The sequence below is a fragment of the Haloarcula pellucida genome (assembly GCF_014647235.1).
Classification (GTDB): domain Archaea; phylum Halobacteriota; class Halobacteria; order Halobacteriales; family Haloarculaceae; genus Haloarcula; species Haloarcula pellucida.
The window spans coordinates 56480-167082 of record NZ_BMOU01000002.1 but is presented as its reverse complement, the minus strand read 5'-3'; the positions used below and the strand labels follow the sequence as shown (position 1 = coordinate 167082).

Here is a 110603-nt window from a genome sequence, read left to right as displayed (position 1 = left end):
GGGGACGGCGGGAAGGGGCCTCTTACTGCGACTGTGTGACTGTGTGCCCCGTAGACAGGGGTCTCGCGCGGCTTAACCGCCTTCAGCGCCGAACTAGATCCACGATGAAGACACTGCAAACACGACTGCTCGGCGGGCACGTACTCGCCCTGATGACGCTGGTAGCGGCCGATATCGCGGGGTCGACCCCGCTCGTGACCGCCGCGTTCGCCGCGGCGTTCCTCACCCTCGCGGCGCTGTTCGCCGCGATGGCCGGGACGCTGGTCGGCGGCGTCACGGACCGGCCGACGTCGCCGCTGGCGACGAGACGCCCCGGGCAGTAGCGAGACGCACAGCCACGAGACCGGGCTCTTTCAGTACGACCGTTCGAGGACGACGCGGCCGTCGGCGTCACGGACGACGACGGTGTCGCCGCCGTTGTTCCAGACCGCACCCGTCCGGTCCCAGTAGCGGTCGCGCCGGGTGTCGGTGCCGCTCCCCGTGTGGATGGTGACGTTCTCCCCGGCCCCGAGCGTGTAGTTCCGGAAGGTGTAGACGTGGCCGGCCTCGTCCGCGACGGTCCATCCCGTGAGGGACAGCGGGGCGTCGCCGCGGTTCGCGAGGACGACGTACTCGTCGTTCAGGTTCTCGTTGTCGTTGCCGTCGGCGTCGGCGTGGATATCGGTGACGGCCAGTCCCGACTCACTCGCGGTGACCGTCGGCGTCGTCCGGTCGACGGCGGCGGGGTCGACACAGCCCCAGAGACCGCTCCGGGCCTCGCGAGCGGCTGATTCGGCCGCGAGGAAGCGGTCTTTCCGGGAGAAGGGACTCTCGTCGTAGACGCGGGCGCGACCGGTGGCGACGAGACGGTAGTTGAACAGTCGGTCGTCGACGACGACGTACGCTAGCAGTCGGTCGTAGTACCCCCGCCTGTCGGTGTCGGGGTCGAACGCGAGACCGACCGTCTCGCCCAGCAGGCGCTCTTTCGCGAAGTTCGAGGCGGCGACGCCCGCATCGCGGAGGCAACTGGCCCCGGCCTCGGTGTCGGGCACGCCCTCGAACTCCGGGGGGTCGTTCTCGGCGGTGACCTCTGGCGTGTCGACGCCGACCAACCGCACGGTGTCTCTGGTTCCGTTGGCGTACTCGATGCGGATGGTGTCGCCGTCGACGACGGCGGTGACCGACACGTCGGTCGTCGTCTCGGGGAGTGGCCCGGCGTTCGGGACGCCCACGGCGGTCGAATCGGGAGTCCTCGCGGAGTCCGCAGGCACACCGAACCCAGTACACCCGGCGAGGACGACCAGCAACGCGACCACGACACCGGACGGGACTCGTCGCATCGTCGGAGCGACGCGTGCCACGACCACAAGTCTGCCGGGCGGAGTTTATGGTCCTGCACTGAGAGGTCTCGAACGATGCTCGTCCCACTGCCCGTCAGGGAGGTCATGCAGTCACCGGCACGGACTATCGACCCGGACAAGTCCGTCGTGGAAGCCGCGCGACGCCTGCGTGACGAAGGTATCGGCTCGCTCGTCGTCGAGCGAGACGGCGACTGCGTCGGCATCATCACCGAGAGCGATGTCGTCGCCGTCACCGCCGAGGAGGGTGACACCCGCGCGCTGACCGTCGGCGACGTGATGGCAACCGCGCTGGTCACCATCGGCCCCGACGCCGACATCGAGGCGGCGGTCGAACGCCTCCGCACACACGGTGTCAAGAAACTCCCCGTCGTCGAGGACGGCGAACTCGTCGGCATCGTCACGACGACGGACATCTCCCGGTACGTCCCACACCTCGCACACCCGAAACCGTCGCGAGAGGTGAAGCCGGAGCGCAGACGGTTCACCCGGCCGGACACGCTGTACGAGAACGACGACTGGGAGTTCGAGAGCTACGGCACCGCCGACGGCATCGACGTCGGCGACCACGTCCGCTTCTCGAAGACCCTCTCGGAGGTAGACGTCGAGCGGTTCGCGGAGGTCAGCGGCGACACCAACCGCCTCCACCTCGACGACGCGTTCGCCGAAGCGGGTCGGTTCGGCCGCCGCATCGTCCACGGGACGCTCGTCTCCGGCATCATCAGCGCCGCCCTCGCCCGCCTTCCGGGCATGACAATCTACCTCTCGCAGGAACTCAGCTACCGCGGCCCCGTCGACATCGGCGAGCGGGTCACGGCCCACTGCGAGGTGGTCGAGCAGTTGCAGGCGAACCGCTTCCGACTCGCGACGGCCGTCGACGACGCCGACGGCGACTGCGTCGTGGAAGGCGACGCCGTCGTCATCTCGGACCCCATCCCAGAGACCGGGTGAGTGTGCGTGTCGTGTTAACTGGTAGCAATCGTTAAGCACGCGCCGGTACGTGTCATACGTATGGAGGCATTCGAACGGCCGACGTTCGAGACGAGTGCGGCCAGAACGGTGTATCAGTACGTCGAGCGACACGGGACGGCGGCCCGGCACCGGGCGCGGACGGCGACCGAGTTGGACAGCGAGACGTTCGACGAGGCGCTAGAACACCTGCTCTCGAAGGGGTACCTGAAAGACGACGGCGGGACGCTGGCGCTGGCGCTGGACGTCGGCTCCGTCGAAACGCACCAGAACGACGGTATCAGCTACGTGATCCGACCCGCCCAACCGGACGACTTCGAGGGACTGGTCGAGGCCATCCGCGACGTCTCCGCCGAGAGCACCTACGTCGTCGCCGAGAGCGTCGCCGAGCAGTTGCTGTACGAAGACGCCGTCACCCGGCACAACACCGTCCAGTCCCGCGTGTTCTTCGTCGCCACCGTCGACGACGAGGTGGTCGGCTGGTGTCACCTCGACCTGCCGCAACTGGACAAACTCCGGGAGACGGCCCAGTTGACCGTCGGCGTCGTCGAGGACCACCGCGACCACGGCATCGGCAGCCAACTCATGGAGCGTGGAATGGAGTGGGCGCGGGCCAACGGCTACCGGAAACTGTACAACAGCGTCCCGGCCGTCTCCGAGAACGCGCTCTCGTTCCTCGAAGCCCACGGCTGGCACACCGAGGGCATCCGCCGGAACCACTACACCGTCGGCGACGAGGAAGTGGACGAAGTGATGATGGCCTACACGTTCGACTAGGCCAGCAAGAGGACCAGCGCGAGCGCGATCCAGACGATTTTCAGCCCCGTGTTGACGGCGATGACCTTCGAGCCGAACTCCCGGCCCCAGATGCCGTACTGGAACGGGATAGAGCGCTTGAACGTCGAGACGGCGAAGGAGACGATGCCGCCGACGAGCATCGTCGCCACGGCCGTTCGAGCGGTGAAGGTCCCGTTTTCGATCAGCGGTGCGATGACGACGGCCCCCGACGTCGTATCGAGGGCGAAGGCCGCGACGACGGGCACCGCCGCGCCCGGCAGGCCGAGCAGTCCGGTCAGGTCGCTGGCGGCACCGACGACGCTCGCCCCGCCCGCTCCGAACAGCGCGAGCAGTTCCTCGGAGTAGGCCACGAGCAGGGAGACGACGACGTAGATGGCGGCCAGTCGCGGCAGGATGTCCCTGACCTTCGCGACCGTCTCACCGTAGGCCTCGCGGACCTTCGCCTCGCGAGTCTTCGGGCCGTCCGCCGCGTCGTCGACGTCCCGCCCGCCGTCCGGACTCGCCTCGTGGTCGGCAGGGACCCCGGCCGCGTCGACGTTCGACTCGTCCAGCAGGAGCGCCCCCGCCGCGATGCCGGTCAGCGTGATGGCCAGCGCCACGAGGCCGCGCGTCGTCACGTAGAGGACGCCGACTCGCGCGCCGAGAATCGGAATCAGGATGGGTACGTAGAACGTGACGATGTGCTGGGCGAATCCGAAGAACGTGTTTATCGTCACCGCGACCAGCGTCGCCCGGTCGTCCAGCACACCGGACTCCCGGAAGTCCGCGAGCATGCCGTACCCGGCGGTCGGCGAGGCCGTCGTGGTCAGGATGGCCGTCCCCACCTCGTCCGGGAGGTTGGCCGGTTCCGTCAGGTACTGGGAGACGGTCGCTATCTTGTCGACGAGGCCGAACGCCACCGCGAGGTTCGCGAGGAACACGCCCAGCGAGAGGAAGACGGTGATGCGCACCACTCGCTCTGCGACGTCGGCCAACAGGCCCGCGGCCGGGTGTGTCAGCAGGTCGGCGACGAGCGACAGCACGGGTGGCAATCGGGTCGAAGGTGGCAAAGGTCCGTCGGTCGGGGCAGAGAACGACGGCGCTCAGGTCACTAACAGTCGCACGACGCCGAACAGCACCAGCACGCCGAGTACGTCACAGACGTTCGTCACGACGGGGATGACCACGTCGTCCGGGTCCAGTTCGAACCGGTAGGCCGCGTACGTCGTCAGCGTGGTGACGGCGATAGCCAGCACCGCCAGCGTGACGCCGCTTGCGAGTGCGATGGTCACGACCGACACCAACGAGAGACGGGTCCCGCCGAGCGCGCTCTGTAAGCCCCACGCGCCAGCGCCGACCAGCGGGAAGACGGTGACTGCCAGTGCCACGGTGGCGACGGCGTTGCCCGCCAGTCGGTCGTCCGTCGGGTCGAACGACAACAGGCCGAGGTGAAAGGCCGTCGACAGTCGGGCCGCGAGGATACTCCCGAGGTTCCCGGCCATCCCTATCGTGACGGGGACGAGGACGAGCAACGACGGGTATCGCAACAGCACCGACTCGAAGGTGTCGAGGACGAGGCCGCTCCCGAGTTCGATGGCGGTCAGGACGACCAGCACCGGGAACATACGGCGGACGATGCCCCTGACTCGCCACTCCGACCCCGCCACGTCAGGCACCCCCCAGCGCGAGGACGAACCGAGTCGCCGCCAGCAGCGTCGCGATACCGACGACGTCGCCGGTCGTCGTCACGACCGGCCCGGCCAGCGTGTCCGGGTTCAGGCCCCGCCGATAACCGACGAAGACGACGGAGACGACGGCGATAGTGAGGAGAACGCCGGAGACGAAACCGGCCACCAGCGCGATGCCCACGAGGGTCATCAGCGGGGCCGACGGGCGGCCGAGCGCCACCAGCAAGGCGACGGCCAGCACCGCCGCCACGCCGCTGACGAGGACGCCGTTCGCCAGTGCCGCCGCCACCGCCGCGTTCACGCGCTCGTCGGCCAGCGAGAAGCGTGGCTCGACTAACCCCTGGTGCAGCGCTGAGCCGAGTCGTGCACCGAGCGATCCGTAGACGTTCCCGCGGGTCGCCAGCAGCGCCGGCACGAGGACGAGCAACCCCGCGACCCGTTCCAGTTCCGCGTCCATCCCCCCGAGGACGACGCCCGCGAACAGCCCCCCCGCCGCGCTGAGCAGCAACACCGGGATCGACTCCCGATAGGCTTCGATAGCGACCTCGCGGACGGTCATAGTAGGGTTCAACCGGCCCCACTCGCAAAAAGAACGGTGTTCGCGGTTGGGCGGTCCACGGACCGACACGTTCAGGCTCGCAGGGGCCAACGGACGTTCGATGGACGAGCCACGGGTCCTCCTGACGAACGACGATGGCATCGACGCACCGGGGCTTGCGAGCCTCTACGAGGAACTCACTGCCGTCGCGGACGTGACGGTCGTCGCGCCCGCCGAGAACCAGAGCGGCGTCGGTCGGACCCGAAGTCATCGGACCGCTCGCGAGTCCCACCCGTGGGGCTACGCGCTCGACGGCACGCCCGCCGACTGCGTCGCTTACGGCCTGCGCGGCCTCGACGCGTCGTTCGACCTCGTGGTGTCGGGGTGCAACCACGGCCCCAACGCCGGCAACTACGTCGTCGGCCGGTCGGGGACCGTCGGGGCCTGCGTCGAAGCGGGCTTTCTGGGTGTCCCCGGCGTCGCCGTCTCCGCGTACCACTGCAAGGACTTCTTCGTCTCGCCACCCGAGGCCTACGACTTCGACCGCCCGGCCCGCATCGCCACGGAAATCGTCGTCCGGGCGCTCTCGGGCGGGGTCTTCGAGACGGCGGACTTCCTCAACGTCAACGTCCCCGTCGACGTGACCGACCCGGCGATGCGGCCGACCGAACCCTCCCACGACTACGACCTGCAGGTCGAACACGACACCGACTCGCCCGTGGACGAACAGGCCAACACCGGCACCGAGGGCGACATCGCCCTCCGGGACGTGGTCTGGCCCGACACCGTCGGCTGGGAGAATCCCTTCGCGAACGACACCGACCTCGGCGAGCGCTACCCGGTCGGCACCGACCGTCGCGCACTCGTCGACGGGGAGGTCAGCGTCTCGCCGCTGACGGCCCCCGCCGTCGGCGTCCAGTCGACCGCGCTCGAGACGCTGGTAGCGGGGTTCAACGAGAGCGAAGCCGCTCGAAAACGGGCGAACAACGAGGAGTAACCGTCGTCGAGTCGCCGGTCGAGGCCGCTCTCAGAACGGACCCGGACCGCCGCCGCCCATGCCGCCCATACCGCCGCCGCCACCGCCCTGTTGCATCTGTTTCATCATGCGCTCCATGTCGCCGTCGCCCATGCCCTGGAACTGCTTTAGCATCTGTTCCATCTGCTTGTGCTGCTGGAGCAGTTCCCGGATACGCTCTTCAGGCTTGCCGGACCCGCGAGCGATGCGTTCGGTGCGGGACTGGCCGACGACGCGGGGGTTCACCAGTTCCTCCTCGGTCATCGAGTCCATGATGACCTCGAAGTCACGCATTCGCTCTTGGGTGACGTCCATGGCGTTGTCCGGCAACTGGTCCATCAGCCCCCCACCGAGGCCCGGAATCATGTCCATCACCTGGTCTAACGGCCCCATGTTGTTCATCGTCTCCATCTGCTTGCGCATGTCCTTGAGGGTGAACTGCCCCTCCAACATGTCCTCGGGGTCCCAGTCTTCCTCGTCCTCGCCCGTCTCTTCCATCGCCCGCTCGACGCGCTCGGTCAGTTGCTTCAGGTCGCCCATCCCGAGCAGTCGGGAGATGAACCCCGAGGGCTCGAAGCGCTCGATGTCCTTGACCGTCTCACCGGACCCGAGGAAGGCGATGGTCGAGTCCGTCTCGTCGACGGCGGCGAGCGCCCCGCCACCTTTCGCCGTCCCGTCGAGTTTCGTGATGATGACGCCGTCGATGCCGATGGCCTCCTGGAAGTCCGCGGCCTGACTCTTCGCGCTCTGACCCATCGCCGCGTCCAGCACGAGGAGGTTCCGGTCCGGGTTCACCTCGGCTTCGATGCGCTCTATCTGCTCGATGAGTTCCGCGTTCAGCCCGTCGCGACCCGCCGTGTCGACGATGCGCACGTCGGCGTCCTGCGTCGCGTCGAGGCCCTCGCGGGCGATCTTCACGGGGTCGTTCTCGTCGGGGTCGCCGTAGAACTCCACCTCGGCGCGGTCGGCCATCTCCTTGGCCTGGTCGTACGCGCCGGGGCGGTCGGTGTCCGTCTGGATGATAGCCGGTCGAAGCCCCTTCGTCGAGAACCACCACGCCATCTTCGCGGCGGTAGTCGTCTTCCCCGACCCGTAGAGGCCGGCGAGCATGATCGTCTGTTCTTCCAGCGGGAGGTCCGTCGACTCGCCGACGAGGTCGACCAGTTCCTCGTAGACGATGCGGAGCACCCAGTCGCGAGGGGTGGTGCCGGCCGGTGGCTCCTCTTCGAGCGCGCGCGTCTTGATGTTCTGTGAGAGCTCCTGCACCAGCGAGACGTCGACGTCGGCCTGCAACAGCGACCGCTGTATCTCTTTGACGACGTCCTCGATATCCTCCTCGGAGATTCGGGACTTCCCCCGGAGGTCGTCGAGAGTTCCGCGGAGCGAACTCCCAAGATCGTCGAGTACCATTGTTGTGCCGAGGTACGCGACCGCACGGGTAAAGGCTTGTTGTCACCGGGAGTCGGGGCCACGGCGGGGACGAAAGGGACAAGAGGGCCAACCGGTTGGAACCGGTATGGCCGTTCTCGGACAGCTAGCGTACATGCTCGCCTTCCTCGCCGCCGGCGTCGGACTGCGCCGCGCCGGCGTCCTGAACGAGGAGCGGACGAGCCTGCTGACCGGGGTCGCCTTCTACGTCGCCCTCCCGGCGCTCGTGTTCGCCTCGACGTACGACCGACCGCTGGGCGAACTCGTCTCGCCGGCCCTGCTGGGCGGGTTCTGGCTCGTACTCGCGCTGACGCTGGCCGTCGGCTGGGTCGTCCACCGCGACCACGACAGCGACGCCCGGCGGAGCGTCGCCATGGTGCAGTCCTACCACGGAAACATGGGCTTTCTCGGCCTCCCGCTGGTGGCCGCGACGCTCGGAGGCGAGGCCGCCGCCGTCGCCAGCGTCGTCCTCGGCGTCGGCGCGCTGACCCACGTCCCCATCACCGTCTTCCTGCTCGTGCGGTTCAACGACAGCGAGGCGTCGCTCGCGGGAGAACTCCGGGAACTGCTGACCAATCCGGTGCTGGTCGCCCTCGCCGCCGGCATCCTCGCCTCGCTGGCCGGCGTCGGCGTCCCGGCAACGGTCCTCACGGGACTGGAGGCCGTCTCGACGCTCGCACTCCCGCTGGCGCTCGTCTGTGTCGGCGGCACCCTCGATACGGACCTCTCGCCGTCCTCACTGGACGAGAGCGTCGGCGTCGTCGCGATGAAAGTCGTCTGGATGCCCGTCCTGGCGTGGCTGGTGTTCTCCGCGCTCGGTCTCGGTCCGACGGCGCTGGCCGCGGCCGTCGTGATGCTCGGCGTCCCGACGGCCGTCTCGACGTACGTCTACACCAGCGAACTCGGCGGCGACGAGGCGTTCGCGTCGCTGAACGTCTTCACGACGACGCTCGCCTCGCTTGGCACATTGTCGGTGCTGGTCTGGCTGTTCGGGTGACCACATCCTTTTGCTCGCCGGGGTCCCCACCACCGCTATGGGCTATCATCACCTCGACCCCGAGGACCTCCCCGAGACCGAGGACTACCCCTGTGACCGACGGGGCATCTCCGACGCCGCCGAACTCCACACGCTCCACGCCGCCACCTACGAGATGGCACCCGGCGAGCAGTTGCCCCGGACCTACCACTACCACCAGCAACGCGAGGAGCTGTTCTACGTCGTTTCGGGGACGCTCCGCGTCGAGACGCCGGAGAGGGAGTTCGTCGTACCGGCGGGCGACGTGTTCGTCGCCGAACCGGAGAGCCCCCATCGGGCGTTCAATCCCGCGGACGCGGCGGAGTCCGTGAAAGTGCTGGGCGTCGGCGCGCCGAAGACGGACATCGCGCTCCCCTACGACGCCGACGGCTGACGGCTTTCACCTACGCTTTTGCCCCCTCCCCGCCCAGACCCTCTCATGACGAACAAACAGGCAGTCCAGCAGCAACTCGTAGACAGCGGCGTCACGGCCGTCCTCCGTGGTATTCCCGAGGAGAAGATGGTCGACGTGGCGAAAGCCGTCCACGAGGGCGGTGTCACAGCGCTCGAACTCACCGCCGACGCCAAGCGCTGTTCGGACATGATCGCGGCCGTCGACAAGGAACTCGAAGGCACCGACGCCGTCATCGGCGCCGGCACCGTCATGGACGCCGCCGCCGCGCGCAACGTCATCGAGGCCGGCGCGGAGTTCGTCCTCGCGCCCAACCTCAACGAGGACGTCGTCGACGTCTGCAACCGCGAGGGCGTCGTCTGCGTCCCCGGCGTGATGACGCCCACCGAGGCCGCCGACGCGATGGAAGCCGGCGCTGACATCCTGAAGATGTTCCCCGCCTCGACCGTCGGCCCGGGCCACATCGGCGCGCTCCAGGGACCGCTCGGCGACGTCCCGATCATGCCGACCGGCGGCGTCTCCACGGACAACGTCGCGGAGTACTTCGATGCAGGTGCCGTCGCCGTCGGCGCTGGCTCTGCGCTCGTCGACTACGAGGCCATCGCAAACGACGACATGGAGCAGGTCCGGGAGAGCGCCGCCGAGTTCGTCGAAGCCGTCGAGGCCGCCAGAGAGTAGCGTGGTTCCGACTGCAAGGAGGAACCACGTTCAGGCGACGCGGTGAGCGGAACGAACCGCGAAGCAGTAGCGAACCACCTCCCGGTGGTCGGAGCCTCGAACGCGAACGGGGAGCGCGAGACGATCCGAGACGGACGCGCAGATGCCGTTTTTTCGTCGCGACGTCGACAGCGGACAGCACTCGCGCTCACTGTCCGAACGTATGGAAACAATTATGAAATAGTATTTCACAAATCTTCTCCATGGTGACGGATGGCGAAGCACTCAGGGGAACAGCGTCGGCGCGGTGGGGTCGCGTCGGAACCAGATCGGGGCGTTCAGCCGATCGAAGAGACGCAGTTCGGCGGGTGAGCGGATGAGCGACGACGACATCCTGAGCGTCGTTCGGTCGGTGACGCCGGCGTTCGTCCGCCGGAGTTTCGCGCTCAAGTTCTTCATCGCGCTGCTGTGTATCGGCGTTCTCGTGGGGAGCGTCGGGGCCGTCGGTACCCAGCAGATGACCGCCGAGTTCGAACAACAGGTGCTCGACGAACACGCGACGACGGCCAAGCAGGAGGCCGATAGCCTCTCGAACTGGAACACGCAGAACTCGTTGTTCGTCGAGACGATGGCCCGCTCGCGGCCAGTCCGGGCCGGAAACATCTCGGCGATTCAGTCGCAGTTCGATCGAGAGCTACGCGAACGCGAGTTCGACGGGGACGACCAGCCGAACCTCCACTACGTCGACACCGACGAGGGCGTCGTCGCCGCCTCGACGAAGTCGAACTACCGTGGCGAGTCCGTCGACATCCTGAACGAGACAGTCAGGACCGCCCTCGACGGCGGGTCCGGGACGGTCGTCACCGAGGCCTACACCGACACGCCGACGCTCGAATCGCCACAGCCACGCATCGCCTACGTTACGCCCGCAGACAACGGGGCCGGCGACGTGGTGATATACACCGTCCCGCTGCAACAGCGCACCGGGACGCTCTCTGGCACCGGCAGTAGCACCACGCTCGTGGTCGACGGTTCGAACGACGTCCTGTTCCACCAGTTGAACACCGACCTGTTCCTCCAGCCCTACGGCGAGGACAACGGCGCGCCGGCCGCGGCCCGTGAGAGCGGCCCCGCCGATCCCGGTGCGCTCCGGGCCGGGCCCGCGAACGCGGCGCTCGATGGCTCCGCGAGCATGGCCGGCAAGGAGTACGTCGTCGGCTACGCGCAAGTGCTTGACACGGACTGGGTCGTGCTCGTCCACACCGACGTCCAGACGGCCTACGGCACCGTCCGGAGCGTCGCCGACCGTGGCCTGCTGGCGACGGTGCTGGGCATCGCCGCAGTCGGGGCCATCGGCGCCGTCCTCGGTCGCAACACTGCCAGCGCGCTCAACCGCCTGACTCGCAAGACCGAACGGATGCAGGCGGGCGAACTCGACGTCGAAATCGAGTCCGGCCGCATCGACACTGTCGGGCGCCTCTACGACGGGTTCGGGGCGATGCGAGACGCCTTACAGGACCGTATCGACGAAGCCGAACGCGAGCGCAAGCGCGCGGAAGTCGCCCACGAAGAGGTCGTCGAGACGAACGCCTATCTGCAGGAGACGGCCGCCACGTACTCCGAAGTGATGGCACAGGCCGCCGCCGGCGACCTGACCCAACGCATGGAAACCGACGGCCAGCACGACGCGATGGACGCCATCGCGACTGACTTCAACGAGATGATTGCGGAACTTGAGAAGACGACCGGTCAACTCAAGAGCTTCGCCGGACAGGTCGAAGAGTCCGGGGAGGTGGTCGGAGCCAGCGCCGCCAGCGTCACGGACGCAGCCGAGCAGGTGGCCGAGTCCATCCAGAAGATCTCCGAGGACGCTACCGGCCAGCGCGAGCGCCTGCAGGAGGCCACCGAGACGGTCGACGCGGCCGTCGTCGCTCTCGAGGACGGCGACATCGAGCGCGCCCGCGACAGCCTCGGCGACGTCGCCGGGACGCTCAACGAGGTGGCCGACGCCACCGACCACACGATGTCCGAGGCCGAGAACGTCGCCGGCGCCGCCGAGGAACAGGCCGCCGAACTCAACGAGGTCAGCCAGCGGGCCGACGAACTCGTCCGCTACGTCAAACCGCTGTACGACGTCCTCGACCGCTTCGAGACCGAATCCGAACACCAGTTTGTCTTCACCGGCGGCCCCTCGCTGGGCGGGGGCGAGACGGACGACTGACGCCGCCCCGGACCGGGGCCGCCCGGCTCAGTGGTCGGCCTCGTGGGGGTGCAGTTCCGTGCCGTACTGCTCGGCGTGGTCCGCGTAGTCGATGAACCGCGGGGCGTCGGGGTCGAACGGGCGTTCCAGCGACTCGAAGGCCTTCTTCTTGTCCCAGCTCTGGAGGCCGCCGATGGCACTGCGGTCCTCTAAGTCGTGGTAGTCGAGGTCCGGTTCGGTCAACTCCCAGGCCCGGAGGCCCTGCTCGGTCCGGACGATGACCGAGGAGTACTCGTCGCTCGACCCGACGGAGCCGACGGTGAGGTCCGCACAGTAGCCCGTGAAGTCGGCGCACTCGTCACACCCCTTGAGCGCGGCGTCGTGGAACGCCTCGACGTCCTCGACGAGGATGGGGTCGCCGTCGTGGTCGTACACCCGCATCTCGCCGTCGAGGACGTCCAGTTTGCCGATATCCTCCGGCTGGACGTCCCGTTTCTCCGCGAGTTGCTCGCCGATGAGCGAGTAATAGTTGAAGTTCTTCGTACACATCAGGGCGATAGTGTAGTCGATCGCCCGGACGCCGTCCTCCTGGGCCGCGTAGTCCCACTCGAAGTCCTGCAGGGCGCGGATGCCCTCGATTTCACACGGCGTGCCGACGAGCGCGAGCGACGCCTCGGAGAGCGGGACGCCGAGTTTGTGCGCCCACTGCGAGAGGTCCAGATTGCCCAGCGCCAGCGTCTGGTTGTAGAAGCTCCCGGCGTTCTCGATGCACTCCTCGGGCGTCGTCGCGAGGAACGACTCGGCCTTCCAGGGCTCCTCGTCGCTCTCGGTGGCGACGAGCGCGCCGTCTATCTCGTCGGCCTCCAGCAGGTGACAGAGTACGGACGTGACCAGACCGCCGTCTTGGGCGTTCTCGCGCCAGTCGTCTTCGACCTTCGCCGAGAACTCCGTGATGGGGTCGCCGGCGCCCTTCACGTTGTCCTCGCCGCCAGTAATCTTCCACTGGCGCTCGTAGCGCAGGCCGCCGCGCGGGCACATGTCCCAGCACAGCGAACACCCCGTGCACATCTTGACAAGTTTCGGCAGGTCGTCCTCGCCGATGCCGATGGAGTCGCTGGGGCAGGCGGCGACGCAGGTGCCACACTGGATACACCGGTCGTTCTGAATGACCGCTTCGTCGAGTTCCATGAACCACGTCTTCCCGTCGGGTTCCTCGATGTCGCTCATCTCGGCGCGGATGCCGTACCCCGGCGTGTCCAACTCGACGCCGTCGGGGACGTTCACGCGCTCGTCGGGTCGGCCGTCCTCGACGTCCTGACTGACGCCCGCGGCGGGTTCGGTGAACTCCACGGGCTTGAGTTTGCCGTGCTCGTCGACGTTGCTCGCTGTGGCGCCGCCGTCGGGTCGGACGGCCTCGTCGTGGCCGCCACAGCCACACGAGTCGCCACAGCCACACCCGGCGTCGGCCGAGTCCGTCGACGGAACGCCCGGCAACGGCCCGGTGTCCCGCCCACCGTCGGTGACGAGTCGGCGCTCGCCACGGTCGTCGTCACACTCGTCGGAGGGCGCTCCTTCGATGAGTTCCGGAGCGGCGTCGGCCGGCGCGACCTGCCCTCGCTCTCGCTCGTCGTCAGTCATCGTCGGCCACCTCCTCGCGGGCCACGCCACCGACGACGGTGGCGTCTGCCCGCTGCATAATCGACCGCAGACGGTCGTTTTCGACCCGGCGACACCACTGATAGAAGCGCTCGCCGTCCTCGCGTTCGGCGGCGTACCGCTCGAACAGTTCTTCGAGAGCAGGTATCACGGCGTCGGCGGGGACGGCGTGTTCGACCCAGTCTAAGAACTCGTTGTCCGACCCTAGACTTCCGCCGAGGCCGAAGTCCATCCCCTCGACGATGTCGACGGCTTCGCCGTCTGCACGAGGCGTCTCCGACGCCTCGCCGTTGTCCCCCTCCTCGTTGGTCGTCCCTTCGGGGTCGTCGATTTGGACCGTCTCGCCGCGGAAGCCGATGTCGGCTATCTGTGGCTGGGCGCAGGAGGCCGAACACCCGGACATGTGCATCCGGACCACGTCGAGGTCGTCGGGCGTGTCGATTCGTTTGTCGAGCGCTTTCGCCCACCGGCGAACCCGCTGTTTCGTCTCGATGATGCCGTAGTTGCAAAACTCCGACCCGGTACAGCCCACGGCACCGCGGGAGAACGGGCCGGGGTCGGGCCGGTAGTTCCGGGCGAACGGTTCGTTCAGCAGGTCGCCGACGTGCGTCTCGGGGACGTGGGTGACGAGGAAGTTCTGGTCGGTCGCCAGCCGAACCGACGCCTCGTCGGTGCCGTACGTCTCGGCGGCGTCGGCCGCCGCGGCGAACTCGTCGCCGCCCATCCGGCCCGCGACGACGTTGAAGCCGACGTACTTCAGGCCGTCTTCGCGCTGGTCGTGGACGCCGACGTGGTCGCCGCGGTACCCCTCCGTGAGGTCGGTCCCACGCGTCGGCAAGTCGACGGTACAGCGGTCCTTGACTGCCTCCTCGAACGTTTCGGCCCCCATCTGCTGGACGAGGTAGCGCATCCGGCAGACGCCCCGATTCGACCGGTCGCCCAGTTCCTTGAACGTCTGGGCGACGGCCCGGCAGAACTCCACGGCGTCCTCGGGCGGGACGAACACGTCGAGGTCCGAGGCCATCCGGGGGCCGTCCGAGAGGCCGCCGCCGACCCTGACGTGAAAGCCGTACTGTGGCGCGCCGCCCACCTCGCGTTTCGCGGGCGTCATCCCCACGTCGTTTATCTGGGACTGGGCGCAGTCGGCCCGACAGCCGGTGATGGTCATCTTGAACTTCCGCGGGAGGTTGGCGTACTCGCGGTTCTCGGTGAAGTACGCCGAGACGGCGTCGACGACTGGTTGGGCGTCGAAGCACTCGTGGTCGTTCAGGCCGGCGGCGGGACACCCGAGGACGTTGCGCGCGGAGTCGCCACAGCCCTGAATCGTCGTCAGTCCCACCTCGTCGTACCGGGCCCATATCTCGGGGACGTCCTCGACTGCTATCCAGTGCATCTGGACGTCCTGCCGGGTCGTGATGTCCAGAAAGGCGTCGCCCCAGACCGCGTTCTGGTCGGCGCCGCCGTGTTCCTCGGGTGCCGTGGCGAACTCCTCGGCCACCTCGCCGACGACGCGGGCCTGTTCGGGCGTCAGACGGCCGCCGGGGACCTTCGTCCGTAGCATGAAGTACCCGTCCTGCTGGCCGTGGGCGTACAGCCCCGCCCACTTCAGGCGCTCCCACTCGCCGTCGCCGGCCGCGGCCGCTATCTCCTCGAAGCTCATCTCCGCGTCGGCGTACCGCTTGACGTCCTCGACGACGTCGAGTGGGTGTTTCTCCTGTTTCCATCGTTCGACAGTGTTCATTGGAAGTCCACCTCTGGGGGTCGTGGTATGGTACACAACACCACGCACAATCAACGCGCCCCTGGCGGCGAATACGGCCCCACCTCCCCCGACGAGGATAATGTTGCCGGGATTCGATAGAGCGGCCATCGCTGCCGTCGGCCGATCAGGGGCGAGGGCCGGCTGTTACCTGACGCTCAGCGTCGTCGGTCGTGGAAAGAATTGCCGATACGTCGCGGCGGCTACTCGTCGAAGAGGCTGTCGACGATTCGCTCGGGGTCGAACGGTTCGAGGTCGTCGTAGTCCTGCCCCGTCCCGAGGAACAGAATCGGCTTGCCGGTGACGTGGGCCACGGAGATGGCCGCACCGCCTTGCGGATCGGCGTCGGCTTTCGTCAGCACCGCTCCGTCGATTTCCGCCGCGTCGTTGAACTCGCGGGCGCGATTGACGGCGTCCTGTCCGGCGACGGCCTCGTCGACGAAGATGGTCATGTCCGGGTCGATGTTCCGGTCTATCTTCTCCAGTTGGGCCATCAGGTCGTCCGAGGTGTGGAGGCGACCGGCGGTGTCGCCCAGCACCACGTCCACGTCGTTGGCCTTCGCGTACTCGACGGCGTCGTAGACGACTGCCGTCGGGTCCGAGCCCTGTTCGTGGGTGATTATCTTCTTGCCGAGGTTCTCGGCGTGCTTCTGGAGTTGCTCGTTCGCGCCGGCCCGGTAGGTGTCGCCGTTGGCGAGTACCGTCGACATGCCACGGTCCTCGAAGTACTGCGCCATCTTCGCGATGGTCGTCGTCTTCCCGACGCCGTTGACGCCGGTGAAGACGATGACGACCGGACTGTCTGCCTGCTGGACGCGCTCGTCGAAGTCGAACTGGCCGACGCTGATGACGTCGTACAGCGCCTCGCGAAGCGCGTCCCGGACGAGGTTGCCGGTACTCGACAGGCGGCGGCGGGTCTGGCCGGTGAGGTTCTCCTCGACGCCGGCCAGAATCTCGTTGGCGACGCTCATCTCGACGTCGCTCGACAGCAGAGCCAGTTCGAGGTCGTCGAGGTGCTTCTGGAGGTCCTCCTCCTCGATGACCGTCTTCCCGGTGGCCATTATCTTGGCCTTCTCGGTCAGACTGCGGCTATCGCCGTCGTCGGTCGCCTCGCTCTCGTCCGGTTCGTCGTCCTCGGCAGGTGCGTCGCTCTCGGGCGACGAGTCGGCGGGTTCGACGCCGCCCGGCGGTTCCTCGGCCGCCGTGTCGACGTCTGCGGTCGTCTCGGGTGACGCGACCGCCTCTGCCGTCGGTTCGACCGTCTCCTCGCCGGGTCCGCCCTCGGGAACGTGCTCGTCGGCGTCCGCCGCCACGGGGTCGTCCTCAGCGGGTTCCTCCTCGACGGCCTCCTCGTCGACGTCCTCTTCGACGTCGCTGGTGAAGCCGCTGAGTTTGTCCTTCAGTCCGTCGAACATGGCGGCCTTACTCGTCGCTCTGCTCTTCTTGCTGCTGTTGCATCATCTGTTGCATCTGCTGTTGTTGCATCTGCTGGGCCTGCTGTTCGAGTTCCTCCTTTTCGGTTTCGACTTCGGCGATTTCGGACTGGAGGTCCTCGATGCGGTCGTCCAGCGTCTCCTTTTTCGTTTCGAGGGAGCTAACAGCGCCCTCCTGGTCGCGTTCGGCGGCGTAGCCGCCACCCAGCGAGACGACGATTTCGTCGATGTCGTCGACGGTCGCACGGATGTAGGCGTCGCCGCCCACCGGGACCTGCACCGTCGACCCGGACTCCAGCGTCTCGATGGCCTCGATGGCCTCGTCGGCCTCGGTCTTTTCCTGTCGGAGACTCTCGATTTCGTTCTGGATCGCCTCGATCTCCTGGTCCATCTGCTCGATTTCCTGGGAGATCTGCTGCATCTGACCGCCGCCGCCACCGCCACCCATCATGCTGCCACCTCGTCGATGGTGATCTGGGTGCGCTTGAGGTTGTGCTGGGAGCCGAGGTTGCTGAAGATTCGCTCCTCGGCGACGTTCTCGTTCGGTGCCTCGACCTCTGTCTCGAACTCCTGGGGCCCGTCGCGGGCCGGGAAGCTACCGCGGACAGTGTACGTGCTCATACCATTCGGTGCGGGCAGGACAGGGAAGTATCTTCCCTTTCCTCGCGTTTTGCCCGACCGCTCAGTGTGTCTCGCGAACGCCGCCCGCAGAGACAGTCGACCTTTATTATCGTATGTAGCGTCGAACGGGACGAGACAGGTGGATCCCGACCGTTCACCGTTCGAGCGCGACGCGAGCAGTCGTTTGCCGCTGGAGCGACGGCTCTCGGAATCACACGCCGTGCTCTGGGCGGTCGTCATCCTCGCGTCGCTGTTCGACATCGTGACGACGATGGTCGGCCTCGAACGGGGTCTGACCGAGGGCAACGCCGTCGCACGGGCGTTCATCGAGACGTACGGCACGCCCGGCGTCGGCCTGCTGAAGTTCAGTGCGCTCGTCGTGGTCGTCGTCTGCTGGGCGTGGTTCGACGACCGGCGGGCGACGGCCGTCCTCACGGCGTTTGCCCTCGTGTCGCTTGCCGTCGTCGCGTCGAACGCGGTGACGCTGGCGTCGGTGTGAGTCGACCGGTCACTCCTCGCGGGCGGCGGCGATCATGTCGCCGCCACACTCCGGACAGGACGGCCGAAGCACGTCCGTCCTGTACTCACATTTCCGGCAGACGAGCACTTTCCGGCCTGTCGCAGACGACTCTCGCTGGACCATGGGCGAACGTTCACGCCGATAGATATTAACAGTTGATACGAAGGGGGCGAGCGAGTTTAGCCGGTCCCGGCCCAAGCAACGCACATGGCCACGACGTACGAGTGCGTCTGTGGGGCGACGCTCCGCTATCGGCAGGACATGACTCGGGAGCGGAGTGGGACGGGACGCACGTGGGTCTGTTCGGACTGTGAGATGCCCGTGCCGGGCGTCGTCGCAGAGCGACTCAGTCACCAGCACCCGTCGTGAGAAACGGCGAGCCGAACGGTCAGTCGATGTATCCCAGCGCCGCGTCGATACGGCCCAACTCCGGCCCGGAGGTGTCCGACCCGCAGACGTAGCCGTAGTCGTTGGCGACGAGGCCCGATCCGACGAGCGGTCCGCCGTAGTTGACGGTGCCGATGTCGGCGGGCACGTCGAGCAGGTCTTCGAGCGCGTCCAGTTCGCCGTCGGTCGCCTTCGGGTGACAGAGGACGCCGCTGTTGGTGGCGACGGCGGCGGTGCCGACGGTGTTGACGCCGGCGATGACGCCGCGTTCGACCGGAACGCCGAGACCGTCTCGCACCGCCTGAACGGCCTCCCGGGAGAGGTCCGGGTGGACGTACGCGCCCGAATCGTTACAGCAGACGACGTTGCCGGCCGCGTTGATGCGGCCCGGCAGTTCCGTCACCGGGACGTCGACGACGTCCTGAATGCGGTCGATTTCGGTCTCACGGACCCGCGAGGAGACGAGGAGCCCGTTCTCGTTCCCGGTCGCAAGAGCGCCGACGGTGGCCGAGCGGCCGACCGTCGTCTGGACGACCGGGACTTCGAGTTCCTCGCCGAGGTCCGCACAGAGCGATTCGTCTAAGTCGGGGCGGACCAGCACGCAGTCGTCGGTCGCACGGGCGAAGACACCGACGTACGACGATCCGGAGAATGCCGCGCGGAGCAACGTTATTCCGCGGTCTCGGCTTCTACGACTGCTTCGCCCTCTTCCTCGAATCGGGCGGCGCGCACGCGAAGCTTGCTCGGCGGATTCGAACGGCCCTTGGCCCACGTCGTCTCGTTGATCGAGGGGTCGATACGGACGGCGTCCTCATCGACGGAGAAGTGCTTTGCCAGGTGCTCGCGAACGAGTATCATCGCCTTGTCGGCACGCTTGTGCTTCGGTTCGGCTCGGGCGTCTCGGAGCGGAATCGTGACGACGCGCTCCTCGAAATCACTCGCGCTCATTATTCGTCAGTGTCGTTCCGCCGCCAGTGGCGACGCTTGTGGTTGCGCTGGACCTCCCGGTCGGTCTTGAGCATGACCCAGGCCGGGACGCGGCTGTTCTGGTTGTCGAGTTTGGCCAGGCGCTTCTTTTTGGCCTTCGACTTCTTACTCATGGTGTCCCGAGTGTTCCGCGCCACGACTTAAATTCCTTCCTTTTCCGGCCGCGCCGTGTGGCGGGACTCGAACGCAACCCGGCGTTATCAGGGCTTGTAAGCGGGCGCGTAGAATTAAGTAGTGAAATCAGTGACACTCAGTCGATGAAACGCCGGTCGGTACTACGAGCGTTTGGGGCAGGATTAGCCGCCGTCGGAGCCGGCTGTCTCGGGGGCGGTGGCGAGGTCATCGTGAGTATCCAGCAGGACGTCACCGTCGACCCGGGGAGTGCGTGGCTCGAAGAGGACATCCCCGACCTCTCGGACTCGGGCGGGTCCATCGAGTACATCGTTCGGTCGAAGACGCCGTTTGACGTCTACTTCTTCGCCGACGAGGCGGCGTTTACCGAGTACGACACCTACATCAAGGGCCGGGAACCGGACAGCACGCCGCCCGGCCACCCGAAGTTCAGCCAGACGGCACTGCCAAAGGACGGGTCGGACCTCTACGAGGCGTCGACGACGGACGGCGGCAACCGCGAGTCCGTCGATACCGCCGGGCCGTACTACTTCGCCGTCGACCACTCGAACTACCGGATGGAGACCCGCGTCGAGGAGTTCGACGACCCGCTGACGGCCTTCGTGGACCTGAAAGTCGTCCGGAAGCGCTCGCCGCTCTAGACGAGTGCCAGCGGAATCATCGAGAGCGCGCCGGTCGCGACGCCGGCCACCAGTTCGCGCTTCCCGCCGCCCTGCAGGCTCTCACCGTACTCCAGCGCCTCGGGGACGAACTCGGTGGCGACGAGGTACACCATCGCGCCCGCGGCGAACCCGAAGCCGAACGGGAGGAACTGCTTGGCCAGCGTGACGAAATAGTAGGCGATGACTGCACCCAGCGGTTGTGGGAGCGAGGAGAAGACGGCCCACCAGACCATCCGCCACTCGCTGATACCGAGCGACCGGAGCGGGATGGCGATGGCGGTTCCCTCCGGGATGTTGTGGATGGAGATAGCGATGGTCATGAACACGGCCAGTAGCGGGACGGCCGTCCCCGCGACCAGCAACGTCTCGCCCGGAGTGACGCCGTCCAGTCCGAGTTCCGCAAAGGAGACGCCGACGGCGACGCCCTCCGGAAAACTGTGGACGGTGAGGATGCCGAGGATGAGCAGGAGTTTCTTGAAGTCGGCCTGCTCGAACTGCTTCGGGTTGTGGTCGACGTCGTCTAACACTCGGTCCGCTCCTTCGACGAGAAGGACGCCAGCGAGGACGCCGGGCAGCAGAAGTAGCGCCCCTCCGTAGGCAAGCCCCTCCCGGACGAGGCCAAACAGCGACGCGGCGACCATGATGCCCGACGCGAGTCCCCACAGCACCACGTTCCAGCGGTCCGAAAACTCCTCTACGAGGAAGAACGGAATCGCGCCCAGCCCCGTCGCTAACGCCGTGAGGAGACCCGCGACGAAGACGAAGGCGACGTTCTCGAAGGCGACCATGCCGGAGCTACGAGAGTCGTCCTCATAACAATTATCACGAACCTGATTGTTTTTCGGTCGGCCTAGAGCCGGGGTCGGTCAGTCATAGTGTTACCGAAGAGACAGTACTGTACTCGGGACCGTCCGACCGCAGGACGCTCTCGGTGAGTCGTACCTCCTCGACCTGTAACCGGCCCACGTCGGGGTCCTCGTCCTCGACGACGCGCTGGACCTGCTCTTTCCCGCCGGCGTGGTCCATCCGGGCGATGGTCGCGTGCGGCGTGAAGTCGTGGTCCTCCGGGTCGAATCCCATGGCGACGGTGCGGTCCTCGATGGCCTCGTGGAGGGCCGTCAGTTCGGCGCCGCCGTGGCCCGCGCGCACGCCGACCCAGACGACGCTGATGTACTCCAGCGACGGGAACACGCCGAGACCGCCGAAGTGCGCCTCGAAGGGGCCGACGCCGCTGTCCGCGACCGCCCGTTCGAGTTCGGCCGTGAGGTCGTCGACGCGGTCGGGGTCGGTGTCGCCGAGGAACTTCAGCGTCACGTGGACCTGACCGGGGTCGGTGAACCGAAGCCCCGACGCGCCCTCGAAGCGCCCCTGTACGTCGCCCACGGCGTCTTCGAGGCCGTCGAGGTCGACGCTGACGAACAGCCGTTTGCTCATACTCGGCCGTACGCGGGCCGGCCACTTCGTCGTGGGTGGTCGCGACCGAACGGTTTACTCGCTGGGCCCCCACCGACCGGTATGGACGACGTCGCCCTCCTCCGTCGGACCGTCCGCCGCTGTACCGCCGTCGTGGTGACGATGCTCGGACTCGTGATTGCGGCCCTCGCCGGGTCGACGGCGTCGCCGTTCGGGGTCGCCATCTCGTTCGGCGCGCTCCTGTATCTGGCCGGAAGCCTCGTCTTCGTCCCCGAGTCGGACCGGGCGAACGACGACGAGAACGGCCCGGCAGACCGGAGTGAGTCCGGGACGTAGCCCTTAACCGCCCTGACCGTCAATCGGAACCTATGACAGACCGAGAGCCCGAGGACCACGAGTTCTCCGAGGGGCAAGGGTTCGACGACCCCTACGAGGGCTTCGACCTCGAACCCCCGGAGTTCGAGGTGGACCCCGACAAGGTCGACCCCGTCGACTCCCGCGTCGTGACGGACCTGCTCGACCGGCGGAACGTCTCGAACGACGCCGTCGACCCCGAGCAACTGCTCGACGTCGGCCTCGAGTACATGCACATCAACCGCCACGAACAGGCCGCCGAGACGTTCGAGCGGGTCGCCCAGTACACCGAAGACGACCACCTCGAACAGGAGGCCTGGACGAACAAGGGCGCGGCCCACGCCGAACTGGAGGAGTGGGACGCCGCCATCGGCGCGTACAAGGAGGCACTGAACGCCGAGGAGGACTCTGAACACGCCGCCACCGCCGAGACGAACCTCGCGTACGCGCTCTGGGAGTCGGGCCGCTCCGAACAGGCGCTCGAACACGCAGAGCGGGCGGTCGAAATCGACCCCCGCTTCGCCGAAGCGTGGTACAACCGCGGCTTCTTCCTGCTTGAACGCGGCCTCGCCGAAGACGCCGTCGAAGCCTTCGACAACGCCATCAGACTCGGCTTCCGCAACGCCGACGTACTGGAAGAGAAGGCCCGCGGTCTCGAGGAACTGGGCGAGTACGAGGAGGCCGAGGAACTGGCCGACGAGGTCAAGGAGATGCGCGAGAACGCCGAAGAGCAGTTGCTGGAATGATACTCAACGAGCGCGAAACCGACGAGGGACTGCTCGTCTCGGTCTGTGACCCGGACATCATCGGCGAGACGTTCGAGGACGGCCCCGTCTCCCTGACCGTCGACGAGGAGTTCTACGGCGGGGACAGCGTCTCCGAGGAGGAAGTGATCGACAGTCTCGCCCGGTGTAGCGTCGCCAACATCGTCGGCGAGGAAAGCGTCCACGTGGCCGTCGAACACGGGTTCGTCGACGAGACGAACGTCCTCGACGTCGACGGCACCCGCCACGCGCAGTTGCTCTGGCTCTGAGCGGGTCCCGACGCCTACGTCACCCGGATTCTGTCCAGTTTCCACCCGCCTTCCAGCACGACCAGCCGAATCGTCTGTGCGCCTCGGGCGAGATCCACCCGGGCCGTGACCTCTCCCCACCGGTCCCACCCACCGGTCGGGTCGAACCGGATCCGCGTCCGTGGCTTCCCGTCGACGGCGATGCCCACGCCGCCACCGCCGAATCCGTCGGCCGCGGCGACCCGTAGCGTCACGTCGTGTGGCCCGGCCTCGCGCGCGTCGACGGCGTAGGTCAGCCACTCGTCGGTGACCAGCAGGTCGGTGTCACCACCCGTGGCGAGCGGGGCATCGTCGTAGCGCCAGCGGCCGTCGTGGTGGTAGATGCGGTACGCGCCGACCGGAATCGTCCCCGGGAGTTCGTGCCGGCGCATCTCCGGTTGCTCGTGGGCGCCGTCGCGCCGGCCGTGCCACTCGTGGCCGTGTTCGGCCCGGTCGGTACGCACGCGGGTAACCGGTCCTTGTTCGTCCGTCTCTGGGTCCCCCATAGTGCACTGTCCCACACCGACAGCGACCATTGTATTGTGGCAACTAACCACACAGTAGACGGTGACTACGCGCTCGCCGACGAAGGGTTAGGCGAACCGAAGGAAAGTTGCCCGTCCAGCCCGTGTGTTCCGTTAATGGGACAGACCGATATCGAGCCGCTCGACGTCGAGGCCATCCGCGAGGAGTACCCCATCCTCCAGCGGGAGTTCGATGGCGAGCAGGTCGTCTACCTCGACAACGCGGCGACGACACAGACGCCCGAACCGGTCGTCGAGACTATCGCCGACTACTACCGGACGACGAACGCGAACGTCCACCGGGGCCTCCACCAGTTGAGTCAGGAGGCCTCCATCGCCTACGAGGACGCCCACGACCGCGTCGCCGAGTTCATCGGCGCCTCCGGGGAGCGCGAGGAGATCGTCTTCACGAAAAACACCACCGAGAGCGAGAACCTCGTCGCCTACGCGTGGGGCATGAACGAACTCGGCCCCGAGGACGAGGTGGTGCTGACGGAGATGGAACACCACGCCTCGCTCGTGACGTGGCAGCAGATCGCGAAGAAGACCGGCGCTACCTGCCGGTACATCCGCGTACAGGAGGACGGCACGCTGGACATGGACCACGCCCGCGAACTCATCACCGACGACACGGCGATGGTCAGCGTCGTCCACGTCTCGAACACCCTCGGGACCGTCAACCCCGTCTCCGAACTCGCCGACATCGCCCACGATCACGACGCTTACATCTTCGTCGACGCCGCCCAGTCGGTCCCCAACCGGCCCGTCGACGTGGAGGCCATCGACGCCGACTTCCTCGCCTTCTCGGGCCACAAGATGGCCGGTCCGACCGGCATCGGCGTCCTCTACGGCAAGAAACACATCCTCGAAGAGATGGAGCCGTACCTCTACGGCGGGATGATGATATCTAAGGTCACTTTCGAGGACTCGAAGTGGAACGACCTCCCCTGGAAGTTCGAGGCCGGCACGCCCGTCATCTGTCAGGGCATCGCGCTGGCGGAGGCCTGTGACTATCTGGACGACATCGGCATGGAGGCGATTCGCCGCCACGAGAACGAACTCGCCCAGTACGCCATCGAACAACTGGAGGGCGAGGGCGACATCGACATCCTCGGCCCCCCCGCCGGCGTCGAACGCGGCGGCCTCGTCTCCTTTAACCTCCAAGACGTCCACGCCCACGACCTCTCCTCGATCCTCAACGACTCGGCCGTCGCCATCCGCGCCGGCGACCACTGCACCCAGCCCCTCCACGATAAGTTGGGCGTCGCGGCCTCCGCGCGGGCCTCCTTCTACGTCTACAACACCCGCGAGGAAGTCGACAAACTAATCGACGCCATCGACGACGCCCGGCAGCTGTTCGCGTAAGGCGACGGCACACAGCAGTGAGCGGACAGACGGGCGACTCGCTCGTATAGGGGTTCGGAGTGGCCTCGAACAGCGAGCGTGGCACCGGTCAACGGCGCCGCCGCCCGACCATTCAAACCGTGGCGGCACGAACCCCGGCGCATGGCACTCGACGACGTCGACCTCGACTACGTGCGGCTGGGCGAGACGGGGCTCTCGGTCAGCGAACTCTCCTTCGGGACGTGGCGGTTCGGGCGAGAGACAGCCGACGGGACGCTCGAAATCGGCGCGGAGCGCGCCCACGAACTGCTCGACGCCTACGAGGCGGCCGGCGGCCGGTTCATCGACACCGCCGACGTGTACGGCGGCGGCGACAGCGAGGACTGGATCGGCGACTGGCTGACCGAGCGTGACCGCGAGGAGTACGTCCTCGCCTCCAAAATCTACTGGCCGACCCGCGAGGACGACCCGAACGGCCGCGGCCTCGGCCGGAAGCACATCCGCCGGAACATCGACCTGATGCTCGACCGTCTGGGCACGGACTACCTCGACGTGTTGTACATCCACCGCTGGGACGAGGACACGCCGGCCCGCGAACTGATGCGGACGCTCACCGGCCTCGTCGACGACGGCAAGGTGAACTACCTCGGGGCGTCGACGTTCGAACCCAACGCGTGGCGCGTCGCGCAGGCCAACGAACTCGCCGAGCGCGAGGGGCTGGAACCGTTCACCGTCTCACAGCCGCGCTACAACCTCGTCAACCGGGAGGTCGAAGGCGACTACCTCGATATGTGTGCGCACTACGGACTGGGCGTCTGTCCGTGGAGCCCGCTGGGACAGGGCGTCCTGACCGGGAAGTACGACCGCGCTGACCGCGACACCGACGCCTCGGCCGGCCGGAGCGAGGACTGGAAAGAGTCGTATCTCACCGACGAGAACTTTCACGTCGTCGACGAGGTGCGGGCCGTCGCCGACGAAGTGGACGCCACCCCGGCACAGGTGTCGCTCGCGTGGCTCATGCACCACGACAGCGTGGCCGTGCCGCTCGTCGGCGCTCGCACGGTCGAGCAACTCGAAGAGAACCTCGGTGCGGCCGACGTCGACCTCTCCGCCGAACAGTTCGAGCGACTGGCCGAGTCGAAGGCCGGCCCCTACGAGAACATCTGAACGGCCTGCCGTCAGGTCTCGCCCCACACCCACCGGCTTCGCTCGATGGCCTCGTCGAAACGCACCATCGACTCGTCGAACGTCTCCGTGTCGGCGTCCGCGTGTTCGACGGCGATCTGCCGAGCGTGTTCGAGTACGCCGCGTGCCTGCTCGTAGACGGCAGTCGCGCCCTCGTCGTCGGGGTGGACCCCGTCTGTCAGTCGCTCGGCCTCGGTGTGGAGCGCGTCAGCTAACTCGGCGGCGACCGATCGGAGGTGTTCGGCCAGTCGCTCGGACGGCGTATCGGCGTAGCGCGAGCGCGCGTCGTCGGCCAGCGCGAGTCGCCCCTGAATCCGCTGGGACGCCCGCAGAGGGTCCTCGTAACGGTCCGTCTCGTCACGGTACGTCTCGAGCGTCTCGCGAGCGCTGTCCAGTGCCGCCCCCATCTCGCGCCAACTCTCGGCGGTTCGCTCTATGTAGGCACCCACCGCCTCGGCGTCCCCGTCCGACGGCGAGATGGAGATGCGCTCCTCGTCGACCGTCTCGACGACGAGCGCGGATTCGAGCAGCGAGGACCGGTGTACGACAGCGTCGACCTCGGCCAGCGGCACGGCGATGTCGACCGACGAGAGGGCACCGTCGTCGGCCACGAAGAGCACGCGTCGGTCGGTCGCCAACAGGAACGACCGCCCGTCGCGTCGCGGCGCTATCGACTCTGCCCGCCCCTCGTGAATCCGCTGGATAGGGTTCAAACTCGTCAGGACGTGCGCTGCCGTCTCGTCGTCCACGAGCGTTTCTGACAGCCCGTCGACCGTCTCGTCGGTCGGTCCCCCCGGACCCTCCCCGCGAGACACCGTCCGCTTCGATGCCTCGATGATGTTCTCGAACATCCGAATATATTGCAGTCATCTCCACTATTAATTATATATGTCGGACTCCGATGCCGAGATGGAGACACGGCGCCGGTCGCCGTTCGTGAGTTTCCACTGAGACGGCGGCGGGACGCCCCACAGGAGACGGCGGTCCGTCGAGGCCCGCTCTCTGTGCGAACACCTGCCTCGGAACGCTTTTCCGACGGAATGCCGTACCTGTTTCTAACAATGGGTATCGGCGGCTCAGACATGTACCGGCAGCAGATTCTCGACCACTACAAGAACCCTCGCAACACCGGCGAACTCGAGGACCCGACGTTCACACACGTGGGTGAAAACCCGATGTGCGGCGACGAGATACGAATGGACGTCGTCCTCAGCGAGGACGAAGAGACGATCGAGCGCGTCGTCTTCCGCGGTGACGGCTGTGCCATCTCACAGGCGTCGGCGTCGATGCTCACCGAGAAGCTCCACGGCATGTCCGTCGACGAACTGCAGGAACTGGACCGCGACGACGTCGTCGACATGCTCGGGGTCGACATCTCCCCGATGCGCATCAAGTGTGCCGTACTGGCCGAGAAGGTGGCACAGGACGGCGCAGAGATCTACTTCGGCGAGAAGGACCTCGACAAGACGACGACCGAAGACGACGACTGATCACAGCAGCGACGGCCGCGGCAGGAGTCGTGCCCGGCACCGCTGGCACGCGACGATACCGTAGTGGTCGAGACACTGGTGTTCTTCCCCGCAGAGTTCACATTCGAGTCGGTCGCCACGCTGTCCGTCCGACCCGAACGGGGTCGTCCGCCGTTCGCTACTCCGCCGAATTGAGGGGAGCATTCCGTGGTCGAACGTAGCGCGTGCTGGCGTATAAGTAGCCGCCCTATGCAGTGTACGGGTAGCTTCTGACCGTTCGGTCGCGTCACGAGTGGCGGTATCACGGGTCGAGAAGGTTTATCGATTCGGACTCGGTGCGTCCGTGTATGACCGACGGTAACGACTGGAACCCCGACGACTACGACGACGGCCACGGCTTCGTCTACGAGTACGGCAGTGACATGTTGGACCTGCTGGACCCGAAACCGGGTGATCGGATCCTCGACCTCGGCTGTGGGACGGGCCATTTGACGGCCGACATCGCCGACACCGGCGCCGAGACGCTCGGCATCGACGCCTCGGCGGAGATGGTCCGGCAGGCCCACGAGGCCTACCCATCGCTCGACTTCGAGCAGGCCGACGCCCGAGCGTACGCGCCAGCGGGGTCGTTCGACGCCGTCTTCTCGAATGCGGCACTCCATTGGATTCCCGGGACAGACCACGATGCCGTGCTGTCGACCGTCGCCGACGCGCTGACCGCCGACGGCCGGTTCGTCGCGGAGTTCGGCGGCCGCGGAAACGTCCGGCACATCACCGACGCGCTCGAAGCCGAACTCGCCGAGCGTGGCTACGAGGTGGACCACCCGTGGTACTTCCCGAGCATCGGCGAGTACGCGCCGCGACTCGAGTCCGCCGGGTTCGAGGTCCGGTTCGCGCGGCTGTTCGACCGGCCGACGACGCTAGACGGGGGCGATACCGGCCTCCGCGAGTGGGTCGGGATGTTCGGTGACGAGTTCTTCGAGAACGTCGCGGCCGAGGAGCGCGAGCGAGTGCTGGACGCGGTCGAAGACCGGTTGCGGGGAGCGTTGTTCGAGGCCGACAGCGAGACGTGGACCGCGGACTACCGGCGGCTTCGGTTCGTCGCCACGAAGTGACCGCACACGGCGAGGCGACGACCGCTGGGTCAGACCGGGCGGAGGTGGTCGTCGCGGGGTTCCCAGAGCGCCCCGGCCATCCGCAGTTCGGACAACGTATCGAGCGTCTCGCCGACGGTCCACCCCTGTTTGCTCGTCGTCGCGGCGACGATGCCGACGGGGATACCCCGTTCGAAGTACTCGTCCAGCGCGGCGAGGACGGGACTGAGGCCACCGTCGTCCGGCGCCTGCGTCACGGCGGGGTGGTCGGCGAAGACCCACGCGACGTCGCCCCCGGTGAGGCGGCGTCGGCGGCGGTAGAACTCGACGACGTCGTTGGCCGTCGACGCCTCGATGCGTTCGCCGGTCTTCGTACACCGCGCGATGAACGGGACGGAGTCCTGTTGGCTCATGTCTTCTCAGGCCTCGTAGGCTTCCTGTGCCAGCCGGTGTAGCTTGTGGACGGTGTGTTCGTTCGGCCCGAGTTGGGCTTGTGCCAGCGCCCCCGACTCGAGCCCCTCGTACTGCCGCTCGACGAGTTCGAAGTCCTCCTCCTGTAGTTGGCGACTCGTCTGGACGAACTCGCGTTCGTCCTCGGACATCTCGGCGGACTCGAAGTAGTAGTCGGCGACGAGTTGGAACCGCCCCTCGTCGATGGGGTCGATGATGTACGTGCCGTAGCCGTCGGCGGTCCCGTACATGTTCACCGTGAAGTTCGGCCAGAAGTAGTAGAACGTCGCCTCGTGTTCGTCGTGGATGCGCATCTCGTCGTCGACGTCCTCGGCGTGAGTGTAGTGCAGAACCCAGTAGTAGTCGTTGACTTCGAGTTCGGAGTCGTTCAGTTCGACGCCGGAGATCCAGTCCTGGTGGTTGGCGTGGCAGTGGTCACACTCGGAGTAGTTGCCGGCGAACGTCTTCCAGTTGCACTCGACTTCGGAGACGTAGCGGGCGGCGTGTTCGTACTCGCCGAGCGGCAGGGCCTCCAGTTCGTCTTTCAGCGTGCCGGCTTGTTCGGCCAGCGGCATCGGGTCCTCGGCGAAGTTGAGGAAGACCAGCGGGCCGATGCGGTCCGTCTCGACCTCTCGGAGGCCGTTCGCCTCCGGGTCGAGTCCACACACGTCCGCGTCGTCTAAGTCGGGGTTGAGGCCGGCCTCCTCGAAGCTCTTTGGCGTACTCGTGAGGTCGCCGTCGAGGTCGTAGGTCCACATGTGGTACGGACACCGGATGCGGCCCATGTTTCCGGGGTCGGTCATCGGCGTGTCCTCGACCATCTTCGAGCCGCGATGTGCACAGACGTTGAAGAACGCGCGCACCTCCCCCTCGGCGTCGCGGACGACGATGACCTGTCTGTCCCCGACCGTCCGGGTGAAGTACGCCCCCTGTTCCTGTATCGCGTTGGCGTGGCCGGCGTAAACCCAGTACTCGCCGAATATCTTGTCTTTCTCCATCACGTGGACTGCGGGGTCGGTGAAGTACCGCGCCGGGAGCGCGTTCGCCTCGTCGGTGATGTCGGGACTGACGGCCTCTACCTCGTCGTTCGTGGTGTTCCACCGCGTCATACGTCGAATCATATGCCCAACAGCCCCATGTGACTTCACCACAGATGACACGCTATTTAAGTACCACACGGCGTCGGCGGGCCGCGCTCACTCGTCGAGGAGGACGTCTTCGACGAGTTGTCGCGTCCCTCGACGGAGGCGACCGCCGACGGCGGTCGGACAGATGCCGAGACGGTCGGCCAATTCGGCCTGTGTCGTCTCGCGTGGCTCCTCGAAGTACCCGCGCCGATACGCCTCGGTCAGCGCGCGTCGCTGTTCCTCACTGACGGCCGTCACAGCGGTGTCGGTCATCCCGTGCTGGTCGTAGACGCGGATCAGTTCGAAGGCGATTCCCTCCGACCGGCAGTACTCCCAGAGTTCGGCGATGGCCTCCCGGTCGGGCAGTTGCAACCGGAGTCGCCACCCGGCGTCGGCCGTCCGCGCCTCCAGTACTAGCCCGCCCAGTTCCGTGACCTTCGGGGAGAGGAGTTGCGTCTCCGAGCGGTGTGTGAACCGATACAATCGGGCGCTATCGGACTCGGAGACGACCATCGCCTCGGCGACCGTCTCGTCCCGTTCGACGGCCGCGTCGAAGCGGTCGAACTCGCCCGACTCGCTCCGGACCAGAAAGAAGAACATCGACGTCTCGGGGTCGGTCATCGAGTTCGTTACGACGCGTACGTCTACCGACGGCACCCGCTCGATGGCGGGCGCCAGCGTCAGCCTCTCGTGTTCGATTCGGATGGCAGCAATCAGGCACATGTGACACTCCACGCGGCTGGGTGGTGTAGCGAGACAGGCGACGCACGGCCGTCACCCCGCCACAGCGGCCGCCTCGTCGGGTCGAACGAACCACACCTGCCGAGACGGTTCCCGCTCTGACCGGTCGAACGTCCGGATCCGACGCGACAGGTGTGGTTTGCGTTCACATAGACAGCGAGACGACCGGTTCGTGAATCACTCTTCAGACGTATTATTTCAGGCCTTTATACCGACCGCCGGAGTCGTCGGCGCGGACACCCGACCGGGGCGTCGCTCGTCGTCGCGCCGAACCGAAAGACGTCGTCGTACTCGGCGGCCGAGACCCCCAAATCGCGCCGGAGCGCGGATAGCGGCTCGAACGGCGACTCGTCGGGGCTCAGGCCAGAAAGACGTGTCGCGGCCGGTCGGCCAGCACGTCCCGTCCCCAACTGACGGTATCGGAGAAGGCGTCCGAGCGGAAGAACGCCATCGCGTCCTCCTTGCTGTCCCACTGACTGGCGATGAACATGTCGTTCCCGTCGTCGCGGTTGGCGAGCAGCGCCGTCTCGCGGTGGCCGTCCATGTCCGCCAACAGGCCGCCGACGGTGTCGAACTTCTCGACGAAGTCCTCGCGGTGTTCGGGTTTGACGGTGTAGAACATCCCCATCGTCCCGAACCCGTCGCTCTCGCCCTGCCGACGGACGACGTCGGGCAGGTCCGTGAGGTACTCACTGGCCGTCTCGGCGGCGTCTTCGGTGTCCCACAGCGAGGCGACGGCCGTGGTGTCGGCTCGCGGCTCGTCGCCGCTCGTATCCGAGGCGCTACGCACCTCGCTGTCCATGTACACCGTCGTCCGAACGTGGGTGTCGTAGCGGTCGAAGGCGCTCCGGAGGTCCGCCACCTCGTCGGCCAGTTCGTCGGGGTCGGCCTCGGAGTAGACGACCAGCGCGTAGACGTCCTCGCCGTGTGGCTGGCCGGCGTAGACACCCTCGGCTTCGAGTTGCTCGCGGATGGACTGGGAGGACGCCGCGGCCTGTTCGTGGTCCCCGCCGTCGTCCGCGGCGTCGCCCTCTCCCAACTGGCCGCCGAGTCGCTCCTCGACGCCCGCTAAGTCACCGAGGAACCCGGCGGCCGTCTCGGCGGCTTCCTTCGCCGTCCAGATGCTGACGACGTAGGTCTGGCCGCTCTGGGCGCGGACCGTCGTCGTGACGTGGCGGTCGTAGTGGTCGAAGCTCTCGCCGAGGTCCTCCACGTCGTCGACGATGTCCTCGGCGTCCGCCGAGGAGTGAAAGACCAGCGCGAAGTCGCCCGCGTCGTAGGCCTCGCCCTCGTGGAGGCCGAGACGGCCGACTCGCTGGGCGGCGTCGTCTATCTCCTCGAAGTCGCCCGAGACGTCCGGCCGGCCGCCGCTGTGACCCGAGTCGTCGTCCTCGTCGCTCGTCGGATGGTCGGCGTCGGCGCTCTCGCCGCCGTGTGGGTGGTCGCCCTCGCTCGCGCTCCCGGGATGGGCGCCGCCGTGGTCCTCGGCGTCCCCGGCGTGGGCGTGCCCGCCGCCCTCAGCGTGCGCGTCGGGCCGTCCTTGCCCGCCGCCCTCGGCGTGCGCGTCGGGCCGTCCCTGCCCGCCGCCCTCGGCGTGCGCGTCGGGCCGTCCCTGCCCGCCGCCCTCGGCGTGCGCGTCGGGCCGCCCCTGCCCGCCGCCCTCGGCGTGTGCGACCGCCTCCGCCGTGACGGAGTCCGCACCCGTGGGGACTCGCTGACCGGCGAGGACGGCCGGGAGGTCCGTCGGGTCGAAGCGCCGCCCGACGTAGAACGGCCCGAACTCGGCGAACTTCGAGGTGGAGGGGTCGAAGCGCATCTCGGTCAACAGTTCCTTGATGTTGGTCATGTGTTCACTCCAGAGAGTGATACCCCACTCCCAGTCGTCGAAGCCGATAGACCCGCAGATCATCTGGTTCACGTCGCCGCCGTAGCCCCGGCCGATGTCGCCGTGACGCTTGATGTGGGCGGCACGCTCCTCGAAGGACGTGTCGTACCAGTTCTGCTCTGGGTCCCGGCGCTTGCTCATCGGGTAGAAACAGACGAACTCCTCGTCGGGTACCTCGGGGTGGAGACGGGCCTGAATGTACTGTGCGAGGCCGGAGTCGTCGTCGACGTCGCCGTCGAAGTACTCGCGGGACTTCTCGGTGTACCCCGAGGCCTCGGTCACCGAGACGTAGGAGTACTCACGTTCGGTGAACTGTGCGAACTCCGTCTGCTCGAAGTGTCGCTCGGCGGCGTCTAAGTCGCCCATCGTCGGCCGGAGGTGTAGAATCATGATGTCGGCCTTGTGGCCCAACACGGTGTAGACGGCCGTCTGGCCCTCCTCAGCGTCTTCGATGGCCTCGTACGCGGCGAGGAAGTCGATGCCCTCAGAGAGCGCGCGGTCACGGACTCGCTGGGGGGCCTCCCGCCAGGCGTCCCAGTCGATGCGCCGACAGTCGTGCAGCACGTACCAGCCCTCTTCGGTCTCCGGGGGCTTCCGTTGGTCCATATCGGCGGGTTACAGTTCGACAGTAAGGAAACTTCCCATGTCGGCTAGCGGATCGAGCGCGCTGTCTCACTGCCAGAGAGCAGGCGACGGTGTGCGGTATGCCGCCCGAGAGACGCCCGAAAACTGTCGATAGCGACGCCCCGTCGAAACGCAGCCGGTGATCGGTTTCAGAAACCGTACTGAACAGAGCGAGCGGATCGGTCGGGCAGGACTCTCGGTCCCGACAGTATGTGTCGGTCGGCGAGTTGTCGTGCGGTATCCGTCGAAGCTCTCGGAACGACGCGACACGTCCACAGCACGTTGCCCCTTCGACCCCCGAGTTCGACTGCACACGATTCGATCACAGTAATGACAATATATATTACCGTATCTGACGATGGATTGACCCATGGTCCTCGATCGGACACCGCCACTACGTGAGTCCGTCGCCGACCTCGTCCGGCGCGCGTTCGTCGTCGAGTTGGGTAACATGGTCGCGCTGTTCGTCGGCGTCTATGCCGCCACTATCGCTCTGGACAACGCCCTCGACCCGTACTTCCTCGACAGCGACATCTCCCTGTTGCTCGTACGGAGCGTACTCGTTTTGGTCGGAATGGGCGTGCTCACCACGTCGTACGCGTCCTGGCGGGGCTACTCACTCCCCGTGTCGATCCCCAATCGAACGGACGGATGGCTGATCGGGGCCGCCGTGGCCGGCACGGCAATACTCGCTGTGCTCCCGTTCGGTCTGTTCGCCCTGCGTATGGGCGTCGGAGTCAGTCACGTCACGTCGACAGTCGCTGACCTGGGCGGAGTCTTCCTCAATCGGACGCTGATACGGATCGCGCTCTTCGTGTCGGGAATGGTCATCCTCTATCACGGCCTCGTTCAAGGAGCGCTCCAGCGTGTGTTCAGCGACGAGCGTGACCTCGCGGTCGTCGTGACGACGCTCTTGAGTGGGTATCTGGTGACGCCGACTATCCTCACGTATGGCACCTTCGCGAATGGGCCGTGGCTGTTCCTCTGGGGGACCCGCGCCGTGGTGGCGGTACTGTTCGTACTCGCACTCGCCGTCGCCGTCTACGCGGACGAGCGGAGCGACGACGACCGGGTGCGCGCGCTGGCACTGCTGCCCGTGCTGGTGACGCTCGCGCTCGCCGCCCTCGTCCTCACACTCGCGGCCGAAACCCCTCGCGGAGCACTCGTGGTGATGATTCGGGTGGCTGTAGTCGGCGTCGCGGCCTACGTGTACGACCGCACGGCGTCGCTGCTCTCCCCGACGCTCGTCTACGCAACCTTCGCCGTCGTGAGCGCCGTGCTCTACGCTGCAGCTGTCGACGCCGTACTCGGGGCCTGACTGGCGTCGAGAGGCCCACAGGCGAGTCCGAACCCACACTGACGCTATCTCACGTCCCCTCGATCACGCCCTGCTGAATCGCATCGCGCTATTCAGCAGGCGGTTCCTATCAGGTGGTGAGACGTTCGATGCAGCCGATAGCGATTACTCCTCGACGCCGAAAATACGGTGCAGTTGGGACTCGATTTCGGCGACGAACTCCTCTAAGACGACCTCGAACTTCTCGTCGTCGACGACGATGGCGGTCAGGCGCTCCTGTGGGTCCTCGGGCAGTTCCACGTAGAACCCGTCCTCATCGTAGAACGGTTCGGACTCGTTGAGAATCTGCTGGTCGATGGCGTGGACGAGTTCCGAGTCGTAGCGGTCGTTCAGCACCTCGAAGGCCTGCTTGTAGGCCTTCTGCAGTTCCGGGAAGTAGTTTGCGTACTTGTCCTCGAACTGCTCGGGGTCGAACTCCGTCATTGGCGAGGACGAGGGCGGCCGAGGATAAAGGTGGCCCGGACTCGCTTTCAGGGCCGCATCGACCGGGCGTCTTTCTTTGGCAGATAGACGACGAGATACGCGACGAACGCGATGCCGAACAGACCGCCCAAGACGAGATACACCCGGACGTCGAGCGTCACGAGGACGGCGAGAATCTCTTCGAGGGTCGCTCGCGGGTCCGCGAAGCCGAACGTCTCCGTGTAGGCCAGCAAGCCGGCGAGGACGACCAACGCGAGATCGAACAGTTCACGCGAGTCCATTCGTCTCCTCATCTGACAGCGGGCCGTATAGCTCTTATTGCCCGTGGCGTCGGTGAGACAGGGCCACACAGCTCTCGTCTCAGTCCAGTTGCCCGGCGACGACGTCGTCGGCCGCCTCGATGAAGGCCGCCTCCTCGCCGGCCGGGATGGTCGCGCCGGCGGCGATGTCGTGACCGCCGCCGTCGCCGCCGACGGACTGGGCGGCCTCCCGCATCACCACCGAGAGGTCGACGCCGCGGCCGACGAGGGGGCCGGTCGCCCGCGAGGACACCTTCGTCTCGCCGTCGGCGTCGGCGAAGGCGACGATGGGTTTGTCCGGGTCGACGCCGTCCGTGCCGAGGGCCATCCCCGCGACGATGCCGACGATGGTCTCACGGATGGCGTCGCCGGCCTCGAAGTACTGGACGTACTCCGAGCGGGTGACGCCGCGCTCTTTGACCAAATCGAGGCCCTCCGAGAGGTTCCGGCGGTGGTTCGAAAGCAGTGTGCGGGCCTGTTCGAGCGGTGCCTCCCGGTCGCCGAGACAGACCGCCAGCCCCACGTCGGCCCGTTCGTAGCGGGCGGTGGCGTTCAACAGCGTGGAGAACTCGCTGGCGTCCCGGAGTTCGGTGCCGGTCGGTTCGGTCGTGAGCGTGTACGTCGTCCCGACGAGCGACTGTATCTTGTCGGCGGGGACGCCGCGCGTGACCGCTCGCTGGACGAGCGCACTGGCGACGGTCTGGCGCTCGTCGTCGGAGAGGTCGGCCCACGTCCGCCACTCGCCGTGGCGTTTCAGGTCCAGTCCGAGGTCTTCGAGGAACTTCGTGGCGCCGGCTTGGTCGTTCGAGATGCCCGGAATCGGAACCTCGGTGGCGTACTCAAGCAGTTTCGGGAGCGGTCGGGTCTGCTTGCCGTACAGCGAGAGGTCGGTCCCTTCCTCGAGGACATCGGCGGCGATACCCTCCTCGACGATGCCCTCGTTGGCCCCGACCAGTTCGCCGCCGACGGCCTGCATGTCGCCGACGGCGCCCACCACCGCGAGCGCCGCGAGGTCACGGTTGTCGCCGCCGTCGGGTTCGAGGGCGCGGGCGAGGACGTACGCCGCGCCCGCGCCGGACAGCTCCGAGGCTCCGTCGAGGCCGACGAGGAGCGGGTTGCAGTGGCACTCGAAGTCGGCGTAGCCGTCCGTCTCGACCACGGCGTCGGCGTTGCAGTCTTCGGGCGCCGAGGGCTGGTGGTGGTCGGCGACGACGGCCTCGAAGTCCCCCGCGGCCACGTGGTCGGAGATAACGTCCAGTTGGCCGGAGCCGAAGTCGGTGAACAGCACCGTCTCGTACTCGCGGGCGGCGATGCTGGCTATCTCGTCGGCGTCGAGTTGCTTCTTGAACACCGTCTCGACGGGGATGCCGGCCCGCGACAGCGCCGCAGTGGCGATAGCGGCGCTGGTCAGGCCGTCCGCGTCGATGTGGGAGGCCAGCAGTACGCGGTCGGCCGCCCGTAGCCGGTCGGCAGACGCAGTCGCGCGGTCGGCCAGCGCTGGAACGGGGCCGGATGTACTCATCGTGCCGGGGTAGGCGCGCCCCGGGATAAAAACCTTCAGTCGTCGTCAGGCGACCGTCCGCTGGCGGTAGAACGTCATCGCTTTGTCGTCGTACTCGACGGTCGTCTCGATGGTGACGTAGCCGTCGGCGCGTTCGATGGCCAGCGCCTGCCCGAGCGAGAGGTCGACGCGCTGTGTCGTGGTGTAGGACTCCCCGGCGTCGAGGGCACCGACCCACTCGTAGCCGGACCAGACGACGCTCCCGTCGGTTCCCTGACCGGCGTAGATAGTGGCGGTGACGCCGACGTCCGAGGACGCCCGTGGCTGTGCGTTACGGAGCGTCGAGGTCACGTCGCGGCAGGTTCGCCCGCATTCCGTTATCCGGTCGATTCCGAGCGTGAACGGCGGCGGTCCCTCGGTGGGCGTGGCCCGGGGCGGACCGTCCGATTCCGATGGGGCGGCCGTCCCGTCGTCGAGTCCGAACGGGCCGACACCGAGGAGAAGCGCCGCTCCCGCGCCGACGAGGAGGAGGGCGAGGATACCGACGACGACGCCGACCCGCCTGTCGGCGACGGCCGCGAGGCGTCCGTCGGCCACGGTCAGACCGACACTCCCGTCGGTCGTCGGGTGGACGGACGGTTGCACGCCCCACGCGGGACGTGATACGTTGGCATACAGCTGGTACGCAGCGGTGGAAGATAAACCCGCCAGTCGAGTCAGGCGACCTGTCGCTGTTCGGTGAACGTCACGGTCCGGTCGTCGGTCACGTCCGTCGCGGGCGCCGCCGCGGCGCCGGTCAGGAGCGTCAGTATCGCCACGAGCACGCCGGCCGTTCGGCGCAGTTGTCGCGTCATCTGTATCCGGCCGTTGCGACGCTGCCACTATCAAGGGGGTCGACGGTGAGCGCAGAGTACCCCGAATTAGCGCCTCTTTCGCCGACGTAACTCGGTCTAACGATCGGGAGACGGACAGACCCGCCATCCCCGCCGATGGTGTTATCTCGCTGTCACTCGTAGGCACCTGCATGTTCTCCACCGGACCTGCTATCGCGGCCCGACGAACCGAGACCACCGACGAGGTGGCACGATGAGTCTCCTCGGTCGCATCGGCTTCGCCATCCGCGCGAAACTGAACGCCCTGCTGAACCGGGCCTCGGACCCCTCGGCCGAACTGGACTACTCCTACGAGGAGTTGCGCGACGAACTCCAGCGGGTGACCCGCGGCATCGCCGACGTGACCACCCAGAAGAAGCGACTGGAGATTCACCGCCGCCGACTGCGCGAGAACGTCGAGAAGTACGACGGACAGGCCCGCGAGGCGATGCGACAGGAGCGAGACGACCTCGCGCGCCGTGCGCTGGAGAAGAAACAGACTCACGTCGAGCAGATAACCGACCTCACCGACCAGATAGACAGCCTGCAGGAGACTCAGGACCGCCTCGTGGGTAAGCGCGCGGAACTGTCCAGCCAGATAGAGCAGTTCCGCACGCGCAAGGAGACGATGAAGGCCCGCTACGAGGCCGCCGAGGCGTCGGCCCGCGTCTCTGAGGCCTTCACCGGCGTCGGCGACACGATGGCGGACGTGAACCGGTCCATCGAGCGCGCGACCGAGCGCACCGAACGCATGGAGGCCCGCGCCGCCGCCCTCGAAGAACTGGAGGAGAGCGGTCAACTGGAGTCCGTGCTCGAAGAGGGCGACGACATCGACCGGGAACTAGACCGCATCTCGAACGAACGCGCCGTCGAGTACGAACTGGAGACGCTTCGCGAGGAGATGGAAGCCGACGAGCAGGCCGCGGAGACGGCCGACTGAGACACGCGTCAGTCGTGGTAGGTCGGGGCCGCCGTCTCTACCACGTCGCAGGCCAGCGTCTCGAAGTCGGCCCGTTCGGGCACGACGTCGACGGAGATGCCGGCGTTCTCCGCCGTTTCCTTCGTAGGATTTCCGATGGCACCGACCGTCGCCTCGCGCAGGCCCTCGATAGCCTCGTCGCGGACCCCGCGGTCGGCGGCCGCCGCGAGGAAGTGCCGGACGGTGAGCGAGGACGTAAAGAGCGCGGCGTCCAGTTCGCCGTCGGCGGCGAGTTCGGCGGACTCGCCGGACTCCGGCGGCCGGACGAGGCGGTACAGCACCGTCTCGTGGACGTACGCGCCGGCCGCTTCGAGGCCGTCGGTCAGGACCGGTGAGCCGTGGTCCGAGCGGGCCACCTCGACGCGCGACCCGGCCACCTCGGCTTCCAGCGCCTCGACCAGCCCCGTCGAGGAGTACTCCTCGGGGACGACGGCGACCGTGTAGCCGGCCTCGCGGAGCGCCGCCGCGGTGGCCTCGCCGATGGCACACACCGTCGCCGTGCCGGGGTCCCAGTCTCCGCCAGCGGCGAGTTCGACGCCGGTCTTGCTCGTCAGCACCACGTAGTCGGCGTCCCCGCGTGGCACCCTGTCGGTGGGTTCGACGGCGAGCATCGGGTCGGCGACGGGGTCGGCCCCCAGCGACTCCAGCAGTTCGACGGCCGCCGCCAGTCGCTCGTCGTCGGGGCGGAACGCCGCGACCCGGAGGCGTGGTTCCTCGCGCATCAGGCCCCCTCCAGGAATTCGAGGACGCGGTCACGCTCGCCCGCGACGTCGCCGATGACGGTGATGGCCGGCGGTTCGATACCCTCGCTGTCGCGCACGTCGACGATGGTGTCGAGGGTGCCGGTTGCGACGCGCTGGTCGGGCCACGTCGCTCGCTCGATGAGCGCCACCGGGGTTTCGGGGTCCATCCCCGCCTTCCGGAGTTCGGCGGTGTAGCCCGGCAGTTTCCCGACGCCCATCAGGACGACGATGGTGCCGCCGGTGTCGGCGAGCGCCGCCCAGTCGACGGCCGACTCCTCTTTCGTCGGGTCCTCGTGGCCCGTGACGAAGGAGACCGAGGAGACGTAATCGCGGTGCGTAACGGGAATACCGGCCGCCTCCGGCCCGGCGATGGCGCTGGTGATGCCCGGGACGACTTCGAACGGAATCTCGTTCTGTGCGAGGTGGACCATCTCCTCGCCGCCGCGGCCGAACACCGTCGGGTCGCCGCCCTTCAGGCGGACGACGGTCTTGCCCTCCCGAGCGAGTTCGACCATTCGGGCGTTCGTGTACTCCTGTGGCGTCCACTCGCCGCCGGCCCGCTTGCCGACGTCCTCTCGTTTCTCCTCGGGAATCTGGCCGAGAATCTCGGGGCCGGGGAGTTTGTCGTGGAGGACGACGTCGGCCGTTTCGAGGAGGCGCTTTGCTTTCACCGTCAGGAGGTCCGGGTCGCCGGGACCCGACCCGACGAGGTAGACTTTGCCGACCGACCCGTCGGCATCGGTCATGCCTCGTCCTCCTCACGAGCGGTTGCGGCGTCGTCGTCGGCCGCGCCGGCGTCCCGTTTGGCCTCGGCGATGAGGTCTGCGGCGCCCCGGTCGGCCAGTTCCGCGGCGAGATCGACGGCGGCGTCGATATGGCGTTCGACAGGGAGGTCACGGCCGACCCGGACTTCCTCGTCGCCGTCCCGGGAGAGGACGCGGACGTTCGTGTGGACGACCCCGCCCTCCAGCGTCGCGTACACGCCGATAGGGGCGACACAACCACCGCCGAGTTCCGCGAGGATGGTCCGCTCGACGGTCGTCTCGACACGGGTCTGCGGGTCGTCGATGCGGTCGCTGATGTCCTCGGCGAGGTCGCCGTCGACGGCCGTCACCGCGAGCGCACCCTGTCCGGGCGCCGGAACGAACGTATCGAGCGGGAGGTCGCTCGTCCCGACGTGGTGCGTCAGTCCGGCGCGGTCGAGGCCGGCCTTCGCGAGGACGATGGCGTCGTACTCGGTGTCGGGATCCCGCTCCATGGCGCGGCGTTCGAGTTCGGCGAGCCCGTCGAACCACGCCTCCACGTCCTCGTCGTAGGGGAACTCGTAGTCGTCGTCCTCGTCGGACGGGTCGCTTCCCTCCCCGTCCGATTTTTCCGAGGCCCGTTGGGCCTCGCCACCCGCGTGCTCCTTGCGTTCCTGTTCGGCCTCGTGGCGCTCCTGGTGTTCGCGCTGAAGCGACGGCGCCAGCAGTTTCTCGACGCGGGTGTCGACGTTACCCCGGAGCGGTTCGACGGTGAGGTCCGGGCGCTCGGCGAGCAACTGGGCGCGCCGGCGGAGACTCGACGTGCCGACGGTCGCGCCCTCGGGCAGGTCGGCGAGGTCACTCCCGTCGGGAGTCACGAGGACGTCGCCCGGTGCGGCCCGTTCGGGGACGGCGGCGACCACGAGATCGTCGGGTCGCTCCGTCGGCATGTCCTTCATCGAGTGGACCGCCGCGTCCAGTTCCCCCGCGATGACCTTCTCGTCGAGGCTCCGGACGAACGCCCCCGTCTTCCCCAGTCGGTGGATGAGTTCGTCGCGTATCTGGTCGCCCGTGGTCTCGACTTCGGTGAGTTCGACGGAGAGCCGCCGTCCCGAGAGGAGGTCCCGGACCGTCGCCGCCTGTCGCAGCGCGAGGTCCGATCCCCGCGTCGCCAGCTGCAGTGTGTCCGCGCGCGTAGTCATGTGCTACACTTCGATGGGCCGGTGTGAAAAGCACATCACATCCGCTCGCCGGCCTACCACGGCTCGTTCTTCAGGCCGAGCAGGTACGCGATGCCGTTGGTCACGACGTGCAACAGCGGCGTGACGAGGAGGATGGCCACGACCACCGGAAGCGTGAACGTCTGGGCGAACCACGACGGCGCGAGGACGAACGCGCAGAGGAGGGCACCGACGACGAAGTCCAGTTGGTCGAGGCCGGGGAACGCCGCCCCGCGCTCGCGACCGCTCCGCCGTTTGACGAACGACGCGCCGATGTCGCCGAGCATCGCCCCGAAGGCCAATCCGAGGCCGGCCAGAAGGGGGAATCGCGGGAGTTCGTGGCCGACGACGTCGCTCACGGTCGGCGTCACGGCCGAGAGCGCGAGTGCCAGCGCCGTCCCGGCGAGCGTCCCTGCCAGCGTCCCGCGCCACGTCTTCCCGTCGCCGAGCACTCGACGCCCACCCATCGTCCGACCGCCGTCTATCGGTCGGCCGCCACCGGCCAGTACCGCCGCGTTGTTGGGCACGTAGGCGGGCAACATCGCCCACAGCGCCGTCGCGACGACCCCGAGTATGTCCATATGCTGGCCTATCGGCCCGGTGTCTTAATCGGTGTGGCTCGGCGCGAACGCGTCCTGTAGGGGGTACTGGTCGTGTTTGGTCGGGAAGTGTGTGGTGTCGACAAACTCTCGAACAGCCAGAAACCCCGACTGCTGAACACCGCGCAGGTACCGACGACAACCTTCTTGCCACCGGGGCGGCAAATATTACCTATGTTGCCGCCAGTCGCGAGTCGATTCGTCGCCGGGGAGTCGGCCGCCACGGTCCTCGAACACGCTCGCAAGATGAACGAGTCCGACATCGGCGTCATCTGCAACCGACTGGGCGAACACTACCACGAGCGAGCGCCCGCCGACGCCGACGCCGCGGCCTACGAGCGACTCGTCGCCGACATCGGTGGCTCGGACCTCCGAGCGTGTATCTCGGTGAAACCCTCACAACTGGGGCTGTTCGTCGGCGAAGACGTGTTCCGGGAGAACCTCGCGCGCGTCGTCGCCGCGGCGGCCGACCACAGCGTATTCGTCTGGATAGACATGGAGGATCACACGACGACGGACGCCACGCTGGACGCCTTCGAACACCACGCCAGAGAGCGGGGCGGCGGCGTCGGCGTCTGTCTGCAGGCGAACCTCCGCCGGACGGCCGAGGACCTCGAACGATTGGCCGACTGTCCCGGGAAGGTGCGGTTGGTCAAGGGCGCCTACGACCCGCCGAAAGACGTCGCGTTCAGGGAGAAGTCTCGGGTGAACGAGGCCTACCGGACCGACGTAGAGTTCATGTTTCGGGAGTTCGACGACGGCATCGCCATCGGGAGCCACGACCCGGCGATGCTGACGCTGGCGGCCGACCTCCACAGCAAGCACGGCACGCCCTACGAGGTGCAGATGCTGATGGGCGTCCGCGAGGACGCCCAGCGGGAACTCGCCGGCGCCTGCGACGTCTGGCAGTACGCGCCCTACGGCGAGAAGTGGCCCGCCTACTTCTGGCGCCGCGTCCGCGAACGGAAGGAGAACGCCCTGTTCGCGCTTCGGGCCATCGCGAGCGGATAGTTTCGAGGGAGCAGCACCAGAAAGGGAAGGGCTGATAATCCGTCGCCGTCTGGAACAGATATGGCCTCCTCCTCGTCGTGGAAGCGGGATTTCGCGAGTGGCCTCATCATCCTGTTGCCGTTCATCGTCACGCTCTACGTCATCGTCTACCTCTATGGCATCCTCGCCTCGGCCGCGTTCTTCATCCCCGCCATCGACTCGCAACTCCTGCAGGATTTCGGCCTCCCGGCGGAGATGGCCACGGTTCGGGCCGTCGAGTTCGCCCGGGTGTTCGTCGCCCTCGTGCTGTTCGTCCTCCTCGTCTTCTCGGTCGGCTACCTGATGCGGACGGCCTTCGGCGACTTCGTCGAGGGGGCCCTCGACGACGCCATGAATCAGGTGCCGGGGCTCCGGGTGGTGTACAACGCCTCGAAGATGGCCGTCGAGACGGCGGTGTCCGGCACCGAAGAACTCCAGACCCCGGTGAAAATCGAGGCCTGGGACGGGATGCGGATGACGGCGTTCAAGACCGGCCAGACGACCGACGACGGCCGGGACGTCCTCTTCTTGCCGACGGCGCCGAACATCACCAGCGGCTACGTCGTCGAAGTCGACCCCGAGGACTACGAGGAGACCGACGAACGCGTCGAGGAAGCGCTCACGCGGATCCTGAGTGCGGGGTTTGGCGACACCCACGAAGGCGAGAGTCCGATTCCGATGGCCGGCGAAGACGACTGAGTATAGTAGCCATTGAAAATCGATGCACACCCGACCGCACGACAGCGGTGCGGTCGGTGTGTGAATCGTTTCAATCGTTACTATAGACGTAGCGGAACCACTCCTCTCGCTCGCCCGACTCGACGAGGTCGAAGAACGCGGTCTGAAGCTCGTCGGTGACCGGGCCCTTGGTGCCCGTGCCGATTTCGTTGTCGTCGACGCTCCGGATGGGCGTCACCTCGGCGGCGGTGCCGGTAAAGAACAGTTCGTCGGCGGTGTACAGTTCGCCCCGCGAGATGGTGGCGTCGTCGTGGACGGTGTAGCCGCGCTCCTCGGCGAGTTCGATGGCGGTCCGGCGGGTGATACCGTCGAGGATGGACTCGGCCAGCCCGGTCGTGTATATCTCGCCGTCGCGGACGAGGAAGATGTTCTCGCCCGGCCCCTCGGCGACGTTGCCCTCCTTGTTGAGGACGATGGCCTCGGTGTAGCCGTTCTCTTTCGCCTCTAGGGAGGCGAGGACGCTGTTGACGTAGGTGCCGGTGGTCTTCGCGTTGGTGGGAATCTGGCTGGACGCGTACTTGCGCCACGAGGAGACGGCGACGTCGACGCCGTCTTCCAGCGCTTCCTCGCCCAGATACGCGCCCCACGGCCAGACGGCCAGTCCGACCTGCACCGGCGACTTGCCGGGGTTCAGGCCGAGCGGTCCGTAGCCGTAGAAGGCGATGGGGCGGATGTAACAGGACTCGAACCCCTCGCGTCGGATGAGTTCCTCAGTCGCCTCGGTGAGTTCCTGCTTCTCGAAGGGAATCTCGATGTCGTAGACCTCAGCAGAGTTGTAGAAGCGGTCTAAGTGTTCCTCCCAGCGGAAGATGGCCGGGCCTTCCTCGGTCTCGTAGCACCGGACGCCCTCGAAGACGCCCGTGCCGTAGTGGAGGGCGTGGGTGAGCAGGTGGACGTTCGCGTCCTCGAAGTCGACGAACTCGCCGTCCATCCACACCTCGTCGACGGCCTCGAACATCTCGGGACGGTCGCTCATGCGATCGCCCCCCGGGTCCCGCGATGACTCGCCTCTGTACCGGCAGGTGCCTCGTCGTGTGTCATATCTACCCCATTGAAGTCCTCGGTTAAGAGTGTTGACGGTCTGTGTCGCCGGTTCACATCCGGGCCCCCAAGACCGCGAAAGCGGCCGCGACGGTCGGGCAGGGGACCGGTATGCCGGAGCCTTACTCGGACTCCGTCGTCGACTCGTTCTCCGGCGTGGGCGTTTCCGTCTCGTCGTCGAATATTCCGACCGGCGTCTCGGTCGGTTCCGCTTTGCCCTCCCCGTCGGGCGTCTCTGTCGGCGGCACCGCCACTGTCTCCGTCGGCGTCGGCGTCTCCGTCGGCGTATCGAACAGCCCGTCCTCCGTCTCGGTCTCCGTCGGCGTCCCGGCGACGACCGACGCGCAGTCCCCGCTGGCAATCGTCAGCGATTGCGTCTGGTTCAGCGTGGTTCGGTTCATCACGCTCGTCCCGTCGACCGTCTCGTTCGAGACGGTTTCCCAGCGCGTGACGGTGCCGTTGTAGTACTGACCCGACAACGCCGCGTCCTCGTTGAACGCCGGGCGCACCGTAATCGTCTCGGTGGCGCTCAGACCGCTGAAGACGCCGCCGTCCGTCGCCGCATCGCCCCACGTCCAGTCGACGCGGGTCGCACCCGGTTGGACGGTCCAGACGTCGTAGTTGTCAGACGCGTTGTAGTCGTCGTCTCTGACCGTCCACGAACCGTTCTCCGGGAGGCCGGTGATGTCGAACGAGGCCGACCCGCCGGTGGAGTTCGCGTTGCCCTCCTCGCCGTGGACGAACACCAGACTCAGCGTGTCGTCGCTCCTGTCTGCAGTACCGTTCGTGTCCCGGTAGAGGAAGACGACGCTCGTGTTCGCCTGCTGGAACGCCCCCATCCCCTCGGACCCGTACGCGTCGCCGGTCGTGTTGATGTAGGGGTTGGCGGGATACGGGATGCGGTAGTCGTAGAACGTTCGGGCAGACTCGTTGCCGGCGAAGGCGTTCATCGGCGTACACTGCTCGCCCTGCACGGCGACGAAGTCCGCGTTCGCGGTCTGGTTATCGTCCGTCTGATTCACCGCGGTCTGTGCGGCCACGACGCCCGATATCGGGACCAGGACGACGGCGAGAACCACGCCCAGCGTGGCGACCTGTCTGTGCGGAGTGGAGTCCGATGTCATACCGACCAACCCCACGACAGACGGCATTTGTTATAGCGGTCGTAGCAACCCGTAAGGTCGGCTCAGAGAGCGCGGCCACGGTGAAAGCCGGGCTTATCGGAACCGGCGAAAAGCCGGCGTACTCAGGTCAGGTCTGCGAGTAAGCTCGCGCCCTCGACGTACACGAGTCCCTCGCGGTCGGCGTAGGCGCGGGCGGCCGTCGGTGGGAGCGCCGCCCCCGTCTCGTCGTCGAGCATCTCACAGACGACCACGGCCGGTGGCTGGTCGGCGGCGTCGGCCAGCGCGATACCCAGTTCCGTATGTCCCTCGCGGTCGGAAAGCAGGTTCGGGGCGGCCCGGAGCAGGTGGACGTGGCCCGGCGACCGGAACTCGTCGGCGAACCCGTCGGCGTCGGGGGCCGCCGCCGCGTCGGCCAGTTCGCGGATGGTCAGCGAGCGGTCCTCGTCGGTGATGCCGGTGAACGTGTCGCGGTGGTTCACCGTGATGGAGAACGACGAGCGCTCGTCGTAGCCGAGTTCGTGGTCGGCGGCGGTCGGATGGTCGAGTACCTCCTGCATGAACGGCAGTCCAAGGGCGTCGGCCACGGTGTCCGAGAGCGCCACGCAGACGAGACCGCCGGCGTCGTTCCGCAGGCGTGCGACGGCCGCCGGGTCGACAACGCCGGCTGGGTAGACGATGTCCGTCTCGCCTTCCCGGTCGGCGGCGTCGTGGACGAGGACCGGGTCGCCGCGGGCGAAGGCCGCGACGGCGTCGGCGGCGCTGTCGGCGTCCACGGCGCTCTCACTCCGTGACATGGACAGTCACCTCGTCGCCGTCGGCCAGTTCCAGCACGTCACGGAGCTTCTCGGGGGCGATTACCTCCAGTTGCTCCTCGCCGTGGTGGGTCCGTTCGGGGGCGATGATGTGAGCGGGGGCGTACTCGCCGTCGCCGCTGACGACGGAGGCCGGATAACAGTACGCCGGACCGTAGGTGCGCTCGTCGTCCTCCCAGCCCTCGATGGTGACGGGTTCGAGCGCGCCGAGTCGGGCCCGCTTGCGGACGCTCTCCTCGGTGAGTTCGAGGTTCAGCGTCCCCGCGAACGGTTCGTAGTCGAGTCGCTCGATGAACTGCTCCATGTACCCCGGCAGGGTGATGTAGTGTCGCCCCTCGCCCATCCCCGAGGTGACGATGCCGTTCAGGTCGACGCTGGCGTCCGCCTCGAAGATGCGCCGGTAGTCGGCGTACTCGGACTGGAGTCGATGTTCGCCGTCGGCGGTAATCTGGACCTCCTGTCCGTCGCTGACGATGTCCCGGTCGAGCAGGCCGGCGTCGTCGAGGCGTTGGAGGCGTCGCGACGCCGTCTGGTTGGACGCGTCGAGTCGCCCCGCGAGGTCCGCACAGGAGACTTTCGTCCGCTCGTCGAGGGCGCCGTCGAGCGCGAGCAGTTTGAGGGTCGCGAGCTCGTCCCGCCCGACGGCCCGTCCCGATGATTCAGCCATACACCGGATTACGGAGCCGTCCCGGATAAGCATACCGAAGGTGGAATGCATTCCAATATTGGAACGCGAAGGAACGAGTGAACGGTTGTCGCGTGGGCCGACAGCGTGTGATTCGTGGTTCGGGGGTGTCAACCTTCCGCCGCATATCTTCGCCCCTTTTTCAGGCCCGACTCGCACCGTCGAGGCGCGCCCAGTGCCATCGTGTAGCGCCAGTGGCCGAGATTTGCGATAATAACCCCATACGTCCCGAAATATCGGGTTTCTAAGACCCCACTCCCGGCATATACATCCATATTTCGCAGTTATAGCTACTGATTCTCCCCATTCACCAACAACAATATATCTCCTATCCACATATGTCGAGATTGTCCCATCTAGTTCGTTGACTCGCGCCAATCCGGCAGCAGTCTCGGCACTATCGCCGACAGCATCGCTACTTTTCTTTGTGTCTGCTCCATCGCGTCCGCCAGCACGGGCGCGAGGGCTGCAAACAGCGCCCAGACGTAGAGCGGAACCGGCGCCGTCCCGAGGACGCCGGGTCGCCGGGTGGGAGAGGACAGCGACTGGAAGCCACCGCGACAGCACCGGCTACCGCACCGATACGCGCGACCTACGGTAACATACGTACGTTCGTTAGCACCGGATAAGCGGACGCTACTCGGGCCGCTCGGACGGGCGGGGCAGGCGACGCCTCACTCGTACTCCAGTCGTTCGAGGACGTACCGGTAGGTCCGTCGGTCCGTCTTGACGACGAGTCGGTACCCCTCGGCCGTTCGTTCGAGCCTGTCGAAGTGGTGACCGAGGTTCCCCGGGTTCAGCGACGCCGACGACCCTTCGAGGCCGAAGAAGAGGATCGCCCGCTGATGTCGCACGTCGTCGGCCTGTTCTGCCTCGACTGCGAGCAGTTCCCCGTCGTTCCGGACGTCGGCGCCGCCGGTGAGCGTCCACGTGTGATCGAGGTAGCGCACCTGCTTGTCGCCGAGTTCCGCCAGTTCTGCGTCGGCCATGCCCGTTCGTTCGCCGGCCTGTCACATCGTTGTTTCGGCGGCGAGCGTGGGCGGGCCGACGCGCCGCATCACCCGAACAGTCTTCCCAGAGACCGAGCGCGATATCCGGTCCGAATCCCAGCGTCGTCCCATAGTTCGGGGGAGGTTGCGGTTCGATATCTGGGTATGGATCAGTATATGGAGAACGCACGCAGAGATTCGCGGAATCGGTCGGTAGACGTAGGCAGTTCGGGTTCGGTCACTCGCATCTAGTACTCGACGTGCGAGTCTCGCTCCCAGAACTCGCTCGACTTCTCCAGTTTCGGTACCCACGTCTGTTCGTCCTCGGCGAGCATCGCCACGCGGGACTCCTCGACTTCCTTCAGCACGTCGTGGTCGGGGAGGAACGCTTGCATCTCCTCGGTGAACGCGCGGACGTCTTCGTGGCTGGGCATCGAGTCGCGGTCGAGTCGCCCCCGGGAGTGACCGACGTGCATGTACGCCTTCATCTCCACGAAGTCGACGTCCGCCCGGTCGCACATCGCCGCGTACCACTCGGGGTGGTGCATGTTGTGACCCTTTACGAGCGTCGTCCTGACGACCGTCCGGGTGTCGTCCTTCCCGGCGAGGACGTCCAGCGTGTCGACGAGCGAGTCCCACGCGTCGTCCTCGACGGCCTTCACCGTCGCGTCGAACGTCTGCCGGTCCGCGGCGTCGACGGAGACGTACAGTTGGGTCGGGTCACACTCGGCGAGCATCTCCGGGTTGGTGCCGTTCGAGACGAGGAACGTCGTGATGTCGCGGTCGTGAAACTCCTCGATGAGTTCGGGCAGGTAGGGGTACAGCGTCGGTTCGCCGTCGAGCGAGATGGCGACGTGGCGCGGTTCCATCGCCTGTTCGAAGACGTCTCGTGGGACGTTCTCGTTGCCGCCGAAGCCGGAGAGGAGCCGTTTCTGGAGTTCGACGGAGGCGTCGGCGACGGCCGCCGGGTCGTCCCATTCGACGTCGCCCAGTTCGTAGGCGTGGCCGGCGTGGTCTCGCCAGCAGAAGACACAGCGCTCGTTGCACTTGACCACGGGCGTCATCTGGATACAGCGGTGGGACTCGATACCGTAGAAGATGTACTTATAGCACTTCCCGTCGCCCTGAATGGCGTTCTTCGTCCACCCGCAGGTTTGGGCGGCCGTGTGATTCTCACTGTGGTAGGCCGGGTCGGAGACCTGTTTCGGCCCGTCGTCGGACTCGCTCATTGCCCGCTAGGCTATCGCGGACACGCAAAAGCCGTGTGGTCACTCCGGACGCGACGGCCCTCGAACGCGAGCGGTCGCTCAGCCGTCGTACTCGGCGTCGGGGACGACGACGACTTTCCCGAACCCTTCGCGTTCCTCCAGCAGTTCGTGGCCGCGGGCTATCTCGCTCATCGGGAGCACCTCGCGGATTCGGGGTTCGAAGGTCCCGTCCCACACGAGGGGGAGTACCTCGTCTATCTCGCCCGGGTTCCCCATCGTCGACCCCATGACGTCCAGTTGCTTCCAGAAGATGCGAGAGATGTTCGTCTCCGGCGTCGGGCCGGCGGTCGCCCCACAGGTGACGATGCGCCCGCCTTTGACCGCCGCGTCCATGTTGTCCGTCCAGTTGTCGCCGCCGACGTGGTCGATTATCACGTCCACGCCCCGGCCGTCGGTCCGGTCGTGGACGGCGTCGACGAAGTCCGCCGCCTCGTAGTTGATGGCGTAGTCGGCGCCGATGTCGCGGGCGTACGCCAGTTTCTCCTCGCTGGAGGCCGTCGCGTACACCGTCGCACCGGCGTGGGCGGCTATCTGGACCGCGGCGTGGCCGACGCCGCCGGAGGCCCCGTGCACGAGGACGTGGTCGCTCTGGGACACCGCCGCGCGGGTTTCGAGCATCCGCCACGCCGTCTGGAAGACGAGCGGTGTCGCGGCGGCCGTCTCCCAGTCGACGCCCTCCGGGAGGGACACGAGGTTCGCCTCGGCGACGGCGGTCAGTTCGGAGTGGACCCCGCGCGTGTGCTCGCCGATTATCTTGAACTCGTCACAGCGGGTCTCGTCGCCTCGTCGACAGAACTCGCACTCGCCACAATACACCGAGGGGTACACCGCGACGCGGTCGCCCGCCTCGAACCGCGTGACTCGGTCGCCGACCTCACGAACGACGCCCGCGGCGTCGCTCCCGGGGATGTGTGGGAACGACGGCGGCGTCGGCAAACCCCGGCGAGTCCAGACGTCGAGGTGATTCAGGCCGGCGGCCTTCACCTCGACGAGCACCTCGTCGCTCCCGATCTCCGGGGCCGGCTGTTCGCCGTACTGCAAGACGTCGGTCGAGCCGGTCTCCTCGTAGAAGATGGCGTTCATGCGTCTGTTAATGTCTACCACACTACTTAATTCACCCGTCTCCAGTTCGGTCTGTCACAGCCGCGGCACAGATTGGGAATTCGATCACAGATGGCGGTATGTGAATCCTGATCTCGGGCGTGTCGTCCCATCCACCGCGTATCTGTCGCCATATTTCGGCCCAGATAGCATAGATGCAGATATATGGACGCGTATTTCGATATCTACTATCGTGTTGGCGCTTTTAGTCCGAGATTGCCCAGGCTATCTCGCATATTCTTCCCCTCTGGACAGCGTCGGGGTATCGACGAGCAATGCCGCGGCCGGGGAAACACATTTGTCGGACGGCATCCTCGTCGGGAGCATGGCGGAACGAGCCACCCGTATGGAGGAGCCACTGGCGGGCCAGACAGCCGTAATCACCGGTGCGAGTTCGGGTATCGGGGCCGCGACGGCACGCGTCCTCGCCGAGGACGGCGCGGACCTGACTATCGCCGCGCGGCGCGAGGAGCGACTGGCGTCGCTGGCCGAGGAGATACGCGAGGCGACGGACGCAGACGTCGCCGTCGTCCCGACGGACGTCACCGACGCAGCGGCCGTCTCGGCGCTCGTGGAAGCCACCGTCGACCGCTTTGGCGGTCTCGACATCGCGGTGTGTAACGCCGGCCTCGCCATCGACGAACCCGTCAGCGAACTCACCGACGAGGAGTACCGGACGATGACCGGCGTCAACGTCGACGGGATGTTCTACACCGCCCGCGAGTCGATTCCGCACCTCGTCGACTCGGAGGGCCACCTCGTCTTCCTCGGGAGCATGTCCGGGAACCACCCACGACCGGCCAATCCGGTGTACGCCGCGACGAAGTGGTGGACGAAGGGCTTCGCTATCAGCCTGCAGGCCAGCATCGGCGAGGAGGGCGTCGCCGTCTCGTGTATCAATCCGACGGAGGTACGCACGGAGTTCGGGTCCGAGAGCGGTACCCCCTCCGAGGAGGCGTTCGAACCCGGGAGCGTGACCGAACCGATCGAAGTCGCCGACGCCATCGCCTACGCCGTCCGCCAACAGCCACCGAACTCGGTGACGTCGCTGGACCTGTATCGACGGGACAAGCTCTCGCACTTCTGAATCGGTGGTCGACGGGCGCTCGGATACGTCAGTCCAGCGCCACCGGGCCGCCCTCGCTCGCGCTCTCGTAGATAGCGTCGATGACTTCCATGATGGCGACGCTCTCGGTGCGGTCGACCCGCGGCGTCTCGCCGCGTTCGACGCAGTCGGCGAAGTGCTCGACCTCCAGCGTGTAGTGGTCCGTCGGGTCGAAGCGTTCGGTGACCTGCCGGTCGTCGACGCCGTAGGTCAGTTCGACGGCGGTATCGGGGCTGATGTCGAAGGTCGGTTCGGCCGTGAGCCACCCGTCCGTGGTCTCGACGCGGTAGTACTGCGTGAGCGGCGTCTCGAACCCGGACTGGACGCGGGCCGTCGCGCCGTCGGCGTACTCCAGAATGCCCGCCATCTCGGTGTCGACACCGCAGTCACGGCGGTCGTTGGTCACGCCGTACACGCGGTCGGGGTCGCCGAGGAACAACCGTGCGGCGCTGACGGCGTAGCAGCCGACGTCCATGATGCTCCCGCCGTCCAGCGCCGGATCCAGTCGGATGTCCTCGGCCTCGTCGGGCATCCGGAAGGTGAACGTCGACGTGACGTTTCGGACCTCGCCCAGTTCCGAGGAGACGACCTCGACCGCTCGCTCCGTCACCGGGTGAAAGCGGTACATGAACCCCTCCATCAGGGTGACGCCACGCTCTTTGCAGTAGTCGAACACCGCCGCCGTCTCCGCGGCGCTCGCGGTGAGTGGTTTCTCACAGAGGACGTGCAAGCCGGCGTCGGCGGCCCGCCGAATCCACTCGGCGTGGAGGCCGTTCGGCAGCGGGACGTACACCGCGTCGAGGTCCTCGTCGTCGAGCAACGCCTCGTATCCCTCGTAGGCCGCCGGGATATCGAACCGGTCTGCGACCGTCTGTGCCCGAGCGCCGTCCCGCGAGGCGATAGCGCCGACCTCGTGGTCGCTCTTGTCGATGCCGGGAATCACGGAACCGGTCCCGATGTCGGCCGTGCTGAGGATGCCAAATCGCATACTCGAAGAGCGAGCGACGAGAGAATAAAACTAGTGGTCTGTCGAACCGACCCGGCATCGGCAACTGCAAACCACCGTCGGGACGCGGTCGCCGTGGCGGTCGTCTACCGCCGCACACTCCGGGACGAGTGTTCAGCTACGGTGAACGAATCCCCTAACCGATGTACGTCTGTTATCCCGGACGACTGACTGGTTCTCGTCGCTCCGGCGGACGTTTGTCCGTCGAGACGGCGTATTCCGTCCGTATTGGAAGTTTCGTATCGGCACGAGACACACGAACGCCCGACCGCGATCCGTTCGGTCATAGTGAACAGCCACGGCGCGATCTCGGCGCTCGCTTCGGTCTCTCGGGACCGACGCGCCGCGGTTACGAATACGTGAAGTTGAGTTCGATGACGTTCGCGACTTCGAGGACTCGCTGTGGGAGTTCCTCCCTGAACCGCTCGCCGCGGAACCGGTTTGTCGGGCCGGCGACGCTGATGGCGCCGATGATGTCGTCGCTGTTGTCGAGCACCGGTGCGGCGACACAGCGGAGACCGTTGAGACGCTCTTCGTCGTCGAACGCGACGCCGCGCTCCCGGACGGCTTCGAGCGTCTCGTCCAGTTCCTCGCGGGTGCTGATGGACTGCTCGGTGTTCTCCGCCAGTCCGTGTCGGTCGACGATTTCGTCGACGCGCTCCCCCGGGAGATACGCGAGAATCGCCTTCCCCAGCGCGGTCGTATGAAGCGGTACGCGCGTCCCGACGTGTGCTTTCACGCGGACCGCCTGCTCGCCGTAGGCCCGATAGAGGTACGAGCCACGGCCGTGTTCCTCGACGAGGACGTTCGCGAGTTCGCCCGTCTCGTCGGCGAGGCGGTCGACCTCCGGCTTCGCTATCTGAAACAGTTTCCGCTCGTGACGCGAGTACGCGCCCAGCTCCAGAAACCGCAGTCCGACCCGGTACTCGTTGCCGTCCTTGACGATGTACTCCTCCTGTTCGAGCGTGCTCAGATAGTTGTGGACCGTACTCTTCGGCAGGTCCAGGTGACGAGCGAGTTCCGTCACGCGGGCACCCCCGAGCTCTTTCAGTCCGTTCAGGATTTCGAACGTCGTGCCGACTGATTTGACCGGGTTTTGGGCTGTACTCACCATAGTCGTAGCACGAAGTATACGCACAAAACAGTTGCTCGTTTTGTCGAGTCGTCTGGGAGCGGAAATAAGTCCGGCGGTCGTTACAACTCGACGACGTCGCCACTCTCGGCCGCCTGATGGATGGCACGGACGATTCGCATATCCTGCAGTCCGTGCCGGCCGTCGGCGACGACCGGCTCCCCGGTGAGCACGCGGTCCGCGAAGAAGTCGAACTCCTCGCGCATCTCACGCTGGGAGTCGAACGCCTCGTGTGAGACGGTGGCCGTCACGTCGCCGCGGGACAGATGCATCGTACACTCGCCGTGAAACGCCGGGCGGAGGTCTATCTGGCCCTCGGTGCCCGTAATCTTCAGTTGCGTGTCTTCGTGGGCGCGTTGACTGTCGGTGGTGACCATCTTCACGCCGCCCTCCAGCGTGAGCAGTGCCCCGGACCGCTCGTCGGGGACGGCGTCGAACGCCTCGTGGTGGGAACTCATCTGTGACTGGACGGCGACCGGGTCCCAGTCTAAGATGAACCGCGTCGTGTTCAGCGAGTAGATGCCGAGGTCCATCACCGACGTGCCGTACCCCGAGCGGTCCGGGTCGAGTCGCCACTGGTCGTGGTCGGGAATCATCTCCAGCAACGGCTGGCTGTTGTTGCCGTAGACGGACACCGGGTCGCCGACGAACCCGTCCTGTACCAACTCCTTCGCCCGTCTGACGGCGGGGTCGGTCTGCATCCGGTAGGCGATCATCAGCGGCACGTCGGCGCTCTCGGCGGCCTCGACCATCTGCTCGGCCCGTTCGACCGTCGACTCCATGGGCTTCTCACAGAGGACGGCCTTGCCGTGTTCGGCGGCGCTCTCGACGTACTCGAGGTGGTAGGCGTTGGGCGTCCCGACGTAGACGGCGTCGTAGGCGTCGGTCGCGGCGCCGTCGTGGAACTCCTCGTAGCTGATGCCGTGGTCGACGTCGTTTTCGGCCGCCAACCGCTCGGCCTTCTCGGTCGAACTGCTCACGAACGTCGTCACCTCGCCGAGGTCGGAGTGCTGGATGGCGGGCAGGGCGACGTCGATGGTCCACCAGCCGAGGCCGAGAAGCGCGTATCGGACGGTGCCCTCCGTGGTCGTCTGCCAGTCGCGGTCGTCGTAGCTGTCGAGCCAGTCTTTCATCGCGTACTGGTACCGACGACTGTGAGTAAAATCTTCGGATAGCTATCAGCGGACGGACTAATCGCCGTGCGGACGCCGTCACGCGTACAGTTCGGAGACGTCGAACACCGGCTTGCAGGTCTCGCCCGCGACGAACGCCTCGAAGGCCTCCTCGGCGTCGAGAAGCGAAAAGCGGTCGTCGATGAACGTCTCGGCGTCCACGTCGCCGCTGTCGATGAGCCTGAGCGAGCGGTCGAAGTCGTCGTACATCGACGCGTAGGAACACTGGAGGTCTATCTCCGACCGCACCAGCGGGGAGTACGGCATCGTCGTCTCGCCGGTCTGGCCGATGAGAACTATCTGCCCGCCCTTTCGCACCTCGTCGACGGCGGCGGGGAGCCCAGAGGGGTGGCCGGTCGTGTCGAACACCACGTCGTAGCCGACGCCGTCGGTGATCGCCTCCCGGCGCGCCTCGACGTCGTCCTCGGCGACGTTGAGAGTCTCGAAGCCGAGGTCCTCGGCCAGCGGGAGGCGGTACGCGGCGTCCTGCCCGACGCCGGAGACGAGTACCTCGCCGCCCTGTGCGTCGGCGATCTGTGCCGTGAGGAGACCGATCGGCCCCGGCCCCTCCACGAGGACGCGGTCGCCCGCCGTCACCCGCGAGTTCTCGATGACGGCGCGGGCGGCGATACTCGTCGGTTCGACCATCGCGGCGTGTTGCTGGTCGACGGCGTCGGGCACCGGATGGAGCGCGTCCTCCGGGACGGCGACGAACTGCTCGTAGGCCCCGTCGTGGTCGACACCCGTGATGACCGCGTTCTGGCAGACGTTCGACTCCCCGATTTCACACTGGTAGCAGTCGCCACAGCCCCGAATCGGCCGCTCGACGACGCGGTCGCCGACCGCGAACTTCGTGACGTTCTCGCCGACTTCGACGATGCGCCCCGAGTACTCGTGGCCGATGACCGTCGGGAGGGCCATCCGCTCGAACGCCGACTCGAACTCGTAGATGCCGGCGTCACTCCCACAGAGGCCGGCGTAATCGACCTCGACGAGCGCCTCGTCAGGGGCCGGTTCTGGCCGCTCTCGGTCGACGAACTCCATGGCACCGTGACTACGGCTGACTTTCGCGAGTCCTCGCATACGTTTCGGCAGTCGACGGAGAGTATTAATTCTATGGTTGTCGGCGAGGCGCCGTTCGGTGGTTCAGATGCGATGCCGCGTACTCGGATTCGTCGCGACGCTATCGCACCCAGACACGTACCCACCCACCCTCCACAAACGTCAAATAGGCACGCACAGACAGACCGAGTATGGGTTCGTACGACCACACGCCAGTGACAGTCGCGGACAAGCGAGCCGTCGTCGTCGGCGGCACGAGCGGTATCGGGCAGGCCATCGCCGAGGGGTTCGCCGCGGAAGGGGCCGACGTCGTCGCCACCAGTCGCCGCGAGAGCGCCGTCGAGGAGACGGCAGACATCATCGAGGAGTACGGCGTCGACACCGCTCGGGTGACGTGTGACGTCACCGAAATGGCGACGCTCGAAGCGGTCCGAGAGACGGCCGTCGAGGAACTGGGCGGCGTCGACGTCGTCGTCGCCTCGCAGGGCGCTATCTCCCGCGAGACGGTCCGGGACATCAGCGACGAGGACTGGGACTTCGTGACCGACGTGGCTCTAGACGGCGTCCGCAGGGTCACACAGGCGATGGTCCCGGCGATGGACGACGGCGGCGCCATCGTCAACATCTCCTCGCTGGCCGCCCGACTCGCCATGGCCGACCTGCCGGCCTACGCGGCGGCGAAGGGCGGCGTGGAGGCGTTCACCCGCGCGTCGGCGAAGGAACTCGCGCCGGAGATTCGCGTCAACGCCATCGCGCCCGGGTTCGTCATCACGCCGCAGAACGCCGAGACGTACGCGGAGGGGACCGAGAAGCGGGCGAAGATCGACGAGCGAGCGCCGCTCGGTCGGGTCGCCGACCGCGAGGAGATGGTCGGCGCGGCCGTCTATCTGGCGAGCGACGCCGCCTCCTACGTCACCGGCGAAGTGCTCACCGTCGACGGCGGATTCGCCGACAGCGCGCTCTGAGGTGTCGACTGCACACGAGGAAAACCGCGTCGACGCGAACTTACAGGCGGAGCGCCTGCGCGTCGAGTTCCAGTTGCCGGGTGTGGAGCGCCTCGCCGGTGGCCGTATCGAAGACGTGTATCGTCTCCTCGGGGAGGTGGACGGTGACGGACTCGTTTTCCTCGATCTCTCGCAGCCCCTCGGTGATGGCGACGAGGTCCTCCGTCCCCGTCGTCTCGCCGGGGAACTCTAAGTGGACGACGTTCTCGTTGCCCATCGGTTCGACGACGGTGGCCGTCATCTCGAACTCGCGTGCGGGGTCACTGCCGTCGCCCGCCGCGAGAATCTCGACGTCCTCCGGCCGCACCCCGAGGATGACGTCCTCGGCGTCCCCGACGGCGTCGGCGATGGTCTCGGTGAAGGGGTACTCGATACGGTCGGTGACGAACGACGACCCCTCGCGTCGGCCCGAGAGGAAGTTCATCGACGGTTCGCCGATGAACTCGGCGACGAAGAGGTTCTCGGGAGCGTGGTACAGTTCCAGCGGCGGGCCGACCTGCTGGAGGCGGCCGTCGTTCATCACGGCGATGCGGTCCGCCATCGTCATCGCTTCGGTCTGGTCGTGCGTGACGTACACCGTCGTGACGCCGAGTTGCTCCTGTAGTTGCTGGAGTTCGGTCCGCATCTCCGCCCGCAGTTTCGCGTCCAGATTCGACAGCGGTTCGTCCATCAGGAACACTTCCGGGTCACGCACGATAGCACGGCCGAGTGCGACGCGCTGTTGCTGGCCGCCCGATAACTGACCGGGCTTGCGATCGAGCAGGTCCGAGATGCCCATCATCGACGCGACTTCGGTGACGCGCTCGTCGATGTCGGTGTCGGCGAGGTCGGTCGACTCCTCCAGCCCGAACGACATGTTCCGCCGGGCGGTGAGGTGGGGGTACAGCGCGTAGGACTGAAACACCATCGCGATGTCCCGGTCCTGCGTACGCACGTCGTTCAACACTGTCTCGCCGAGTCTGATCTCGCCGTCGGTGATGGTCTCCAGTCCGGCGATCATCCGCAGCGTGGTCGACTTCCCACACCCGGAGGGGCCGACCAGTACGAGGAACTCGCCGTCTCGAATCTCGACCGAGACGTCGTCGACGGCGACGATTTCGTCCTCGCCGTCCTCGAACACCTTCGTGACGTGTTCGAGTGCTAAGTGGGCCATTATACGTTCGTCACCTCCGCTTCCGGCCCGATGCGGCGGTTGTGCAAGGCGTCACCGCTCTCCCCATCGAAGACGTGGACGTGACTCGGGTCGATGGTGACGACGACTTCGGACCCCTGCTCGAAGATGTCGGTGCCGCCGGTCAGCGCGTGCAGCAGGTCCGATTCGCTGGTGTCTCCCGGGTGATTCAGGTGGACGACGTTCTGGTCGCCGTGCGGTTCGATGACGGAGACGTGCATCACGAACTCGTAGTCGCCGAGGTCGGACTCGTCGACCCCGTCGGCCGTATCGACGGCGACGTCTTCGGGCCGAACCCCGAGGACGACGTCGTCGGCACCGTCGACAGCGTCCCGGATGGTGGCGTCGAACGGGTACTCGACGTACGTGCCGACGAACCGGTCGCCCTCGTTTCGCCCCTCAACGAAGTTCATCATCGGTTCGCCGATGAACCCCGCGACGAAGCGGTTCTCGGGGGCGTGGTACAGTTCCAGCGGCGGGCCGACCTGCTGGAGGCGGCCGTCGTTCATCACGGCGACGCGGTCGGACATGGTCATCGCTTCGGTCTGGTTGTGTGTGACGTACACCGTCGTCACGTCGAATCGGTGCTGGAGTTGCTGGAGTTCGGTTCGCATCTCCGCCCGCAGTTTCGCGTCCAGATTCGACAGCGGTTCGTCCATCAGGAACACTTCCGGGTCACGGACGATGGCCCGCCCCAGCGCGACGCGCTGTTGTTGCCCGCCGGATAGCTCGTCGGGCTTTCGGTCCAGCAGTTCGCTGATGCCGAGCGTCTCGGCTATCTCCTCGACGCGCGCCTCGCGTTCTGCTTTCGTGTACCCCTCCTCCTCTTCGAGGCCGAAGCGCATGTTCGCCCGGACGGTCATGTGGGGGTACAGCGCGTAGTCCTGAAACACCATCGCGATGTCCCGGTTCTGTGGCACGCGGTAGTTCATGTGGTCGCCGGCGATGTAGATGTCGCCGGCCGTCGGCGTCTCTAGCCCCGCGAGACAGCGCAGGGTCGTCGACTTCCCACAGCCCGAGGGGCCGACCAGCACGAGGAACTCGCTGTCGGCGATGTCGAGCGAGAGGTCGTCGACTGCCGTCGTCTCTCCGAACCGTTTCGTCAGGTTCTCGATGTTGATTGCGCCCATCGTTATCCACCTCCGGTCCGCAGGCCCTTCGCAAATTGCTCCGCGAAGGCGACGTAGATGATGAGGGTCGGAATCGCCGCGAGGAACGCCGCGGACATGCGGATTCCGAAGTCGATACCGGACGTCGAGGCGCCGACGGCCGGCAGGATGAGCGTCACGACGGCCTCCGGCGTGTCAGAGCCAGTGATCAGCGTGAACGCAAAGAGGAACTCGTTGTATATCTGGGTGAACTGATAGATGAACACGACGCCGAACATCGGCTTCGAGATCGGCAACACGATGCGGCGGTATATCTTCGAGACGGACGCCCCGTCTATCTTCGCGGCCTCGACGAGCGAACTCGGGAGGCTCTGGTAGTACGAGCGAAACAGGATCGTACAGATGGGTATCCCGTACGCGATGTGGGTGATGATGAGCGGGACGAGGTTCGAGTGGTAGTCCTGGAGGTACGGGAGCGTCTCGAACGTCGGCGCCAGCATCGACGCGAGCGGGAAGATGTTGTTCCAGAAACGCGCGAGCGGCACCAGCACCGCCTGGTACGGCAGGAAGATGCCGACGAGGAACAGTATCAGGAACGCCATCTGGCCGCGCCAGCGAACCATCGTGAGGCCGTAGGCGGCCATGCTCCCGAACAGGACGCTCCCGATGGTGGCGGGAATCGCCATGAACAGGGAGTTGAAGAACGCGCCCGAGAGCTGTTCGAGCGCGAACTGGAGGTTGCCCCACGTGAACCCCTCGCCGGTCGGTGGCGCCAGTGGAATCGTGCGGGCGACGGCCTCGTTGGTCTTCAGCGCGGTCATGATGCCGGTCTCCAGGGGTGCGAGGAAGAACCCGATGAAGAGGATGACCAGCACGTACTGTCCGATTCGGGCGAGGTTTACGTCCTCGACGAGCGATGCGACGTCGATGTTGGTGTCGGGCGTTGACTGTGACATCTTAGAGGCTCCCCTGTCTGTACTGGTAGTAGAGGTACGGCGCGATGACGCCAAGCGCGAGGACCATCAGGTACGTCGCGATGGTCGCCGCGTAGGCCCACTTGCCGAACTTGAACGCCTGCCGAACCATCAGCGTCGCCAGGATGTCCGTCCCGTTGGGCGGTCGGTAGCGGCCGGTCAGTGCATACAGGAAGGTGAAGGCCTTCAGCGCGAACACCATCAGGACGACGGCCGCGCTGACCGACGACTCCTTCAGTTGCGGGATGATGATGCGCAGGTAGGTCTTTGCCGTGCTCGCGCCGTCCACGCGGGCGGCCTCGAACTGGTCGTCGGGGAGCGACCGCAGGCCGGCCAGATAGACGACCATCGTGTAGCCGCTGAACTGCCAGATGAGCGCGAAGATGATCGACCCGAGCGCAATCGACGGGTTCCCTATCCAGTCGACGGGTTGGAACCCGAAGGCCGTCACGATGATGTTCAGCAGGCCGTTGTTGTTGTTGAACATCCAGAGCCACAGCTGGGCCGTAACGACGAACGAGAGACTCATCGGCAGTAAGTAGATGGTCTGTACCTTGTCGTCGTACCGAATCCCCTGATCGATGAGTACCGCGAGGAACAGGCCGAGAACGAGGCAAATCGTCGTGAACGTGACGAGGAGTACCAGGTTGTTCTGGGTGGCCTGCAGGAACGCGTTGCTCCCGAGTACCTGCGTGTACATCTCGAGGTCCAGATTGCCCGGACTGTAGTCCGGCGGCGTCAGTCCCCGCGCGTCGGTCAGCGATATCGCGATGTTGAACCCCATCCCGCCGTAGACGGCGACGCCCATGACGAGGAACGGAATCCCCCAGAAGGGCGAGGACCGCACGAAGTCACTGTTGAGGAAGTATCGCAACTTCGTCTCCCAGTCGACCTCCTCGGTCGGGGTTGTGGTTGCCTCTGCCGTTTCGTGGGTGTCCATAGATAGTGTGATTTCGTTCCGGTATAATAAAATGTGTAGTTCGTCGATCCCGTTACTGGGACACGGCGTCGAGCAGTCCGTCGGCCGCCGACTGCACGTCGTAGGGCCCCATCATGTTCTCGCTCATCGCCGTCTTGCAGGCACCCATCTGCTCGGGCGGGACGGCGAGGCCGTGTGCGATGGTGGGCGGGTACCGCTCGGAACTTGTCAGGTCCTCGTAGGTCAGGCCGATGAAGTCGCCGAGTTCGCCCGGGTCGATGTCGGTCCGGAGCGGGACGGAGCCTTTCAGGTTGTTGAACGCGATCTGGGCTTTCTTGGTCCCGACGAACTTCTGCCACGCGATGGTCTCGTCCTCGCTCGGGTTGTTCGCCGGCGCGACGATGGCGTCGATGTGGTAGCCGTAGGTACCCTCGGTGCCGGGGAACGGAATCCAGTCCCAGTGCTCCTTGTAGTTGAACGAGTCGTCGACGCGGAACTGACCCGCCAGCCAGTTGCCCTGATGCATGCAGGCGACTTCGCCGTTGATCATCTTCCCGCCGACGTCGGTGAAACTCACCGACGAGGCGTCGTCGGTGATGTAGTTCTGCTGAATCTCCTTGACGACGTTCAGCGACTCGACGATGGCCTGCCGGTCACCGTTGCCCTCGATGAAGTTCATGTAGGCGTCGACGCCGGCCTGACCCTGGAGGACCTGCGCCCACAGTTGGAGGACGGTCCACGGTGCGACCATCGCCTGTCCCATGGGCGTGACGTCCGTCTCCGTCTTGATGGCGTCGAGCGCGCTCAGCAGCGAGTCGATGTCGTCGAGGCTCGACGCGTCTACGCCCGCCTCCTCGAAGGCCGAGATGTTGTAGAACAGGTTGTTCATCCGGTGAGAGCCGAGGGGAACCGAGGACATCTTGCCGTTGAACGTACAGAGTTCGACGGCGCGGTCCTGCATCACGTCTTTGTACCCTTCGGGGTCCCAGACGGACGATTCGAGGTCCATCAGGTGGCCCCGGTAGCGTTCGAGGTTGTTCCCCGGCCAGTTCGCGAAGGAACTCATCGGGTTGTTGTTGACCATCCGGCGCAGAATCGTCGCGTTGAGGTTGACGTTCGCGCTCGCTCCGACGGCCTGGAACTGCGTGTCCATGTCGGGATATTCGCTCTCGAACTCCTCTATGAGCGCTGTAATCGCGGCTTCACCGTCACCACCGGCCCAACCGTGGAGGACTTCGAGCGTCTCGCCCCACTGCCCGCCACCCCCGGAACCGTCGCTCCCGTCGCTCCCGCCGTCACCGCCACCGTCGCTCCCGTCGCTGCCACCGTCGCTCCCGCCGTCGCCGGAACACCCGGCGATACCGAATGCGGCCCCAGTACTCAGCGCAGCGAGGTATCTTCGCCTGTCCATTGCCGAATCGAGTTTGTCATTATCAGCCATACGGTTTAGAGCGATTATCTATGAGAACATAAAACTGTCGGCGATTCAGCCCGCAGAACGGGTCATCCCCGACTTCCGACCGGTATCGGAGGGACACCCACAGCAGACGCTTTCGGGACCGTCGCCGACCGCGACCGTCCGCTCACGCCTCGTCGAACAGTTCCTCTCCCTCCGCCAGATGCGCTTCGACGGCGTCGAAGTCGAGCGTGAGGCCCAGACCGGGGCGCTCGGGGATGTCCATGTAGCCATCGACGATGAGGTCGTCTTCCTCGACGAGGTCTTCCCACCAGCCGAGTTCGTAGGAGTGGTACTCGACGGCGAGCGCGTTCGGGATGGCCGCACCCACGTGAGCGCTCGCCATCGTCCCGATGGGTGAGGAGACGTTGTGCATCGCCACCGGAATGTAGAACACGTCCGCCAGCGTCGCGATCTTCGCCGTCTCTCGCATCCCGCCGACCTTCGGACAGTCCGGCGCGACGATGTCGACGCCCCCCTCGGTGATGAGGCGGCGCTGACCGTGCGTGCGGTAGACGTTCTCGCCGGCCGCGATGGGCGTGCCCGTCGACTGGGTGACCTCGCGCTGGACGTCGTGGTTCTCCGGCGGTACCGGGTCTTCGAGCCACCACACGTCGTACTGTTCGAGTTCGCGCGCGAGGCGCTTTGCGCTGCCGCTGGCAAACGCCCAGTGACAGTCGAAGGCGGCGTCTGCGCGGTCGCCGACGCGTTCGGTGACCCGCCGGACGATCTCGGCCTTGTGGTCGATTTCGGGTTGCCGGAGGTGACGGTTCGCGCGGTCCTTCTCGTGGCCCGAGGGGACGTCGAGGTCGAACTTCAGGGCGTCGTAGCCCAGTTCCTCGACGACGCGCTCTGCCTCGTCGGCACAGGCCTCGGGGTCGGCCTCGTCCTCGGTGTGACAGTCACAGTAGGTGCGGACCGAGTCCCGGTACTTCCCACCGAGCAGTTGGTAGGCGGGGACATCGAGAATCTTGCCGGCGACGTCGTGCAAGGCGAGTTCGATGCCGGAGATGGCGGCGATGTCCTTCCCGGCGATGGAGCCCTCGCCGGACATCTTCTGGACCATGTGTTCGTACAGGCGGTCGACGTCCAGCGGGTTCTCGCCGACGACGAAGGGGGTCAACCGCTCGATTATCTCCGGCAGGGCACCGCCCCAGTAGGCTTCGCCGTTGCCGACGGGCCCGGCGTCCGTGTAGACGCGGACGAGCGTCCACGGGTAGTTGCCGTCGACGACGACGGTCTGGACGTCGGTGATCTCGACGTCGCGACGCTCGCCGCGGTGCTCCGTGAGGCCCATCGTCTCGGCCGAGAGGTCCCGCATCGTGTACTCTGCGTTGGGGTCTCGCAAGTTTCCGTAGTGCATACGACAGCGGGGAATACACACCCTCGGGCAAAACACTTCCGGGCGTTCGGGCCGGAGCGCGGGCAGCGCGGCCGCTCGCGGGCCACTCGGCGACTCGCTGGCCGCGGTCGCGACGCGTCGGGTGCGTCACAGCGACGGGGACAGTCGAGCGAGCGCCGTCAGGGGTCGTCTCGTCCGTTACACATGCTGGTTAGACGGTCGTCACGGTATTGTGCAACGTCCCGATACGTTCGATCTCGATGTCGACCTCGTCGTTCTCGCGGAGTGTGAACCCGTCGTCCGGAACGAGCGAGGTCCCGGTGAGGAGGACGGCGAGTTCGGGGACGGCGTTGTGCGCGGTGTAACAGTCGACGAGTTCTTCGCACGTGCGGACCATCTCTCCCGTGTTCGTCTCGCCGCTGTAGACACACTCCCCGTCGCGATGGATCGTCATCGAGAGGTCCAGCGAGTGCGGGTCCGCTATGTCTGTGACGACGCTGGGACCGATGGCACAGCAGCGGTCGTACACCTTCGCCTGCGGGAGGTACAGCGGGTTCTGCCCTTCGATAGAGCGACTGCTCATGTCGTTGCCGATGGTGTAACCGACAGTCCGCCCGTCGTAGAGGACGATACCGAGTTCCGGTTCGGGGACGTCCCACTCGGAATCGCCGCGAATGCCGACTTCCTCGCCCGGGCCGACCGTCCGACTCGGCGTCGACTTGAGGAATATCTCCGGCCGGTCCGCGTCGTAGACGTCCAGATACATGTCCGGCGTGTCGCTCTCCTCTCGGCGCGCCGCCTCGCTTATCTGGTAGGTGACCCCGGCGGCCCACACCTCGTCGGCGTGGACCGGCACGGTTCGGGCGGCGTCGACCTCGTTCGGTGCGAGTTCGTGCTCGGCGTCGACGTGCCGCGTAGCGACGTCGTCGGGGGAGCGTTCGGCGACGCTCGCGGCCGAGAGGAGGTCCCGAAACGACTGCAGGCGCGGCTTCGCGGCGGTGAGGTCGTACAGGCTCTCGCCCGTCGAGACGACGAGCCGACCGGTGTCTCCGTTACCGAGCTGATAGTACCGCATACGGTCTAAGAACTGGTAATCGCTAAAAAGTGTTTCGTCGACGGGGGTGGTCCACGTGCACCACTCGAGCGAACGTCCGGACGGGCGCGGAGGTCGACGCGACGTACGCGAACGACGCGCGAACCGAAACCACCGTTCGGAGAGAGCGACGAACATACCGTCAGTCCGGAAAATTGTTCAACAATACTGAACGCAGTTCGTAACAATAGTACTTCCGTTATTCCCACATCGTCGATTGTTCACACACCTCGCGGAGGTTTCTAGAGCTAGATATCGGGAGTCTGAGGAAGGCAGCAGGGAGACGACACATAGGCGTACCGAACGTTCTGATGAAATTTCGTTCGGTTATTCTGAACGCTTCTTCCTCGAAGGGGCACCGACTGCCTCTTCAGGTGAACACTCGACGGCTAGCAGCGGGGAGGGGTGACTGCGAGTGCGGCACGGTGTCGGTGTTCTGGACAGGTTCGAAGCGTCTACACCGGAGACCGATACGCCGGCACGGGAGTGCCGGACCAGTTCGTGGTCTGTCACGGAATCGACTGCGAGGTGCGCGATCGTGGTCGCCGCTTTGTCGTCCGCGCGTGATATCCCCGTCGACACCGCCCACATATCGGCAGTATATGCGAATTTACCCGCCGCTTGTCGATATACACATGGCTATTCGCCGTATTGTCAGTAAACTACCCCAACTTATCTCGACATTTCGATTTTTATACCTTTATTGGTACTGCTTGCCCGTATATACACCACCCTAGCGCTTTCTGTCGCCAGATTTGGTCGATATGGGCACAGATAGGACAGCGAGCGGTCGGCCGCTAACGGGACCGTGGGCCGCACCCGTTCAGAACGGGTGGCGGCGGAGGAGTGCCCGAGGGACGATCCGATACGTCTCGCCACGGGCGCGGAAGTACCGTCGCGTCCGTCGCTTGCCGTCGACGACGAATCGGAGCGCGTCGAGCGCCGTCACGTTGCGCCACCGGGTGGTGCTGCCCGGGACGACGCACGGGACGCCGCCGACGGTGCGGACCCGGCCGCGGACGACGCGTTGCCCGAGGTCGTCGAGGGCCGCACTGTGCCAGTGACAGAGGACACAGATCGGCTGGCCGTCGTCGAGCGAGACCGCCGGCGGCGGCGAGAGCGCGAGGGCGTCCTCGTGCAGGTCGAACCCGTCGACCGGCCACGTGCGGGGTCGCCCGTCGGCGTCGACGGCCGTCGCGACGAGTCGGTCGTAGCGCGCCGCCTCCCCGGCGTCTACGTCCGCCGCGGGCCACGCCTCGACGCGTCCGGTCCCGGTCCGGTCGAGTCGATCGATTCGCTCGGGCGCTATCTCTATCAGGATGCGAAGCCCGTACCAGTCGAGCAACAAGAGGCCGAGTCGGGATTGCAGGACCGACGCGGCGTCGAGCATCGCGGTCCGCTTCTCCGAGGGCGGTTCGGCCTCGAACAGGCGCCGGAGACGGTGCGCGTTCGCTTCGAGGTCGTCGTCTCGTACCGTCGCTGTGCCCGTAACGTGGCGGGGGCCGTCGGGACCGTGCAGGAGGAGGCCGACAGTGGGTGTCGCCGCGGCCCGTGCGGCCTTCTCGGCGAAGGCCGGCGCGCAACTCACCACGACGCACTCGCTCGCCGGGTCGTAGGTCGGCGTCACGGGGACCGTCGCCGGCCGCCCGTCGCGGACCGTCGTGAACTCGGCGGTCGTCGAGGCGGCGATGGCTGCACGCACTGACGCCGACGACGCGTCGTCACCCGCCCCGTCCACGGAGGTCACGCGCCGACCCGGGTTCTGAATTCACGGAGGAGGCGACCGAGGCCCCGTTCGGTCTCGCCGGGGTGCGGCAGACCGAGCGCACAAGCCACGTCGTCCTGCCGTCTCAGCGGTTCGAACACCGCCGGTTCGTCGAGTCCCCAGACCGTCGGCGGCGGCCCGACGCCCGCACGGTCGAGGACGCCGGCGACGGCGCGTCTGGCGGCCTCGTTCGCGCTCTCCATGGTGGCGAGGTCCGTCTCCGTGCGCACGTAGTCGGCCGCGAGCACGAGGTTCGGTGCCTCGGTCACCGCGTCGGGTCGGTGTCGCAGTGACCCGACGGTGTTGATGAGCAGTGGTGACTGGTTGTCCATCCGGTCCCCACGCTCCGCCTCGACGATGGCGGGGTCGACGACCACGTCGTACAGCGCCGCCGCCGAGAGCCGTTCGTCCTCGCGGTTGAGGTGGGCGGTCAACTGCGCCCACACCTCGTCGACGATCTCCTCGCGCGTGCACTCGCTGGCGGGTTTGTCGAACAGCACGCCCGGCGTCTCCCAGTCGGAGACGATGACCGAGAGGACGCCCTGCACCGACCCGTCGGCGCATCCGGTCAGGTCGAACGGGCCGTCGGCCCAGAACTGGCCCTGCGAGATGGACGTCAGCGCCCACGGCGAGTCCGTGTACGCCTGATGGCCGTGTGCCAACGGCGCGTCGTCGGTGAGGTAGAACTGGAGGCCGTTCATCCACGCGGTGTCGAGTTTGCGCACGCCCGCGAGCGAGGGGGCGGCGCGAGTCAGTGCGGGCGTGAGCAGCCGTGCCATCACCTCGACGGGGACCGCCGCGACGTAGTGGTCGGCCGTCACCGTCTCCGAACCGTCCGCGCCATCGACGACGACGCCGGTGACGCGGTGGCCGTCGGACTCGATAGCCGTCACGGGCGTCCCGGTCCGGAACTCGACGCCGAGCGAGCGGAGGTACGCGACCCACGGCCGTATCCACACCACGCTCGTCGGACCGTTCAGCACCGCCTCGGTCGGTCGGCGGGGCTCTATCTGGTCGAGCATCAACTGGACGTAGATGCGCCCGATGGTCCGGGCGCTCGCTATCTGTGGCCGCATCGCGACGAGCGCCTGCGTGCTCTCGGCGAGGTGTTTCCGGTAGGCCGGCGACCGCTCCTCGGCGTCGACGAACTCCCACCACGTGATGGCGTCGAACTCCCGTTCGCGCCGGCGACGGCCGCTGGTGAGCAACACAAGCAGGCGGCGGAGGAAGTAGTTCGTCTCCCGAGCGGTGAGTTCGCCGTTGCCGATGGTCGGCCGGAGCGCGTCGGCCCACTCCGAGACGGTCCGCGGTGTCGCCGACCGAGAGAGCGACTCGCCGCCGTCGACGGAGGCGACGAGCGTCTCGCTGGTCGGCACCAGATTGTCTGCGACGGTTCCGCCCTCGGCGAGCGGAATCCGGGCCATCGTGTCCCGGAGGTTGGTGTAGAACCCGGGAAAGAACCGGAAACCGTGTTCGCCGGGCAGGGGCGGTCCCTCGGCGTCACCCTCGTACTCGAAGCTCCGCGCTTTCCCGCCCAGCGCGTCGTCGGCCTCGTACACCGTCACCGCGAAGCCGCGTTCTGCGAGTTCCTGTGCCGCGCTCAGGCCGCCGACCCCGCCCCCGAGGATGGCAACCGACGACGAACCGGGATGCATGCCTTCGAGACGGGCCCGACTGTAATAACCGTTCTATCGCCGCGAAATGCTACCGATCAGCACAGTAGCGGGCGGCCGTAGACCGAACGGAACGGTCGGCTCAGAGGTCGTATCGAGCGATCTCGGTCGAGCCACAGGCCGGGCAGCCGTCGGCGTCGTCGTCGACGGTCGTCCCACACTGCCGACACTCGTGGAACGCCCCTGTCGACGCCCTCTGTGACGGTGTCCCCCGACCGACGGCCTGTTTCAACTGCTCCAACATAGCCGGGAGGACGGTCGGCCCGAGTATATACGTCAGCCAACCGCGTCGGAAGTGAAAACCGGCCGACAGCGGGCGGTCGACGCGGCCGCCGTCAGCCCAGCGTCAGACGCCCCACGTCCGTTCGACGGGCCCCGTGCGAGCGTACGTTTAACACGGTACCACGAGCAGAGGCCGGCATGACCGCCGAGCGATGGTCCTCACGAGTCGGGTTCCTGCTCGCCGCCGTCGGGGCCGCCGTCGGGCTAGGCAACATCTGGCGGTTCTCCGCCGTCGTCGGCCAGAACGGCGGCGGGGCCTACCTCCTTCCGTACCTCGTCGCGGCCGTCGTCTGTGCCGTGCCGCTCCTCGTCCTCGAACTGGCCGTCGGCCGCACCCTCCGGACGGACGTGGTCTCGGCGTTCCGGACGGTCGGCGACCGCTACGCCGTCGTCGGATGGGCCGTCGTGGCCGGCGTCCTCCTCATCCTGAGCTACTATCTGGTCCTCACCGGGTGGGTGCTGGGCTTTCTCGTGTCGTGGAGCGTCGGGTCGGGGACGACGTTCGCAGCCTTCACCGCCGGTTGGCGGCCGGTCGGGTTCTTCGTCGTCGCGACGGCGCTGACCGGTGGCGTCGTCTCGCTGGGCGTCCGCGACGGCATCGAACGGCTCGCGACGTACCTGTTACCGACGGTGTTCGTCCTGCTCGCCGCGCTCGCGGCGTACGCGACGACGCTCCCCGGATGGGGCCGTGCCGTCGCGTTCCTGTTTACGCCGGACTTCTCGGTGCTGTCGGACCCCGGCCTCTGGAGTGCTGCCGTCGGGCAGGTGTTTTTCTCGCTGTCCGTCGGGCAAGGCATCATGCTGACCTACGGGAGCTACGTCGACGACGACACCGACCTCACGCGGTCGGCGTTTGCGATTACGGTCGTCGACGTCGGGGCCGCGATTACGGCGGGGCTGGTCATCTTCCCCGTCGTGTTCAGTTTCGGCCTCCGGCCGACGCTCGGGACGGAACTGGCCTTCACGACGCTCCCGACGGCCTTCGCGACGATGCCGTTCGGTCGCCCCGTCGCCGTCGCGTTCTTCGGCCTGCTGGCGCTGGCGGCGCTCAGTTCGGCCGTCGCCATGCTGGAGGTGGGCGTCGCCGCCCTGACGGCGACCGGGTACGGGCGGCGGCGCGCGACGTGGCTGCTTACCGGCGTGATGCTCCTCGCGGGCGCGCCCTCCGCCTTGAGTTACAGCCCCGCGAACCTCGCGCTGGCCGGCGTCCCCGTCCTCGATATCGTCGACGCCACCGTGGGGACGTTCGCACTGCCCGTCTCGGCGATCCTCATCGTGGCCGTGTTCGTCTTCGTCGCGGACCTCGACGCCGTCCGTGCGGAACTCGGCGCGTTCGTCGCTCTCGTCCGATACGTCGTCCCCGTCGTCCTCGTCGCCGTCGTCGTCGCGAAAGTAGCGGGCGTCGCCCGACCGGCGTGGCGGCTCCTCCTCGACGAGATAGGCACGCTTGCGACGGTCGTGCTGGTCCCAGCCGTCGCACTCACCGCCGTCCAACGGCTTTTGCCGTCGGCCCGCCAACCGGTAGCTATGACCGACCTCCGGTACCTCCCCGACGCGGACGACGTCACCGAATTCGAGGCGGCGGTGACCGAAGCGACCGAGGAGTACGTCGTCCTCGACGGGACGTACTTCTACCCCGAGGGGGGCGGCCAACCGGCCGACCGCGGCCGCCTCTCGTGGGACGGCGGCGAAGCGACGGTCCGGGACGTACGCAAGAACCACGGCGACGTGCGCCACTACGTCGAGTCTATCGAGGGGACGGTGCCGGCAGCGGGAACGACCGTCACCGGCGAGATAGACGCCGACCGCCGCGAGCAGTTGCGCCGGATGCACACCGCCCAGCACGTCGTCTCCCGCGTGGTGCTGGACGAGTTCGACGCCGCGACGGCCGGCAACCAGATTCACGTCGACCGCTCGCGAATCGACTTCGAACCCGCCGACTTCGACGCCGAGGACGTGGCGACCATCGAGCGTGCGGCCAACCGCGTCGTCGACGCCGACCTGCCCGTCTCGAAGGCCGAGCGACCGCGCGCCGACGTTGAGGCCGAGACGCCCGAGGGCCGCACCCAACTCGACCTGATTCCGGACCACGTCGACCCCCTGCGCGTGGTCGAGATAGCCGAGTTCGACACCTGTCCCTGTGGGGGCACCCACGTCGACCGCACGGACGAGATCGGCGCTATCCGCGTCACCGACCGCACGTCGAAGGGCGCCGACGTCGAGCGAATCGAGTTCGAACTCGACGGGTAGTCACTCGGCTCCGGTGTCCGCCCACGTCCCCACCGCTGGGGACTCGGGGTCGATGTCGGCGACGAACCGCATCGTCGCGAGGTTGGCGGCGAGGCCGAGGACGGCGCCGCCCGCGACCCCGACGACCAGTCCGACGACGGGTACGTTGACGACGAGCAGCGACGCGAACGGCGAAAGCACGAGGACGAACAGCAGGAACCCGACGAGGTACCGGAGGTACGCACCGCTGGCTATCGCGAGGCCGTACGAGGCCCGGAGCGCGTCGAGGAGGTCGGTCTCCCGGAGGACGAGGAGGTAGGGCGTCGCGGCGAACAGGTACGCGAGGACGACGAACACCGGAATCGACAGCACGACGAGCGGGAACAGCGCGTCCAGTCCACCGCTGGCGCCGGCGAACCCGAACGGCAGGAGGAGGAGCACCGGAACGCCGGTCAGCACGAGGAACGGCAGGAAGAACCGGCGGACGTTCGCCGCGAAGTCGTACCGGCCCGCGACGAGCGCCTCCTGGAGACTGCCGAAGTAGCCCGCGATCAGCGCCGCCTGTAGCGCGAGCGCCGCCGGGACGACCAAAAGCACCAGCGGGAACCCGACCATCGGGACGCCGGTCTGGACCGTTCCCCCCTGACTCGGCGGGTTGACGAAGGTCCAGACATCGACGACGGAGACCGGCGCCGCCAGTTGAAGACTGACGTGGAAGCCGTCGAAGGTCAGCACGGACCAGAGCTTCTCCGTGTTCAGCAGCGCGGTCAGCACGGGGACCAGCGCGAGGGGGAGGACGTCGAGCGCCCGCCGCCACCCGTCGCCGAGTCGCGTGACGAACGACGGCATCGTCACCGCCGTAGTCGCCGGTGCGGGCCGCCGGCGGCGGGTCGGTTCCGTGGCTGGGCGAGCGGGAAGCTACGTCCGTGGCGGGGCTGACTGGAGGGCATCACCGGACCGTCGTCCGACTGCGACAAGTCGTTTGTGTTCGGCCGTCAACGCCGGAGTCGTCGGAGTCGCTGAGCCACACCGACGAGGACGAGGGCGACGAACAGGAGCGCCACCAGTCCGAGGTCGAACCCGGGGCCGTCACCAGCGGACAGGCCCGAAGGCGGGTCGTTGTCCCACTGGTTGCCCTCGCTGACGTTCATCTGCCCCGCTTCGGTCCCCTCGACGGCGACGGTGCCGCCGCCGGCCGGGAACCCGATGGTGACCTCGTCGCGTTCGCCGGGGTCGAGCCGGACCGTCTCGTTGGCGACCGGGCGGCCGTCGACGGTGACGGTGAGGGTACGCTGGGCCGGCCGGTCGCCGGGATTCTCGACCGTCGCGGTGACGTTGGTCTGGTACCCCTGTCTGGCCCAATCCGGCGGGCTGGTGGTGTTGACGACCCTGACCTGTCCCGGTTCCAGCGAGGCCACGGCGAGCGACGAGAGGCCGTCCGCGGTGGCGAGATACCGGCCGGCGCTGCTGTCGTACCGCGTCGGTAGCGCCGACCAGCCCCCGTTCGTGTACCGATAGACGACGACGCTGTCGCGCGAGCGGTTGTCGGGCACGGCCTGCGCGTCGACGTCCACCGCGAGTCCCACGCTTCTGACCGCCTCGTCGTCGATGCCCGTCTCGACGGGCACGTATCCCAGCGCGTCGCCGCGCGGGACCGGCGGCAACGGTCCGGAGTCGGTCGTCGGTTCGAACACCGTCGTCTCGACGGTCGACTGGTCGGTGGCGAACGTGACGTTCATACTGGAGAGCGTCACCGCGGGTGCCTGCGAGGACCGATCGGTGAGGGCGAACGACGGCGTCGCGCTCTCTCCGGCAGCGGCCCCGCGAATCGTGATAGTGACGCCCTCCGCCGTCCGGGACTGCGTGATGCGTAACTGCTCGCGTCCCGGCGCGTTCGAATCGCCACCGTCGTTCGAACTGCTCCCGAGGTCGTTCCCGTCGTCTCCCGAGACGGCCGATGGACCGCCGTCGTTCGAACTGGAGTCGTCACCGTCGGCGGGCCCACCACCGCCACCGCCGCCACCGCCGGTGTTCGACGGCGCTGCAGTTGGCGCGTCAGTCGGCGGCGCGTCCGTGGGTGTCGGTGTGGGCGTCGGTGACGACGGGAACAGCGGCGGGAACAGCGGATCGGGCGTCCCGGCCGGTATCGGGGTGAGCGTCTCCGTCGGTGTGTCGGTCGGCGTTTCAGTTGGCGTCGGCGTCGCGGTTGGCGTCGGCGTCGCGGTTGGCGTCGGCGTCGCGGTTGGCGTCGGCGAGTCTGTCGGGGTGGACGTCGGGGGCGGAGTCGACGTCTCTGTCGGCGTCGGCGTGGGCGTCGGAGTCGGTTCCGGTGTCGGGGTGGGCGTCGGCGGCGGAGTCGACGTCTCTGTCGTCGTTGGTGTCGGTTCCGGCGTGGGCGTCGGAGTCGGTTCCGGTGTCGGGGTGGGCGTCGGCGGCGGAGTCGACGTCTCTGTCGCCGTTGGTGTCGGTTCCGGCGTGGGTGTGGGTGTCGGCGGCGGAGTCGACGTCTCTGTCGGCGTTGGCTCAGGCGTTGGTGTCGGCGTCGGCGTTGGCTCAGGCGTTGGTGTCGGCGTCGGCGGCGGAGTCGACGTCTCTGTCGCCGTTGGTGTTGGCTCAGGCGTGGGCGTGGCCGTCGGTTCTGGTGTCGGTGTGGCAGTTGGCTCCGGCGTCGATGTGGCAGTTGGCTCCGGCGCCGATGTGGCAGTTGGCTCCGGCGTCGCGGTCGGTTCCGGCGTGGGCGTCGCGGTCGGTTCCGGCGTGGGTGTCGCAGTCGGTTCCGGCGTCGGAGTGGCTGTTGGCTCGGGCGTCGATGTTGGTGTCGGCTCCGGCGTCGGTGTCGCAGTCGGTTCCGGCGTCGGAGTGGCTGTTGGCTCCGGTGTCGGAGTGGCTGTTGGCTCCGGTGTCGGAGTGGCTGTTGGCTCCGGCGTCGGTGTCGCAGTCGGTTCCGGCGTGGGTGTCGCCGTCGGCTCCGGTGTCGGCGTAGCTGTTGGCTCGGGCGTCGGCGTCGCCGTCGGTTCTGGGGTCGGTGTCGCAGTCGGTTCCGGCGTCGCCTCCGTCGCAGTCGGCGGAATCGACGGCGTCTCGGTCTCTGTGGCCACCTGCAACGTAGTATCTGGTGCGGAGACGGTCGCAGACGTATCCGCGAGCGCACCGGCACCCACGAGCGCCGTAGCGAGGACAACTGAGAGGCTCAGGAAGAAGGCCAGCAGGAGACGCGAGAGCGGGCGGCGACCCATGGCGGCCCCTCCGTCTATCGCAGGAATAGTTACCCGCAGGCAAGGATTCGATAAGCCCGACTTATCGGGCTGTTCGACCGCCGGCGGAGTCGTGACACGGTGTGTGGACCACCCGTGTCCGAGAGACCGACCGCGGCGGCCGTTCCCGCCCGTCAGCGCGGTGAGGGCACCGTCGGCGGGAGAGCGGAAAGCCGAGGTTGCACCCCGCCAAAGCAGCGGGTGACTATCTCGTCCGGACCGCCGGTGACCGGTGCGGCGAGATGCGACAGCCGTGAGATAGCGGACAGTGGGCGTGTCGGCGGGCCGTTCGAGTCGGGAAGAGTACGGATAACTATCCTTCTGCGTAGGAGAGGATTAGCCATGACCCGACCCGCAGCGTCACGGCGGCAGTTCCTCCGAACAGCGAGTCTCGCGGGCGCCGTCGGCTTGGCCGGCTGCGGTGGCGACGGTGGTGACGGTGGCGACGGCGGCGTCACCGGGGACGAGTACCCGACGATAGACGAGTGGCTGACCGAGACGGAACTGGGCGGGGCGGACGACACGTACGACGGGTCGTTCGTCGACCAGCGAGACAGCGACAGCGTGACCGTCGACGTCGGCGCCGAGGGGAACGGCGGGGCGTTCGCGTACGCGCCATCGGCGCTTGTCGTCGCCACCGGCACCGAGATACGGTGGAACTGGACCGGCGAGGGGAACCCACACAACGTCGAAGCGCTCCCCGAGGAGCAACTCGGCGAGTCCGACTACGAGTTCAGTTCCGGCGAAGCCGAGGGCGGGTCCGGCGTGAAGTACACGCGTACCCTAGACGAGGCGGGTATCCTCCTCTACCACTGCGAACCCCACTTCTCGCTCGGCATGAAGGGGGGCATCGCAGTAGAGTGAGCGGCCTCAATCGTCGCCGCGGCCGAGGTCGTAGAACTCGTCGTTGGGTCGCATATCCGCGAGGTGGGCCAGTCTGTTCGAGAGGTTGAAGAAGGCCGCGACGCTGCCGACGTCCCAGACGGCCCGGCGACTGAACCCGTGGTCCTCCAGTCGCTCTACGTCGGCCTCGGTCACCTCGGCGGGTCGCTCGGTGAGTTTCACCGCGAAGTCGAGCATCGCACGGTGTGCCTCGCTGACGTCCGCCGTCCGGTGATTCGAGGCGATTTGCTCGGCCAGTTTCGGCGCGTCGGCGTAGATACGCAACAGCGCCCCGTGTGCGACGATGCAGTACAGACAGTCGTTGACGCCGCTGACGGCGACGACGATCATCTCGACCTCTTCGCGTTCCAGTTCCGTCTCCTCAACGAGGGCGTCGTGGTAGGCGACGAACGCTCGGAAGTGCGAGGGACGGTAGGCCATAGCCGAGAAGACGTTCGGCGTGAACCCCGCACGCTCGGTCTCCTCGTCGATGCGGGCCCGCAGGTCCTCGGGCACGTCGTCGTGGTCGGGCACCGCGAAACGCCGCATCGCGTCGTCCGCGTCAGCCATACACACACCGGCGTCGCGGGCGCGCTTCAACCTTGGCCCGACCGGGACTCGGCGCGGGGCCGAACGAATCAGTCCAAAGGTCTAAGCCTCCCCGGCCCGGACATACTGTCACTATGAGCACGGAAACAGAGGACGGGGACGACCTGCGCGAGCGCATCACGAACTTCCTGCGCCGGAACTTCCCGCAGATTCAGATGCACGGCGGCAGCGCGGCCATCGAGGAGATCGACCGCGAAGAGGGCAGCGTCACGATCCGTCTGGGCGGTGCCTGTTCCGGATGTGGCATCTCGCCGATGACCATCCAGGCGATCAAGACGCGCATGACCAAGGAGATCCCGGAGATCAACGAGGTCGTCGCGCGCACCGGGGCGGACCAGCAAGAGGGCATGGCCGGCGGCGCCAGCCCCTCCTTCCCCGGCGAGTCCCGCGGTGGCGACGTCGGCGGCGACGACGAAGGCCCCGAAGCGCCGTTCTGACGCCAGACTTCTCCCGTTTTTCGCGGCCGACGAGCCACGCGTCCGCGTAGTCCGTGTCCACGACCGGTGGGCGCGCATCCACACCCACATGAACCCGATTTGGAGTTGCATAGCTAAAATCCTCGTATCGATAGTGGCCGTGCTTCTGAACCCCCCAGATATCTCTATGAAATTCGATTTATATAATCGAGGAGAGGCCATTCACTGCTATAACTTCGGAAATAGAATCAGATGTGCGTTGGAGAGCCTCAGGCACCCTTCATGCCGCCGCTGGCGAGGCCCTCGACGACCCACCGCTGGACCAACGCGAACAGCACGATGACGGGCACCATCGTGAGCGTCGCCGCAGTCAGTAGCAGTTCCCAGGCCACGGCGTTCTGTGACTGGAACAGTTGCAGTCCGAACGGGAGCGTCCGGGTCGCGGCCGTCTGCGAGAGGATAGAGACGAACAGGTAGTCGTTCCACGAGAGGATGAACGTGTAGAAGCCGGCGACGGCGATGCCCGGCAGGGACATCGGGACGATGATGCGCCCCAGGATGTCCAGATGCGAACAGCCGTCCATCTTCGCGGCCTCGTCCAACGATTTGGGGATGTCGTCGAAGTACCCCTTCAGCAGCCACGTCCCGAGCGGGATGCCCAGCACCGAGTGGGCGACGATGATGCCCACGAGCGAGTCGATGAGCCCGATGGTGAACATCATCAGGAAGAACGGGATGAGGATGAGCACGCGGGGCAGCATCTGGGTCCCGAGGAACGTGAACAGGAGTCCGCTCCGTCCGGGGTACTCGAACCGCGACAGCGAGTACGCCGCCAGCGTCCCGACGACGAGCGTGATGGCCGTCGTCGTCGTCGCGACGATGGCCGAGTTGATGAAGTACTGCTGGAACAGGCCAGTCGACATGACCGTGACGTAGTTGTCGAGCGTGAAGTCACTCAACGCGGGCACGAGTTGGGACGAGTACAGGAACTCTGCCGACGTGAACGTCACCAGCACCATGTAGAACACCGGGAGCAACAGGAACGTCATGTACAGCCCGATGACGGCGTAGACGACCAGTGCCCGGCGCGGCGACATGTCCTCTGCGAGCCACGCGTCGAGTCGGTCGGCGAACGAGCGGTCGGTGGCTTGCGTCGTCTGCTGTTTCGTTTCGGTTGCCATGGTCAGTCACGAGCCTCCAGATGCGCGTACACGACGGTGAACACCATCATGATGAGCAGCATGGTGACGCCGATGCTCGCGGCGTAACCCATCGCGTACTGTTGGAACGCCTGCTTGTAGATGTACGTCGCCAGTACCTCGGTGTTGCCCAGCGGGCCCCCGCCCGTCGACAGGTAGATGATGTCGAAGTTGTTGAACGTGAAGATGACGTGGAGCACGATCATGATCATCGACACGTACGATATCTGCGGGAGCGTGATGTAGCGGAACCGCTGGAGCGGACCGGCACCGTCCAGCCGTGCGGCCTCGTACTGGGTGTCGGGGATGGACTTCATCGCCGCCATCAGCGCGATGGCGTAGAACGGGACGTTCCGCCAGACGTGCATCAGCACGACCAGCGGGAACGCGACGCCCGGTTCGCCGAACCAAGCGGTCGTCTCCATCCCGAGGCTCCCGAGGATGATGTTGACCGGGCCGAACCCGTTCTGCGTGAGGAACCGGAAGATAATGACCATCACGATGATGGGCAGGACCCACGTTACCATCGACAGGCTGCGGAACAGCGCCGCGCCCGGCACCTTCTCTTTCAGCGCCAGCGCGAGCCCCAGTCCCAGCACGTACTGGATGGACACCGCGAGCGCGGTGAGCAACACCGTGTGCCACAGCGCCGTCTGGAACGCCGGCGCACCCACCATCTGGGCGAAGTTCTGGAGCCCGACGAACGTCTGCTGCTGGGGACTCAGCAGCGACGCCTCGTAGAACGCCAGCTGGATGCCCCGGAGCGTGGGGTAGATGATGATTATCCCCATGAGGATGACCGAGGGGAGCACGAGTGCGTACCCCAGCCAGGTGTCCTCGAGGAACGCCCGGAACTCGTCGACGTAGGCGCCACCCGTCGGTTCGGTATCGGTGCGCGTTGCCATGCGTGTCTCAGAGCTCGCTCGCCAGACTCTTCAGTTCGTCGTGGAACTGGTCACCGGCCTCGTACGGGTCGGTCTTGCCGTAGGCGACCTGCTGCATGTAGGTGTAGAACGGCGAGCGGACCTGTCCCCAGCCGATCTTCGCCAGCGCGCGCCCGGTCTTGAAGACATCGGTGAACGGCGCCCAGTTCTCGTTGGTGATTGTCGACTCCACGTCCTTGTGGACGGGGGTCATACCGTTCCCCTTCGCGTCCTCGCCCATCGCGGTGAGCGTATCGGGCGAGGCGAAAGACGCCGCGATGCCCTTCGCGGTCTCCTTCTGGTCGGAGTGCGTGTTGACCATGACGGGTTTGACTTCGAGGAACGTCCCTTTCGAGGCCCCCTCACCTCGCGGGAGGTGGCCGACGAGCGTCTTGTTGTTGAGGATGTCCTTGGTCTTCTCGCTGTTGTTGATGTTGTCCCCGGAGGTCCAGCCGCGGAGCCACGTCCCACACTCGATGAACGCCCAGCGGCCGTTGAGGTAGCCGGGGTCGTTGACCTGCCAGCCGGTCCCGAGCGTGTCTGGGTCGCCGACCGGGTCGTCGGCGGCGTAGATTTGGTAGTACCAGTTGTCGAATATCTGGCCGAGCTGGTCGGCGGTGATGTTGAGCTTCCAGGAGTCGCCGTCGGGGACGTACAGTTGGTCGGTGTGCTGATAGACGTGGGACATCCACTCCTGGAACGCCCGCACGCTGCCTTTCTTGGTGCAGTTGTGGTAGGCGTAGATGTCGTCGTACTCGCTGTTTATCATCCGGCCGACCTCGTGGAACGCCGAAGCCGACTGGGGCACGTCCTGTCCGAGTTCGTCGAGGATGTCCTGTCGGACGATGAACGCCCGGGCGTTGCCGTTGTAGGGCAGCCCGTACAGTTTCCCGCGGTAGGTCAGCGCGTCGAGAGCGCTCTGTACGTAGCCGTCGTACCACGGGAGCCCCTCGGCGAAGCCCCCGATGGGTTCGAGGTGGTCGGCCTTGACGTACTCCGTGAGGTGGCTCAGGACCCCCTCGATGACGTCCGGGTCGCCCGTGCGGGCCCCGGTGAGGAACTTCTGCCGGAGGTCCTCGTAGGCGAAGCGTCCCATTCTGGGCTCCTGACCGATACGCTCCTCGGCGTTTTTCAGGAACGTGTCCTTCCAGATGGGATCCGTGCCGTCGTTGGGGAACGCGTAGTTCCAGAACAGCGGGGCGTTCCCGCTGTCACCGCTGCCACCGTCACCGCTGGTGGTACTGCCGTCTCCGGTGTCGCCGCCCATCTCGTCTGCGGCCCCGTCGCCGCCGGTGCCGCCACAACCGGCGAGTCCGGCCGCCGCGCCGACGCCGAGCGCTTTCACGAGTGACCGCCTGCTGAGTCCAGATGAACTACTGTCTGACATGGTGCAAACCCTAGCAGGCACATTGCCCTATCCCTATTTATAGTTTCCCCTGATCGACCGTGGACAATGAGTGCGACAGCGACCCACACGGCAGTAGATTTATTGCTTGGAATGCAGGAGAGTATGGTGCATGCCGAAGATTGCCTTCGTCGGAGCGGGTAGTATGGTGTTCGCCACGAAACTCGTGGGGGACATCCTCTCGTTCGACGACCTGAACGACAGTACCATCGCGTTGATGGACATCGACGAGCATCGACTCGACCAGACGACCCGCGTCGCCGAGGCGATGGTCGAGAACGAAGGCCTCGACGCGACGGTCGAGTCGACCACCGACCGCGTCGAAGCGCTCGACGGCGCCGACTACGTCCTCAACATGATCAACGTCGGCGGTACCGAGCCCTTCGAGAACGAAATCCGCATTCCCGAGGAGTACGGCGTCGAGCAAGCCATCGGCGACACCATCGGCCCGGGCGGCATCTTCCGCGGCCTGCGAACCATCCCGACCATGCTCGACCTCGCCAACGACATGGAGGAACTCTGTCCCGACGCCCTGCTGCTGAACTACACGAACCCCATGTCCATCCTCTGTCAGACGATGTTCGAGGCGACGGACATCGAGACCGTCGGGCTGTGTCACAGCGTTCCCCACACCGCCGAGGCCATCGCCGACTACGTCGACGTCCCCGAGGACGAACTGGAGTACTGGGTCGCGGGCGTCAACCACGTCGCGTGGTTCCTCGAAGCCACACACGACGGCGAGAGCGTCTATCCCGCCCTCCGCGAGGCCTACGACGATCCCGAGACGTACGAACGCGACACCGTGCGCTTCGAGATGCTGAAACACTTCGGCTACTTCCCGACCGAATCCTCCCACCACATGTCCGAGTACGTCCCGTACTTCCGGACCGACGAGGACACCATCGAGGAGCTGACCGGCACGGACTACGCCGAACGAATGCCCACCGCGACGTACCTCGAAGGGTGGCAGGAACGCTCTGAGGAACGCGACGACCCGGAACTGGGCGTCGATCTGGACGAAGTGGGCGTCGAACGCTCCGAGGAGTACGCCTCCCGGCTCATCCACTCCATCGAGACCGACACCACCCGCCGGTTCAACCTCAACGTCAGCAACGAGACCAACGCCATCGAGTCCCTGCCGACCGACGCCTGCGTCGAGGTCCCCGTCCTCGTCGACGGCACCGGCCTCCACCCGTGTTCGGTCGGCGAACTCCCCAACTCCGTCCGCACCTTCCCCCAGCAACACGTCGCCGTCCAGCAACTCGCCGTCGAGGGCGCACTGGAGAACGACCGCGAGAAAGTCCACCGCGCGGTCAAACAGGACCCGCTCACGGCGGCCCAGTTGACCCTGCCGGAGATTCACGAGATGACCGAAGAACTGCTCGCCGCCAACGAAGCGTACCTCCCGCGACTCGAATAACCGACGCGCCACCGACAGCGTGCTATCATTTCTCCAGTCGCCACTCGAAGCGAGTGGCGACGCTCCCGAGTCCTCGAACAGGGCAGACGAGACGACTGCCGGGGCGAGTAGCTCACTCGACGCCGATTTCGACGCCGCTGACGTCGTCGAGACCGACTAGGGCCTCGACGTCGTCGCTGTCCGGCGGGTCGCGGTTTCGAAGCGCTTCGCCAGTTTTGCCGTCGAAGACGTGGATGCGGTCCTGCGGGAACTGCACGGTGAGCGTGCGGCCCGACTCGATGACGATGTCGCCTTCGAGCGTCGCCGTGTACTGCTCGCCGGCGATGTCGAGGTAGACGTAGCTCACGTCACCGAGCGGTTCGGTGACCTGCACCGTCGGCGAGAGAGCGTTGTGGGTACCCTCGGACACCGCCTTCACGTCCTCGGGGCGGATGCCCAGCGTGAACCGCGACCCGTGTCCCTCGATGTCGGCGTAGACGTCGTCGTCGAGTTCGTACTCGAAGGCGTCGTGGACCAGCGTCGGCGTCGGCCCCGACGTGTCGAGTTCGACGTCGAAGAAGTTCATCGACGGCGACCCGATGAACCCGGCGACGAACTGGTTGGCCGGTTCGTGGTAACACTCCAGCGGTGTCCCGAGTTGCTGGAGTTGCCCGTCGTCGAGGACGGCGATGCGGTCGGACATCGTCATCGCTTCGGTCTGATCGTGCGTGACGTAGATGGTCGTCACGCCGAACTCCTGCTGGAGTTCCTGCAGTTCGGTCCGCATCTGCGTGCGGAGTTTGGCGTCCAGATTGCTGAGTGGCTCGTCCATCAGGAACACTTCCGGCTCACGGACGATGGCCCGTCCCAGCGCCACGCGCTGTTGCTGGCCGCCCGAGAGCTCGTCCGGTTTCTTGTTCAGCAGGCCACCGATGCCCATCATGTCGGCGGCGTTCTGGACCCGGTCGTCTATCTCGTCCTCCGAGAGGTCCGTCGTCATCTTCAGCCCGAAGGCCATGTTCTCGCGGGCCGTCATGTGCGGATACAGCGCGTAGGACTGGAACACCATCGCCATGTTGCGCGACTTCGGCTTCTTCTCGGTGACCGTCTCGCCGTCGAGGACGATGTCTCCCTCCGTGGGGGTCTCCAGTCCGGCAATCATCCGTAGTGTCGTCGACTTCCCACAGCCGGACGGGCCGACCAGTACGATGAACTCGCCGTCGTCTATCTCCGCGTCGAACGAGTCGACGGCGACGATATCGCCGCCGTCGTCGTGGAATATCTTGGTGAGGTTCTGTATGGCTAATTCGCCCATGCCACATCCAATATTGTAGGAGGTGTTAAATCTTGCCACGCTCCAGGCGGCGTCTCGCGACGGGGATCGAACGGTCGAACGGGGCGCATTCGTTTCCGATACGTGAACAGCCGGGGGCCACCGAATCGGACGCTCCAGTTCGCACGTAGTTGGTGCGCAGATAACCGACTCACTCACACGAACCGGTGCCCGACGGCGCGACCGACAGCATCGAGCGGCCGAGATTCGTCTCCGCATCGGCGGGTCGGTTACCGTCGCCCCCTGCTGGTTCGCTGCCCGTACGCGTATCCGAAAGCGCGGTGTCGTGCTGTCCCGTCCGGGACTCATACTGGTGGCTGTAACAAACTGAAGTAATTCGCCACCCCGGGGTGGCGAATATCTTTACGAACTTACAGCCACCAGTATCACTCGATCCCGGTTCGGTACTCGCGGTACAGTCCGTCCTGCATCACCTGACTCCGGCCGCCGTCGACGAGGATGCTCTCGCCCGTGACGAACGTCGCGTCGTCGCTCGCGAGGAACGCGGCCATCCCGGCGACGTCTGCGGGCGTGCCGAGTCGCCCGACGGGATGAATCTGTTCGGTGTACTCGTAGTCGTCGCCGAGTTCCTCGCGCGTGCGCTCTATCTCTACCCACCCGGGGTTGATGGTGTTGACTGTGATACCGTGGGGCCCGAGTTCCAGCGCCATCGCCCGCGTGAGTCCGTTGATGCCCGATTTGACGGCGTTGTACGGGAACAGTCCGGGCATCGTCAGGAAGGCGTGATTCGAGGACATGTTGAGGACGGTGCCGCCCTCTGGCATCGCCTCGACGGCGTGTTTCGTACAGAGCCAGAACGAGCGGAAGTCCGTCTCGACGACGAACGCCCAGTCGGAGAGGGTGGCCTCGCTCGCCGTCGTCTCCGTCTGGACGCCCGCGTTGTTCACGAGGACGTCGACGCGGCCGTACTCGGCGACGGTGTGGTCGATTAGCGCCTCGATTGCCGCGGGGTCGCGCATGTCGGCCTGTACGAACGTCGCCTCGCCGCCGTCCTCGCGGATAGACGCGGCGACGGCCTCGCCGGGATCGCGGGAGCGGCCGGTGACGACCACAGACGCCCCTTCGGCGGCGAAGCGACGGGCGACGCCCTCGCCGATGCCCCGTGTCGACCCCGTGACGACGACGACGCGCTGTTCGTGACGGTTCGGGACGGCGTTCGCAGTCGGGTCTGTCGAAACCATCGATCGCCACTGCGCGCCCGACCGACAAATATCCTCTGGAGGGCGGGCGCGGGTCGTCGCTCGGCCGTCGGCGCGAGACGGGTGCCCGACCGCTCAGGTCGCTACCACTCGGCGACGCTGCCGTCGTCGTGTCGCCACACCGGGTTGTGCCAGTCGACCTCTTTCTCGGCCTGTTCGCGGACGTACGACTCGTTGATTTCGACGCCGAGGCCGGGTTCGTCCGGGACGGCGACGTAGCCGTCCTCGTACTCGAACACCGACGGGTCGGCCAGATAGTCCAGCACGTCCGTCGTCTCGTTGTAGTGGATGTTCAGGCTCTGTTCTTGGATGAGCGCGTTCGGCGAGCAGGCGTCGACCTGTACGCAGGACGCCAGCGCGAGGGGCCCCAGCGGGCAGTGTGGCGCCATCGCCACGTCGTAGGCTTCGGCCATCGACGCTATCTTCGTGACCTCGGTGATGCCGCCGGCGTGCGAGAGGTCCGGCTGAATCAGGTCGACGGCGCCGTCCTCGAACACCTCCTTGTAGTCCCACCGGGAGAACATCCGCTCGCCCGTCGCGATGGGGATAGTCGTGTGGGCGGCGATGTCCGGCAGGGCCTCGTTGTGTTCGGGCAGGACCGGTTCCTCGATGAACATCGGTTCGTGCGGCTCCAGCGCCTTCGCCAGCCGCTTCGCCATCGGCTTCGTGACGCGACCGTGGAAGTCGACGCCGATGTCCACCTCGTCGCCGACGGCCTCGCGTACCTCCGCCAGACGGGTGACCGCCGCCTCGACGGTGGCGGGGTCGTCGATGCGCTCTATCTCCGGGGTCGCGTTCATCTTCAGGGCGGTAAAGCCGGCGTCGACCTGTTCCCGGGCTTGCTCGGCCACGTCAGAGGGCCGGTCGCCGCCGATCCACTGGTAGACGCGGATGCGGTCGCGGGCGGCACCGCCGAGCAACTGGTGGACCGGCGCTCCGAGTTGCTTGCCCTTGATGTCCCAGAGCGCCTGATCGATGCCCGCGATGGCGCTCATGAGGACGGGACCGCCGCGGTAGAACCCGCCGCGATACATCGTCTGCCAGTGGTCCTCGATGTTCTCGGGGTTCTCCCCGAGCAGGTAGGTGTCCATGAGTTCCTCGACCGCCGCCTCGACGGTGTGCGAGCGGCCCTCGACGACGGGTTCCCCCCAGCCGACGGTGCCGTCGGCCGTCTCGATTCGGAGGAAGAGCCACCGGGGCGGGACCTCGAACAGTTCGTAGTCGACGATTCGGTTCGCGTCGCCGCCGTCCGTCCGTACGGTGCTGTCAGTCATCGGTGGGTGGTCTGGAGCGTCGTGGTAGTCGTCGCCGAGTCGTCCCGCCGTCGCCGGGGTACTGACTGTCCGGAACCACACGAAGCGAGTGACGGTGTCGGTGTCATCGTCCGTCAGTTTGTGAATGACCTATTTAATCGTTGTGTCGATAGGTGGTCCGGATGGGCGAAGGAGTTCACGGTATGTGAACGGATCGCGTATTCACTCGGACACCACACACGAGAGATTACGACCGCCGTCGAGACGGCCAGACCGTGTGACGTGCGTTCACGATATAGAAACGGAAGGGGCGCGTGAACGTGCTACAAAGCCAGCCGTCCGTCCAGCGTCGGGGCGTCGGAGCCGGCAGAAAGTGACCGCACTGCACGCGAAGACGCGTACGTCCGGTCCGTGAACGCCCGATAACATAGGTACCCCTGTTATCCGATTCCCGCGGCATCCGGAAACGACGGCGTTCACGATGCGGGAACGCACCGGCGGGGTGCTGTGGCTGGCAAGACAGAGTCGGCGCGAGTCATCGAACAGATAACCCCCAAACGATGATTTTCCGACTATTATTCTCTAGCATTATAATGATACCTCATTTCACCTTTCGCGATATCGTAATACCCGTCGTTTTTCGTGTATAGGACCACTATAGTCCCGATTGTATCGTCAGTCACAGAGCGCCAGTGGTACGCCTAGATTTCACCCCACAATTCGGAGTATTCAGACGTTTTAACACCCCTAAATCGGAATATTTGCATCACTTTCGAGAAGACGAGAGTATATATCAGAATTTGTTTATTTGTGCCGAACTATAATCTGTCCGTCTGTTATTCGAGCCCGACCTCGTCGACGGGCGCCTCGACCACGGCCACGTCGTACGCGCCGACGGTGTCGTCCCCGACGACGAACGCGGCGTCGGCCGGCGTGGCGAGCGACCGGGGGTCGCTCGTGAAGTTCGTCACCCACGTGTAGCCGTCGCGCTCTGCCGCGCGCACGCCGTCGGGGAACGGGTCCGCGTGGTCGACGGCGGCGGCCGCTAGCAGGTCCTCGACGAGTGCGTCCGCGAGGCCCTCGCCGGGCCAGCACCCGACGGTCGTGACGGTGCCGTCGCCGACGCTGTCGTGGACGACGGCGGGTTCGCCGGCCGCTTCGCCGCTCCGGTACTGGCCGCGCGTCTCGGCCGCCGCGGGGTCGAGCCACCCGGCCCACGTCCGGAAGTCGTAGGTCTCACCGCGGTACTCGACGGTGGTGTCGAACTGCTCGGGGAGGCTCTCGTGGCGGGCGACGCGCGCCCCCACGAGATCCGCGAGCGGACCGGGCGCCAGCGCCTCGTGAAGTTGGTTGTGCGGGTCCTTCTCGCCGGTTCGCGCACCGAGCAAGAGGTGGCCGCCGTCCGCGACGAAGTCGGCGAGGTGAGCGGCGAGGTCCTCGCCCGCGAGGTACAGCGTCGGCGCGACGGCGGCCGCGTAGCCGTCGAGGTCGGTCGACGGCGGGACGACGTCCACCTGCACGCCGCGCGCCCGAAGCGCGTCGTAGTACGCCCGGAGGTGCGACCAGTAGTGCCAGTCGGGCGAGTGCGGCTGAGATTCCGTGGCCCAGAGGCTCTCGTAGTCGTGGAGCAGTGCGACGGGCGCGTCGACGGGCGCGAGGTCGAACAGTTCCGGCGCGGTGGCGGCGGCGTCGCGGTATCCCCGGTCTGGACTGCCGTCCTGCTTGCGCAGGCCGGCGTGGTACTGTTCCTGCCCCTGACGACAGCGGCGCCAGCGGAAGTACAGCACCGCGTCCGCGCCGTGGGCGACGGCGTGGTGAGCCCACAGACGCATCGCACCCGCCCCTGGTTGCGGGGCGTGGGGCGGCCAGTTCACGTCGCCGGGTTGCTGTTCGAGCACCCAGAACGGCACCCGTTTGGCACCGCGGTAGATATCGTGGTTCATCCCCACTTCGTCCGGGTCGCCGGCCCGCAGTTCGTCCGTGGTGGGTTCGCCGGGCTGGCGGTCCTGTACGAACCCCGTCGGGTAGGAGTCCCACCCGAGGAAGTCGAGGTCGTCGGAGAGCGAGTAGGCGTCGAGCGTCGGGAAGTCGCCCATGAAGTTGTGCGTGGCGAACCAGTCGTCGTTCGCCTCGCGGATCAGGTCGGCGTGCAGGCGGTTGTACTCGACGACGCTGTCGTTGGCGAATCGGTAGTAGTCCAGCAGGCGCGAGGGGTGGTGTTCGGCCGGCGTCGGGCCCGGCGGGTCGACGGCCTCGAAATCGGAGTACTGCTGGCTCCAGAAGGTGTTTCCCCACGCCTCGTTCAGCGTCTCGACGTCGCCGTACGTCGATTCGAGCCACTCCCGAAACGCCGCCGCGCAGTCCTCGCAGTAACACCGCACGGTCCGGTGACAGCCGTACTCGTTGTCGGCCTGCCACCCGGCGACGTGGGGGTCGTCCGCGTACCGTTCGGTCATCGTCCGAACGATGCGTTCGGTCTCTTCGCGGTAGGTCGGCGAGTTGAAACAGGTGAACCGGCGGCTTCCCCACTCGCGGGGGGTCCCGTCGGCGTCGGCCTGCCGAATATCGGGGTGTTCGTCGACCAGCCACTTCGGCGGCGTCGCCGTCGGCGTACACAGCACCGCCTCCATGCCGTACTCGCCGACGAGTTCGACGGCCTCGTCCAGCCAATCGAAGTCGAACTCGCCGCGTTCCGGTTCGACGCGCGCCCACGAGAACTCGGCCATGCGGACGTACGCCAGTCCCGCGTCGGCCATCTGCTCGACGTCAGTCTCCCAGCGCTCGCTGGGCCAGTGTTCGGGGAAGTAACAGACTCCGAGTGTCATACTCCCTCGGGCGTGGCGGTGTGGGATACGTCTTGCCCCCGGCAGACGGCGACGCCGGACGACGACGGTACGTTCCGGAATCAGCGCTGAACCGGGCGTAGAGTGCCTGATAGAGCCGGTCAAGTCGACGAGCCGGCACACTGTCGGCAGAAATCACACCGTTTTAACGTCGTCGCGGAGATGGTCCCAGTATGACCGACACGGACGGGTCGAACGTGCTTTTCGTCGTACTGGACACTGTCCGGAAGGACCGACTGTCCGTCTACGACCCCGACATGGAGACGACGCCACGGCTGGCCGAGTTCGCGGAGGAGGCCGCCGTCTTCGAACAGGCCGTCGCGCCGGCCCCGTGGACGCTCCCCGTCCACGCCTCGCTGTTCACCGGGAAGTACCCCAGCGAACACGGGGCGACGCAGGAAGACCCCTACCTAGAGGGGGCGACCACGCTCGCGGAGTCGCTGTCGGCGGCGGGCTACGACACCGCCTGTTACTCCTCGAACGCGTGGATCACGAGTTACACGAACCTCACGGCCGGGTTCGACGACCACGACAACTTCTTCCAGATCATGCCCAGCGAGCTCCTCTCGGGCCCGCTGGCGACCCTCTGGAAGACGATGAACGACAACGACACCCTTCGGGGGGTCGCCGACCGACTCGTACAGGTCGGCAACAAGATTCACGAACACCTCGCCGAGGGTGGCGGCGGCGACACCAAGACCCCGCAGGTCATCGACAAGACCATCGACTTCGTCGACGAGAGCGACGACTTCTTCGCGTTCATCAACCTGATGGACGCCCACCTCCCCTACCACCCGCCCGAGGAGTACGCCGAGGAGTTCGCGCCCGGCGTCGACTCCACCGAGGTGTGCCAGAACTCGAAAGAGTACAACTGCGGCGCCCGCGACATCGACGAGGAGGAGTGGGCCGACATCAAGGGCCTCTACGACGCGGAACTGGCCCACATCGACGACCAGTTGGACCGCCTGTTCTCGCACCTGAAAGAGACGGGCCAGTGGGAGGAGACGACGGTCGTGGTCTGTGCGGACCACGGCGAACTGTTCGGCGAACACGGCCTCTACGGCCACGAGTTCGGCATCTACGACCCGCTGGTGAACGTCCCGCTGATGGTCAAACACCCCGACGTCGAACCGGGTCGGGACGACGAGACGGTGGTCGAACTGGTCGACCTCTATCACACGATTCTGGACGCGGCCGGTGCCGAGGGCCGCGGCGAGCGACTGGAGTCGGTCCGCTCGCTCCTCTCGGCGGACTACCGCGAGTTCGCCGGCGACGTGGGCGGCGTGCCCCGCGGCGACGTCGGCTTCGTCGAGTACCACCAGCCAGTGGTCGAACTGCGCCAGCTAGAGGGGAAAGCCCAGTCGGCGGGCATCGAACTGGACGAGCAGTCCCGCTTTTACTCCCGGATGGGCGCGGCCCGCACCGCCGACGAGAAGTACATCCACTGTACCCGCATCCCCGACGAGGCCTACGACGTGGCCGACGACCCCGGCGAGACGGAGAACCTCGTCGGCACCGACGCCGAACCCGCCCACCTCGAAGACGCGCTGTGGGCCTTCATCGAGGACGTCGACGCCGACTGGCCCGACGAGGCCGACGGGGCCGACGGCGAGGTCTTAGACGAGATGGACGACGACACCAAAGACCGCCTGCAGGACCTCGGCTACATCGACTGACGTGAGTTCGGACAGCGCCGCCCTCGACTTCGCCGACAGACGCACCGTCGCCCAGATACTGCTGGGTTTCGCCGTCGCGGGGCTGGTCGTCTACCTCCTCGTGGACTTCGTCGGGACGGCCGACGTCGTCGCGGGCCTCCTTCGGGCGGACCTCGGGTGGCTGGCGCTGGCCTGCGTCTCGACGGCGCTGTGTCTCACTGCGTGGGGGAAGGCGTGGCAAATCGTGCTGGGCGTCGCCGGCATCGACGAATCGTTCTCGCGTCTCGTCGTCACCTACTACGCCGCTACCTTCGCCAACTACGTCACGCCGCTGGGACAGGCCGGCGGCGAACCGTTCATCGCCTACGTCCTCTCGCGGGACACCGAGGCGAGCTATCAGGATAGCCTCGCGAGCGTCGTCACGGCGGACCTGCTGAACCTGTTCCCGTTCGTCACGTTCGCCGGCGTCGGCTTCGCGGCCCTGCTGTACGGGAGTTCGCTCCCCGAGGCCATCGAACCGCTCGCGGGCGGTCTCGTCGTCCTCTCGGTGGGCGTCCCGGTCGTCGCCGCCGTCGGCTGGCGGTTCCGGAAGCGACTCGGCCGGGCGCTGCTCGACGCGGTCGCACCGCTGGCCAGCAGGACGCCCCGCGTCACGCTCGCGGGCCTTCGAGAGCGACTGCGCGAGACCGAACAGGCATTCCAGCGCATCGCTCGCGACCGCCGCGCCCTCGTGGAAGCGCTGTTCTTCTCGTACGTCGGGTGGGTGTTCTTCGCGCTCCCGCTCTTTTTCGCCGCGGAGGCCATCGGCGCGGAACTGACGGTCCTGCTCGTGTTCTTCATCGTCCCGGCGTCGACGCTTGCCGGACTGGTCCCCTCGCCCGGCGGGTCCGGGGCCGTCGAGACGGCGCTGGTCGTCCTCGTGGTGGCGCTGACGAGTATCGGCCAGACGGACGCGACGGTCATCGCGATCCTCTATCGGGTCGCGAGTTACGTGTTCGCGCTGTTGCTGGGCGGCGCTGCAGCGCTGTACGTGCTGAAGCGGAACTAGGTGTCGGCAGACTGCTTGCATCTGGCACGGCCGGCGTGACGACCCGTCGGTGGGGCTTGCCGGCTGTTCGTGCGTGACTATAGTAACAAGTGAAACGATTCACACACCGACCGCACCGCTGTCGTGCGGTCGGGTGTGCATTGATTTTCAATGGCTACTATAGGTAGTCGGACGCGAATTCGTTCGTTCCTAGGTCGTGTTGTGTTCGACGAACGTCGGCCGCCAGTTCGAGATGTCACGCAGGTCCCGTCCAGCGACGCGCCAGTCGCCGTCCGGCGGGACGGGCGAGACGATCATCGTCGTCGGGGTCGCAAGCGGTCGGAGCGGGAGGCGCCGGTCGCTGTGGAACCCGAAGGCCGCGAGCAGGGCAGGCGGGATAGCGTCGCCGCGAACCGCGATCACCGTCGAGTCGGTGTGGTCGGCGAGCAGCCGGTCCAGCAGGGCCGGGAGCGCCCGGTCGCGTTCGGCGTCGCCGACCAGCGGGACCGCGTCGGCGACGTTGGTGACGGGACCGGACTCCGTCTCCCGCGTCCCCGTGACGACGCCGGCGACGGGCCGACCCCCGAGACGGGCGGTGTAGACCGTGTACTCCCACCGCGGGTTGCCGAATCGGTACTCGAAGAACTGCTCGTCGCGGTAGGCGTGTATCTCGGTCGGCGGGCGCCGTCGGTAGAGGCGGGCTAGCGTCGACGCCGGTATCTCGGTGTGGCGGGTGACGCTCACCTCGTCGGGGACGTCGACTCGGCGGCCGCGGGCCCGGAGATACGTCCGCGCGGCCCGGTCGCCGGCGACGGCGGCGAGTCGATTGTCCACGCCGGCGTAGGCCGCGGGGTCCTGCACGCGGTAGTACGTGGTGTGTTCGCCGGCTATCTCACAGCCCAGTTTCGCCAGCCCAGCGGTCGTCATCCGGTTGGGTACGTTGAACGTAAAGTCGGCACCGCCGTCGGCGTAGTCCTCGAACAGGCGCTGGCTCATCCGACTGAACAGGCCCCGCCGGCGGTGGTCCTCGTGGACCATCGTGTCGCATGACTGGATGGCGGTGTGGTACGTATCGCCCGCCCGCATCTGGAAGGCGAGGTTCGGGCGCGCGCCGACTATCCGGCCGTCGCGTTCGGCGACGACGATGGGTGCCTCCGGGAGATACGGGTTGTCGGCGAACTTCCAATCGAACCACTCGGCGGAGAAACCCGAAAAGACGCGGTCGTGCAGCGTCAGGAACCCCTCACGGTCCTCGGGCCGGTACCACCGAATCGTGTAGTCGTCGTCGGACTGGCGTCGCTCGACGGTCGTCGTCTCAGTCGGCATCGGTGAGGTCCAGACCGGGGACTAACTGGTCGCTGCCGAGGTGGTGTCGCTGATAGACAGTACAGTGAGTCTCGTGGTCGAAGTGCGCACGGTCGTTACACAGGTCGGCCGCCATCGGCGACACGAACGCCCCCTGTATCTCACAGTAGGGCCGTTCGTGGTCGAACGAGTGCTCCCCGTCGGTGTCTCGGTAGTCGAGATGTGGGCAGACCATCGCCGTGAACGACAGCCCCGGCGTGTTTGGTTATGGAGGTCATTCTACACGTATCAGGTCGTTACCGGCCTTCTAAGGCCGATAGCCGTGTTGTAACGAAGTACCGAACGGTGCGAGTGATACCAGTGTCATACGACGACTACCACCGGCAAAAGAAGGTCATCGTCACTGTTGCCACCACGGGCGCAGTCCACGGCAAGGACGCCAATCCGAACCTGCCCGAGCAGCCAGACGAAATCGCCCGACAGGTAGCAGCCTGTGAGGACCTCGGGGCGTCTATCGCCCACCTCCACGGTCGGAACGAACACGGTGAGAACGACGCATCGCGACTGCAGGCGGTCAACGACGCGATTCGAGAGCGCTGCGACGACATCATCATCCAGAACACCACGGGCGGGCAGAGCCCCTACGAGCGCCGCGTCGCGGGCATCCGGACGAACCCCCCACCGGAGATGGCCTCCCTCGATCTGGGGCCGTTCAAACGCGACAAACACATAATCACGAACCACACCCGAAACAACATCGAGCGCCTCGCCGTCGAGATGCAATCGAAAGGCATCAAGCCGGAACTGGAGGTGTTCAACTCCGGCCAGCTCGCCGAGGTCAAACGGCTCGTCGACGAGGGGCTGGTCGAGGAACCGCCGTACATCAACCTCATCTTCGGCGGGTCGTTCACGCCCGCGAACCCGCAGACGCTTCTCACCATGGTCGACAACATCCCCGACGGCGCGGAGTTCAACGTCCTCGCCATCGGCCCACACCAACTGCCGCTGACGACGATGGCGGTCCTGCTGGGCGGGCACGTCCGCGTCGGGATGGAGGACAACCTCTACTACCGCCGCGGCGAGAAGGCACAGAGTAACCAGCAACTCGTCGAGCGTACCGTCGAGATCATCGACCGACTCGACCGGGAGGTGGCGACGCCAGACGAGGCCCGCGAGATGCTCGGCATCTCTCGACAGCAGGTCGAACGGCCCGCCGACTGGGACTGAGCACGCGTCGGTGGCTCGTCCGTTCGAGACGTGGACAGTCCAGCAGTCAGCGAGTGGTTCGGCCCCGGCGACGACACAGCGCGGCGGTAGGTGACACCTACGGCCAGTTCAGAGCGGGATATCGACGGTGAACGACCGAAGACGCGATTCGAGCGCGTGAGACACTACGTCGGCCCAACCACTGGCCGTCACCGCACTGGACTGGTCGCGTCGCTGCGGGACACGTCGGTCACCGCGTCGCCGTGCGAGCGGTCGGTTCACTCGGCCGCTCGCTACGATTGCTCGTCGCCTTCGTCCCCCGCTTCCCACAGTCGAAGCAACCGCGTCAGCGTCTCGTTGACCGGTACCGTCCCCTCGCCGTGTTCGACGACGTAGCCGTTGATGGCGTCTATCTCCGTTCGCCGGCCCGCCTCGACGTCCTGCAACATCGACGAGCGGTTGGCGGCGGTGTCTCGACTCACCCGTCGGGCCAGCGAGATGGCCCGCTCGTTCGAGAGGTTGACGCCCTGCTCTCGGGCGACGCGGGCCGTCTCGCGGGCGGCGTCGGCGGCGAGTTCGCGTCCCGGCCCCGCTGTGAGCGCGCCGTTCTCGACGCGAGCGAGCGCCGTCGTCGCGTTGATGGCCGCGTTGACCGCCAGTTTCTCCCAGAGACGCGTCGGCATGTCTGTCGCCACCGTCGTCTCGACGCCGGCGGCGTCGAACGCCGCACCCACGTCGTCGGCAAGCGTCGAAGGGCCGCCCTCGCGGGCACCCAGCACCACCTCGCCGCGACCGGTGAACTCGACCCGACCCGGATCGGCCAGTCTGGCGCCGTAGGTGCAGGTGCCGGCCAGCACCGGACAGTCCAGTTCGGCCGCGAGCGTCGACTCGTTGCCCATCCCGTTCTGGACCGAGAGGCAGGCGTCGAGCGAGCAGTCGGTCAGTGCCGCGGCGGCGTCGGCGGTGTCGTAGCTCTTGACCGCCACCAGCGCGAGGTCGGCGCTGTCCGGTGGGTCGGTGTCGGCCGCCGGGTCGACGTGGACGGATTCGGCGCCGACCACGTCCAATCCCTCGCGCTCGACGGTGCCGACGTGTGGCTCCCGGCCGACCAGCGTCACGTCGTGTTCGCGGGCGAGCAACCCCCCGAGGAGAGTCCCGAGACTCCCCGCACCGACGACGGCGATGTGCATGCGCGACGAGAGGGCGGGGCCGTACAAAAGGGTTCCAACGCGGACAGACCACCAGCCACAACAGCGCCGGTCACGAAGCGGGCGTATGGACGAGATGGACACAGACGCCGACCGGATGGCCGAGGCCATCGACGCCGTCGGGGTCGACCGCCTCACCGACGCCATCGTCGACGTGTGGGAACGGGCGGGACTGGACACCGGAACGCCGACGTGGCCCGACGACGGGCCGCGGTTTCGGGTTCGCCCGCCCGCAGGCGACACGGACGCGCGGGTCGATGCGCTCGCGGCGGTGCTGGACGCGTCGCCGCGCCGGCCCGACGAACTGTTCGTGTACCTCGACGTCGGTCGGCGGGCGGGCCTCACCGGCCGCCCGCGCTTCGAGCTAGAGACGCTCTCGGGCCACGCCGACGTCACCGTCGACGGCGACCACACCGCCGGCACCGTGCCGCTCACCGGCGAGACGTTCGACGCCGTCACGACGCTCGTAGACGAGGTGACCTACCTCCTCGTCCGGGACGCCGACGGCGTCGCGCTGGTCGAGTGGCGCGAGGAGACGGTTCGGTTCACCGTGCCCGAGGACGCGCTGTCGGCGGTGAGAACGGGGCTCGACGCGGCGACGGCCGACCGCGTCGAGCGGTGCTGACTCGACGGACGGAGATCGGGACCGGACGCTCAGTCTTCCTGCCAGTAGTATATCTCCTCTTTCGGGGCGCCACAGGCCGGACACTCCTCGGGGAGGTGCTCTATCTGGCCCATCTCACCGCACGACCAGCAGCGCCACATCAGTTCGGCCTCGCCGGCCTTGCCCGTCGAGACGTGTTCGCTGGAGAGCGCCTCGATACCGTCGTCGATGGTCACGTAGAAGCCGTGCTCGTCGAAGCCCCGTATCGTCCCGAGTTCGTTACCTTCGTCGTCGTACACCGGCTGTCCGAACGAGACCTCGTCACTCTCCGTGTGTGTGGACATATCGCTCATACAGACTGACAGTCACGCCGAAGTGTGTTAAAGACTAGCGTGAGAAGAGGCTGTTGTGGACCGGCGCGAAGTCCGAGGGTTCGTCCTCGCTCTCCTGTGTGTCCGAGACGGCGTTACCGTGCAGGCCCTCCTCTAAGAAGTCCGAGAGCGGCGGGCCGACGCTGTCGGGTTCGACGAGGAAGGCGTCGTGACCGTAGTCCGAATCGACGACGTGGTGGGCGACGCCGGTGTCCGTCTCCCGCAGGGCGTCTGCGAGCGACTCAGACTGCTGGGTCGTGAAGTGCCAGTCCCCGGTAAAGGACATCACCAGCGCCTCGCCGTCGAAGGCCGCTAGCGCGTCGGCGTCCGACTCGAACCCCGAGGAGAGGTCGTAGTTGTCCATCGCCCGCGTCAGGTAGAGATAGCTGTTGGCGTCGAAGCGTTCGACGAACTTCGAGGCGTTGTAGTCGAGGTAGGACTCCACGTCGCGGTACGGGAAAAAGCGCCCGGCGGGGTCGGTGGGGAACGCGCGTTCGGCCTCCCGCGTCGCGGCGCGGCGACCGAACCGGCGCTCCATGCTCGACTTCGAGAAGTACATCACGTGGCCGATCTCGCGGGCCAGCGCCAGTCCATGGTCTGGGTGCTCGCCGCCGTCGGACTCGGCGTAGTAGTTCCCGCCGTTCCAGTTCGGGTCGGTAGTGATGGCCCGGCGTGCGATGCCGTCCAGCGCGAGACACTGCGGGTCGAGTCGACCGGCGGCGGCGATGGGCACGATCTTCTCGACGTGGTCCGGGTGGCGTTTGGCCCACTCCAGGACGTTCATGCCGCCGACGCTGCCGCCGACGACGGCGTACAGCGCGGGGATGCCCAGTTCGTCCAGCAGTGCGCGCTGGGCGTCGGTCCAGTCGGCGACCGTGACGGGGGGAAACGCCGGCCCCCACGGTTCGCCCGTCTCGGGGTTCGTACTCGACGGGCCCGACGAGCCATAACACGACCCCGGGACGTTCACACAGACGACGAAGTACTCCGTCGTGTCGATGGCCTTGCCCGGGCCGACGATGTCGTCCCACCACGCGTACGCCTGATCGCCCTCCTCGAAGCGGCCACGCGAGGCGACGTGGGCGCTCCCGGTCAGGGCGTGACAGACCAGCACGGCGTTGTCGCCCGTAAAGTCGCCGTACGTCTCGTAGGCCAGTTCGAGGTCGGGGATGGTCTCGCCACACTGGAACTCGAACTCGCCGATCGAGACGGTCTGTGACTCGACAGTCATGTGGCTCGCTCGATGGCCGCGTCGACGTCCGCGAGGATGTCTTCGGGGTCCTCGATGCCGACGCTCATCCGGACGAGGTCCGGGCTGACGCCGCTTTCGCGCTGTTCTTCCTCGGAGAGTTGGGCGTGGGTGGTCGACGCGGGGTGGATGACCAGCGTCTTCGCGTCGCCGATGTTCGCGAGGAACTGCGCGAGGTCCGTCTCCTCGCAGAACTGTCGGCTGGCGGCGTACCCGCCCGAAAGGCCGAACGTGACGACGCCGCCGAATCCGCCGTCGAGGTACTCTTTGGCGAGGTCGTGGGTTTCGTGGCTCGCCAGTCCGGGGTAGGTGACCCACGACACCTCGGGGTGGTCCTGTAGGTGTTCGGCGACGGCGAGCGCGTTCGAGCAGTGTCGCTCCATCCGAAGCGAGAGGGTCTCGCTGCCCTGCATGGTCGCCCACGCGTCGAAGGGCTTCTGTCCGTCACCGAGCGCGCGCAACCCACGCTGGCGGGCCGCCATCGCGAAGGCGCGGTCGCCGAAGCGCTCGGCGAAGTTCGCGTCGAACGCCGGGTTCTGGCCGCCCATCTCGGGGTACTTCTCGGGGTACTCGCCCCACGGGAACGACCCGCCGTCGGCCAGCACGCCGCCGATGGTGGTACCCGACCCGTGAATCCACTTCGTCGTCGACTCCCAGACGATGTCGGCACCGTGGTCCAGCGGTCGACAGAGCGCTGGCGTCCCGAACGTGTTGTCCACGAACAGGGGGACGCCGTGGTCGTGAGCCACTTCGGCGATGTCTTCGAGGGGCGGGACTACGAGCGACGGGTTCCCGATGGTCTCACAGTGGACGTAGGCGGTGTCGTCGTCGATAGCCTCGGCGTACGCGTCGGGGTCTAAGGTGTCGACGAACCGGGCCTCGACGCCCCGTCGGCTGGCGGTGTTCGCGAGATAGGAGTGCGTGCCGCCGTAGATGGACGAGGCCGAGACGACGTTGTCGCCGGCCGACGCCAGCACCGTCGTCCCGGCGTCCAGCGCCGCCATCCCGGACCCGGTGGCGACGGCGTCGACGGCGTTTTCGAGCGACGCCAGTCGGTGTTCGAGCATCCGGACGGTCGGGTTGTCGAAGCGCGAGTAGACGTTGCCGTCGTCTTCTAAGGCGTAGCGGTCGGCGGCCGTCTCCGCGTCCTCGAAGACGTACGAGGACGTCTGATAGATGGGCGGGGCGCGCGCGCCCGTCGCCGGGTCCGGTTCCTCCTGCCCGGCGTGGACGCATCTCGTCCCGAATCCGTAGCGGTTAGTCATGTGCAGTATGCATATATCTCTACGTATCTATAACCACGAGTTACGGCAAAACTCTCCCCGTGTGGTGTGATATCTTGTCTGAGTGGCCGGTGGTTCGGCAACGCAGCCGGGCAGGGCTGCCGGCCTCGGAGGATACAAACCGCTGGCACTGAAAGAGCGACCCGATGACCGACGCCGACGAGACAGTCCGCTGCTGGCTGGTCGAACGCTCCAGTTACGGCGACGAGCGCATGGTGACGCTCGTCTATGCCACGCCCGAGGGCGACCGCCACGTGACCAAGCAGTTCTCGACGAACCTCCTGATGAAAAAGCGCGTGACCGCCGCCATCGACGTCGAACCCGACCGCCTCGAACCGGTCGGTGACGAGGACACGCTCGAACGGTACGCCACCGAAGCACAGCGGATGGCAGCGACGAGCGACCCGGACGAGGAGGTCTGAACGACTTCGTTGCGCTACCTGTCGGTCTGTAACACGAAAGACTATACCGGAGGGCGGCACAACCGGCGCGTATGACCGCTATCGAACTGGACGGCGTCCGCAAGGAGTTCGGGGACGTCGTCGCCCTGAACGGAGTGGACCTCACGGTCGAGGAGGGTGAGGTCTTCGGCTTTCTCGGACCCAACGGGGCCGGGAAATCGACCACGATCAACATCCTGCTCGACTTCGTTCGACCGACAGCGGGGTCAGCGACGGTCCTCGGTCACGACGTCAACGAGGAGTCGAAAGCCATCCGCGAGCGCATCGGCGTCCTCCCCGAAGGCTACGACGTCTACGAACGGCTGACCGGGCGCGAACACGTGGAGTTCGTCATCGAGTCGAAAAACGCCGACGACGATCCGATGGCACTGCTCGAACGCGTCGGCGTCGCCGACGCCGCCGACCGCCGGGCCGGCGGCTACTCGAAGGGGATGAAACAACGGCTGGTGCTGGCGATGGCACTCGTCGACGAACCCGACCTCCTCATCCTCGACGAACCGACGACGGGACTGGACCCCAACGGCGCCCGCAAGATGCGGGACCTGGTCCGCGAGGAGAGCGAACGCGGCGCGACCGTCTTCTTCTCCTCGCACATCCTCGGACAGGTCGAGTCCGTCTGTGACACCGTCGGCATCCTCCAGGACGGCGAACTCGTCGCGAAAGACAGCGTCGAAGGCCTCCGCGCGGCCGCACAGGGAGACATGAAACTCGTCGTCACCGTCGGCGACACGGACGGCCTAGACGCCGCCGTCGAGGACGTGCGCTCTCTTCCCGAGGTGTCCGGCGTGACGATGGACACCGACCGGATCACCGTCAACTGCGACGGCGACGCGAAGATGACCGTCCTCAACACCTTCGAGGAGTCCGGCGTCGCCGTCGAGGACTTCGAGACCCAGGAGGCCTCGCTGGAGGACCTCTTTACCGCCTACACCGAACGGCAGGAGGTAGAGGCATGAGCACCGCCGACGAGGGCGGCCTCGCTGGCCTCGACCGTCTGCTCAGGAACACCTTCGAGTGGTACACCGTCTCGAAAAAGGAGTTCAAGGACGCCATCCGCTCGAAGGGCCTGTGGCTGCTGGGCCTCATCTTCACGACGGCGTTCATCGCCCCCGTCGCGCTGGCGCTGTACTTCGACATCGGCGTGGGCCAGCAGGGACAGGGGCTGGGGATGCAACTCCTGCTCTCGCAGGTGTACCTGAACATGGTGACGTTGCTGTTGCCCATCGTCGCCATCTTCCTCGGCTTCGCCGCCATCTCGAAAGAGCGCACGTCGGGGTCGCTGAAGCTCCTGCTGTCTCTCCCGCACTCCCGGAAGGACGTCATCATCGGGAAGGTGCTGGGTCGGTGTGCGGTGCTTGGCGTCCCTCTCGTCGCCTCGCTGGCCATCACCGCCGTCTTCCTGACCGCCTCGCGACTGACGTTCAAACCCGAACTGTTCGGCCTGTTCTCGTTCTTCACGGTGGTGTTCGCGCTGGTGTTCGTCGCCATCGTCGTCTCCATCTCCGGGGCCTTCAAGAAGAGCCTCTGGTCGGGCGCCGCGAACTTCATCGTCTACTTCTACTTCACGTTCCTCTGGAACGCCGGCGCGAACGGCGTCGGGAACATCCTCTCGAACGAACTGGGCGTCACCGGCGCCATCCGCTGGCACGTTGTCCTCCTGTTGAAACTCGTCAACCCGAATCAGGCCTACAAGACCCTCGTCAACTCGATGCTCGGGTCCGGCGAAGCGCCCGCGCTGTCGGCCCGCTACGGGATGTTCAGGCAGGGGGAAGAAGCGAGTCGGACCATCTGTGCCGACGTCCTCAACGGCGCCCCGCAGGCCCAAGAAGGCGTCTTCGGCACGATCATCACCTGCGCGCCCGGGTCGGGGTCGCTGCCGTTCTACTACTCCGACCCCGCAGTCGTCGTGTTCATGCTCGCGTGGATCGGTATCGCCGCGAGCGTCAGTTACTACACGTTCAACCTCGCGGACCTCTAGAACGGTCAGCCAGTTCGTTTTCTACTGTCGCGATGGCGACTGGGTCGGTGGACCGCCAGAAAGCTCCCGGCCCCTTTCAGTCCCACCCAACTGTGTAACACCGGTCACCTCGGCAGTTCCGAAGTCGGTCACTCCACGTCGACGCCGTACTCCCCGAGTTTGGCCTCGAACCCCTCGCGGCCGTCCAGCAGTTCGACGTCGTTTGCCTCGGCGTCCTCGCGCTTTCGCTGGCCGGCGTTCTCGCCGACGACGAGGAAGTCGGTGTTCCCCGAGACGCTGCTGGTCGCCGAGCCACCGTTGCGCTCGACGACGTCCTGTGCGTCCCCGCGCGTGAGGCCGGAAAGCGATCCCGTGAACACGAAGGTCAGGCCCTCCAGTGCGTCGCCGCCGGTGGCCTCGGCGGCCTGCGGGTCGACGTGGTCGAGTAGTCGGTCCAGCACCGCGCGGTTCCCCTCGCTCTCGAAGAACTCGACGATGCTCTCGGCGACTTCCGGGCCGACGTCGGGGACGGCCTCGAACGCCTCGCGGTCGCCGTCCTCACCCGCTTCGAGAATCGCCTCGAACGTCCCGAACTCCGCTGCGAGGTTCCGTGCGGTCACGTCTCCGACGTGTGGGATGCCGAGTGCGACGACGAAGTTCGCGAGCGGCGGGTCCCGGGCGTCGTCGAGTTCGTCGACGAGGTTCTGCGCGCTGGTCTCGCCCCAGCCCTCCAGTTCGGCCAGTTCGTCGACCGAGAGGTCATAGAGGTCGGCGGCGTCGTCGACGAGACCGGCGTCGAGGAGGTGTTCGACGGCCTTCTCTCCGAGCCCTTCGATATCGAGGGCGTCCCTGCTGGCGTAGTGCTCGATGGCGCGTTCGCGCTGGGCGGGACAGGAGAGGCCGCCGGTGCAGAACGCCATCGGGCCGTCGCGCTCGACGGCGCTGTCACACACCGGGCACGTCTCCGGGAACTCGAAGTGGCCCTCGCCCGACTTCTCGACCACCTCGACCACGTCCGGGATCACGTCGCCCGCGCGCTTGATGCGCACGCGGTCACCGACGTCGACGCCGAGTTCCTCGATGAGCGAGGGGTTGTGCAGCGACGCGCGGGTGACGGTGACGCCGCCGACCTCGACGGGGTCCATCAGTGCGACGGGGGTCAACCGTCCCGTCCGACCGACCTGCACGACGACATCCCGTACCGTCGTCTCCTCCTTCCGGGCGGGAAACTTGTAGGCGAACGCCCAGCGCGGCGCGCGACTGGTCGTCCCCAGCAGGTCACAGGCCTCGATGTCGTCGACCTTCAGGACGACACCGTCTATCTCGTAATCGAGGTCGTCGCGGGCGTCGAGTTGCTCGTCGCGGTAGTCGATTGCAGCCTCGATATCGTCGACGACGGCGGTGCGGTCACAGACCCGCAGGCCCCACTCCGGGAACCGCTCGTGGAGTGCGCTGTGGCTCTCGAACTCGACCGAGGCATCGAGGACGCCGAAGAAAAACACCGAAAGCGGGCGCTTTGCAGTGACACTGGGGTCCAGTTGGCGGAGCGTCCCGGCGGCGGCGTTCCGGGGATTTGCGAAGGGGTCTCGTCCCGCCTCGACGCGTTCGCGGTTGTACTGCGTGAAGGCCTCGCGTGGCATGTACACCTCGCCGCGGACGGCGAGGAAGTCGGGGTAGTCCCCGCGCAGGCGCTGGGGGACGCTGGCGACGGTGCGGACGTTCTCGGTGACGTCCTCGCCCACCTCGCCGTCGCCGCGGGTAGCCGCCCGCTGGTACTCGCCGTCCTCGTAGACGACTTCGATCGAGAGGCCGTCGAACTTCGGCTCACAGAAGTACGCTACGTCGCCGTCGTAGTCCGCGTCGGCCAGCCGTCTCCGCACCCGTTCGTCGAACGCCCGGGCGTCCTCGGCCTCGCCACCTTGGTCGATAGACTGCATGGGCGCGACGTGTTCAACCTCGCCGAGTTCGTCGAGCGGTTCGCCGCCGACGCGTTGCGTGGGGCTTCCCTCGGTGTCGAGGTCGAACACCGATTCGAGTGTCTGCAGGCGCGAGAACAAGGCGTCGTAGGTCCGATCCCCGACGACCGGGTCGTTCTCGACGTAGTAACGGTGGTCGTGATACCGGACGGCCTCGCGCAACTGGGCGGCCTGCTCGCTGGCCTCGGCCTCGCTCAGTTCCTCGACGGGAGCGAACTCCGTCGGTGGGTCAGAGACGTAGGGGTTGTCGGTCTCGTCTTCGAGGGCTGCCATCGCCGGTACTGAGAGAGCCACCCACTAATACTGCCCGCTGTGCGTATGGCATCGGCGACGTCGTCTCCTCATACGCCGGCTGGACCATCTCGAACGGAGTCGCCACCCCGGCGTGTCGCCGTCCGGATCGGCAGCTATCGGTGACGAGTCAGGGCCGACCGTCGCAGCGACCGCTCAGCGGGACGCCGATTCGGCGATGGGGCGCGCCGACACAGTGCCGTCGCCCGTGAGTGTCACAGTGAGTCCCTCGTGCGTGAACGAAAACCGGCGATCCGGGTCGCCGTCCGCGTCCCCAAAGAGCGTGTCGAGCGCCCCCGAATCGACAGAGTCGTACAGCGGCGTTCCCTCGGTCGGCTCCGTCCCGGTCGCGGCAGCGATCACCTGCACGACCGCCGTACTCGGTGCGGTCACCGACCAATCGAACTGCTTGCTAACGGGCTCACCACGTGCTCGCTCTCGGGTATCGGCAGTGAAAGAGTGGCTCATATCGGATACTACCGGCGGTTTAGCCCGTTCGGAGATAAGTATTGACGTGCCATTTCAACAGCTGAGAACGCCACCCCGGACACGGCGGGACGGGTGCCGTTGGCTGTCCCGCCGTGGATCTAGTCGAGCGATGGACGAAAGAGAGTCCGGTCGGCCTCAATCGCTGCCGCTCGCGCCGGTCTCGTCGGTAAACGACGGTGAGCCGAGACGCGCCGGGTCGTCCCGGTCGACCGCGATGGCCTCGACGTTGGCAAAGAAGAACCCGGCGAAGCCGATCCTGATGAGCAGTCCCATGTACTCGCCGATCACGGCGATGACGAACGAGTCGAACACCCCCGCGACAGAGAGGAGCGAGGAGACGACGAGCATCCCGATGAGGAACAACAGGAGGTTCCGAGCCTTCCAGTGGAGGAGTCGTTGTCTGTCGGGAACGTCGGCCGCGCGTCGCCATATCGGCCCGAGTAACAGGTACGCCATCAGGACGTGTCCGAGGACGACGGCGGCAAAGCCGGCGAGGCCGACGACGCCGCCGACGATCGCCCCGCCGTTGAATCCGATAACCTGTATCGCCGGGATGGCGGCGGCGACGGCGAGCATCCGCCGGGACTCCCCGGCCAGCGCTACTGCAACCACCCACAGCACCGTGTACGCGACGAAGTCGTCGAGGATGCCCGGGACGGTGAGTTGGGTCCCGCCGAGGGAGAAGAGACCGGCCGCCATCAGCGCGGACATCACCGTCGAGAATCCGACGACTGCCACCACCGGATAGCAGTACCGACGGTGAGACGACGGGATGCGACTGAGCCAGCCGAGAAACACGAGAAACGCAACGGCGGTGACGGCCACCGAGACGCCGTAGACGGCAGATTGGCTAATCATCGTCGTCCCCCACACTCTGTTGCTCGGTGGGTGGTCCCGGTTCGGCCGTCTCGCCGTGATCGGCCTCGCGCGTCTCGAAGGCCGACAGGCGGTCGATGAGTTCCTCGGTGCGCTCCGAGAGGTCGTCGGCGCGGCGGCGCACGTCGCTCATCGTCCCCGCGGTCTCCTCTGCGGTGTCCGCAAGCGCGTGAGAGCGGTCGGCGACGTCGGCGGCGGCCTCGCCAACGGTGTCGATGGTTGCGGCCACCTCCTCGGTGGCGGCCGCGCCGTCGTCGGTCGCTCGGGCGATCTCGCCCATCGCCTCGTCGACGTCGTCGACGGTATCGCTGAGTTGTGCCAGCGTCTCCCCCGCGTCGGTGACCGTCTCGACGGTGGCGTCGATGCGGGCTCTGGTGGCGTCCATCTCGTGGCTCACCTCGTCGACGTCCGACCGAGCGCCGGCGATGATGCCATCGATTTCGTCGATGGCGTGTTGGGTCTCCTCGGCGAGAGTCTTGACCTCGTCGGCGACGACGGCAAAGCCCGCACCGCCCTCGGTGGCGTGTGAGGCTTCGATGTTCGCGTTGAGCGCGAGGATGTTGGTCTGTTCGGCGATGTCGTCGATGATGCCGGTCGTCGACTCCACGTCGTGCATCCGGTCGTCCAGTTCCTCGACGAGGGCGTCCAGTTCGGCGATAGCGGTCTCGACGTCTTCGATGGATTCGATGGCATCGGTGATGCGTTCCGCGCCGGTCGCACCGACGTCGGACGCGCGCCCGGCCTGCCGCGCCACCTCGTCCGTCGTCGAGGCGACCTCCTGAATCGTCGCCGAGAGGTCGTTCGTCTCCGAGACGGCGGTCTGGAGTTGGTTCGCCTGCCCCTCGATGTCCCGCGCCAACTCGCGGATATCGCCTGCCAGCGACTGGTTGAGTCGCTCGACGTCGGCCGCGTCGTTGGCGACGGAGTCGCTGGCGCTCTCGACGTCGGTGGCGAACTCGCGGATCTCGTCGACGGTGTCAGAGAGCCCGTAGGCCATCTCCTCGTACGCGACGGCGATTCGCTCGATGGCGTCGACCTCGACGTCCGTCTCTAGCTGCTGTGTGAAGTCTCCGTCTGCGGCCGAAGTCATCGCGTCCCCGATGACCGTCGCGTGCTCGATGAGCGTCTCGTTGAACGCTTCGGCGTCTCGTCTGGCGGCTTCTGCGTCCTCTCGGGCGTCCTCGGCCGATTCGCGTGCCGCCTCTGACTCGTCGAGAGCCTCGCTGAGCGAGCCACGCATGTTGTCGAACGCCGTGGCGAGGTGGCCGAACTCGTCGGCCCGGTCCACGTCGGGACTGGCCTCGAGGTCGCCGTCCTCGATGGCCTCCGCGGCACCGGTCAGTCGCCGGAGCGCGACGGCCGCGTTGCCTCCGAGGACGATGCCGAGCAACCCGAGGTTGAGCGCGACGACGAACAGCGTTCCGGCGATCGCCGACAGCCCCGCCCCCGTGTTCGCTGCGTGAATCGCAAAGAGCGTGCCAAACGCGAGCGTCACGATCAGCGTGGCGGCAAGCGCCGCGCCGATGCGCCTGCTGTAGTGGCCAGCTATCGGTTCCAATCCGCGTGTCGTCTCCATAGCGAAGAGAGTCCGGAAGACGGATTTATATCTACGCCTCACAGTATACGTTCTGATAACGGTGGGACTCGCGCGGTTCCTGTGATCAGGTCTCCAATCGAGACAGCCGGCGCTCCCGTTGGGAGACGAAAGCGACCAGCAGAACCGACGATGGTGGCCGCTTCACGCGACAGCCGGATCGTTACAGTCCAGCGACGTCCTCGATAGCGTCTGTGAGTTCCTTGATGCTCTCGACGGTGTGTTCGCCCATGTGGCCGATGCGGAACGTCTTCTCGCCGAGCGCCGACCCGTAGCCGTTCGAGAAGACCATGTCGTACTCCTCGGAGACGGCCTCGATGGTCGCGGCGACATCGATGCCCTGCGTGTTCTCGATACAAGAGACCGTCTGGGAGCGATACCCCTCCTCGGCGAAGAGGTCGAAGTGCTCGCGGGCCCACTCGTGGACGTACTCGGTCATCTCCGCGTGGCGCTGGTCGCGGCCCTCGTGACCCTCTTCGAGCATGTACTTCATCTGCTTGCGGTAGGCCAGCATGACGGGGATGGCGGGCGTGGAGTGGGTCTGGCCCTTGCGGTCGTAGTAGTCGAGACAGCGCTGGAAGCCGCCGTACCACGACGCCGACTCCGTGTCTACTTCGCGGTCGTAGGCGTCGTCGCTGACGACACAGACCGCGAGGCCGGGCGGCATGGCGAAGGCCTTCTGGGTCGAGGCGAAGATGACGTCGATGTCGTGTTCGTCGATATCGACGTAGTCGCCACCGAGCGCGGAGACGGCGTCGACCACGAAGTAGGTGTCCGGGTACTCCGCGACGACGTCGCCGATCTCCTCGATGGGATTGCGGACGCCGGTCGAAGACTCGTTCATCACCGTCGCCACGACGTCGTAGTGCTTGTCGCTCTGCTCTAGGGTCTCGCGAATGTCCTCGGGTTTGATGGCCTGTCCCCACTCGTACTCGAGGCGGTCGACGTCCTTCCCGAGTCGTTCGGCGACGTTGGCGTGGCGCTCGCTGAAGCTACCGCAGGTCGGCACGAGGATGTTCTCGTCGACGAGGTTGAGCGTCGAGGCCTCCCAGAACTCGGTTCCGGAGGCCGTCAGCACGATGACCTCGTTGTCGGTGCCGAGGAACTCCTTGGTGTCCTCGACGATGGTCGTATAGAGGTCGGTCATCCGGTCCATGCGGTGGCCGAACATCGGCTGGGCCATCTCCTGAATGACGTCCTCACGGACTTCGGTCGGGCCGGGGATGTACAGCGTCTTCTCTGGGTAGTCGCCTGTGTATTCCTGTTTCTTTGTCACGGAAGCCACCTGATAGGTGGAGTCTCGTCGTCGGAGGCCATGGTAGTTTTGATACCGGTGTGTGTCACTGCGTCATCCGACGGGTCGCGAACAACACCAGTCCCGCGTACACCACCGGCCCGAACAGGTCGAGGACACCGAACCCGACGAACCCCGACAGCAGGGCCGCGGCCAACCACAGCACGAGCGGCACGACTGCGAGGACGGTGCCGCCGTCCCGGAGAGCGTCGTCGACGGAGGGCTGACGGGACGCGTACAGGCCGACGCCGACGGCGGCCGCCAGATACAGCAGCGTCACGCCGGCCGGGGAGACGAGCGGGACCGTCACCAGCGCGACCAAACCGAGGACGATGCCGACCACTTTCGGGCCGTTCTCTCGCATTCGGAGGGCTCGGATCGCGCCGTCGAGGTCACCGGCATCGAGCGCCGCCTCGAAGTCGGCCGCGTCGTCGCTGCCGTAGCCGACGACGCGTCCCCCGTCGGCGTCGACCGGCGTCTCGAAGTCCTGCCCGCAGTGCATACACCACGTCGCCGTCGCACTGACCTTGCCGTCGCAGTACGGACAGCGGGGGTCACTCACCATACCTGTCTGTCGGGGCGCTGACGAGATAGCCGTTTTGCACGGGGGAGCATTGAAATCGGATGATCCGCATACACGGTGTATGGACTGGGTCGAACGGGCCGGGGACCTCCTCTACGACGGCGAGACGATACGGGAGCAGGTCCGGGTGGGCAACGGCGGCGTCGTCGTGACGAGCCACCGTCTGCTGGCGTTTACCCCGGACCGTGACGGGCCGAACTTCCGGCAGGTCGACCGGCCGAACGTGGACGGTGTCGACCGGCAACGCGCCGGAAACGTCGACTTCCTCGAACAGGGCGTGAAAGCGCTCGTCGTCGGCGCCGTCCTCGTCGCGGCCGGGCAGATGGTCAGCCTCGATAGCCTCGTGGCGGGCGTCTCGCTCTCCGGCGTCGGCAGCGCCGGCGCGATGGGCCTCGGTGGGATGCTCGGACTCTTAGAGGGGATGCTCCGGCTGATGGCCCAGCTTGACGACCTGATGACGCTGTTCGGTGGGCTGGCGCTGGCCGTCGCCGCCGTCGCCCTCGGCGTCTACCTCTGGAGCCGCGAGCGGTTGCTCGTCGTCTCGGTGGCCGGCGGCGACGACGTCGAACTCCCGGCACCCGACGACGACGCCGTGCTGGAACGAGTCCGGGCGGCGATCCGACCGGATACGCCGCCGTCCGACACCACCCAACCCTCGGCCCCGGACGACCCGCTGGCGTGACGTTCAACTCCGCCGAGCGCTAACCCGGAGGCGATGGACCCAGACGGCGTGTGCGCGCGAGCAGGTGACCTCCCCCGAGAGCCCGGCGTCTACCAGTTCGAAGACGAGGAGGGCCGGGTGCTGTACGTCGGGAAGGCCGTGGATTTGCGTGACCGCGTGCGCTCGTACGCGGACCCGCGCAGCAACCGTATCGCGAAGATGGTCGAACGGGCCGCCGTCGTCGACTTCGCGGTGACCGACACGGAGACGCAGGCGCTGTTGCTGGAGGCGAACCTCATCAAGCGCCACCGGCCGCCGTACAACGTCCGCCTGAAAGACGACAAGTCCTACCCGCTGGTCCAACTCACCGACCACGCCGTCCCGCGCATCGAGGTGACCCGCGACCCGGCCGACGGCGCCACCGTTTACGGCCCGTTCACCGACAAAGGGCGCGTCGAGACGGTCGTGAAGGCCCTGCGGGAGACCTACGGCTTGCGCGGGTGTTCGGATCACAAGTACAGCACCCGCGACCGGCCCTGTCTGGACTACGAGATGGGTATCTGCACCGCCCCCTGCACCGGCGAGATCGGTGAGGCCGACTACGCCGCCGACGTCGAGAGCGTCGAGCGGTTCTTCGAGGGCGAGGTGGGGGTGCTCGCGGACCCGCTCCGCCGGGAGATGGAGACCGCCGCGCAGGAACAGGAGTTCGAGCGCGCGGCGAACCTGCGGGACAAACTCGGTGCCGTCGAAGCCCTCCACGGCGAGGGCGACGCGGCGGTCAGCGACGCCGGCGGCGCCGCCGCGACGGACGTCCTGGGCGCCGTCGTCGAGGGCGACCGGGCCGTCGTCGCCCGCCTCCACGCCGAAGGCGGAAAACTCGTCGAGCGGGAACGCCACACGCTCGACGCCCCCGACGGCGAGGGGCCCGAGGGCGTCTATCGGGCCTTCATCACCCAGTACTACGCCGAACGAGAGTTCCCCGGCGCGATTCTGTGTGCAGAGGACCCCGCCGACGCCGAGATAGCGCGGTGGCTCGAACGCGAGGGCGTCGAGTTGCGAGTGCCCGGTGCCGGCCGGGAAGCGACGCTGGTCGACCTCGCGCTGAAGAACGCCAGACAGCGCGGCGGGGCCGACGACGAAGTCGGTGCGCTGGCCGACGCGCTGGGTATCGACCGGCCCGAACGCATCGAAGGGTTCGACGTGAGCCACGCGCAGGGCACGAGCGTCGTCGGGTCGAACGTCACCGTCGTCGGCGGGAGCGCCGAGACGTCCGACTACCGCCGGAAGAAACTCACCGAGCGCAACGACGACTACGCCAATATGCGCGAACTGGTCCGCTGGCGGGCCGAGCGCGCCGTCTCAGGTCGGGACGACCGGCCCGACCCCGATCTGTTACTCATCGACGGCGGCGACGGACAACTGGGCGCGGCCCGCGACGCCCTCGCCGAGACGGGGTGGGACGTCCCGGCCGTCGCGCTGGCGAAAGACGAGGAACTCGTAATCACGCCGGACAGGGGTCCCGCGAGCGCAGCGAGTGGGACCTCGTCGCAAGCGGAGCGAAGCTACGGTGTGTACGACTGGCCCGACGACGCCCCGCACCTACACCTCCTCCAGCGCGTCCGCGACGAGGCCCACCGCTTTGCCGTACAGTACCACCAAACCCTCCGAGACGAGGTGTCGACGGCGCTGGACGACCTCCCCGGCGTTGGCCCCGAGACGCGCAAACGACTGCTCCGTCGCTTTGGCAGCGTCGAGAACGTCCGCGAGGCCTCGCCCGAGGAACTGACCAGCGTCGACGGCGTCGGCACAGCGACGGCGGAGACGATTCGCAGTCGGTTAGGCTGATTCTGTATCGCAGATAGTGATTTATCGCGTTCTGCGGGCGGACTGCGTGAGTCGGCGCTGAGACGCGTCACTCGTCGAAATCTATCGACTCAGCGGTTTTCCCGCCGACGTGACTCGCGGGTCACCAGCACACGCCGTCGAGCAACGCGACCGAGGCCCACGCGTCGAGGCAGACGGCACCCACGTACCGAGGCTGACTGGGCGAAAACGAGGCGGCGCCCACACGTCCGCAGAGTCCGAGACGGCGGACACCGTCGGGCGGCGTCGCCGAGACCGAGCGCACCGGGAGGGCAGTGAAACCACGCGCCCAACAGCGGAATCGACAGTACCGGCGAACAGCGGTTTCGCGACACGGAGACCGCTCCGCCCGCGTGTGCTGGCGTACTGTCCACCGAGCACACGCCCACGAGGAGGGCTCTCAGAAGCCCGCCCCACAGCACCGCTGCGAGGGGTGCGGCGGC

General features: G+C 66.7%; 112 protein-coding genes and 1 pseudogene. 39 read left to right on the top strand and 74 right to left on the bottom strand.

Annotated elements, in window-relative coordinates; all coding sequences use genetic code 11:
* Positions 1-104: 104 nt before the first annotated feature.
* Entirely contained in the window at positions 105-323 is a 219-nt protein-coding gene (locus IEY28_RS07500; RefSeq protein ID WP_188995988.1) for a hypothetical protein, read from the top strand.
* Between the two features lie 30 nt (positions 324-353).
* On the opposite strand, the gene IEY28_RS07495 is transcribed toward IEY28_RS07500, so the two are convergent.
* Positions 354-1319 carry a lamin tail domain-containing protein gene (locus IEY28_RS07495; RefSeq protein WP_188995986.1) on the bottom strand — a complete coding sequence of 322 codons (966 nt, stop codon included), beginning with the start codon at positions 1317-1319 and terminating at the stop codon, positions 354-356.
* 75 nt (positions 1320-1394) lie between these two features.
* Here IEY28_RS07495 and IEY28_RS07490 point away from each other — a divergent pair, with 75 nt between their 5' ends.
* The gene (locus tag IEY28_RS07490) at positions 1395-2288 is read left to right on the top strand and encodes a CBS domain-containing protein (RefSeq protein ID WP_188995984.1); all 894 of its coding nucleotides are present in this window, start codon (positions 1395-1397) and stop codon (positions 2286-2288) included.
* 60 nt (positions 2289-2348) lie between these two features.
* On the top strand, positions 2349-3083 hold the full coding sequence (locus tag IEY28_RS07485) for a GNAT family N-acetyltransferase (protein ID WP_188995982.1): 735 nt from the start codon (positions 2349-2351) through the stop codon (positions 3081-3083).
* Here IEY28_RS07485 and IEY28_RS07480 read toward each other — a convergent pair.
* From IEY28_RS07480 to IEY28_RS07470, 3 genes are read right to left on the bottom strand one after another with little or no spacing between them, the layout of a single operon-like run.
* Positions 3080-4126: a nucleoside recognition protein gene (locus IEY28_RS07480; RefSeq protein ID WP_188995980.1), complete on the bottom strand. Its 1047-nt coding sequence runs from the start codon at positions 4124-4126 to the stop codon at positions 3080-3082. The genes IEY28_RS07485 and IEY28_RS07480 overlap by 4 nt on opposite strands.
* 60 nt (positions 4127-4186) lie before the next feature.
* A complete protein-coding gene (locus IEY28_RS07475) occupies positions 4187-4708 on the bottom strand; it encodes a magnesium transporter (protein WP_244995580.1) in 522 nt (173 codons plus the stop codon).
* Between the two features lie 43 nt (positions 4709-4751).
* Positions 4752-5330 (bottom strand): magnesium transporter, encoded by a 579-nt coding sequence (locus tag IEY28_RS07470; protein ID WP_166966652.1) that lies wholly within the window; start codon positions 5328-5330, stop codon positions 4752-4754.
* A 100-nt stretch (positions 5331-5430) separates the two neighbouring features.
* Between IEY28_RS07470 and surE the strand changes: the two genes are divergently transcribed.
* On the top strand, positions 5431-6306 hold the full coding sequence (surE, locus tag IEY28_RS07465) for a 5'/3'-nucleotidase SurE (RefSeq protein WP_188995976.1): 876 nt from the start codon (positions 5431-5433) through the stop codon (positions 6304-6306).
* 30 nt (positions 6307-6336) lie between these two features.
* Here the strand turns inward: surE and IEY28_RS07460 are convergent, their stop codons facing one another.
* Positions 6337-7734, bottom strand: a complete 1398-nt coding sequence (locus IEY28_RS07460) for a signal recognition particle protein Srp54 (protein WP_188995974.1) — start codon at positions 7732-7734, stop codon at positions 6337-6339.
* A gap of 106 nt (positions 7735-7840) precedes the next feature.
* Here IEY28_RS07460 and IEY28_RS07455 point away from each other — a divergent pair, with 106 nt between their 5' ends.
* From IEY28_RS07455 to IEY28_RS07440, 4 genes are all read left to right on the top strand, one after another.
* Entirely contained in the window at positions 7841-8749 is a 909-nt protein-coding gene (locus IEY28_RS07455; protein WP_188995972.1) for an AEC family transporter, read from the top strand.
* Between the two features lie 37 nt (positions 8750-8786).
* Positions 8787-9161 carry a cupin domain-containing protein gene (locus IEY28_RS07450; RefSeq protein WP_188995969.1) on the top strand — a complete coding sequence of 125 codons (375 nt, stop codon included), beginning with the start codon at positions 8787-8789 and terminating at the stop codon, positions 9159-9161.
* Between the two features lie 45 nt (positions 9162-9206).
* Positions 9207-9857 carry a bifunctional 4-hydroxy-2-oxoglutarate aldolase/2-dehydro-3-deoxy-phosphogluconate aldolase gene (locus IEY28_RS07445; protein ID WP_188995968.1) on the top strand — a complete coding sequence of 217 codons (651 nt, stop codon included), beginning with the start codon at positions 9207-9209 and terminating at the stop codon, positions 9855-9857.
* 355 nt (positions 9858-10212) lie between these two features.
* On the top strand, positions 10213-12057 hold the full coding sequence (locus IEY28_RS07440; RefSeq protein ID WP_188995965.1) for a PDC sensor domain-containing protein: 1845 nt from the start codon (positions 10213-10215) through the stop codon (positions 12055-12057).
* Positions 12058-12084: 27 nt separating this feature from the next.
* Here the strand turns inward: IEY28_RS07440 and IEY28_RS07435 are convergent, their stop codons facing one another.
* The 5 genes from IEY28_RS07435 to rpl18a all read right to left on the bottom strand — a co-directional run bounded on the left by IEY28_RS07435 (position 12085) and on the right by rpl18a (position 17505).
* A complete protein-coding gene (locus tag IEY28_RS07435) occupies positions 12085-13674 on the bottom strand; it encodes a Coenzyme F420 hydrogenase/dehydrogenase, beta subunit C-terminal domain (RefSeq protein ID WP_188995963.1) in 1590 nt (529 codons plus the stop codon).
* Positions 13667-15433, bottom strand: a complete 1767-nt coding sequence (locus tag IEY28_RS07430) for a nitrite/sulfite reductase (RefSeq protein ID WP_188995961.1) — start codon at positions 15431-15433, stop codon at positions 13667-13669. The genes IEY28_RS07435 and IEY28_RS07430 overlap by 8 nt, the downstream gene beginning before the upstream one ends.
* Before the next feature lie 221 nt (positions 15434-15654).
* Positions 15655-16866, bottom strand: coding sequence for a signal recognition particle-docking protein FtsY (gene ftsY / locus IEY28_RS07425; RefSeq protein ID WP_188995959.1), 1212 nt, complete (start codon positions 16864-16866; stop codon positions 15655-15657).
* Between the two features lie 7 nt (positions 16867-16873).
* Positions 16874-17335, bottom strand: a complete 462-nt coding sequence (gene pfdA, locus IEY28_RS07420; RefSeq protein WP_188995957.1) for a prefoldin subunit alpha — start codon at positions 17333-17335, stop codon at positions 16874-16876.
* The gene (rpl18a, locus tag IEY28_RS07415) at positions 17332-17505 is read right to left on the bottom strand and encodes a 50S ribosomal protein L18Ae (protein WP_188995955.1); all 174 of its coding nucleotides are present in this window, start codon (positions 17503-17505) and stop codon (positions 17332-17334) included. Before rpl18a ends, pfdA begins: the two co-directional genes overlap by 4 nt.
* 139 nt (positions 17506-17644) lie before the next feature.
* On the opposite strand from rpl18a, the gene IEY28_RS07410 reads away from it, so the two are divergent.
* Positions 17645-18004 carry a DUF5658 family protein gene (locus IEY28_RS07410; RefSeq protein WP_188995953.1) on the top strand — a complete coding sequence of 120 codons (360 nt, stop codon included), beginning with the start codon at positions 17645-17647 and terminating at the stop codon, positions 18002-18004.
* A 9-nt stretch (positions 18005-18013) separates the two neighbouring features.
* On the opposite strand, the gene IEY28_RS20585 is transcribed toward IEY28_RS07410, so the two are convergent.
* Positions 18014-18148 carry a zinc ribbon-containing protein gene (locus IEY28_RS20585; RefSeq protein ID WP_220639397.1) on the bottom strand — a complete coding sequence of 45 codons (135 nt, stop codon included), beginning with the start codon at positions 18146-18148 and terminating at the stop codon, positions 18014-18016.
* A gap of 84 nt (positions 18149-18232) precedes the next feature.
* Between IEY28_RS20585 and IEY28_RS07405 the strand changes: the two genes are divergently transcribed.
* Positions 18233-18394: a hypothetical protein gene (locus IEY28_RS07405; RefSeq protein ID WP_188995951.1), complete on the top strand. Its 162-nt coding sequence runs from the start codon at positions 18233-18235 to the stop codon at positions 18392-18394.
* Positions 18395-18413: 19 nt separating this feature from the next.
* Here IEY28_RS07405 and IEY28_RS07400 read toward each other — a convergent pair whose 3' ends face one another.
* Genes IEY28_RS07400 through IEY28_RS07390 form a run of 3 tightly spaced genes read right to left on the bottom strand, consistent with a single transcriptional unit; the run spans position 18414 to position 19512 of the window.
* Positions 18414-19079 (bottom strand): translation initiation factor IF-6, encoded by a 666-nt coding sequence (locus IEY28_RS07400; RefSeq protein ID WP_188995949.1) that lies wholly within the window; start codon positions 19077-19079, stop codon positions 18414-18416.
* A 2-nt stretch (positions 19080-19081) separates the two neighbouring features.
* Positions 19082-19360: a 50S ribosomal protein L31e gene (locus IEY28_RS07395; protein ID WP_188995947.1), complete on the bottom strand. Its 279-nt coding sequence runs from the start codon at positions 19358-19360 to the stop codon at positions 19082-19084.
* Complete coding sequence (locus tag IEY28_RS07390; RefSeq protein ID WP_166966678.1) at positions 19360-19512, bottom strand: 50S ribosomal protein L39e; 153 nt, start codon at positions 19510-19512, stop codon at positions 19360-19362. Before IEY28_RS07390 ends, IEY28_RS07395 begins: the two co-directional genes overlap by 1 nt.
* A gap of 144 nt (positions 19513-19656) precedes the next feature.
* On the opposite strand from IEY28_RS07390, the gene IEY28_RS07385 reads away from it, so the two are divergent.
* Positions 19657-20172: a hypothetical protein gene (locus tag IEY28_RS07385; protein WP_188995945.1), complete on the top strand. Its 516-nt coding sequence runs from the start codon at positions 19657-19659 to the stop codon at positions 20170-20172.
* Here the strand turns inward: IEY28_RS07385 and IEY28_RS07380 are convergent.
* Both IEY28_RS07380 and thpR read right to left on the bottom strand, forming a co-directional pair.
* Positions 20169-20981: a ZIP family metal transporter gene (locus IEY28_RS07380; protein ID WP_188995943.1), complete on the bottom strand. Its 813-nt coding sequence runs from the start codon at positions 20979-20981 to the stop codon at positions 20169-20171. The two genes, IEY28_RS07385 and IEY28_RS07380, sit on opposite strands and share 4 nt — an antisense overlap.
* Before the next feature lie 82 nt (positions 20982-21063).
* Entirely contained in the window at positions 21064-21627 is a 564-nt protein-coding gene (thpR, locus tag IEY28_RS07375; protein WP_188995941.1) for an RNA 2',3'-cyclic phosphodiesterase, read from the bottom strand.
* Between the two features lie 81 nt (positions 21628-21708).
* On the opposite strand from thpR, the gene IEY28_RS07370 reads away from it, so the two are divergent.
* The 3 genes from IEY28_RS07370 to IEY28_RS07360 are packed head-to-tail and all read left to right on the top strand — an operon-like array spanning position 21709 to position 22993.
* Entirely contained in the window at positions 21709-21942 is a 234-nt protein-coding gene (locus IEY28_RS07370) for a hypothetical protein (protein ID WP_188995939.1), read from the top strand.
* A 32-nt stretch (positions 21943-21974) separates the two neighbouring features.
* Positions 21975-22706: a tetratricopeptide repeat protein gene (locus IEY28_RS07365; protein WP_188995938.1), complete on the top strand. Its 732-nt coding sequence runs from the start codon at positions 21975-21977 to the stop codon at positions 22704-22706.
* On the top strand, positions 22703-22993 hold the full coding sequence (locus tag IEY28_RS07360; protein WP_166966689.1) for a DUF424 domain-containing protein: 291 nt from the start codon (positions 22703-22705) through the stop codon (positions 22991-22993). Before IEY28_RS07365 ends, IEY28_RS07360 begins: the two co-directional genes overlap by 4 nt.
* Positions 22994-23007: 14 nt before the next feature.
* On the opposite strand, the gene IEY28_RS07355 is transcribed toward IEY28_RS07360, so the two are convergent.
* On the bottom strand, positions 23008-23517 hold the full coding sequence (locus tag IEY28_RS07355; RefSeq protein ID WP_188995936.1) for a carbohydrate-binding protein: 510 nt from the start codon (positions 23515-23517) through the stop codon (positions 23008-23010).
* A 135-nt stretch (positions 23518-23652) separates the two neighbouring features.
* On the opposite strand from IEY28_RS07355, the gene IEY28_RS07350 reads away from it, so the two are divergent.
* Positions 23653-24900 carry an aminotransferase class V-fold PLP-dependent enzyme gene (locus tag IEY28_RS07350; RefSeq protein ID WP_188995934.1) on the top strand — a complete coding sequence of 416 codons (1248 nt, stop codon included), beginning with the start codon at positions 23653-23655 and terminating at the stop codon, positions 24898-24900.
* Between the two features lie 141 nt (positions 24901-25041).
* A complete protein-coding gene (locus tag IEY28_RS07345) occupies positions 25042-26046 on the top strand; it encodes an aldo/keto reductase (RefSeq protein WP_188995932.1) in 1005 nt (334 codons plus the stop codon).
* Positions 26047-26057: 11 nt separating this feature from the next.
* Here the strand turns inward: IEY28_RS07345 and IEY28_RS07340 are convergent, their stop codons facing one another.
* On the bottom strand, positions 26058-26915 hold the full coding sequence (locus IEY28_RS07340; RefSeq protein ID WP_188995930.1) for a hypothetical protein: 858 nt from the start codon (positions 26913-26915) through the stop codon (positions 26058-26060).
* Between the two features lie 210 nt (positions 26916-27125).
* Here IEY28_RS07340 and sufU point away from each other — a divergent pair, with 210 nt between their 5' ends.
* Both sufU and IEY28_RS07330 read left to right on the top strand, forming a co-directional pair.
* Positions 27126-27554, top strand: a complete 429-nt coding sequence (gene sufU, locus IEY28_RS07335; RefSeq protein WP_188995928.1) for a Fe-S cluster assembly sulfur transfer protein SufU — start codon at positions 27126-27128, stop codon at positions 27552-27554.
* Positions 27555-27880: 326 nt separating this feature from the next.
* Positions 27881-28648 carry a class I SAM-dependent methyltransferase gene (locus IEY28_RS07330; RefSeq protein WP_188995926.1) on the top strand — a complete coding sequence of 256 codons (768 nt, stop codon included), beginning with the start codon at positions 27881-27883 and terminating at the stop codon, positions 28646-28648.
* Positions 28649-28677: 29 nt separating this feature from the next.
* Here IEY28_RS07330 and IEY28_RS07325 read toward each other — a convergent pair whose 3' ends face one another.
* The 4 genes from IEY28_RS07325 to IEY28_RS07310 form a co-directional block, all read right to left on the bottom strand.
* On the bottom strand, positions 28678-29040 hold the full coding sequence (locus tag IEY28_RS07325; RefSeq protein WP_188995924.1) for a hypothetical protein: 363 nt from the start codon (positions 29038-29040) through the stop codon (positions 28678-28680).
* Positions 29041-29046: 6 nt separating this feature from the next.
* Positions 29047-30186, bottom strand: a complete 1140-nt coding sequence (locus tag IEY28_RS07320) for an aromatic ring-hydroxylating oxygenase subunit alpha (protein ID WP_188995922.1) — start codon at positions 30184-30186, stop codon at positions 29047-29049.
* Positions 30187-30273: 87 nt separating this feature from the next.
* Positions 30274-30927: a helix-turn-helix domain-containing protein gene (locus IEY28_RS07315; protein ID WP_188995920.1), complete on the bottom strand. Its 654-nt coding sequence runs from the start codon at positions 30925-30927 to the stop codon at positions 30274-30276.
* 376 nt (positions 30928-31303) lie between these two features.
* Positions 31304-33436 carry a heme-binding protein gene (locus IEY28_RS07310; protein ID WP_188995918.1) on the bottom strand — a complete coding sequence of 711 codons (2133 nt, stop codon included), beginning with the start codon at positions 33434-33436 and terminating at the stop codon, positions 31304-31306.
* Positions 33437-33824: 388 nt separating this feature from the next.
* On the opposite strand from IEY28_RS07310, the gene IEY28_RS07305 reads away from it, so the two are divergent.
* Positions 33825-34772 carry a hypothetical protein gene (locus IEY28_RS07305; protein WP_188995916.1) on the top strand — a complete coding sequence of 316 codons (948 nt, stop codon included), beginning with the start codon at positions 33825-33827 and terminating at the stop codon, positions 34770-34772.
* A 144-nt stretch (positions 34773-34916) separates the two neighbouring features.
* On the opposite strand, the gene IEY28_RS07300 is transcribed toward IEY28_RS07305, so the two are convergent.
* The 5 genes from IEY28_RS07300 to IEY28_RS07280 all read right to left on the bottom strand — a co-directional run bounded on the left by IEY28_RS07300 (position 34917) and on the right by IEY28_RS07280 (position 37888).
* Entirely contained in the window at positions 34917-35234 is a 318-nt protein-coding gene (locus IEY28_RS07300; RefSeq protein WP_188995914.1) for a DUF5783 family protein, read from the bottom strand.
* A 47-nt stretch (positions 35235-35281) separates the two neighbouring features.
* Positions 35282-35515, bottom strand: coding sequence for a hypothetical protein (locus IEY28_RS07295; RefSeq protein WP_166966726.1), 234 nt, complete (start codon positions 35513-35515; stop codon positions 35282-35284).
* A gap of 79 nt (positions 35516-35594) precedes the next feature.
* Positions 35595-37055 carry a RecJ family nuclease gene (recJ, locus tag IEY28_RS07290; protein WP_188995912.1) on the bottom strand — a complete coding sequence of 487 codons (1461 nt, stop codon included), beginning with the start codon at positions 37053-37055 and terminating at the stop codon, positions 35595-35597.
* Between the two features lie 45 nt (positions 37056-37100).
* Positions 37101-37679: a hypothetical protein gene (locus IEY28_RS07285; RefSeq protein ID WP_229783086.1), complete on the bottom strand. Its 579-nt coding sequence runs from the start codon at positions 37677-37679 to the stop codon at positions 37101-37103.
* Positions 37680-37750: 71 nt separating this feature from the next.
* Entirely contained in the window at positions 37751-37888 is a 138-nt protein-coding gene (locus tag IEY28_RS07280; protein WP_188995911.1) for a hypothetical protein, read from the bottom strand.
* A 232-nt stretch (positions 37889-38120) separates the two neighbouring features.
* Here IEY28_RS07280 and IEY28_RS07275 point away from each other — a divergent pair, with 232 nt between their 5' ends.
* On the top strand, positions 38121-38846 hold the full coding sequence (locus IEY28_RS07275) for a PspA/IM30 family protein (RefSeq protein ID WP_188995909.1): 726 nt from the start codon (positions 38121-38123) through the stop codon (positions 38844-38846).
* Positions 38847-38854: 8 nt separating this feature from the next.
* Here the strand turns inward: IEY28_RS07275 and IEY28_RS07270 are convergent, their stop codons facing one another.
* From IEY28_RS07270 to IEY28_RS07255, 4 genes are read right to left on the bottom strand one after another with little or no spacing between them, the layout of a single operon-like run.
* Entirely contained in the window at positions 38855-39607 is a 753-nt protein-coding gene (locus IEY28_RS07270; RefSeq protein WP_188995907.1) for a uroporphyrinogen-III synthase, read from the bottom strand.
* Positions 39607-40374, bottom strand: a complete 768-nt coding sequence (cobA, locus tag IEY28_RS07265) for a uroporphyrinogen-III C-methyltransferase (RefSeq protein ID WP_188995905.1) — start codon at positions 40372-40374, stop codon at positions 39607-39609. The genes IEY28_RS07270 and cobA overlap by 1 nt, the downstream gene beginning before the upstream one ends.
* Positions 40371-41573: a hydroxymethylbilane synthase gene (gene hemC, locus IEY28_RS07260; RefSeq protein WP_188995903.1), complete on the bottom strand. Its 1203-nt coding sequence runs from the start codon at positions 41571-41573 to the stop codon at positions 40371-40373. Before hemC ends, cobA begins: the two co-directional genes overlap by 4 nt.
* 53 nt (positions 41574-41626) lie before the next feature.
* Positions 41627-42172: a CDP-2,3-bis-(O-geranylgeranyl)-sn-glycerol synthase gene (locus IEY28_RS07255; RefSeq protein ID WP_188995901.1), complete on the bottom strand. Its 546-nt coding sequence runs from the start codon at positions 42170-42172 to the stop codon at positions 41627-41629.
* A gap of 192 nt (positions 42173-42364) precedes the next feature.
* Between IEY28_RS07255 and IEY28_RS07250 the strand changes: the two genes are divergently transcribed.
* Complete coding sequence (locus IEY28_RS07250; protein WP_188995899.1) at positions 42365-43201, top strand: proline dehydrogenase family protein; 837 nt, start codon at positions 42365-42367, stop codon at positions 43199-43201.
* A gap of 60 nt (positions 43202-43261) precedes the next feature.
* Entirely contained in the window at positions 43262-43918 is a 657-nt protein-coding gene (locus tag IEY28_RS07245) for a DUF502 domain-containing protein (RefSeq protein ID WP_188995897.1), read from the top strand.
* Between the two features lie 70 nt (positions 43919-43988).
* Here the strand turns inward: IEY28_RS07245 and IEY28_RS07240 are convergent, their stop codons facing one another.
* The 7 genes from IEY28_RS07240 to IEY28_RS07210 form a co-directional block, all read right to left on the bottom strand.
* Complete coding sequence (locus tag IEY28_RS07240; protein WP_188995895.1) at positions 43989-44933, bottom strand: branched-chain amino acid transaminase; 945 nt, start codon at positions 44931-44933, stop codon at positions 43989-43991.
* A gap of 187 nt (positions 44934-45120) precedes the next feature.
* Positions 45121-46122, bottom strand: a complete 1002-nt coding sequence (locus IEY28_RS07235) for a hypothetical protein (protein ID WP_188995893.1) — start codon at positions 46120-46122, stop codon at positions 45121-45123.
* 122 nt (positions 46123-46244) lie between these two features.
* Complete coding sequence (gene ribB, locus IEY28_RS07230; protein WP_188995891.1) at positions 46245-46916, bottom strand: 3,4-dihydroxy-2-butanone-4-phosphate synthase; 672 nt, start codon at positions 46914-46916, stop codon at positions 46245-46247.
* Entirely contained in the window at positions 46903-47601 is a 699-nt protein-coding gene (locus tag IEY28_RS07225) for a DUF120 domain-containing protein (protein ID WP_188995889.1), read from the bottom strand. The genes ribB and IEY28_RS07225 overlap by 14 nt, the downstream gene beginning before the upstream one ends.
* A 692-nt stretch (positions 47602-48293) precedes the next feature.
* On the bottom strand, positions 48294-48608 hold the full coding sequence (locus IEY28_RS07220; RefSeq protein ID WP_188995887.1) for a hypothetical protein: 315 nt from the start codon (positions 48606-48608) through the stop codon (positions 48294-48296).
* A gap of 248 nt (positions 48609-48856) precedes the next feature.
* Positions 48857-49837, bottom strand: a complete 981-nt coding sequence (gene twy1 / locus IEY28_RS07215; protein ID WP_188995886.1) for a 4-demethylwyosine synthase TYW1 — start codon at positions 49835-49837, stop codon at positions 48857-48859.
* Between the two features lie 78 nt (positions 49838-49915).
* On the bottom strand, positions 49916-50959 hold the full coding sequence (locus IEY28_RS07210) for a zinc-binding dehydrogenase (RefSeq protein WP_188996876.1): 1044 nt from the start codon (positions 50957-50959) through the stop codon (positions 49916-49918).
* Positions 50960-51323: 364 nt separating this feature from the next.
* On the opposite strand from IEY28_RS07210, the gene IEY28_RS07205 reads away from it, so the two are divergent.
* A complete protein-coding gene (locus IEY28_RS07205; RefSeq protein ID WP_188996874.1) occupies positions 51324-52064 on the top strand; it encodes an SDR family oxidoreductase in 741 nt (246 codons plus the stop codon).
* Between the two features lie 28 nt (positions 52065-52092).
* Here the strand turns inward: IEY28_RS07205 and IEY28_RS07200 are convergent, their stop codons facing one another.
* The 4 genes from IEY28_RS07200 to IEY28_RS07185 form a co-directional block, all read right to left on the bottom strand.
* The gene (locus tag IEY28_RS07200) at positions 52093-53070 is read right to left on the bottom strand and encodes a Gfo/Idh/MocA family protein (RefSeq protein ID WP_188995884.1); all 978 of its coding nucleotides are present in this window, start codon (positions 53068-53070) and stop codon (positions 52093-52095) included.
* Between the two features lie 367 nt (positions 53071-53437).
* Entirely contained in the window at positions 53438-54202 is a 765-nt protein-coding gene (locus IEY28_RS07195) for an IclR family transcriptional regulator (RefSeq protein WP_188995882.1), read from the bottom strand.
* 80 nt (positions 54203-54282) lie between these two features.
* Entirely contained in the window at positions 54283-55353 is a 1071-nt protein-coding gene (gene gfo6, locus IEY28_RS07190) for a D-xylose 1-dehydrogenase Gfo6 (RefSeq protein ID WP_188995880.1), read from the bottom strand.
* 78 nt (positions 55354-55431) lie between these two features.
* The gene (locus tag IEY28_RS07185; RefSeq protein WP_188995878.1) at positions 55432-56475 is read right to left on the bottom strand and encodes a zinc-dependent alcohol dehydrogenase; all 1044 of its coding nucleotides are present in this window, start codon (positions 56473-56475) and stop codon (positions 55432-55434) included.
* A gap of 170 nt (positions 56476-56645) precedes the next feature.
* On the opposite strand from IEY28_RS07185, the gene IEY28_RS07180 reads away from it, so the two are divergent.
* Positions 56646-57419 carry an SDR family NAD(P)-dependent oxidoreductase gene (locus tag IEY28_RS07180; RefSeq protein ID WP_188995876.1) on the top strand — a complete coding sequence of 258 codons (774 nt, stop codon included), beginning with the start codon at positions 56646-56648 and terminating at the stop codon, positions 57417-57419.
* Between the two features lie 40 nt (positions 57420-57459).
* On the opposite strand, the gene IEY28_RS07175 is transcribed toward IEY28_RS07180, so the two are convergent.
* The 10 genes from IEY28_RS07175 to IEY28_RS07130 all read right to left on the bottom strand — a co-directional run bounded on the left by IEY28_RS07175 (position 57460) and on the right by IEY28_RS07130 (position 69204).
* A complete protein-coding gene (locus IEY28_RS07175; RefSeq protein WP_188995874.1) occupies positions 57460-58611 on the bottom strand; it encodes an ABC transporter ATP-binding protein in 1152 nt (383 codons plus the stop codon).
* Positions 58611-59759, bottom strand: coding sequence for an ABC transporter ATP-binding protein (locus IEY28_RS07170; protein ID WP_188995872.1), 1149 nt, complete (start codon positions 59757-59759; stop codon positions 58611-58613). Before IEY28_RS07170 ends, IEY28_RS07175 begins: the two co-directional genes overlap by 1 nt.
* 2 nt (positions 59760-59761) lie before the next feature.
* Entirely contained in the window at positions 59762-60694 is a 933-nt protein-coding gene (locus IEY28_RS07165; RefSeq protein ID WP_188995870.1) for a carbohydrate ABC transporter permease, read from the bottom strand.
* A 1-nt stretch (position 60695) separates the two neighbouring features.
* The gene (locus IEY28_RS07160) at positions 60696-61652 is read right to left on the bottom strand and encodes a carbohydrate ABC transporter permease (protein ID WP_188995868.1); all 957 of its coding nucleotides are present in this window, start codon (positions 61650-61652) and stop codon (positions 60696-60698) included.
* Between the two features lie 52 nt (positions 61653-61704).
* Positions 61705-63042 (bottom strand): ABC transporter substrate-binding protein, encoded by a 1338-nt coding sequence (locus IEY28_RS07155; RefSeq protein WP_188996872.1) that lies wholly within the window; start codon positions 63040-63042, stop codon positions 61705-61707.
* A gap of 172 nt (positions 63043-63214) precedes the next feature.
* Complete coding sequence (locus IEY28_RS07150) at positions 63215-64450, bottom strand: mandelate racemase/muconate lactonizing enzyme family protein (protein ID WP_188995866.1); 1236 nt, start codon at positions 64448-64450, stop codon at positions 63215-63217.
* A gap of 190 nt (positions 64451-64640) precedes the next feature.
* Positions 64641-65504: a fumarylacetoacetate hydrolase family protein gene (locus tag IEY28_RS07145; RefSeq protein WP_188995864.1), complete on the bottom strand. Its 864-nt coding sequence runs from the start codon at positions 65502-65504 to the stop codon at positions 64641-64643.
* An 841-nt stretch (positions 65505-66345) separates the two neighbouring features.
* A complete protein-coding gene (locus IEY28_RS07140; RefSeq protein ID WP_220639398.1) occupies positions 66346-67269 on the bottom strand; it encodes a pyridoxamine 5'-phosphate oxidase family protein in 924 nt (307 codons plus the stop codon).
* Positions 67266-68942, bottom strand: coding sequence for a hydroxysqualene dehydroxylase (locus IEY28_RS07135; RefSeq protein ID WP_188995862.1), 1677 nt, complete (start codon positions 68940-68942; stop codon positions 67266-67268). Before IEY28_RS07135 ends, IEY28_RS07140 begins: the two co-directional genes overlap by 4 nt.
* Before the next feature lie 100 nt (positions 68943-69042).
* Positions 69043-69204, bottom strand: coding sequence for a hypothetical protein (locus IEY28_RS07130; protein ID WP_166966271.1), 162 nt, complete (start codon positions 69202-69204; stop codon positions 69043-69045).
* 176 nt (positions 69205-69380) lie between these two features.
* On the opposite strand from IEY28_RS07130, the pseudogene IEY28_RS20915 reads away from it, so the two are divergent.
* Positions 69381-70619 (top strand): annotated as a pseudogene (locus tag IEY28_RS20915) (sodium-dependent transporter); the annotation flags it as partial.
* Between the two features lie 150 nt (positions 70620-70769).
* The gene (locus IEY28_RS20910) at positions 70770-71492 is read left to right on the top strand and encodes an alanyl-tRNA editing protein (protein ID WP_188996866.1); all 723 of its coding nucleotides are present in this window, start codon (positions 70770-70772) and stop codon (positions 71490-71492) included.
* Here IEY28_RS20910 and IEY28_RS07115 read toward each other — a convergent pair whose 3' ends face one another.
* Both IEY28_RS07115 and IEY28_RS07110 read right to left on the bottom strand, forming a co-directional pair.
* Positions 71493-72320 carry a hypothetical protein gene (locus tag IEY28_RS07115; protein WP_188995861.1) on the bottom strand — a complete coding sequence of 276 codons (828 nt, stop codon included), beginning with the start codon at positions 72318-72320 and terminating at the stop codon, positions 71493-71495. It lies immediately after the preceding gene.
* Positions 72321-72466: 146 nt separating this feature from the next.
* Complete coding sequence (locus tag IEY28_RS07110) at positions 72467-73210, bottom strand: DUF7407 domain-containing protein (RefSeq protein WP_188996913.1); 744 nt, start codon at positions 73208-73210, stop codon at positions 72467-72469.
* Between IEY28_RS07110 and IEY28_RS07105 the strand changes: the two genes are divergently transcribed.
* A complete protein-coding gene (locus tag IEY28_RS07105) occupies positions 73200-74930 on the top strand; it encodes a hypothetical protein (protein WP_188996911.1) in 1731 nt (576 codons plus the stop codon). The two genes, IEY28_RS07110 and IEY28_RS07105, sit on opposite strands and share 11 nt — an antisense overlap.
* Positions 74931-75067: 137 nt before the next feature.
* Positions 75068-75589: a halocyanin domain-containing protein gene (locus IEY28_RS07100; protein ID WP_188995859.1), complete on the top strand. Its 522-nt coding sequence runs from the start codon at positions 75068-75070 to the stop codon at positions 75587-75589.
* A 6-nt stretch (positions 75590-75595) separates the two neighbouring features.
* On the opposite strand, the gene IEY28_RS07095 is transcribed toward IEY28_RS07100, so the two are convergent.
* The gene (locus IEY28_RS07095; protein ID WP_188995857.1) at positions 75596-76177 is read right to left on the bottom strand and encodes a peroxidase-related enzyme; all 582 of its coding nucleotides are present in this window, start codon (positions 76175-76177) and stop codon (positions 75596-75598) included.
* Positions 76178-76290: 113 nt separating this feature from the next.
* On the opposite strand from IEY28_RS07095, the gene IEY28_RS07090 reads away from it, so the two are divergent.
* Positions 76291-76653 carry a NifU family protein gene (locus IEY28_RS07090; RefSeq protein ID WP_166966788.1) on the top strand — a complete coding sequence of 121 codons (363 nt, stop codon included), beginning with the start codon at positions 76291-76293 and terminating at the stop codon, positions 76651-76653.
* 248 nt (positions 76654-76901) lie between these two features.
* Here the strand turns inward: IEY28_RS07090 and IEY28_RS07085 are convergent, their stop codons facing one another.
* The 3 genes from IEY28_RS07085 to IEY28_RS07075 are packed head-to-tail and all read right to left on the bottom strand — an operon-like array spanning position 76902 to position 80141.
* Entirely contained in the window at positions 76902-77813 is a 912-nt protein-coding gene (locus tag IEY28_RS07085; RefSeq protein ID WP_220639400.1) for a carbohydrate ABC transporter permease, read from the bottom strand.
* Positions 77814-77815: 2 nt separating this feature from the next.
* Complete coding sequence (locus tag IEY28_RS07080; protein ID WP_188995855.1) at positions 77816-78736, bottom strand: carbohydrate ABC transporter permease; 921 nt, start codon at positions 78734-78736, stop codon at positions 77816-77818.
* Between the two features lie 7 nt (positions 78737-78743).
* Entirely contained in the window at positions 78744-80141 is a 1398-nt protein-coding gene (locus IEY28_RS07075; RefSeq protein WP_188995853.1) for an ABC transporter substrate-binding protein, read from the bottom strand.
* 130 nt (positions 80142-80271) lie between these two features.
* On the opposite strand from IEY28_RS07075, the gene melA reads away from it, so the two are divergent.
* Complete coding sequence (melA, locus tag IEY28_RS07070; RefSeq protein WP_188995851.1) at positions 80272-81579, top strand: alpha-galactosidase; 1308 nt, start codon at positions 80272-80274, stop codon at positions 81577-81579.
* Between the two features lie 112 nt (positions 81580-81691).
* Here the strand turns inward: melA and IEY28_RS07065 are convergent, their stop codons facing one another.
* From IEY28_RS07065 to IEY28_RS07050, 4 genes are all read right to left on the bottom strand, one after another.
* Positions 81692-82873: an ABC transporter ATP-binding protein gene (locus tag IEY28_RS07065; protein WP_188995849.1), complete on the bottom strand. Its 1182-nt coding sequence runs from the start codon at positions 82871-82873 to the stop codon at positions 81692-81694.
* Between the two features lie 404 nt (positions 82874-83277).
* Positions 83278-84093: an SDR family NAD(P)-dependent oxidoreductase gene (locus IEY28_RS07060; protein ID WP_188995847.1), complete on the bottom strand. Its 816-nt coding sequence runs from the start codon at positions 84091-84093 to the stop codon at positions 83278-83280.
* 101 nt (positions 84094-84194) lie between these two features.
* Complete coding sequence (gene dgoD, locus IEY28_RS07055; protein ID WP_188995845.1) at positions 84195-85385, bottom strand: galactonate dehydratase; 1191 nt, start codon at positions 85383-85385, stop codon at positions 84195-84197.
* Between the two features lie 815 nt (positions 85386-86200).
* Positions 86201-88189, bottom strand: a complete 1989-nt coding sequence (locus tag IEY28_RS07050; protein WP_188995843.1) for a beta-galactosidase — start codon at positions 88187-88189, stop codon at positions 86201-86203.
* Between the two features lie 191 nt (positions 88190-88380).
* On the opposite strand from IEY28_RS07050, the gene IEY28_RS07045 reads away from it, so the two are divergent.
* Together IEY28_RS07045 and IEY28_RS07040 are read left to right on the top strand one after the other, a co-directional pair.
* Positions 88381-89883, top strand: a complete 1503-nt coding sequence (locus IEY28_RS07045) for a sulfatase (RefSeq protein WP_188995841.1) — start codon at positions 88381-88383, stop codon at positions 89881-89883.
* 1 nt (position 89884) lies between these two features.
* A complete protein-coding gene (locus tag IEY28_RS07040; RefSeq protein ID WP_188995839.1) occupies positions 89885-90910 on the top strand; it encodes a lysylphosphatidylglycerol synthase transmembrane domain-containing protein in 1026 nt (341 codons plus the stop codon).
* 189 nt (positions 90911-91099) lie between these two features.
* Here the strand turns inward: IEY28_RS07040 and IEY28_RS07035 are convergent, their stop codons facing one another.
* Both IEY28_RS07035 and IEY28_RS07030 read right to left on the bottom strand, forming a co-directional pair.
* Positions 91100-92215: a GNAT family N-acetyltransferase gene (locus tag IEY28_RS07035; RefSeq protein ID WP_188995837.1), complete on the bottom strand. Its 1116-nt coding sequence runs from the start codon at positions 92213-92215 to the stop codon at positions 91100-91102.
* Positions 92205-92429 carry a hypothetical protein gene (locus IEY28_RS07030; RefSeq protein WP_166966807.1) on the bottom strand — a complete coding sequence of 75 codons (225 nt, stop codon included), beginning with the start codon at positions 92427-92429 and terminating at the stop codon, positions 92205-92207. The genes IEY28_RS07035 and IEY28_RS07030 overlap by 11 nt, the downstream gene beginning before the upstream one ends.
* Before the next feature lie 125 nt (positions 92430-92554).
* On the opposite strand from IEY28_RS07030, the gene IEY28_RS07025 reads away from it, so the two are divergent.
* Positions 92555-93421 carry a beta-keto acid cleavage family enzyme gene (locus IEY28_RS07025; protein WP_188995835.1) on the top strand — a complete coding sequence of 289 codons (867 nt, stop codon included), beginning with the start codon at positions 92555-92557 and terminating at the stop codon, positions 93419-93421.
* Positions 93422-93693: 272 nt separating this feature from the next.
* Here IEY28_RS07025 and IEY28_RS07020 read toward each other — a convergent pair whose 3' ends face one another.
* Positions 93694-94590, bottom strand: a complete 897-nt coding sequence (locus IEY28_RS07020; protein ID WP_188995833.1) for a ketopantoate reductase family protein — start codon at positions 94588-94590, stop codon at positions 93694-93696.
* A gap of 85 nt (positions 94591-94675) precedes the next feature.
* On the opposite strand from IEY28_RS07020, the gene IEY28_RS07015 reads away from it, so the two are divergent.
* A complete protein-coding gene (locus tag IEY28_RS07015; protein WP_188995831.1) occupies positions 94676-95233 on the top strand; it encodes a hypothetical protein in 558 nt (185 codons plus the stop codon).
* Between the two features lie 29 nt (positions 95234-95262).
* Here IEY28_RS07015 and IEY28_RS07010 read toward each other — a convergent pair whose 3' ends face one another.
* Genes IEY28_RS07010 through IEY28_RS07000 form a run of 3 tightly spaced genes read right to left on the bottom strand, consistent with a single transcriptional unit; the run spans position 95263 to position 98097 of the window.
* Entirely contained in the window at positions 95263-95565 is a 303-nt protein-coding gene (locus IEY28_RS07010) for a DUF7130 family rubredoxin-like protein (protein ID WP_188995829.1), read from the bottom strand.
* A gap of 34 nt (positions 95566-95599) precedes the next feature.
* Positions 95600-96814: a homoserine O-acetyltransferase MetX gene (metX, locus tag IEY28_RS07005; RefSeq protein ID WP_188995827.1), complete on the bottom strand. Its 1215-nt coding sequence runs from the start codon at positions 96812-96814 to the stop codon at positions 95600-95602.
* Entirely contained in the window at positions 96811-98097 is a 1287-nt protein-coding gene (locus tag IEY28_RS07000; RefSeq protein ID WP_188995826.1) for an O-acetylhomoserine aminocarboxypropyltransferase/cysteine synthase family protein, read from the bottom strand. The genes metX and IEY28_RS07000 overlap by 4 nt, the downstream gene beginning before the upstream one ends.
* Before the next feature lie 164 nt (positions 98098-98261).
* Between IEY28_RS07000 and IEY28_RS06995 the strand changes: the two genes are divergently transcribed.
* From IEY28_RS06995 to IEY28_RS06985, 3 genes are all read left to right on the top strand, one after another.
* The gene (locus IEY28_RS06995; RefSeq protein WP_188995824.1) at positions 98262-98537 is read left to right on the top strand and encodes a DUF7967 family protein; all 276 of its coding nucleotides are present in this window, start codon (positions 98262-98264) and stop codon (positions 98535-98537) included.
* Positions 98538-98608: 71 nt separating this feature from the next.
* On the top strand, positions 98609-99532 hold the full coding sequence (locus IEY28_RS06990; RefSeq protein WP_188995822.1) for an ABC transporter ATP-binding protein: 924 nt from the start codon (positions 98609-98611) through the stop codon (positions 99530-99532).
* Positions 99529-100554 carry an ABC transporter permease gene (locus IEY28_RS06985; protein ID WP_188995820.1) on the top strand — a complete coding sequence of 342 codons (1026 nt, stop codon included), beginning with the start codon at positions 99529-99531 and terminating at the stop codon, positions 100552-100554. Before IEY28_RS06990 ends, IEY28_RS06985 begins: the two co-directional genes overlap by 4 nt.
* A 128-nt stretch (positions 100555-100682) precedes the next feature.
* On the opposite strand, the gene ligA is transcribed toward IEY28_RS06985, so the two are convergent.
* The 6 genes from ligA to IEY28_RS06955 all read right to left on the bottom strand — a co-directional run bounded on the left by ligA (position 100683) and on the right by IEY28_RS06955 (position 107618).
* Positions 100683-102782, bottom strand: a complete 2100-nt coding sequence (ligA, locus tag IEY28_RS06980; protein ID WP_188995818.1) for an NAD-dependent DNA ligase LigA — start codon at positions 102780-102782, stop codon at positions 100683-100685.
* 174 nt (positions 102783-102956) lie between these two features.
* Positions 102957-103268 (bottom strand): HalOD1 output domain-containing protein, encoded by a 312-nt coding sequence (locus IEY28_RS06975; protein WP_188995816.1) that lies wholly within the window; start codon positions 103266-103268, stop codon positions 102957-102959.
* Between the two features lie 156 nt (positions 103269-103424).
* Positions 103425-104147, bottom strand: a complete 723-nt coding sequence (locus IEY28_RS06970) for a bacteriorhodopsin (protein WP_188995814.1) — start codon at positions 104145-104147, stop codon at positions 103425-103427.
* Positions 104140-105741 (bottom strand): methyl-accepting chemotaxis protein, encoded by a 1602-nt coding sequence (locus IEY28_RS06965; RefSeq protein WP_188995812.1) that lies wholly within the window; start codon positions 105739-105741, stop codon positions 104140-104142. The genes IEY28_RS06970 and IEY28_RS06965 overlap by 8 nt, the downstream gene beginning before the upstream one ends.
* Positions 105742-105922: 181 nt before the next feature.
* Entirely contained in the window at positions 105923-107035 is a 1113-nt protein-coding gene (locus tag IEY28_RS06960; protein WP_188995810.1) for a pyridoxal-phosphate-dependent aminotransferase family protein, read from the bottom strand.
* Positions 107036-107099: 64 nt separating this feature from the next.
* Positions 107100-107618: a hypothetical protein gene (locus IEY28_RS06955; RefSeq protein ID WP_188995808.1), complete on the bottom strand. Its 519-nt coding sequence runs from the start codon at positions 107616-107618 to the stop codon at positions 107100-107102.
* Between the two features lie 79 nt (positions 107619-107697).
* On the opposite strand from IEY28_RS06955, the gene IEY28_RS06950 reads away from it, so the two are divergent.
* Positions 107698-108318, top strand: a complete 621-nt coding sequence (locus IEY28_RS06950) for a hypothetical protein (RefSeq protein WP_188995805.1) — start codon at positions 107698-107700, stop codon at positions 108316-108318.
* A 33-nt stretch (positions 108319-108351) separates the two neighbouring features.
* Positions 108352-110142 carry an excinuclease ABC subunit C gene (locus IEY28_RS06945; protein ID WP_188995803.1) on the top strand — a complete coding sequence of 597 codons (1791 nt, stop codon included), beginning with the start codon at positions 108352-108354 and terminating at the stop codon, positions 110140-110142.
* Positions 110143-110603: the final 461 nt, after the last annotated feature.

Coding starts and splice junctions, on each gene's coding strand:
- IEY28_RS07160 (WP_188995868.1), bottom strand. CDS start 61,652: ATGGACACCCACGAAACGGCAGAGGCAACCACAACCCCGACCGAGGAG.
- IEY28_RS07500 (WP_188995988.1), top strand. CDS start 105: ATGAAGACACTGCAAACACGACTGCTCGGCGGGCACGTACTCGCCCTG.
- IEY28_RS07320 (WP_188995922.1), bottom strand. CDS start 30,186: ATGACGCGGTGGAACACCACGAACGACGAGGTAGAGGCCGTCAGTCCC.
- hemC (WP_188995903.1), bottom strand. CDS start 41,573: ATGACTACGCGCGCGGACACACTGCAGCTGGCGACGCGGGGATCGGAC.
- IEY28_RS07395 (WP_188995947.1), bottom strand. CDS start 19,360: ATGAGCGCGAGTGATTTCGAGGAGCGCGTCGTCACGATTCCGCTCCGA.
- ribB (WP_188995891.1), bottom strand. CDS start 46,916: ATGTCACGGAGTGAGAGCGCCGTGGACGCCGACAGCGCCGCCGACGCC.
- IEY28_RS07020 (WP_188995833.1), bottom strand. CDS start 94,590: ATGCACATCGCCGTCGTCGGTGCGGGGAGTCTCGGGACTCTCCTCGGG.
- IEY28_RS07340 (WP_188995930.1), bottom strand. CDS start 26,915: ATGTTCGAGAACATCATCGAGGCATCGAAGCGGACGGTGTCTCGCGGG.
- IEY28_RS07305 (WP_188995916.1), top strand. CDS start 33,825: ATGGTCCTCGATCGGACACCGCCACTACGTGAGTCCGTCGCCGACCTC.
- IEY28_RS07095 (WP_188995857.1), bottom strand. CDS start 76,177: ATGGCTGACGCGGACGACGCGATGCGGCGTTTCGCGGTGCCCGACCAC.
- IEY28_RS07470 (WP_166966652.1), bottom strand. CDS start 5,330: ATGACCGTCCGCGAGGTCGCTATCGAAGCCTATCGGGAGTCGATCCCG.
- IEY28_RS07405 (WP_188995951.1), top strand. CDS start 18,233: ATGGCCACGACGTACGAGTGCGTCTGTGGGGCGACGCTCCGCTATCGG.
- IEY28_RS07195 (WP_188995882.1), bottom strand. CDS start 54,202: ATGGTGAGTACAGCCCAAAACCCGGTCAAATCAGTCGGCACGACGTTC.
- IEY28_RS07030 (WP_166966807.1), bottom strand. CDS start 92,429: ATGGTCTGCCCACATCTCGACTACCGAGACACCGACGGGGAGCACTCG.
- IEY28_RS07010 (WP_188995829.1), bottom strand. CDS start 95,565: ATGAGCGATATGTCCACACACACGGAGAGTGACGAGGTCTCGTTCGGA.
- IEY28_RS06990 (WP_188995822.1), top strand. CDS start 98,609: ATGACCGCTATCGAACTGGACGGCGTCCGCAAGGAGTTCGGGGACGTC.
- IEY28_RS07295 (WP_166966726.1), bottom strand. CDS start 35,515: ATGGACTCGCGTGAACTGTTCGATCTCGCGTTGGTCGTCCTCGCCGGC.
- IEY28_RS07065 (WP_188995849.1), bottom strand. CDS start 82,873: ATGGGCGAATTAGCCATACAGAACCTCACCAAGATATTCCACGACGAC.
- IEY28_RS07385 (WP_188995945.1), top strand. CDS start 19,657: ATGAAACGCCGGTCGGTACTACGAGCGTTTGGGGCAGGATTAGCCGCC.
- recJ (WP_188995912.1), bottom strand. CDS start 37,055: ATGAGTACATCCGGCCCCGTTCCAGCGCTGGCCGACCGCGCGACTGCG.
- pfdA (WP_188995957.1), bottom strand. CDS start 17,335: ATGATGGGTGGCGGTGGCGGCGGCGGTCAGATGCAGCAGATCTCCCAG.
- ligA (WP_188995818.1), bottom strand. CDS start 102,782: ATGGCAGCCCTCGAAGACGAGACCGACAACCCCTACGTCTCTGACCCA.
- IEY28_RS07365 (WP_188995938.1), top strand. CDS start 21,975: ATGACAGACCGAGAGCCCGAGGACCACGAGTTCTCCGAGGGGCAAGGG.
- IEY28_RS07275 (WP_188995909.1), top strand. CDS start 38,121: ATGAGTCTCCTCGGTCGCATCGGCTTCGCCATCCGCGCGAAACTGAAC.
- IEY28_RS07075 (WP_188995853.1), bottom strand. CDS start 80,141: ATGTCAGACAGTAGTTCATCTGGACTCAGCAGGCGGTCACTCGTGAAA.
- IEY28_RS06975 (WP_188995816.1), bottom strand. CDS start 103,268: ATGAGCCACTCTTTCACTGCCGATACCCGAGAGCGAGCACGTGGTGAG.
- IEY28_RS07490 (WP_188995984.1), top strand. CDS start 1,395: ATGCTCGTCCCACTGCCCGTCAGGGAGGTCATGCAGTCACCGGCACGG.
- IEY28_RS07390 (WP_166966678.1), bottom strand. CDS start 19,512: ATGAGTAAGAAGTCGAAGGCCAAAAAGAAGCGCCTGGCCAAACTCGAC.
- IEY28_RS07170 (WP_188995872.1), bottom strand. CDS start 59,759: ATGGGCGCAATCAACATCGAGAACCTGACGAAACGGTTCGGAGAGACG.
- IEY28_RS07150 (WP_188995866.1), bottom strand. CDS start 64,450: ATGCACTACGGAAACTTGCGAGACCCCAACGCAGAGTACACGATGCGG.
- IEY28_RS07135 (WP_188995862.1), bottom strand. CDS start 68,942: ATGCATCCCGGTTCGTCGTCGGTTGCCATCCTCGGGGGCGGGGTCGGC.
- gfo6 (WP_188995880.1), bottom strand. CDS start 55,353: ATGAAAGACTGGCTCGACAGCTACGACGACCGCGACTGGCAGACGACC.
- IEY28_RS07360 (WP_166966689.1), top strand. CDS start 22,703: ATGATACTCAACGAGCGCGAAACCGACGAGGGACTGCTCGTCTCGGTC.
- IEY28_RS07085 (WP_220639400.1), bottom strand. CDS start 77,813: ATGGCAACCGAAACGAAACAGCAGACGACGCAAGCCACCGACCGCTCG.
- IEY28_RS07155 (WP_188996872.1), bottom strand. CDS start 63,042: ATGGACAGGCGAAGATACCTCGCTGCGCTGAGTACTGGGGCCGCATTC.
- dgoD (WP_188995845.1), bottom strand. CDS start 85,385: ATGACTGACAGCACCGTACGGACGGACGGCGGCGACGCGAACCGAATC.
- IEY28_RS07060 (WP_188995847.1), bottom strand. CDS start 84,093: ATGGTTTCGACAGACCCGACTGCGAACGCCGTCCCGAACCGTCACGAA.
- IEY28_RS06955 (WP_188995808.1), bottom strand. CDS start 107,618: ATGGTGAGTGACCCCCGCTGTCCGTACTGCGACGGCAAGGTCAGTGCG.
- IEY28_RS07110 (WP_188996913.1), bottom strand. CDS start 73,210: ATGAACGTCACGTTCGCCACCGACCAGTCGACCGTCGAGACGACGGTG.
- metX (WP_188995827.1), bottom strand. CDS start 96,814: ATGACTGTCGAGTCACAGACCGTCTCGATCGGCGAGTTCGAGTTCCAG.
- IEY28_RS07350 (WP_188995934.1), top strand. CDS start 23,653: ATGGGACAGACCGATATCGAGCCGCTCGACGTCGAGGCCATCCGCGAG.
- IEY28_RS07185 (WP_188995878.1), bottom strand. CDS start 56,475: ATGCGAGGACTCGCGAAAGTCAGCCGTAGTCACGGTGCCATGGAGTTC.
- IEY28_RS20910 (WP_188996866.1), top strand. CDS start 70,770: ATGACCGACCTCCGGTACCTCCCCGACGCGGACGACGTCACCGAATTC.
- IEY28_RS07015 (WP_188995831.1), top strand. CDS start 94,676: ATGGACGAGATGGACACAGACGCCGACCGGATGGCCGAGGCCATCGAC.
- IEY28_RS07330 (WP_188995926.1), top strand. CDS start 27,881: ATGACCGACGGTAACGACTGGAACCCCGACGACTACGACGACGGCCAC.
- IEY28_RS07460 (WP_188995974.1), bottom strand. CDS start 7,734: ATGGTACTCGACGATCTTGGGAGTTCGCTCCGCGGAACTCTCGACGAC.
- IEY28_RS06995 (WP_188995824.1), top strand. CDS start 98,262: ATGACCGACGCCGACGAGACAGTCCGCTGCTGGCTGGTCGAACGCTCC.
- IEY28_RS07255 (WP_188995901.1), bottom strand. CDS start 42,172: ATGGACATACTCGGGGTCGTCGCGACGGCGCTGTGGGCGATGTTGCCC.
- IEY28_RS07355 (WP_188995936.1), bottom strand. CDS start 23,517: ATGGGGGACCCAGAGACGGACGAACAAGGACCGGTTACCCGCGTGCGT.
- IEY28_RS07175 (WP_188995874.1), bottom strand. CDS start 58,611: ATGGCCCACTTAGCACTCGAACACGTCACGAAGGTGTTCGAGGACGGC.
- IEY28_RS07115 (WP_188995861.1), bottom strand. CDS start 72,320: ATGCCGTCGTTCGTCACGCGACTCGGCGACGGGTGGCGGCGGGCGCTC.
- IEY28_RS07180 (WP_188995876.1), top strand. CDS start 56,646: ATGGGTTCGTACGACCACACGCCAGTGACAGTCGCGGACAAGCGAGCC.
- IEY28_RS07445 (WP_188995968.1), top strand. CDS start 9,207: ATGACGAACAAACAGGCAGTCCAGCAGCAACTCGTAGACAGCGGCGTC.
- twy1 (WP_188995886.1), bottom strand. CDS start 49,837: ATGAGCGAGTCCGACGACGGGCCGAAACAGGTCTCCGACCCGGCCTAC.
- IEY28_RS06985 (WP_188995820.1), top strand. CDS start 99,529: ATGAGCACCGCCGACGAGGGCGGCCTCGCTGGCCTCGACCGTCTGCTC.
- melA (WP_188995851.1), top strand. CDS start 80,272: ATGCCGAAGATTGCCTTCGTCGGAGCGGGTAGTATGGTGTTCGCCACG.
- IEY28_RS07300 (WP_188995914.1), bottom strand. CDS start 35,234: ATGACGGAGTTCGACCCCGAGCAGTTCGAGGACAAGTACGCAAACTAC.
- IEY28_RS07430 (WP_188995961.1), bottom strand. CDS start 15,433: ATGAACACTGTCGAACGATGGAAACAGGAGAAACACCCACTCGACGTC.
- IEY28_RS07145 (WP_188995864.1), bottom strand. CDS start 65,504: ATGCGGTACTATCAGCTCGGTAACGGAGACACCGGTCGGCTCGTCGTC.
- IEY28_RS07315 (WP_188995920.1), bottom strand. CDS start 30,927: ATGTGCCTGATTGCTGCCATCCGAATCGAACACGAGAGGCTGACGCTG.
- IEY28_RS06950 (WP_188995805.1), top strand. CDS start 107,698: ATGGACTGGGTCGAACGGGCCGGGGACCTCCTCTACGACGGCGAGACG.
- IEY28_RS07240 (WP_188995895.1), bottom strand. CDS start 44,933: ATGAGCGACCGTCCCGAGATGTTCGAGGCCGTCGACGAGGTGTGGATG.
- IEY28_RS07250 (WP_188995899.1), top strand. CDS start 42,365: ATGTTGCCGCCAGTCGCGAGTCGATTCGTCGCCGGGGAGTCGGCCGCC.
- cobA (WP_188995905.1), bottom strand. CDS start 40,374: ATGACCGATGCCGACGGGTCGGTCGGCAAAGTCTACCTCGTCGGGTCG.
- IEY28_RS07090 (WP_166966788.1), top strand. CDS start 76,291: ATGAGCACGGAAACAGAGGACGGGGACGACCTGCGCGAGCGCATCACG.
- IEY28_RS07130 (WP_166966271.1), bottom strand. CDS start 69,204: ATGTTGGAGCAGTTGAAACAGGCCGTCGGTCGGGGGACACCGTCACAG.
- IEY28_RS07310 (WP_188995918.1), bottom strand. CDS start 33,436: ATGGACCAACGGAAGCCCCCGGAGACCGAAGAGGGCTGGTACGTGCTG.
- IEY28_RS20585 (WP_220639397.1), bottom strand. CDS start 18,148: ATGGTCCAGCGAGAGTCGTCTGCGACAGGCCGGAAAGTGCTCGTCTGC.
- thpR (WP_188995941.1), bottom strand. CDS start 21,627: ATGAGCAAACGGCTGTTCGTCAGCGTCGACCTCGACGGCCTCGAAGAC.
- IEY28_RS07080 (WP_188995855.1), bottom strand. CDS start 78,736: ATGGCAACGCGCACCGATACCGAACCGACGGGTGGCGCCTACGTCGAC.
- IEY28_RS07270 (WP_188995907.1), bottom strand. CDS start 39,607: ATGCGCGAGGAACCACGCCTCCGGGTCGCGGCGTTCCGCCCCGACGAC.
- ftsY (WP_188995959.1), bottom strand. CDS start 16,866: ATGTTCGACGGACTGAAGGACAAACTCAGCGGCTTCACCAGCGACGTC.
- IEY28_RS07245 (WP_188995897.1), top strand. CDS start 43,262: ATGGCCTCCTCCTCGTCGTGGAAGCGGGATTTCGCGAGTGGCCTCATC.
- IEY28_RS06945 (WP_188995803.1), top strand. CDS start 108,352: ATGGACCCAGACGGCGTGTGCGCGCGAGCAGGTGACCTCCCCCGAGAG.
- IEY28_RS07100 (WP_188995859.1), top strand. CDS start 75,068: ATGACCCGACCCGCAGCGTCACGGCGGCAGTTCCTCCGAACAGCGAGT.
- IEY28_RS06965 (WP_188995812.1), bottom strand. CDS start 105,741: ATGGAGACGACACGCGGATTGGAACCGATAGCTGGCCACTACAGCAGG.
- IEY28_RS07050 (WP_188995843.1), bottom strand. CDS start 88,189: ATGACACTCGGAGTCTGTTACTTCCCCGAACACTGGCCCAGCGAGCGC.
- IEY28_RS07325 (WP_188995924.1), bottom strand. CDS start 29,040: ATGAGCCAACAGGACTCCGTCCCGTTCATCGCGCGGTGTACGAAGACC.
- IEY28_RS07450 (WP_188995969.1), top strand. CDS start 8,787: ATGGGCTATCATCACCTCGACCCCGAGGACCTCCCCGAGACCGAGGAC.
- IEY28_RS07495 (WP_188995986.1), bottom strand. CDS start 1,319: ATGCGACGAGTCCCGTCCGGTGTCGTGGTCGCGTTGCTGGTCGTCCTC.
- IEY28_RS07205 (WP_188996874.1), top strand. CDS start 51,324: ATGGAGGAGCCACTGGCGGGCCAGACAGCCGTAATCACCGGTGCGAGT.
- IEY28_RS06970 (WP_188995814.1), bottom strand. CDS start 104,147: ATGATTAGCCAATCTGCCGTCTACGGCGTCTCGGTGGCCGTCACCGCC.
- IEY28_RS07440 (WP_188995965.1), top strand. CDS start 10,213: ATGAGCGACGACGACATCCTGAGCGTCGTTCGGTCGGTGACGCCGGCG.
- IEY28_RS07210 (WP_188996876.1), bottom strand. CDS start 50,959: ATGAACGCCATCTTCTACGAGGAGACCGGCTCGACCGACGTCTTGCAG.
- IEY28_RS07370 (WP_188995939.1), top strand. CDS start 21,709: ATGGACGACGTCGCCCTCCTCCGTCGGACCGTCCGCCGCTGTACCGCC.
- IEY28_RS07235 (WP_188995893.1), bottom strand. CDS start 46,122: ATGACATCGGACTCCACTCCGCACAGACAGGTCGCCACGCTGGGCGTG.
- IEY28_RS07000 (WP_188995826.1), bottom strand. CDS start 98,097: ATGACTAACCGCTACGGATTCGGGACGAGATGCGTCCACGCCGGGCAG.
- IEY28_RS07035 (WP_188995837.1), bottom strand. CDS start 92,215: ATGCCGACTGAGACGACGACCGTCGAGCGACGCCAGTCCGACGACGAC.
- IEY28_RS07345 (WP_188995932.1), top strand. CDS start 25,042: ATGGCACTCGACGACGTCGACCTCGACTACGTGCGGCTGGGCGAGACG.
- rpl18a (WP_188995955.1), bottom strand. CDS start 17,505: ATGAGCACGTACACTGTCCGCGGTAGCTTCCCGGCCCGCGACGGGCCC.
- IEY28_RS07475 (WP_244995580.1), bottom strand. CDS start 4,708: ATGTTCCCGGTGCTGGTCGTCCTGACCGCCATCGAACTCGGGAGCGGC.
- IEY28_RS07165 (WP_188995870.1), bottom strand. CDS start 60,694: ATGTCACAGTCAACGCCCGACACCAACATCGACGTCGCATCGCTCGTC.
- IEY28_RS07435 (WP_188995963.1), bottom strand. CDS start 13,674: ATGACTGACGACGAGCGAGAGCGAGGGCAGGTCGCGCCGGCCGACGCC.
- IEY28_RS07225 (WP_188995889.1), bottom strand. CDS start 47,601: ATGGCTGAATCATCGGGACGGGCCGTCGGGCGGGACGAGCTCGCGACC.
- surE (WP_188995976.1), top strand. CDS start 5,431: ATGGACGAGCCACGGGTCCTCCTGACGAACGACGATGGCATCGACGCA.
- IEY28_RS07485 (WP_188995982.1), top strand. CDS start 2,349: ATGGAGGCATTCGAACGGCCGACGTTCGAGACGAGTGCGGCCAGAACG.
- IEY28_RS07045 (WP_188995841.1), top strand. CDS start 88,381: ATGACCGACACGGACGGGTCGAACGTGCTTTTCGTCGTACTGGACACT.
- IEY28_RS07455 (WP_188995972.1), top strand. CDS start 7,841: ATGGCCGTTCTCGGACAGCTAGCGTACATGCTCGCCTTCCTCGCCGCC.
- sufU (WP_188995928.1), top strand. CDS start 27,126: ATGGGTATCGGCGGCTCAGACATGTACCGGCAGCAGATTCTCGACCAC.
- IEY28_RS07280 (WP_188995911.1), bottom strand. CDS start 37,888: ATGACGCGACAACTGCGCCGAACGGCCGGCGTGCTCGTGGCGATACTG.
- IEY28_RS07380 (WP_188995943.1), bottom strand. CDS start 20,981: ATGGTCGCCTTCGAGAACGTCGCCTTCGTCTTCGTCGCGGGTCTCCTC.
- IEY28_RS07220 (WP_188995887.1), bottom strand. CDS start 48,608: ATGGCCGACGCAGAACTGGCGGAACTCGGCGACAAGCAGGTGCGCTAC.
- IEY28_RS07200 (WP_188995884.1), bottom strand. CDS start 53,070: ATGCGATTTGGCATCCTCAGCACGGCCGACATCGGGACCGGTTCCGTG.